The sequence below is a fragment of the Bradyrhizobium sp. USDA 4538 genome, from assembly GCF_024171045.1.
Classification (GTDB): domain Bacteria; phylum Pseudomonadota; class Alphaproteobacteria; order Rhizobiales; family Xanthobacteraceae; genus Bradyrhizobium; species Bradyrhizobium australafricanum.
Genome location: NZ_JALJZE010000001.1, coordinates 7450931 through 7560889, shown reverse-complemented (window position 1 = coordinate 7560889; position 109959 = coordinate 7450931). Strand labels below are relative to the sequence as shown.

Genomic DNA, 109959 nt, shown 5'->3' with positions numbered 1-109959 from the left:
GATCAGGTAAGTAAATAAGTCTGCGGCTAATGAATCGCATGGCTCGTCTTCGTCGTTCGCGTGGACCGAAATGACGCAGCTCAGCTCTCCTTAGAATCTTTCGCAAAGAAAAACCCCGGCAGTTGCCTGCCGGGGTTCTGTTGGATCGTGATCAGATCAACCGGAATTACCAGTTGCGCTGAGCGCGGAAGAGCATCTGGACAGTGTCCTGATCCTTCAGCTCGTAGGTCGCGGTCGGCTTGCCGATAGCAGTCGACGACGTCGTGATGATGCCGGCATACTTCTGATCGAGGTGCGAGTAGGTCACGTCGGCCGAGAAGGTCAGGTTCTTGACCGGGGTCCAACGGGTGATCACGCCGATCTGCGCGATGTTGTAGTCGGGGTTGCAGGCGGTCACGCCAGCGCCGCCAGCGAATGCGGCACGGAACGAACCACCGACGCCACCAACGCCGCAGATGAGCGACTTAGCCGCATCGTTGTACGAAACAGCGGCGAACGCACCGTACAAGCTGGTGTTCCAGTAGGGATCCCAGTTGTGGGTGTACGCACCGCGCATACCCCAGGTCTTGATGGACTGCTGCTGACCGCCGGGGCCGAACACCGTGTCGGGTGCCGTACCGAAGCCAACGCTGCCATAGACGCCCGGCAGGCTCGAACCGCCGAAGATGGCGATCGCACCGGCCTGGCTGGCCAGTTCCTGGATGTTGTAACGGGTCGCACCGTCGGTGTAGACGCCCTGGATGTTGATGGTGTCACCGGGTCCGGTCGGGATGTTCTTGATCGACAGGGCCAACGCACCAGCCCAACCCCACTTGTCGTCGGGATGACCGGTCAACTCGGTGCCGCCGTAGTAGGCAGCGTGGTTGTCATGCGCGGCGACCGACGCCTGGAAGATACCCCAAGCCTGGTCGACCTTGAGCGAAGCGACGAAGTCCGGAGCGATCGTGCCGGCGTAGTCGCTGGAGCCGTAGGCACCACCGACGCCGAGGTTGTTCACGCCAGCCTGCATGTAGGCAACCTGGTCCTGCGCCGACAGAGCCAGCGACACGCCGTTGCCGAACTGCGCGGTGTAGGTGAACTGGTTGATGCCGTTGGTGGTGTTCACGCCACCGACGAGTGCGTCGTAGTTGTTGCCCGGATAACCGTTCCAGGGGGCAGCGAACTGCGAAACCGCCTTACCCATCGTGAAGCCGGCGAACTGGATGAAGGCGTAGTAGACGCCGACCGTACCGGCAGCCACGTTGCCCGAACCTGCGTTGTTCGGCGCAGAAGACGAGCCGATCGCCGAGTACACGGTCGAGCCGTTGCCCTGGCCGGCATAGGTGTCGGAGGTCCAGGTGAACACCGCATCGAAATAGGTGCGGACCACGCCGTATTCGGTCGCGGTGCGCGTATCGATGTTGAAGTCTTCACGCGAACGCCAGGTGTAGCCGTTCGTGAAACGGTTGTTGGCACCGCTGGCGCCGTTGTAGTTCGCGCCGTACACGCTGTTGCCGTTCACCACGACGTCAGCACGCACATAGCCGCCCAGCTTGATGCAGGTGTCGGTGCCGGGGATGTAGTAGAAGCCCGGACCGTAAAGCGAGCAAACCTTCACGTACTCGACCGCTTTGGCCTTGACGGGAAGATCGGCCGCCTGTGCCCCGCCGACCGCGACCAGCGCAGCCGTCGAGCCCAGGATAAGGCTCTTCAAATTCATATTAAACCTCCAAGTTGCTCATATGCGGAGAGTCCGAGGCCGCGAGCGCCCCGTGATCCTCCCGCATTGTCCAAGACCGTTTTCCCCAAACCCCGCACCCTCAGATCAATCTGTGGTGTGCGACGGACTTGAACGATCACCGCAACGGGACGATCGAGATTCCCCTACCGCCGGGTTCAATATGCATTGGCGAGTTCGCCAATCAAAATAGTTTATAAAGTCAGGAATGCGAATGCGGCCACACTGTGTCTCGCCGGCAACGCTGCCTGTAAGCCCTTTGCCTACCTGAGAAAACTTGTCACATCCCAAATAGTCCACCTGTCACACGACCATCATAATTACTTTACGTTCACTTGCGTTCGTTGGCGGCTTGCGGGAAAAAACCTACTGCAGCGCGGAAAACAAGAAATAAATCAGCACAAAGCTGAGTCGGCGCCCGAGGGAAGAGGAAGCTGTGTCAGTGACAAGGAAGGATTCGACGCGCCAGCGCGCCATCGAACATCTCGACATCATCAAGCGGTTCACGCTCGAGATTTCGGCCATCAACTCGCATCTGGAGCGCGTCCGTCAGTTCTGGGGCAAGTCGCTTGGCGTCAGCGGTCCGCAATGGATGATTCTCATCGCGATCTCGGATCTCGACAAGGATGACGGCGTGCCGATCAACGTGGTGTCGAAACTGCTGCACGTTGATCCGTCGTTCGTGACCACGCAGTCCAAGCTGCTCGAGCAGAAGGAGCTGCTGCGGCGCGCGCCCTCCCCGGCCGATGCGCGCGTGGTGCGGCTGTCGCTGACCGACAAGACCAAAAGGCACCTCGCAGGCCTCGCCGAGCAGCACAAGGCGTTCAAGAAAACCGTGTTCGAGGAGTTCAGCGAGGCTGAGCTGGCCGAGTTCACGGCCAAGCTTTCGATGCTTACCAACCGCCTGGAAAAGGCCTGCCTGATTGTTGCGATGGAGGCCGAGGCCTGAGGCGACCGGCTCTGCAGCAGACGGGACGACTGGCAACCGGCATGATCGCGCCGCTCACCTCGCGAAGCGTTGGAAGCGGAGACTTATCGGTGTCCGCGCCCCGGCGACTGGAACGCCAGGAAGGCGAGAACGCTCAGCAGCGCAGCCCAGACCAGAAAGTGTTCAGCAATCATGTTGGCCCCCCATTTGCCCCTCAATGGAAAGCATGAAACGGGCCAAGCCGCGGTCGATCCGTGAACGGGCCATGGAAAAGGAGCCCCGGCGCTGACGGCCGGGGCCCCGAAAAACTTACAGTGTAACTATCTGGACTTGGTCGGGCTGCCTCCGGTCATCCCGCTGCCCGACCCCGTCGTCTGACCAGGGGCGTAGCCAGAGGCCCCTGGGCTCCCGGCTTTCGATCCTCGTGCCTGCATCTCGTGCCCGGGTGCATAGCCCGAAGCGCCGTGACTGCCTTTCTTGGAGCCCTTCTTTTGCATCTCGTGTCCAGGTGATTTGCTCGAAACGCCCTGTGCAAAAGCAACCGGGGTGGAAGCCATCAGGCATGCCGCGGAAAGGACGATGATTGCGTGCTTCATTTTGTCCTCCAAAATGCGCCCCGCAACTAACCGCCTGAAATCAGTGGCGTTCCATGAACGATTGTTCATCGACAACGACAGCCGCCGATGCGATCGGCTTGGTGCTGCCTCTTCAACGAGCGTTTGCTCGATATTAACGACAGCGTGTTGGCTTCCGCGCACAGCTTTCCGCGACTGGCGAACAGCATTGGCAACCAATCGCAAGCCGACGGCGAGCGATGCGCGCCCGCTTCAAACCACACCGAACGAATTTTGAGAAAAATGGTCGGAGCGAGAGGATTTGAACCTCCGACCCCTAGTCTCCCAGACTAGTGCGCTAACCGGGCTGCGCCACGCTCCGATGCCGTTCCATTAGCTGCGATCCTGCGTTCGCGCAAGGCGGGGCAGGCTCTCAAAGACTGTATTCCGAGGCCGGTTCCCTTGGCAGGTTTCCTTGGCAGGTTTCCTTGGCAGGCTTCCTTGCCTCAGCCGTCCTTCATCGCCGCGTCGATCACCTGTCGGCAGGCGACCAGCTCCTGCAGCACGCGTTCGAGCCGCTCCCGATCGACTGACGGAACGGAGGGACGAACCGGCGGCGCGGCGGCCGCCTTGCCCGGCTGGGCGTGCGCCTTGTAGGTCGACAGGATCGGATCCTCGTCGGGATCGACGAATCGGTAGTCGATCCCCTTCTCGTCGCCATCCCCCTCCTCGCCGTCGAAATCGAGGCCGTCGCTGCTCTCGAGATCGTCGGGCTCGGCCATGCTGTTGCCGACGGCTTCCTCGACCGCGCCGAACGAGACCGCCGCGGTCTGGTCGGCGATGCCCTGCACCGATTTGATGCCGTGCTCCTTCAGGATCCGCTGCACACCGCGGATGGTGTAGCCCTCGCCGTACAGCAGCCGGCGGATGCCCTTGAGCAGGTCGACGTCGTCGGGGCGATAATAGCGGCGTCCGCCGCTGCGCTTCATCGGCTTGATCTGCGCGAAGCGCGTTTCCCAGAATCTCAGCACATGCTGGGGAATATCGAGTTCATCAGCGACCTCGCTGATGGTACGGAACGCATCCGGCGCCTTGTCCAAATGCCCGCTCCTTTGAGCTCAATGCCTGGAGCCTTTCCGTTCCGATTGAATCGGAACGGGGCTCCGGATTCTAGGTTTGCCGCGCTTTCTTCACGCGAACCGGGTATCCACTTCGCTTGAAAACGCTCTAGTCGGCCTTGCTGCCGTCGCCATTGGTGACGACATGGCCATTGATCCGCTGCTTCAGGATCGCCGACGGCTTGAACACCATCACCCGCCGCGGCGAAATCGGCACCTCGGTGCCGGTCTTCGGATTACGGCCGATACGCTGGCCCTTCTTGCGCACCATGAAGGAGCCGAACGAGGACAGCTTCACCGTCTCGCCCTTTTCCAGGCAATCGGTGATCTCCTTCAGCACCAACTCGACAAATGCCGACGATTCCGTGCGCGACAGACCCACCTTTTGGTAGACCGCCTCACACAAATCGACGCGCGTAACTGTTTTTCCGGTTCCCGTGGTCATCGCCTGCCCCGCACTCTCGGCGAACAATTTCTTGACTGAAATTAAAAGCTTAGCGCGCAATGGTCAACAGCGACCAGCACCCAGGCGCAGGAAAGATACCGGCAACCTGTCGATACTGTTTGGCGATACGCTACCAGCGCACGAGCGCCGAGCCCCAGGTGAAGCCGCCGCCCATTGCCTCGAACAGCACCAGATCGCCCTTCTTGACGCGCCCGTCCTTCACGGCGACCGACAGCGCGAGCGGGATCGAGGCCGCCGATGTGTTGCCGTGCTTGTCGACCGTCAGGACCACTTTCTGCGGCGCAATATGAAGCTTATGCGCCGACGCATCGATGATTCGCTTGTTGGCCTGGTGCGGGATGAACCAGGTGATGTCCTCGGCGGTAAAGCCGGTGGCGTTGAAAGCGTCGACGATCACGTCGGTGATCATGCCGACGGCGTGCTTGAACACCTCGCGGCCCTCCATCCGGAGGTATCCGACCGTCCTGGTCGAACCGGGCCCGCCATCGACGAACAGCTTCGCCTTGTGGCGGCCGTCGGAGCGCAGATGCGTCGTCAACACGCCGCGGTCGCTGGTGGTGCCGGACTGCTGCTGCGCCTCCAGCACGACCGCGCCGGCGCCGTCGCCGAACAGCACGCAGGTGCCGCGGTCGTTCCAGTCGAGGATGCGTGAGAAGGTCTCGGCACCGATCACCAGCGCCCGCTTGTGGGTGCCGGCGCGCAGGAAATTATCGGCGGTGGCCAGCGCGAAGACGAAGCCGGAGCAGACCGCCTGCAGGTCGAAGGCGACGCCATGGTTGATGCCGAGCGCGTGCTGGACGGCGACCGCGGTGGCGGGAAAGGTGTTGTCCGGCGTCGAGGTCGCGAGCACGATCAGGTCGATCGACTGCGCATCGACTTGCGCGTGGGCGAGCGCGGCCTGCGCCGCCTTGATCGCCAGATGCGAGGTGACTTCGTCGTCGGCCGCGATGTGGCGCTCGCTGATGCCGGTGCGCTGCACGATCCATTCGTCCGACGTGTCGATCCGGCTGGCCAGTTCGGCATTGGTCAAAACCCGCTCCGGCAAATAGGAGCCGCAGCCGAGCACTACCGAACGTATCGCAGTCACGAGACAGCCTCCTGCGCGGTCTGCGCCTGCACCAGCGCACTGCCGTCGCGATTAAGCATCTGATTGATCTTGGTGAGGAGATCGTAGTGGGCCATCTCATAGCCAACATCGACCGCGTAAGCAAAGCCTTCCGTGTTGACGCCGCCATGGCTCTTGACCACCACGCCCTTCAGGCCGAGCAGCAGGCCGCCATTCGACTTGTTGGGATCGAGCTTGTCGCGCAGCTTCCGGAATGCACCGCGGGCCAGCAGATAGCCGATGCGCGAGATCCAGCTCGAACCGATCGCCTCGCGCAACAGGTCGAACATCTGGCGGGCAGTGCCTTCGGCGGTCTTGAGCGCGATATTGCCGCTGAATCCTTCGGACACGATTACGTCGGCACGCCCCTTGCCGATGCCGTCCCCTTCGACGAAGCCGATATAGTTGATGTCAGATAGGGCGCGCAGCATTTCGGCGGCCTCGCGGATTTCCTCATGTCCCTTGACCTCCTCCTCTCCGATGTTGAGGAGGCCGACGGTGGGGCGTTCGATGTTGAACAGCACGCTGGCCATCGCGCTCCCCATCACCGCCAGTGTCGCGAGATGATGGGCGTCGCCGCCGATCGTGGCACCAAGGTCGAGCACCACGGAGTCACCGCGCAGAGTCGGCCAAACTCCGGCGAGCGCCGGGCGGTCGACGCCCGGCAGCGTCCGCAGATTGATGCTGCCCATCGCCATCAGCGCGCCGCTGTTGCCGGCGGAGACCGCGACATCGGCCTCGCCATGCTTCACGGCGTCGATCGCGAGCCACATCGATGACGCCCGCCGGGTCCGCCGCAACGCCTGGCTCGGCTTCTCATCGTTCTTCACGGCGACGTCGGTATGGATCACTTTCGATACCGCCTTCAGCGCCGGATGCTTGGCGAGCTCCGGCTCGATCTGGGCCCGGTCCCCGATCAACAGGAATTCGCTGTCGGGATGACGGCTCAGCGAGATCGCAGCGCCGGGAATGACGACGGCAGCGCCGACATCGCCCCCCATGGCGTCAAGCGCTATTCGAACCTTTTGAGGCATGAACGTCCCGGAAGCCTGCTTTCCCGCAGCCCTTCAGACGAGGACCGCGAGCTTGAAGTCACCGCCGTTAACGGCGCGCGGCGAAACACCAACTCGCGTCCCGGCCGGGCCGCGACAATAGCGTGTCCTCGGTCCGACACAACCTCTTGACCGCAAATGAGGCAGCTGCCGAACCGTCACGCAACACATCAGAGCATACCAGAAATACATTGTATTTCAATGTATTGTGACACGTATTTGAAGTAACAAGGAGCAGTGCTCGCGCAAGCTTGCAGGCAAGCCATCCCCGCAAATGTGGCGCCAGGCGCCCTCAACTTCCCTTGGGCTTCTTGCCGTCCGGCTTTTCCTTCAGCGCCTTCAGCGCCGCGAAAGGATGATTTTCCGGGTCAGGGGCTTCAGCCTTCTGTTCAAAGACCGCATCCATCTTGCGCGGATACGGGTCTATGCCGAGAAACAGCGCATCGGTGGCGAGCCGGCCGATGTCGATGAAGCCGCCGACGATCGGCTCCGGCGGGTCCGGCGTTTCCTCATCGCTGTCGTCGGCGTCGTCGACCAAGTCGGCCATTTGCGGGATCTGCTCGGGCGGCGCGAACACCACATCGATCGGCTCATCGATCTCGTTCTCGATCGGATCGAGCGTCACTACGCAGGTCTGCCCGACCCTGGCCTTGACTCTGCCGGTGACGTGGTAGCTGCCGTCGCGTTTGGGCTGCAGGTCGAACTCTGCACGCGCGGAGACGACCTCCCGCAACTCGGCAACTTCGGCCATCGCCTTGCGCGCCGCCTCGTCGGCTACGATCTCGCGATGCAGGCCGGTCTCCGGAATCTGCGCGACATTGACGAGAACCCGCCAGGGGTCGCGGTCGCGCCGTGCATCGGGCTGCCCTGTGGTGCCGCCGCTCATGCCGCCGTCCCCGCAGCCTGTGGTACCGGAAAGCGCCACGCGCCCTTGGCCAACGCCGCGAGATCGGCGCGCGCCAGCTCTTCGATCGCCTCCCTGGCATAGGCGGCGAGCTCGCGGGCCTTGTCGATGTTCTGACCGTTGAGGATGTTCTTGCAGAACGACTCGGCCAAGGCCGCCTCGCTGTCGGTCAGCGCCAGATCATAGGCCGCGGTGCGGCCATAGAAGGCTTCACCGAACGCCTGCATGCGCTTCGGCACCGTGAGGTCGCCGACGCCCATTTCGCGCAGATTGTCGTCCATATCGATGCAGAAATGATCGAACAGGGCCTGGGACAGCGCCACGCCGCCCTCGACGGATTTCAGTCGCCGCAGCACCAGCCACAGATGCATCAGAAGCAGGTCAAAACGGCCGTTAACCGTGTCCGGAACGCCCAAGTCACGGTAAAACAACGGTTCTCGCGCCTGCGTCACGATCATGCCATAGATGATCTCAATGGTGCTGCGCGCGGGCACCCGGGGTCTTCTGAAGTGATTGAACGGCCAAAGCATGACGGGTTCCGGCTGCCGGTCCCCAAAGGGTCGCCTGTTGAGAGGTCGCCCATTGGAGCTCGGCATGATTGCAATCCATTGAGCTGCCCGGTACGTCAATGCCTCGGCCGATGCAAGGGGACGGATCAGTTCCGCCGATGAACCACACTCTTTCACGACAGTCTCGCGCCGCTTCCGCGCGCGGGTTCTTTTCGCGTCTCCGCGCCGTCGCGGCGATTGGCCTCGTCTGCGCCGCACTCGGCGGCTGCGCCGGGGAACAATTCCAGAAGGGCTACATCCTGCCCGAGGGGGCGCTCGAGCAGATCCCGATCGGCGCGAGCCAGGACCAGGTGCTCATCGTGCTCGGCACGCCCTCGACGGTCGCAACGCTGGACGGCGAGGTGTTTTATTACATCTCGCAACGGACCTCCCGCCCGGTCGCCTTCATGAATCAGCGGGTGATCGACCAGCGCGTGATCGCGGTCTATTTCGACAAGAACCGGCAGGTGCGCCGACTGGCCAATTACGGCCTGAAGGACGGCAAGATCTTCGACTTCGTCAGCCGGTCCACGCCGACGTCGGGCCAGGAAATGTCCTACCTGACACCGCTCTTCAAGCTGCTGAGCTTCAACTAGAGCGTTTTCGAGCGAAGTGGGCTCCGGTTCGCGTGAGACAACGCGTCAAACCGGAGTCCAGAGCATGAGCCGCTGCGCCAAGTTGTCGCTTGCCCGAGGGGCAAGCGGTCCCCTAGTTTGCTCGCAAACAAGAGCCTGAGCAGGGGGTAAACGCATGAGAGCCAAGAGATTTTCCCGTCGTACGGTATTGTCGGGCACGGCCGCATTGACGGCCGCGGCGATCCTGCCGCGCGCGAGCCTCGGCGCCGGCGACTGGCGGCCGACCGAGACCGTCCGCATCATCGTGCCGGCGGCGGCCGGCGGCTCGACCGACGTGATGGGGCGGCTGCTCGCGGCGCATTTGCAGCCGCTCTGGGGCCAGTCGGTGGTGGTGGAGAATCGCTCCGGCGCCGGCGGCACCATCGGCACATCCGAGGTCACACGCGCCAAGGGCGACGGCCACACCATCCTGATAGGCAATCCCGGCCCCAACGCGATCGCCTACAGCATCTTCCGCAACCTGACCTACACGGCCGACCAGTTGCAGCCGGTCTCCAACATGATCCGGATTCCGAACATCGTATCGGCGCATCCGTCGACCGGCCTCAAGTCGATCCCCGAATTAATCGCCTTCCTGAAGAAGAATCCAGACAAGCTCACCTACGGCTCGTCCGGCACCGGACAAAGCCCTCACCTCACCGGTGCCTGGTTCCTGCAGCTCACCGGGCTGAAGATGACGCACGTGCCGTTCCGCGGCGCCGGTCCCGCATTGCAGGCCGGGCTCGCCGGCGACATCCAGATCCTGTTCGACAACCTCTATCCGTCGCTGCCGCAGGTGCAGGACGGCAAGCTAAATGGCCTCTGTGTCACCACGCCGGAGCGCAGCGATTCCGCACCGAACCTGCCGACGATGCGCGAGGGCGCGCCGGAACTGGCAAAGTTCGACGTCTCGTCCTGGTTCGGCGTGTTCCTGCCGAAGACCGCGCCCGCCCCGGTGCTCGACGAGTTGAACCGCCAGGTCAAGGCGATGCTGGAGCGCGACGACGTCAAGAAGAACATCGCCGGCATGGGCGCGCGCGCCGACTACGGCACGCCCCAGCAATTCTCCGATTTCGTCGATGCCGAGACGAAGAAGTTCGCGGCGATCATCGAGAAGGAAGGCTTGCAGATGGAGGTCAAGTAGCAGCCGCCGTCACGATCTTTCCTGACCACGTTGCGGCCAATGCTACGACGACTTGTTGATCTTCTTGACCTTGGCGTCGGTCGCTTCAATCGACATCGCCAGTTCCATGATCGCCTTCGAGAGTAGCTCGATGGCCTCCTTCTGATCCTGCGATTTGGAGGCGCGGAGCGCGTAGTTCCGTGCGGATGAGAGCGACATCGATTGATCTCCGTGTTGTTCGCGTCTGGTTCAAAAATAAAACCCCGCGGCTTTCACCGCGGGGCTTCGTTTCAGTCGTGTCCGCCGCTCAGTGCGCCAGGATCGCCAGCAGCAGCAGCGCCACGATGTTGGTGATCTTGATCATCGGATTCACCGCCGGGCCCGCCGTGTCCTTGTAGGGATCGCCAACGGTATCGCCGGTCACTGCGGACTTGTGGGCGTCAGAGCCCTTGCCGCCGTAGTGGCCGTCCTCGATGTACTTCTTGGCGTTGTCCCATGCGCCGCCGCCCGAGGTCATCGAGATCGCGACGAACAAACCGGTGACGATGACGCCGAGCAGCATGGCACCGACCGCGGAGAATGCCGCCGACTTGCCGGCTGCGCCACCGCCCGCGATCGCGTAGATCAGGAAGTAGACCACGATCGGCGACAGCACCGGCAGCAGCGACGGGATGATCATCTCCTTGATCGCCGCCCGGGTCAGCAGGTCGACCGCCTTGCCGTAGTCCGGCTTGTCGGTGCCCTGCATGATGCCGGGCTTCTCGCGGAACTGACGGCGCACTTCCTCGACGATCGCACCGGCGGCGCGACCGACCGCGGTCATACCCATCGCACCAAACAGATACGGCAGCAGGCCGCCGAACAGCAGGCCGACCACGACGTAAGGATTGTTCAGGGAGAAGTCCGGGTTGACGCCCTTGAAGTAGGCATGGGCGTTGGCGTCGCTGATGAAGAATTTGAGGTCCTGATTATAGGCCGCAAACAGCACCAGCGCACCGAGACCGGCGGAGCCGATCGCGTAGCCTTTGGTCACCGCCTTGGTGGTGTTGCCGACCGCGTCGAGCGCGTCGGTCGACTTGCGCACCTCCTTCGGCAGCCCCGCCATCTCGGCGATGCCGCCGGCGTTGTCCGTGACCGGGCCGAAGGCGTCGAGCGCGACGATCATGCCGGCCAGCGCCAGCATGGTGGCGGTCGCGATCGCGATGCCGAACAGGCCGGCAAGGCTGTAGGTGACGAGGATGCCGGCGATGATCACGATCGCGGGCAGCGCGGTCGCTTCCATCGAGACCGCGAGGCCCTGGATCACGTTGGTGCCGTGACCGGTGACCGAGGCCGAGGCGATCGACTTCACCGGGCGATAGTCGGTGCCGGTGTAGTATTCGGTGATCCAGATGATCAGGCCGGTGACGACGAGACCGACCACGCCGCACCAGAACAGCGCCATGCCGGTGTAGTCGACGCCGTCGAGCTTGCCGAAGCCGACCAGCCAATTGATCACGAGCGCGACGCCGACCAGCGACAGGATGCCGGTGGCGATCAGGCCCTTGTAGAGGGCGCCCATGATGGACTGGCTGGCACCGAGCTTGACGAAGAAGGTGCCGATGATCGAGGTGATGATGCAGATGCCGCCGATCGCGAGCGGCAGCGTCATCATGTTCACCAGGATCGGCGTTTTGGCGAAGAAGATCGCCGCGAGCACCATGGTGGCGACCGCGGTCACCGCATAGGTCTCGAACAGGTCCGCCGCCATGCCGGCGCAGTCGCCGACATTGTCGCCGACGTTGTCGGCGATGGTGGCCGGGTTACGCGGATCGTCCTCGGGGATGCCGGCCTCGACCTTGCCGACAAGGTCGCCGCCGACGTCCGCACCCTTGGTGAAGATGCCGCCGCCGAGACGGGCGAAGATCGAGATCAGCGAGGCGCCGAAGCCGAGCGCCACCATGGCGTCGACCACGGTGCGGCTGCCCGCTTCCAGACCCATGAACTTGACCAGCACCATGAAGTAGATGGTGACGCCGAGCAGCGCGAGACCGGCAACCAGCATGCCGGTGATCGCGCCCGCTTTGAAGGCGAGCTCGAGGCCGCCGGCGAGCGAGGTGGTTGCCGCCTGCGCGGTGCGGACGTTGGCGCGCACCGAGACGTTCATGCCGATGAAGCCGGCAGCCCCCGACAGGATGGCGCCGATCGCAAAGCCGATCGCCACCGGCAGGCCCAGGAAGTAGGCCAGCACCACGAAGATCACGATACCGACCATGCCGATCGTGGTGTACTGCCGCCGCAGATAGGCCTGTGCGCCCTCGCGCACCGCGGCCGCGATTTCCTGCATGCGCGGATTACCCGCATCCGCGTTCAAGACCGACTGCGTCGCCCAGATCGCGTAGACGATGGAAAGCGCCCCGCAGAGCACAATCAACCATAAAGCTGTCATGTTGCCTCAGATCCTTGATGTAACCCCCGCGCCTTCTTGTGCCGCTAGGGGGCGGCAGGCGCTTATTTTGCGAGGACAATCCTCCCCAAAAACGGATTGCCTCAAATCGGGCGCGACCTTGCCAAAATCGTTACCGCTGTGCAACGCCACCTGTGGCCGAAAACGCCGATATCGGCAGCTATTTAGAAGGAAAATCGGCGCGATCAGGCGCGGGGAGTCTAGCGCTGCTTGCGTTCCGACGCGTTTTCTTAATGCGAACCGGTGCCCGCTTCGCTCGAAAACGCTCTAGAAATGGCTGTAGGACAGCCGCTTCAGCTTCAGTTCCCGGCCCTGCCCGTCGAGGAAGCTCGGTGGCGACAAGCCTGCGATCAGGCCGCCGATTGCGGTCACCGCGACCTTTGCCTGCCGTGCGTCGCGCAGAAAGGCGTCGACATGATCGCTCGGGACCGCGCACAAGAGCTCGTAATCATCACCGCCGGCCACCAAGGTCTCGATATCGATCGCCTTGCGTGCGAGCAGCCCTGCGGCCGCGGACGACAACGGGATACTCGGCACGTTGATCACGCCCGCCACACCACTGGCTGCGCAAAGCTTGGTCAGATCGCCGGCAAGACCGTCGGACACATCCATCGCGGCGCTGGCGTGGGTGCGGACGGCCGTGGCCAAGGCGTTGCGCGGCTGCGGAACACGGTAACGGGCGGCAAGAAAATCCCGCCCGACGACATCGTCCGCCAGAGCCGCGGCGACCGGGCCACCCCGGAGCACATCGAGGCCGAGCGCGGCGTCTCCGATCGTGCCGGTGACGAACACACGGTCGCCCGCCTGTGCTCCCGCGCGATGCACCATCGTGCCCTGCGGCACCCGGCCGAACGCAGTGATCGAGATCATCAGCGGCCCCGGTGTCGAGACCGTGTCACCGCCGAGCAGCGGGCAGCCGAAATGCGCGGCGTCCTCGCCGAGCGCCCGGGCAAACGGCTTCAGCCAGGCCTCCTCGGCGCCGCGCAGCGCCAGCGTCAGCACGAAGCCCGCCGGCACCGCGCCCTTGGCGGCGATGTCGGAGAGGTTCACCCGCAGCGCCTTGCGCGCCAGCGTGTCGGGCGGATCATCGCCGAGGAAATGCACGCCCTCGACGATGGCGTCCGTGGTGACCACAATGTCCTCGCCGGCCGCCCTCAGCGCGGCGGCGTCGTCGTCGAGCCCGAACGCACCCGGATCGGTCGCGAGCGGCTTGAAATAGCGCGCGATTAGGGAGTCTTCGCCGGAGGTATGTTTACTTGCTTGGGTCATCAACCCGTCATCCTGAGGTGCGAGCGAAGCGAGCCTCGAAGGATGCACGGCCCCGATGCGACCGTAGCGCCACGCCGTCGCCCTTCGAGGCCTCCGCTTCGCTACGGCACCTCAGGGTGACGGCTACGGAGGTGGGCGGCATCGCGGCACCTAGCTCCGCACAAACTCGTCGCCGCGGAACTGGCGCGCGATCTGGTCGAGCACGGCGTTGACCATGCCGGTTTCGTCCTTCTCAACGAAGGCATGCGCGACGTCGACATATTCGGAGACCACCACGCGGCCCGGCACGTCTTTGCGGTGCTCGAGCTCGTAGGAGCCTGCCCGCAGCACCGCGCGCAGGATGGCGTCGATCCGCTTCAGCGGCCAGCCCTTCGACAGCGCCTCGTCGATCAAAGGATCGAGCCGGGCCTGGTCGCGCACCACGCCGGAGACCACGTCGCGGAAGAACGCGGCTTCCGCCGGCAAATATTTCTCGCCCTCGACCTCGTTGCCGAGCCAGTGGCTCTCGAACTCGGCGAAGATGTCGTTGATGCCGGCGCCGCCAATGTCCATCTGATAGAGCGCCTGCACCGCCGCGAGCCGTGCCGCGCCGCGGCGGTTGGCTTTTCTGTCGGGGGCTTTCGCGGGCTTCTTGTTGTCTGCCATGGTCAGGCCTTTGCCAGGCGGCGTTTGATCCGCAGCATCGCCAGCGCCGCACGCGCCGCGTCGCCGCCCTTGTTGAGTTCGCTGGCGCGCGCCCGCGCCCAGGCCTGCGCCTCGGTGTTGACGGTGAGGATGCCGTTGCCGAGCGGGAATTTCCGGCTGATGGCCAAATCCATCAATCCGCGCGAGGACTCCTGCGAGACGATCTCGAAATGGATGGTGTCGCCGCGCACCACGCAGCCGAGCGCGATCGCCGCATCATACGGCTTGCCGTTCGCTTCAGCCGCATCGATCGCGATCGCAATCGCCGCCGGAATCTCCAGCGCGCCCGGCACCGTGATCACGTCGTGCGTCGCACCCGCGGCCTTGATCTCGGCCAACGCGCCTTCCAGCAGCGCGTCCTGGATGTCGTCATAGAACCGCGCCTCGACGATCAGCACGCGTGCGCCGGTAATGTCGGTCTGGTCCTTCAGGGGTGCGCGCCGCGCGTCAGCCATCTACGTATCCATTTCATATTGTTGACATTTACCGATAACGTTGGATGTCAACGTTTCGCGAGTTTGTAGTCGCCCCGACGACTGAAGCCAAGCACGAATGCCTCAGGCACTGTCATTCCGAGATGGTCCGAAGGACCAGACCGCAGGTGCACAATAGTGCACCGGGGAATCTCGAGATTCCGGGTTCGATGCTTGCGCATCGCCCCGGAATGACCGCTATGCCGTCATTTCATCTCCGACAGCCGCGCCGCGTAGCGGGCCATCAGATCGACCTCGATATTGACCTCGCTGCCCGCCTTCCAGCCGTTCAGGGTCGTCACGGAAAGCGTGTGCGGGATGATCAGCACCGAAAAGCTGATGTCGTCGACCGTATTCACGGTCAGCGACACGCCGTCCAGCGTGACCGATCCCTTCGCCGCGATGAAACGCGCCAGCTCCCGAGTGGTTCGCAGCTCGAAGCGCGCCATGTCGGGCAGATCGTCGCGCTTGACGATGGTCGCGATGCCGTCGGCATGCCCGGCCACGATGTGACCGCCGAGTTCGTCGCCGATCTTGAGCGCGCGCTCGAGATTGAGCCGGCTGCCCTGTCCCCAATGCTTGGCGGTGGTCATGCCGAGCGTCTCGGCCGCCGCATCGACATCGAACCAGGTCTTGCCATCGGCGGTGCCGGAGGCGACGACGGTGAGGCAGACGCCATTGCAGGCGATCGAGGCGCCGTCGGCGATCGTGGTCTGGTCGTAGTCGCAGGCAATCCGCATCCGGTGCAGCTGCCCCTGCGCCACCTGCTTCAGGCTGGTGATCTCACCGATATCGGTGACAATTCCCGTGAACACAACAAACCTCTTACTCTTCGTCATGGCCGGGCTTGACCCGGCCATCCACGACTTACTTCACTGCTGGCGACCAAGACGTGGATGCCCGGGTCAAGCCCGGGCATGACGACCTAGGATCGATCGTAGATAGTCAAAACATCTTTGGCCAAGGCTTCGCTAGCACGAAGGCTGAAGGCGGGCGACTGCGTGATTGCGTCGAGCGGCATTGCGTCCAGCGCGGGAACGCCGTCGGCACCGATCGCATCAGGCCCGCGCAACAGCCAGATCTCGTCGACAAGGCCGGCTGCCACGAAAGAATTTGCCACGCGCGATCCGCCCTCGACCAGCAGGCGCGAGATCCCCTTCTCCGCCAGCGCATGCAGGACGGACGGCAGATCGAGCCCTTGGGGCGCGCTGGCGGCGACGCGGATCACCTGCGCGCCGGCGGCACCTAGCTTCACCGCGGCAGGCGCCTCCGCCATATCAGATGTCAGCACCCAGAGCGGCGTCTCGCGCGCCGAATGCACCAGGCGGCTGTCGCCAGAGATCCGCAGCGCGCGGTCCAGCACCAGGCGCACCGGCGAGCGCACCGCCATGCCGGGCAGCCGGCAGGTCAAGAGCGGATCGTCGGCCTTGACCGTGCCGATGCCGACCAGGATCGCATCGCTCTGCGCGCGCAGCAGATGCACGCGCGTCCGCGCGGCCTCTCCGGTGATCGTAACCGGCTTACGGCCGCTGGCAGCGATCTTGTCGTCGGCGGACACCGCGAGCTTGAGGATCACATGCGGGCGCTTGTCGCGGATGCGGCGGAAGTGCCCGGCATGGTCGCGCGCGGCCTCTTCCGCGCACAGCCCGACATCGACCGCGATGCCCGCGGCACGCAGCTTGGCGTGCCCCTGCCCCGCGACTTCCGGATTGGGATCCTCGATCGCCGAGACGACGCGGGCGAGCCCGGCCGCCACAACGGCGTCCGCACAGGGCGGCGAGCGGCCGAAATGCGAGCAGGGTTCGAGCGTCACGTAGAGCGTGGCGCCGCGCGCGGCACCGCCGGCGCGCCTGAGTGCCTCGACCTCGGCATGCGGCCGGCCGCCTGCTTGCGTCCAGCCGCGGCCGACGATCACGCCGTCCTTGACGATGACGGCGCCGACCGCCGGATTGGGCCAGGTGCGCCCGAGCCCGCGCCGGCCAAGCGCCAGCGCCAGCTGCATGAAGCGCAGATCGGCCGCCTTTGCCGCTTCCTTGGCCTCTCTGGCCTTCTGCGCGAACTGGTCTTCCAGAATGCGGAAGATCATTTGCGTAGCGTCGCGAGCCGCGGGTCCTCTTCGCCGGTCAATTCGTCGAGCACGGCCTCGAAGTCCTTGGCCTCGCGGAAATTGCGGTAGACCGAGGCGAAGCGCACATAGGCGACGTCGTCGAGCTGGCGCAGATGCTCCATCACGATCTCGCCGATCGCCTCAGAGGAGACCTCGGCCTCGCCGCCGCTTTCGAGCTCGCGCACGATGGTGGACACCATCTTCTCCACCCGCTCGGATTCCACCGGGCGCTTGCGCAAGGAGATCTGCAGCGAGCGCACCAGCTTGTCGCGGTCGAACGGCACGCGGCGGCCGTTGCGCTTGATGACGGTCAGTTCGCGCAGCTGCACCCGCTCGAAGGTCGTGAAGCGGAAGTTGCAGGCCATGCAGACGCGACGCCTGCGAATGACCGCGGAGTCCTCGGTCGGACGCGAGTCCTTGACCTGCGTGTCGAGAGAATTGCAGCTCGGGCAGCGCATCCGACGGGACCTCTAGCAACGACCTTTTACTGATAGATCGGGAAGCGATCGGTCAGCGCCTTGACGCGCTCCTTGATCGCGGCCTCGACCAGCGGCGCCTTGCCGTCCGGCGACTGCGCCAGCGCGTTCAGCACTTCCGCGATCATGCCGCCGACCTGCTTGAACTCGGCGACGCCGAAGCCGCGCGTGGTCGCCGCCGGCGTACCGAGCCGCAGGCCGGAGGTGACGAACGGCTTTTCGGGATCGAACGGGATGCCGTTCTTGTTGCAGGTGATGGCGGCGCGCACCAGCGCCTTCTCCGAGATGTTGCCCTTCAGGCCCTTCGGCCTGAGGTCGACCAGCATCAGATGGTTGTCGGTGCCGCCCGAGACGATGTCGAGGCCATGGCCGCGCAGCGTCTCCGCCAGCGCCTTGGCGTTCTCGACCACGTTCTTGGCGTAGACCTTGAAGTCCGGCCGCAGCGCTTCGGCGAACGCCACCGCCTTGGCGGCGATGACGTGCATCAGCGGACCGCCCTGCAGGCCCGGGAAGATCGCCGAGTTCAGCTTCTTGGCCAGCGTCTCGTCATTGGTGAGGATCAGACCGCCGCGCGGGCCGCGCAGCGACTTGTGCGTCGTCGTGGTGGTGACGTGGGCGTGCGGCACCGGCGAGGCATGCACGCCGCCGGCCACGAGGCCCGCGAAATGCGCCATGTCGACCAGCAGATACGCGCCGACGGAATCCGCGATCTCGCGGAAGCGCTTGAAGTCCCAGGCGCGCGAATAGGCCGAGCCTCCGGCGATGATCAGCTTCGGCTTGACCTGCTCGGCCTGCTTCTGGACTTCGTCCATGTCGATGATCTGGTCCTCGCGGCGCACGGTGTAGTGCGCGGCCTTGAACCACTTGCCGGACATGTTGACCGGCGAACCGTGGGTGAGATGGCCGCCGGCGGCGAGGTCGAGGCCCATGAAGGTGTCGCCGGGTTGCAGTAGCGCCAGAAACGCCGCCTGGTTCATCTGGCTGCCGGAGTTCGGCTGGACGTTGGCGAAGCCGGCGCCGAACAGCTTCTTGGCGCGCTCGATCGCCAGCGTCTCGGCGACGTCGACCCACTCGCAACCGCCGTAGTAGCGCGCGCCCGGATAACCCTCCGCGTATTTGTTGGTCATCACCGAGCCCTGCGCCTCCAGCACGGCGCGGCTGACGATGTTTTCGGAGGCGATCAGCTCGATCTCATGACGCTGCCGGCCGAGCTCGCCCTTGATCGCGGCAGCGATCTCGGGATCGGCCTCAGCGAGGGTCGCGGTGAAGAAGGAATCGGGCGCGGAAGCGGTCTTGCTGGACGAGGTCATCGGCGAAATATCTCCACCGCCGCAAGCCTTTAGGCAGGATGCGGACGGTCACGAGTGGCGGTCGAAGCTGGTTTCAGAGCGTTATCACATCGCCCCAAAATGGCCAAGCGGTTGCGGTCCCTGCCGGTCAATTATGCCAGATATGGTGGGGATGGCGGGGATTGCCAGCCGGCCGGACGGCCGCCCCCCCCCGGTTCCCGCCGCTCGGCCAGCACGGCTGTGGCAGCCGCCGAATGGAACGTGACACCCCTTCCCGACCGCGCGGGACCGCGGAACGAGACAACTATCGCCTCGAGGTTTCAACGCGTTGCTCGCGCAACCGCGCGACATCGGACTGGCTTGATCATGTCGCGCGCGATCGCGATGCATCGACTCACGAGATGACGAGACAATTTTTGAATCGTTCGATTTTTGAATCGTTCAACACTGGATCGATTCAAGGCTCTCACGCGATGCGTGCAATTGCGCGTCATACGCCGTTGTCTCCCGGTCACCCAGCCAAGCTTTGCGTGCAACTTCGACAGCTTCTAACCGCGTGCAGGCTGCTCGCGAAAATCACCGTGATAACGACTCGCTCAAGATTTTTTTTACGGAGCGTGGAATAAATGTCGTGCAGGTGGATTCGGCCGCAGCGGTTTGCTGCTTCGGCTGTCGTTGTGTTTTCGGTTGTTGGTGCGGACGATGTCTTCGCCCAGACGCAATTGCCGTCCGTGACGGTCGAGGCGCCGCAGCGGCAAGCGGCGCGATCGCAGCAGCCTTCGCAACGGTCCACGCGCGCACGCAGCGCCTCGCGCCGCGCGACGGCCGCCCCGGTGGGCGCGCAGCCACAGACCGCTCAGCAACCCGCGGGCGCCAGCGGCGGGCACGAACGCGCCAACGGCCCGGTCACCGGCTATCTGGCGCGGCTGAGCGCCAGCGGCACCAAGACCAGCACGCCGATCATCCAGACGCCGCAATCGGTGTCGGTCATCAGCGCCGAGCAGATCCGCGACCAGAAGATCGTCAGCAAGTTCGACGAGGTGCTGCGCTACACGCCGGGCGTCATCGGCGGCACCTATGGCGCCGATTTCCGCAACGACTGGTTCATGATCCGCGGCTTCCCGGCGCAGAACGAGTCGCTGTTCCTCGACGGCCTGCAGCTGTTCTACACCTCCTATGCGAGCTGGAAGCTGCAGCCCTTCAATCTCGAGCGCGTCGAGGTGCTGCGCGGTCCGTCCGGCATCCTGTATGGCGGCTCGGCGCCGGGCGGCCTCGTCAACGCGGTGAGCAAGCTGCCGCAGGCCGAGCCCATTCGCTACATCGAGACCGGCGTCAATAATTTCGGCAACGCCTATACCCAGTTCGACATCGGCGGCGCGACGGCGCAGCCCGGCAACGGCCAGGTGCAGTACCGCCTCGTCGGCCAGGCCCAGGGCGGCGGCACCCAGACCGACTATGTCTACGACAACAACTTCTTCTTCGCCCCGTCGGTGACCTGGCGGCCCGATGCCGACACCAGCCTCACCGTGTTCGGCATGGCCTCGCACAGCAACACCCGCGCGCTGAACTTCCTGCCCTATGTCGGCACCGTCACCAACGCGCCGTTCGGCCGGATTCCGACCAGCCTGTTCGTCGGCGATCCCAGCGCGGACCAGTTCCGCCGCGACCAGCAGATGGTCGGCTACCAGTTCCAGAAGAGCGTGACTGACAGCGTCGATTTCCGCCAGAACGCGCGCATGGCGCATGTCGACGTCTATTATGCCGGCCTCTATGGGCTCGGCTACGCGACGACGCCGGCCGCCGCCGACATCACCCGCGGCAATTTCTACACCCGCGGCATCGCCACCCAGCTCAACCTCGACAATCAGCTCGAATACCGCTTCACCACCGGCGCGCTGCAGCACACCGCGCTGGTCGGCGTCGATCTGAAATATTACGGCATCGACGACCGCCAGGGTTTTGGCATGGGCACGAATCTCAACGTGCTCAATCCGGTTTATGGCACCAACCTGCCGTATAGCGGCCCGCTCTATCAGAACGGCTATCTCGCCCAGGGTATGGCCGGCCTCTATCTGCAGGATCAGGTCAAGCTCGACCGCCTGACGGTGGTGCTGTCCGGACGCCAGGACTGGGTCGATCTCACCAACAACAACCGGATCGGCGTCTCCCAGGGCCGCGACGACAGCAAGTTCTCCGGCCGTGTCGGCGCGATCTACAATTTCGACAGCGGCGTTGCGCCCTACGTCTCCTACATGACGGGCTACAATCCGGTCATCGGCACCACCGCGGCCGGCCAATTGCTGCTGCCGGAAACCTCCGAGCAGACCGAGGTCGGCGTCAAGTACGAGCCGGTCGGGCTCAACGCACGGTTCGGCGTCGCGTATTTCGACCTCAAGCGCAAGAACGCGCTGACAACAGATCCGAACAACCCGCTGTTCCAGACCCAGAACGGCGAAGTCACCTCGCGCGGCGTCGAGCTCGAGGCGGTCGCGAACATCACGCGCGATTTCAAGCTGGTGGCGAGCTACACCAATTACGAGCTGTTCGTCAGCAAGGACCTCAATCCCGCGCTGATCGGCACCGTGCCGACCAACGCGCCGCGTCAGCTCGCATCGGCGTGGACCGACTACACCTTCCGCGACGGGCCGCTCACGGGCTTCGGCTTCGGCGGCGGCGTGCGCTATGTCGGCTCGTCCTTTGCCGACACAGCGAACACCGCACGCGTCCCGGGGGTCGTGCTGGGCGATCTCGCCTTGCATTACGAATGGGACAACAACTGGCGCGCGGCGCTCAATGTCGTGAACGTCACCGACAAGATCTATGTCGCGAGCTGCGCGACCATCAGCTCCTGCTACTACGGCGATCGCCGCCGCATCACGGCGAGCCTCGCCTACAAATGGTGAGCTGAACTTTCAGTTCACGGAAAATCATGTGACCGAGAGGCGGTATCCGGCCGCCTCTCTTTTTTCGCTGTCGTCAGGGTGGTGTCAGCTTGTCGCGCTAGGTTTCGCGTCGCGGCGATATTTGCCGTGCCCAGACTGGCCCGCTCCGAAATGCGAGCCCCGGAGCGGGCCTTTTACGGTCTGGTCGCGCCCTAATCCTCGTTCGCCTTGAATCGTCCCAATCCCTTGAGCACAAACGGTGCCAGCAGCGCGATCAGCGCGATGCCGAGCAGCGTCGCCGACATCGGGCTTTGCAGCAGCACCATGGGATCGCCGAGGCTGATCGCCAGCGCGCGGCGCAACTGGCTTTCGGCGATCGGCCCGAGGATCAGCCCGATCACGACGGGCGCGATCGGGAAGTCGAACCGGCGCATCAGAAAGCCCATGACGCCGAACGCCGCCAGCATCGACAGCTCGACGACCGACGGCTTCGCAGCGATCGTGCCCATGGTGGCGAACACCAGGATGCCGGCATAGAGCCAGGGCTGCGGGATCGCCAGCAGCCGCACCCAAAGGCCGACTAGCGGCAGATTGAGCACCAGCAGCATGCCGTTGGCGATGAACAGGCTCGCGATCAGGCCCCACACCAGGTCGGGCCGCTCCGCGAACAACAGCGGCCCCGGGTTGAGGCCGTATTGCTGGAAGCCCGCCAGCATCATTGCAGCCGTTGCCGAGGTCGGCAGTCCGAGCGTCAAAAGTGGCACCAGCGTGCCGGCGGCGGACGCGTTGTTCGCCGCTTCCGGCCCTGCGACGCCTTCGATCGCGCCCTTGCCGAACTCCTCCGGATGTTTGGTCAGCCGCCGCTCGGTGGAATAGGACAGGAATGTCGGGATCTCCGCCCCGCCGGCCGGCAGCGCCCCGATCGGAAAACCGAACAGCGTGCCGCGCAGCCACGGCTTCCACGACCGCCGCCAGTCCTCCCGCGTCATCCACAGCGAGCCGCGCACCGGCTCGAGCTTCTCCTCGGCGTGATGCCGGCGCGAGGCGACATAGAGCGCCTCGCCGACCGCGAACAGGCCGACCGCGAGCGTCGTCACCTCGACGCCGTCGAGCAGTTCGGGGATGCCGAAGGCAAGCCGCGCCTGACCGGTCAGCTTGTCGATGCCGACCAGCCCGAGCGTGAGGCCGATGAACAGGCTGGTGAGGCCGCGGACCGGCGAGTCGCCGAAGGTCGCCGACACCGTGACGAAGGCAACGCACATCAGCGCGAAGTAATCCTCCGGCCCGAAGCGCACGGCGAAATCGACCAGCCATGGCGCGAGGAATGCGAGGCCGATGGTGGCGATGGTGCCGGCCACGAACGAGCCGATCGCCGAGGTCGCCAGCGCCGGGCCGCCGCGGCCGGCCTTGGCCATCTTGTTGCCCTCGAGCGCGGTCGCCATCGACGCGCTCTCGCCCGGCGTATTGATCAGGATCGCGGTGGTCGATCCGCCATACATGCCGCCATAATAGATGCCGGCGAACATGATCAGCGAGCCGCCGGGATCTAGCTTGTAGGTCACCGGCAGCAGCAGCGCGACCGTCAGCGCCGGTCCGATGCCCGGCAACACGCCGACCGCGGTGCCCAGGAACACGCCGATCAGGGCGTAGAGCAGGTTCATCGGCTGCATGGCGACCGCCATGCCGTGCGCCAGCGCGGCGAAAGTGTCCATCACAGCAGTCGCTCCAGCGGGCCGGCGGGAAGGCTCAGCGTCAACAGCTTGTCGAACGCGAGATAAATCAGCGTCGTGATCACCAGCGCGATGGCGGTGTCGGCCAGGACGGCGCGGCGGCCGAACGCCGCCGACGTGGTGACGAACAGCGCCGAGGTGGCGAGGATGAAGCCGCCGCCAAAGCCGATGATGGCGATCAGGAGCACCAGGCCCCCGATGATCAGCCACACCGGTTTCGGATCCATGCTCTCGCGCGGCGGCAGCTTGCCGCGCAGCGCGTCGATCAGATTGCCGACCGCGAGGATGACAAGGCCGATCGCGATGACGACCGGCATCGCCTCCGGCCCCATGCCGTACATCGTGGTCGACGGCAGCTTGCTGGCGTCCCACACCAGCACCGCAGCAAGCCCGGCAAGCGCGGCCGCGATGACCACGCCGGCGCGATCGACGCGGCGTGCCGGCGCCGGCCGGAGGTTTTCAGACGCCGCGTCCGGCGTCATGACTTCACGAGGCCGACGGACTTCAGCACCTCGGTCACGCGCGTGATCTCCTTCTTTAGGAAATCCGCGAAGGCGTCGCCGCCGAGATAGGCGTCATCCCAGCCCTTCTGCTTCAGGATCTCCTTCCAGGAATCGGACTTCACCATCTTCTCGACAGCATCACTCAGCACCTTGCGCTGCTCCGGCGTGATGCCGGGCGGTGCGACCACCGAGCGCCAATTGGCCAGCACGAGATCGATGCCCTGCTCTTTGAAGGTCGGGATATCGACGCCCGGCAGTCGGTTCGCCGACGTGACGCCGAGCGCGCGCAACTTGCCGGCCTTGATCTGGCCTTCATATTCGCTGAGGCCGGAAATGCCGGCCGTGACCTTGCCGCCGAGAATGGCTGCGAGCGACTCGCCGCCGCCCGAGAACGGAATGTAGTTGATCTTCTTGGCATCGGCGCCGACCGTGCCCGCGAACAGCGCCGCCATCACGTGGTCGACGCCACCGGCCGAGCCGCCGGCAAAGGTCACCTTGGCGATATCGGCCTTCACCGCGGTGGCGAGATCCTGCGCCGTCTTGATCGGCGAGTTCGCCGGCACCACGATGACCTGGGTCTCCTCGGTGAGGCGCGCAATCGGCGTCACCTGATCCAGCGTCACCGGCGACTTGTTCATGGCGAGTGCGCCCACCATGACGAAGCCGTTCACCATCATCTGGTTGCCGTCGCCCTTGGCGCCGTTGACGAACTGCGCGATGCCGACGCTGCCGCCGGCGCCGGGAACGTTGGTGACTTGGACGCTGCGTGCGACACCGGAGGCGACCAGCGCCTGCTGCATCGAGCGCGCGGTCTGATCCCAGCCGCCGCCGGGCGCCGCCGGCGCCATCAGCTTGAGCTCGAGCTGCTGCGCGGGCGCCGGACCGATCGCCCCAAGCAACAGCGCGACGACCGCGCCGACCAGGCGCATGTGGGACGGGATCATGAGGCTTCCTCCTGAATTTTCGGAAACAGCCTGCCGATCGCCGGCTGCATCCGGTCACGTGACCGCATCGCCATTCGGACAGCGCGGTCCCTTCGGGTCAGGAATCGCTCGCCGATCTCGCGTCTGCGTATCCCTAGCGACCATTCGCCACAGCCTTCGGCAAGCCGGAGGGCGCGGCTAGCCAGTGCTGCAAATCGCCGCACCATCTCCGATCATTTTTCGCTTGCTTTGATTCGGAGCGTCTCGCCAACGCAAGCCTGTTCTAGGAACCTTCGCCATTTTCTCCCGTTCCACCTCCGCCGATTGGTACGGCTATTGGAGGAGAGAACATGAAGTTTAAGACCATTGTCGCGGCATCTTTGCTTGCCGCTTTCGTCACGCCGGCATTTGCAGCGGATGAATTCTACGTCGTGCAGGACGTGAAGACGAAGAAGTGCACGATCGTCGACAAGAAGCCGGTCGACACGACGACCACCGTCGTCAGCGCGTCGGGCACTGTCTACAAGACGCGCTCCGAGGCCGAGACCGGCATGAAGAGCGTCAAGGTCTGCACCTCGAACTAGAAGGCGATCGCATGCCAGTCATCATTCTCTGGGCTGTGCCGGCGATCATCGTCATCGGCGGCGGCATCTACCTGATCGGCCATATGCACTGAAGCAAGGAGACCTCTTATGAAGAAGTTGGCTATCGGCTGCATCATGGCTGCGGCGTTCGCTACCGCCGCGCATGCAGCAACCACCATGCCGGCCGCGCCGGCGGACAGTTCGACCATCACCAACTACTACAAGCAGAATGTCTACGACCCGAAGGAATCCAAGATCGGGACAATCGACGACGTGCTTGTCGACAAGTCCGGCAAGGTGACCGGTCTCGTCGTCGGTGTCGGCGGCTTCCTCGGCGCCGGCGAGAAGGACGTGATCGTGCCATTCACGGCCGTCAAGTCTCAAAAGAAGGACGACAAGTGGTGGCTTACGCTCGACGAGACCAAGGACAGCCTGAAGGCCGCGCCCGGTTTCAAATACGATCGCGCCAGCACGACGTGGAAGCCGGAGAACAAGTAACACCGACGTCCCGTCTGCTCACTGAGGGCAGACGGGACGCTGCGGCAGATCACTCACGGGATGGTGGCGCTGTCGAAGCTCGCCCGAAACGCATCAGGTAACGCGCCAAACCACGAAATGGCCCCAGCACCTTTGGGGGCCTGGAGGCCGGTGCTGGGGCCGTTTGCCTGATCCGGGGCTGAGCTATTGGAGGCAGGCTCCCCCATCCATCAAGAACCGCGCGGTTCCAGCATTAGCTTATGTAAATCGGCGATCCGATTTTCCACGGCGATGTCCTGTCTGCAACACGCCTCCCGCGAGGCGGGCTGATCGCAGGCATTCAAACGGCGCGGCCGCAGGTGGCAGTTCTGACGCGGCAACCGCAAAAATTTTTCGGCCGGGTTCTTGACACGATTTCTCCGGTTTTTATTTTCTTCCGCGCCAGCCCCCATCGCGGAGGCTGGGGCCTGGTCGCCTCTCGGGGCCAGGCGAGACGGGCACCGGTCGTGTCCGGTGCCGTTCATATCCATCTTGCTCTATGGAGGATTTGGCTATGCGCACATACGACTTCTCTCCCCTGTTCCGGTCGACCATCGGATTCGACCGGCTCTTTGATCTCGCCGAAGCAGCCCACCGGGCCGGCGAAGATCACTACCCGCCCTACAACATCGAACGGCTGTCCGAAGACAGCTATCAGATCGTGCTCGCGATCGCCGGTTTTGCGCCGGATGAGATTTCCGTCACGGCAGAGCAGAACGTTCTGACTGTCGAAGGCGTCAAGGTCGAGAAGGCCGAGCGCGAATACATCTATCAGGGCATCTCGACGCGCAGATTCAAGCGCCAGTTCAGCTTGGCCGACTACGTCGAGGTCAAGAGCGCGGCGTTCGACAACGGGCTTCTCAGGATCGAGCTGGCGCGCGAAGTGCCGGAGGCGATGAAGCCGCGACGCATCGCGATCAACGCGGCATCGAACACAGCGCCCCGACAGCTCGAAAACGTCGCCGCCTGATTGAACCGGCGAAGCCGCGTCCGACGAACAGGTCGCGGCTTCGTCTTCTCACTCTTCTCAGCAACTCGTCTTTCGAACGGAGGTATCCATGCGGCCGACGACCGCGCCTGCTCATAACGTTATTGGCTTTCATCTGCCGATTGGCGATCACCACCAATATGAGGTCCCGCACGATGTGGTGCGGGATTCTCGCCTGAGCCTGGCCGAGAAACGCGCTCTCCTGGCATCCTGGGCCTCGGACGCCAGCGCTGTAGCGTCCAATCCCGCTTTGCGCGCACCCAAGGGGCTCAAAGCGCCCGTTCCTGTCAGCGACATCCTCGAAGCGCTTCGCGCGCTCGACAGCGATCCGCACCATCCGCCAGGCGGCCGGCCTGCCCGCCTGCGCTCCGTCGACCGCTGCCTGGCTGCATAGGAGCGCGAGATGACAGACATCAGGCTACCGAAGCACGTCATCGACCGCCTCGAGGGACGCTGGCGGTCAAGATTTGGACAGGCAAGGCGCCGGAGCTCAGAACTGTTCGACCACCGGCTTGAACAGTTGCGCGCTCATCGCAACAATATTCATCGGTATCGGCGATTGCTGCAGACCCAGCTCTCCGACCTCGAGCGCGAATTCATCGAAAGACGGCTGTCCGAAGAAACCACGGCAATGCAAGGCCTCGCGGCCGACATTCCATCCCTTCCCTCCTCGTTCGATCGCGCAGCTTGCGAGGAGATCACGCCATGAATGGGCTGCAACAACTGCTTATAAGAGGCAGCGAAAAAGTCATCGGTCACTATCAATTCCTGCTGGATAGCGCGACCTCGGAACAAGAGCGCGAACGCTATCGACGGAGGATCGAGGAAGAACGCCGGATGCTAGGCCGGTTGCTCGACGATTCCGATCGGTCGTCACGCGCGGCGTGAGCGATTCATGGCGGCGGGAGAGCAAATCCGCTCGTGATGCCCGCCGCTCGCCTCGCGCGAAGGCCGCAAAGCCACCCGCGTGCCTTCGAACCATCAAAGGACGCGTCCGTTATCCGGAGGCTTGGTACGCATCCGGGAGAGGTTGCCTTATGTATCGGATCTACTATTTCGCTGTCTTCCTCGCTGTGACCGGCGCAATCTTTGGCTCATTGGTCACGCTGGAGAAGATCTTTCATTCCATGGGTTCCGCCTAACGATCCCGATCGAAGGTCTCGGATCGGAGCCCTGGTTCGGAATTTTACCCTAGCAAAAGCCAGGCCATGGAGGCGATGAGAGCCACAAGCGACACGGTCGCAGCGCTGACAAAGGCAATCTCCACACCGTCGATATGGTGGTGGTTTGTTTGCATTGAGCGTCCTCCTAGATGGGTGCCCGCGGACCTTGAGACAGTAGCCACGCCGCCAAATTGGCGGTGGTTTCGTCATGCCGCGCCTGCCTCAACAGGGTCTCTCGCTCTCGACAGGGAGGAAGGTTCTTGGCCCGTTGACGTAGCCGTTCGGCTTCTTGGGCGAGGCGTTTTTCAAGAGGGAAAATCTGCCTAACCCGGCGTCGTCGCTTCATGGCTCCTCTCTCCAACGCTGACGTTTGGCTGCCCCAAAAGCAAAATCAAAAAGCCCGGGAAGCCTAAAAAGTTCCTGCCAGCTTCGCGTCAATGAGATCAGACGGATGGAACTGGCGAAACGGCATGGACGTTACAGGGCATGGGCATGGCCAAGGACCTGAAGAAACAGGCCAAGACCGCCGAGCAGGCGGCGGTGCGGACGGCTGACGAATTCGCGGCCGAGCAAATGAAGAGCCTCGCGCAAGCGTTCCGGGCTCAGGCCGAGGTCGTCAAGCGAAACAAGAAAAAGAAGAAAGATGAGCTTCACCGTAAAAGCTAGGTGCAAGTTTGGAGAGATCGTGCACCGTCGTGGCACGGCCGAGGCAGCTCTACGCAAGGCAAAAGAGCTTTCACGGTCGCAGTGTTACGACATCCACATCGTGACACCTGAAGGCCGAGACTACGACTCGTCCGAGTTTGGAGATCTTCCCCGCACGCCATTGGCTGTGCGCGTTGCTCAGAAAGGCCACACCTATCCATAGGGTGGTAGAGGTTTCAAAACGGCAGGCTCAAAGAGCGGCCCCGGCTAACCGCATCACCCTTAGGGTGCGCCCTTCCCCATCCGTCTCGCACGCGCCATCGGCGAGACAATCAATAGCGGTCGCGATATCCCCGCCGCTGCTGACCATATGCGGCGCGAGGATTGATCCCGCAGGTCACGTTCCTTCCGGAAGCTGACGCAAGACACTGGGCGCGGGTTTGGTACATGCAATCGCCGGGATAGCCGACGCCGCGCCCCTGCACGCACCAGCGATAATCCCGGGCGCTGGCTGGGCTCACACTTGCTAGTCCTGCAACGCCGAACGCCAGGACGAACGCCAGGACAGCGAATAGGACGGTTGTGCGCATGATCGGCTCCTCGCAAGCAATCGAGGACCAACGGAGCAGCAAGATCAGCGTTCCCTTCGATAGTGGCCGGCCGGTTAGCAAGATCGCAAGCCGCAGCCGGAGCGGCCGCGCCGAGCGCGAGCGCAGGAACCATGCTCCGTTGGGTCGGTTGTCGGAAACCATCCATCCCACACAAGTCAATCGGCATGCCGTCACGACTGCTTTGGTTTTTAGGGTTTCCGGTTCTGGTTGTTCTGGGTGGTTGCGGCGATCAACTCGAGTGCGATTCAATCGAAACCCGGAAGGCCGTGCTCCAGACCATCTCCAACGATCACCGCAATCCGCTTGTCAATTTCGCCGCCAGGGAATCGACGGCGAAGCCCACTGCGGAAAACGCAAATCCACAATACCTCCTCGGTGAAAAGATCGTCACGACCTCGGCAAGTGAGGACAAGCGAACATTGCAATGCAGCGGCGGCATCTCGGTTTCCGTGGGCGACATCAAGGCTTCCAAGGAAGTCGAATTCACCGTGCAGAAATCGAGCGACGGAAAGTTGGCGGTTTCGGTTGCTCCATTTCAGTTTTGAGTTGCGACAAACTCAGTGTCGTCCTGGCGAAAGCCAGGGGACCCATTACCCCAAATCACTATTGTTGCGCGACGCTGGGGCCGCGATCCCGCTCATCGCCAAATGCGGTGGTTATAGGTCCTGCTTTCAGGACGACGATCGTGCGCGAGGAACCTGCACCGTCATCGCGTCGTTGCGAGCAAAGCAAATCGCCGCCGAGGAAGCCTTGCCGACGACGCGGAATCAGACCGCGAAGCCAGGCGCGCCGCTACAGCCCGGTATAGCCGGCCTTCACGTGGTCGGTACTACCGTCGAGCTGGCGCAGATAGGTCAGCCCGCACACCGTCAAGCGATGCGGATCGCGCTCGCCGGCGTCGAACAGCGTCTGCACGTACTCTGTCACCTTCGCCCGCGCTTCCTCGCTCGCAGCGGGCGTGCGGTTGAGCAGCAGATCATACGTCTGCATGATCCGATCGATAGCGGCTTCCATTGAAGTCTCCGGGTTGGCGCTCAGGCGACCACCAGCGTCTCGGCCTCGAACTTCGCGATCGCCTTGTTGGCGAGGCGGAGGCGATTCATCTCACCACGCTGGAACAGCTTCACGATGATGCCGAGCAGGCGCTCATTGGTGGCGAAATTGTCGGGAATGGCGCCGGATTTGCGCAGATAGTTCGAGGCGATCGCGTAGGCGTCACCGACGACCTCGACATTCAGCACCTCAATCCCGCGTTCGAGCAACATATCCCTGCCTCTCCGTTGGCTAACGGATAAGCCGCCGGGAACGCCTTGGTTCCTCGCCGGGGCCCATTTATTTTCGCAGGTGCAGCATGAAAAACGCATCGGCCGGGCATGACCGATGCGTTGACTGGAGCAAGGCTGGACTGAAGGAAGGCTGCCGGTCTTCTCGCGCGGCCGGCTTGGCCATCAGGCGAAAACGGGAAGGCTCAGAGGCGATACAGGATCTGGTCGGTCCAGAAGCGCTCGAGGCGATGCAGCGACTTGTTGAGGCTCGCGAACTCCTCGTTCGAGATGCCGCCAACCTGCTCCACCGTCTTGACGTGCTTCTGATAGAGCGCGTCGACGATCTTGCGGACCTCCTGGCCCTGCGGGGTCAGACGGATACGGACCGAGCGGCGATCGACGCGCGAGCGCTGATGATCGAGGAAGCCGAGCTCGACGAGCTTCTTCAGATTGTAGGAGACGTTGGAGCCGAGATAGTAGCCGCGGGTGCGCAGCTCGCCGGCGGTCAACTCCTTGTCGCCGATGTTGTACAGGAGCAGCGCCTGCACCGAGTTGATGTCGGCGCGGCCACGACGATCGAATTCGTCCTTGATGACGTCGAGGAGCCGGCGATGCAGCCGCTCCACCAAAGTCAGGGCTTCGAGATAGAGCGGCTGCACCGGAGCTTGACCGGTAGCGCGATCAGCGGCATCCGCCGCCGTTGTCGCAACGGCTTTCATCATGACACTTCCCCTGTTTGTCGTTTTTATCGACTTTATTCGACGAAACTTGTGTCCCGCCTGATAGGTCCAACGTAAGGGGGCCGTTTGAATATCCGCTTAAATAAGAGAATAAAGAGATCATGAATTTAAGACAGTGAATCGTGGATTAAGCCCATGGATCAAAGGCTTTTCGCAACTTTTCATTGACGGTGGCGGACCCTTGTTCACGCTTCGTCTGCCTGCCCTGTCACATTCGGAAACAGCATCGTCTGAATTCGAAACGGTGGCGTAACGGGTATGAGGGAACCCTTTACGGTGACCGATTGGTTACCGGAAAATTCTTTGAAAATTTTATCGGAGTGCAGCGGCGAGACGTGCACGCGATGCGCGCAAGCGGGTGCAGGTCTGTTGCGGAGAGCAAGACCGGTTCCGCCGTCGGCCCGCGCAAAGCCGGCCGGCACACGCGCCGAGGTCCGGTGAAATGGGCCCCGACGGCAGGTCCCGTAGAGACGGTCCCGCAAGGGAGTGTCTCAAACGGATGCGATCTGTCGGCACCCACCTATCAGAACCAGCAGAGCTGTCTTCTCGTTGCGCGCACGGCTGGCAAATATTGCCGGCCGCGGCCGGCTATTCGTGGCGCTGTCGCCACGGGGCAACAGTGCATCAGGCCAGCGCTGCACGCCGGCCTATGGCGGGCGTTCGCGCGCCGACATCCAGGCCAGCGCGAGATAGGCGGCGAGCATCAGCGCCTCGAGCCCGACCACGGTGAGACTGCCGCCATAGATGCCGGGAAACATCAGCTCGATGACCGCCATCGACACCACGGTGGTCAGCCACACCACGGCGCCCCAGGGCGTCGCGAGCCAGAGCCCGACGGCGGCGACGAGCTCTATGACGGCGAAATAGATCGTGGCGGTCTGCCAGGCCATCGACTGGTTCTCGAAGGCCTCCTCCTCGCCGCCGACGAAGCCGGTTACCTGGGCCCAGTGATAGAGGCCCTTGGCGACCGAGACGACAGCCATGATGCGCAGGAAGATGACGAGGCGCCGCGTCCACGCATTGTCGTCCGGCTCGATCCGGTCGGACGAGATCGCGCTCACCGAGATGGCATTGTCCCGCGCCTGATCGCGTGCAGAGGTGTCAGACATCCGAATCGCCGCAGAGCGGCTGCAAAATGGGGTTCATGGGCGCAGTCTTGGCCCGCCGGGGACGCAAAATCAATTGCCGTTGCGGCAAATCAAGGGCGCCACGGATGCAATAGCGGCGCAATGACGGCGGCCCTGACAGGTGCTAGAACCGGACTTATATCAGGTCCAGACCAGCCGTCCGTCGAGGAGAAGACAACATGGCGATCAAATTCGGGCGCCCGATCGAACTGCGCGATGCGCCGCGGCGCCAGACTGACGCCCTCGCCTCCCCCTCGCTCGACCTCACGATCCGGATGCGGCGCAACCGCAAGTCGGAATGGGCGCGCCGCCTGGTGCGCGAGAACGTGCTGACCACCAACGACCTGATCTGGCCGATGTTCGTGGTCGATGGCCACAACACCCGCACGCCGGTGGCCTCGATGCCCGGCGTCGACCGGCTCACCGTCGACCAGATCGTCCGCGACGCCGAGCGCGCGGCAAAGCTCAACATCCCCTGCATCGCGCTGTTCCCGTTCACCGAGCCGTCGCTGCGCGACGAGCAGGGCTCGGAGGCGCTCAATCCCGACAATCTGGTCTGCCAGGCGGTGCGCGCGATCAAGAAGGAATTTCCCGACATCGGCGTGCTCTGCGACGTCGCGCTCGATCCCTTCACCAGCCACGGCCATGACGGGCTGATCGAGGACGGCAGGATCCTCAACGACGAGACCGTCGCAGTGCTGGTGAAGCAGGCGCTGACCCAGGCCGAGGCCGGCTGCGACGTGATCGCGCCGTCGGACATGATGGACGGCCGGATCGGTGCGATCCGCGAGGCGCTCGACGACAGCGGCTTCGGCGACGTGCAAATCATGTCCTATGCGGCGAAATACGCCTCCGCTTTCTACGGCCCGTTCCGCGACGCGATCGGCTCGGCCAAGACGCTAACCGGCGACAAGCGCACCTATCAGATGGACAGCGCCAATTCCGACGAGGCGCTGCGCGAGGTCGAGCTCGACATCGCCGAGGGCGCCGACATGGTGATGGTGAAGCCCGGCATGCCCTATCTCGACATCGTCCGCCGCGTGAAGGACCATTTCGCGATGCCGACCTTCGTGTACCAGGTGTCCGGCGAGTACGCGATGATCGCGGGCGCCGCCGCCAATGGCTGGATCGACGGCGAGCGCGCGATGATGGAGAGCCTGGTCGGCTTCAAGCGCGCCGGCGCCGACGGCATCCTCACCTATTTCGCGCCGAAGGCCGCCGAAAGGATCAAGGCGGAGAGCTGACGGCCGCCGCCCGTTATTGCGACAAGTGGATCGCTTCGCTCCGCTCGCAATGACGGCGTGAAGGTAGAACCGCTCGATCCAGCCCCCGAATCGCCGGAATATTTCGGCTAGTTAATGTTCGCGCAGGCTTGGCGAACTAGCCTCCTGTTCCCATGTCCTGCGCGGGACTTTCATCGGAGGCTGGTCATGTCCTACGGCAATGACGGCGGCACCTGGCGCAATGAGGCCTGGCGCAACGACGGCGGCGTTCCTCCGCATGCGTTCGACCCAATGATGCAGCCGGACCTGTTCCGCGGCGTGCTGACGCGCCGTGTCTTTGCGTTCCTGATCGACCTGTTCGTGCTGTCGGTGCCGGTGATCCTGGCGGTGATTTTCATCGCGGTGTTCGGCCTCGTCACGCTCGGTCTCGGCTGGGCGCTGTTCTGGCTGGTCTCGCCGGCCTCGATCGTCTGGGCGATCGTCTATTACGGCGCCTCGATCGGCGGGCAGCACTCGGCCACCATCGGCATGCGCATGATGGATCTGGAACTGCGGACCTGGTACGGCGCGCGCGGCTATTTCGTGCTCGGCGCCACCCATGCGGTGCTGTTCTGGGTGACGATCTCGTTCCTGTCGCCGCTGGTGCTCCTGATCGGGCTGCTCAACGGCCGCCGCCGGCTGCTGCACGACATCATCCTCGGAACCGTCATTATCAACAGCTCGGTCCGGACCCCGGTCGCCCCGGCCGCGCGGACCTCCTATTAGGCCCGCCTAAACCAATTGACCGTTAGCCTCAGGGGGGCGATGTTAACTCGGCTGCCTGTATTGTTTGTGGAGCCCGACGATCTGACGTGACCCAGCATTCGCGTGATACTCCTCAGTTCTATTTGACGGCGCCGTCGCCCTGCCCGTATTTGCCGGGCCGACATGAGCGGAAGGTTTTCACGCACCTGGTCGGCGACAAAGCGGGCGATCTCAACGACTTGCTGACCCATGGCGGCTTCCGCCGCAGCCAGTCGATCGCCTACCGCCCGGCCTGCGACCAGTGCCGGGCCTGCGTCTCGGTCCGGGTGATCGCCAACGAATTCCGCCCCTCCCGCAACTTCCGCAAGGTGCTGGCCCGCAACGCCGACGTCATCGGCGAGCAGCGCACCGCAGTGCCGACCTCGGAGCAATATTCGGTGTTCCGGGCCTATCTCGACCGCCGCCACCGCAACGGCGGGATGGCCGACATGACCGTGCTCGACTACGCGATGATGGTCGAGGACAGCCATGTCGAGACCCGGATCATCGAGTACCGCAAGCGCAATGCCGACAGCGCCATCACCGGTCGCGGCGACGAGCTGATGGCGGTGGCGCTGACCGACGTGCTCAGCGACGGGCTGTCGATGGTCTATTCGTTCTTCGAGCCGGGGCTGGAGGCGCGCTCGCTCGGCACCTTCATGATCCTCGACCATATCGCCCGAGCCCGCCGGCAGGGCCTTCCTTACGTCTATCTCGGGTACTGGATCGAGGGCTCCAAGAAGATGGACTACAAGGGCCGTTTCCTGCCGCAGCAGCGGCTCGCGCCGTCGGGCTGGCTGCGCGTCGACGCATCAGGCGAGGTGCTCGCCGAGCCGCAGGACTAGCTGCCGAAGAACGTATCGATCAGCAGCTTCACGTTCAGGACCACGATCAACCCGGCGACGATCCACGCCGCCACCGCGACGGGGCGTGAGATCGCGAACGCGCCCATCTTGCGTTTGTCGGACACGAACCGCACCAGCGGGATCACCGCGAACGGCAGCTGCATCGACAGCACGACCTGGCTGAACACCAGCAGCTGCGCCGTGCCGCTCTCGCCATAGAGCGCGGCGACCACGATGACAGGGACGATCGCGATGCCGCGGGTCACCAGCCGCTGCAGCCAGTCGGGCAGCTTGAGGTCGAGGAAGCCCTGCATCACGATCTGGCCGGCCAGCGTCGCCGTCACCGTCGAGTTGAGGCCGGAGGCGAGCAGCGCCACGGCAAACAGCGTCGAGGCGATGCCGAGGCCGAGCAGCGGCGACAGCAGCTCGAACGCCTGGTCGATCTCGGCGACATCGGAATGGCCGCTCTTGTGGAAGGTCGCGGCCGCCAGCACCAGGATCGCGGCATTGACGAACAGCGCCAGCATCAGCGCGATGGTGGAATCGGTGGTCGCCCATTTGATCGCGTCGCGCCGTCCCTCCTCAGTGCGCGGATAGGCACGCGTCTGCACGATCGAGGAGTGCAGATAGAGGTTATGCGGCATCACGGTGGCGCCGATGATGCCGATCGCGATGTACAGCATCTCCGGATTGGTGACGATCTCGCGCGACGGGATGAAGCCGCCGAGCACGGCGGCCACCGGCGGCGCGGCGGCCGCGATCTGGACGACGAAGCAGACCGCGATGACGATCAAGAGCGCGATGACGAAGGCCTCGAGGAAGCGGAAGCCGCGATTCATCAGGAGCAGCAGCAGGAACGCATCCAGCGCCGCCAGCAGCGCGCCGCCGATCAGGGGAATGCCGAACAGCAGCTTGAGCGCGATCGCGGTGCCAATCACCTCGGCGAGGTCGCAGGCGATGATCGCGGCCTCGCAGGCAAGCCACAGCAGCAAATTCACCGGGCGCGAGTAGGTCGCGCGGCAGGCTTGGGCCAGATCGCGGTCGGTGGCGATGCCTAGCCGTGCTGCGAGCGCCTGCAGCAGGATCGCCATCAGGTTGGAGAGCAGGATGACCGACAGCAGCGTGTAGCCAAACTTCGATCCGCCCGCGAGGTCGGTGGCCCAGTTGCCGGGGTCCATGTAGCCGACCGAAACCAGATAGCCCGGCCCGGCGAACGCCAGCAGCCGCCGCCACCACAGGCCGCCTGACGGCACCGCGACGGTCGCATTCACCTCCGGTAGGCTGCGCACATGTCCGGCATCGCCCCGCCAGCCGCCGCCTGGCACGGAATTGGGAACGGAAACGGAAGACAGTTCAGGGGTCCTAGCATCCATCCGACAAGGATGGCCGATCTGTCCCGTTATTGCAACTCATTTGCAACTGCATCTAGGCTCACGAAAATGATATCAGCCGTCCTGCTTGTAAAGCACTGAGGAAGTGCTTTACGTTACATGTATGATCAAGCTGCCCGTCGAGACGCCGACCGCAACCCTGCGTTACGCCCTCGCCCCTGACCCTTCAGGCATCGAGGCGATCGAGGCGACCTTTGCGGCCTATGACCGGATGATGGCGATCCTCACCGAGGTCGCCCCCGTCGGCGCCAACCTCGTCTCGCTGCACGCCCAGGCCTACGAGAAGATCCGCAAGGAGACCGGCCTCCCCGCACGGCTGGTGACGCTCGGCCTGCGCGACCGTGCCAATTACATCGCAGGCGCCGCCGTCCGCCGGATACCGCTCGACGACAAGTTGTTTGCGATCAAGGGCCCAACTTCACTGACCATTAGCACTGTTAGCGGACGCGTCTTGGTGCCGTTCGATGTGCCGGGATATGTCTCGGGCTGGGAAAGCCCCTTCCCGGCGCATTTGATCTCGGATGGACGCGGCTACGAAATCCACATCGCCGTCAAATCGAAATCAGCACAACCGGAGGAGAAGACCATGCTTCACGAAGGCATCCTTGCGCGCATGGGCCGGCTTCTTGCCGCCATCGCGAGCCAGACCATCGACAATGTCGAGAACAACAACAAGGTCGCGCTGGTCAAACAGGCGATCCGCGAGATCGACGCCGGCGCCGACGAGGCGCGCTACGCGCTCGGCAAGTCGCGCGCCGAAGAATTCCGCCTGAAGAAGCGGCGCGAAGAACTGGATACCGAAACGGCTGGTCTGAACGAGAAGATTCGTCTCGCACTTGCGGAAAATCGCGAGGATCTCGCGCGCGCCGGCGTCGCACGGCAAATTGATCTGGAGTCGCAGGTGATCGCGCTGGAACGCGCGATGGATTTTATCGAGCTCGAAATCGACGAGCAGACCAAGGCGCTGCAGGCCATGCTCGGCGCGCGCCGCGAGGCGGAGACGCGCTTGGCCGATCTCGAACAAAGCCTGATCCGCGAGGCCCAGGACGAAACCAGCCGGGGCCCATCCGCGACCAATACATTGAGTGCTGAGCGCGCCATGGCGGCGATCGCCCGGGTCACCGGTGTTCCCGCCTCCAGCGTGCTCGGCGACAAGGAGCTTGACGAACTCGATCGCCTGCATCGCGAGAAGGAAATCGCGGCGCGGCTTGAAAGGATCAAGTCAGAAAAATGAGTGCAGTTGGCGACATTCTGCTCGCCCCCGACGTGCGGCCCTTCGCGGTCGCGGCTGCGATCATGATGGCACTTGGCGGTATCGAACTGCTCAGCACCATGGTCGGACTTTCGATCAGCGAATTGATCGGCAAGGATTTCGCGGTCGAGGCCGAGAGCCACAATGCTCTCAGTGGCCTGTTTCTCTGGATCAACGCCGGGCGGCTTCCCCTCCTGATCCTGATCATCCTGATCCTCGGCATCTTCTCGATCGGAGGCTTCCTGCTTCAGGGACTGGCGCACGCCGCAGGCACCGCCATCCCGGTCTCGCTTGCCGCGGTGGTTGCTGCCGCAGGCAGCATCCCCGTGATCAGAAATACCAGCCGTGGCCTCGCCCGCATCATTCCGCGCGACGAGAGCTATGCGGTCAACGACAGCGACTTTGTCGGCAAGGTCGCAACCGTGTCGGTCGGCCCGCTCGATCAGGGCCTGCCCGGCCGGGTCCGTCTCAAGGATGTCTTCGGCAACTGGCACACCGTGTCGGCGCGTGCCAGCGCGGAGTCCGAGGCATTGCCGGTCGGCGCCAGCGTGCTGCTGGTCGATCGCGATGCCAAGGGCTTCATCGCGATTGCCGCTCCAGCCGACCTGGTCGAACAACAACGATCTTCCAACAGGGCATAACACATGTGGGAACTTGCTGTACCCGTCGTTATTGGCGTCATCGTCATCCTCGTTATCGGTCTCCTGTTCGCAAAGCTCTACAAACGCTCGACGCGCGACGAGGCCTATGTCCGCACCGGCCTCGGCGGCCAGAAGGTGGTGCTCGACGGCGGCTCGCTCGTGCTGCCGATCTTCCACTCCACCGCCGCGGTGAACCTGAAAACGCTACGGCTCGAGGTCGCGCGCGGCGGCCCGGACTCGCTGATCACCAAGGACCGCATGCGCGTCGACATCGGCGCCGAGTTCTACCTGCGGGTCAAACCCGACTCGTCGTCGATCGCGCTCGCCGCGCAGACGCTCGGCAACCGCACCAATGACGCGGCCGAGCTGCGCGAGCTGGTCGAGGCCAAGTTCGTCGATGGCCTGCGCTCGGTCGCCGCGACCATGAACCTCGAGGAATTGCAGGAGCAGCGCGCCACCTTCGTCAAGGCGGTGCAGGACGCGGTCGGCGCCGACATCCAGAACAACGGTCTCGAGCTTGAATCGGTGTCGCTGACGAAGCTCGACCAGAGCGACATCAAGCACTTCAACCCGAGCAATTTCTTCGATGCGCATGGTCTCACCACGCTGACCAAGATCACCAAGGAGCGTGAGCAGGAGCGCAACCAGATCGTCCGCACCACCGAGGTCAACATCGCCCAGCAGGACCTGGTGGCGCGGCAGACCACGCTGACGATCGAAAGCACCAAACGCGAGGCCGAGCTCGCCCAGCAGCGCGACATCGCCAACAAGACCGCCGCGATGCGCGCGCAGACGGCGCAGGTCGAACAGACCGCGCTGCAGAACGAGGCCGAATACCGCATCCAGCAGGAGCTCGCGGTCGCCAACAAGCAGACCGAGGCCAACCAGGCCCGCGACACCCGCAAGATCGAGGCCGATCTCGCGGTCAAGCGCCGCAACACCGAGATGGAGCGCGACCTTCAGATCGTGGCGCAGGAAAGCGCGATCGCGGTCGCGGCCAAGAGCAAGGAGCAGTCGGAAGCCCAGACCATCGCCGAGACCGCGCGTGCCGTCGCGATCGCCGCCGAGGAAAAGGTCACCACCGCCCGCGCCACCGAGATCGCCGAGCGCGACAAGATCATCAACGTGATCGCGGCGCGCAAGGCGGCCGAGACCGACGCGATGCCGATCACGGTGATGGCCGAGGCCGAACGCCAGGCCGCCGCCAACAAGGCGGAAGCCACCAACGTGCTGGCCAAGGCCGATGCGGCGGCTGCCACCACCCGCGCTGCCGGCGTCAAGGCGCTCGGCCAGGCCGAAGCCGAGGTCGCGACCATGAAGGCGGAGGCGCGCAACAGACTGAGCGCCGACATGATCGCCTACGATCTCAACCTCGCGCGGATCAACGTGATCCCGAGCGCTCTCGCCGAGGCGGTGAAGCCGATCGAGAAGATCTCCGACATCCGGATCTTCGACACCGGCAGCATGCTCGGCCGCGGCGGCGCCAACGGCCACGCCAACGGCAATGGCGGCCTCGGGCTCGGCGACGGCCTCGCCGCGCAATTGCTGTCGGTCTCGGCATTCAAGCCGATGATCGACAAGATCCTCTCGGAGGCCGGCTTCCCGGCCGGAGCCGACGCGCTCACCAGCCTGACCAGCGCGCTGGCGCAGCGCAAGGCCGAGGTCGCCGAAACACCGACGGTGGGCATCGAAAGCGCGCCAACCGCGCTGGTCGGCACCATTACGGGCCAACTGGCGCCTGCTCCCAAACCGCAGTGACGGCTTTCAGCCAAGTCTGACTCTGGAAGAGCCCGTCGATCCCCTTCGGCGGGCTTCTGCTTTTGGCGTTATCGGGAAACGGGTGGGATCGGGCCTCTTCCAACCACACACTATGGGCAGTCGAATGATCAAGGATTCCGTCATGTCTGCCGATACGCCTCGTCTGCCGGCCACCTTCAACCGCCTGGCCTGGTCCAACCTCGCCGCGCAATCGGCCGAACAGATTGCGCTTGCGGCTGCGCCGATCGTCGCCGTGCTGCTGCTCGGCGTCGGCGAAGGCCAGACCGGCCTGTTGCAGACCGCGCTGACGCTGCCCTTCATCCTGTTTGCGATTCCCGCCGGCCTGCTCGCCGACCGCGTGTCGCGGCGCTGGGTGATGGCGGGCTCCGAAGCGCTGCGCGCGGCCGCGCTTGCCGCGATCCTGCTGCTCTTGTGGCTCGGCCTGATGACGCTGCCGCTGCTCGCTTTGCTCGGCTTCATCGCGGTCTGCGGCACGGTCGCCTACAGCGTCGCTGCGCCGGCGCTGGTCCCTTCGCTGGTGACGTCACAGCAATTGCCGGCGGCGAACGCCCGCATCGAGCTCGCGCGTACCGTCGCGTTCGCCAGCGGCCCCGCGCTCGGCGGCGTGCTGGTCGGCTGGGTCGGGGCCGCGCCCGCATTCGGCTTCGCCGCGGCATTGTCGGCGATCGCGGTCGTGCTGCTCGCCGGCATCTACGAGCCGGCGCGGCAGCCTGCCCCGCGGCGCCATCCGTTGCAGGACATCAAGGAAGGCGCGGCCTTCGTGATGCACCACGCCTTGCTGCGGCCGGTGTTCATTACCCAGTTCATCTTCAACACCGCGTCGTTCCTGCTGCTCGCCGTGTTCGTGCCCTATGCGGTGCGCCATCTCGGGCTCAGCGCCACCGGCGTCGGCACCACGCTTGCGATGTACGGCGTCGGCATGGTGGTCGGTGCGCTGTTCGCGACCCGCGTGATGAAGCGGCTGGCGTTCGGCACCGTGATCGGGCTCGGCCCGGTCACCGGCTTCGTCGCCGCGGCCGTGATGGCGCTGACGACCTGGATTGCGACGCCGCTGCTCGCGGGCCTCAGCTTCTTCCTGCTCGGCGTCGGCCCGATCCTGTGGGTGATCTCGACCACCACGCTGCGGCAGTCGGTGACGCCGCCCTCGCTGCTCGGGCGCGTCTCGGCGATCAACATCATGAGCTACGGCGCGCGCCCGCTCGGCTCCGCGCTCGGCGCGGTCGTCGGCGGCCTCTACGGCGCCGAAGCCTGCCTCTATCTCGCGGCCGCGATCTTCGCCGCCCAGGCGCTGGTGATCCTGATGTCGCCCGCGGTGTCGCTGACGCGCCAGCCCGACATGGTCGGCGAACCCGCGCGGTGCTGAACGGACTCTCCACCCACGTCATTGCGAGCGAAGCGAAGCAATCCATGTCTCCACTTGCGGAGGGATGGATTGCTTCGTCGCTTCGCTCCTCGCAATGACGGGAAGGTCTAGCTCGCCAGGTACCGCTCGTATTTGCCGCCGACGACCTCGTCGGCGGCAATCGCCGGATCCAGCGTGTATAGATCCTGTGCATGGCCGATGCCGCGCAGCACGAAGCGGCCGGTGGAGACCAGATAGTTGCGGCCGGCGACGTCGAGCCCGGTGCGGAAATCGGTCGAGGTCAATAGTTCGCGGTCGACCGAGGCGCACATCGATGCGATCCGGCTGACCTCGTTGACGGCGGGCCCGACCACCGTGAAATCCAGCCGGTCCTCGCTGCCGATATTGCCGTAGAACACCTGGCCGACATGGAGCCCGACATAGGCCGTGGTGGTCGGCCGGCCCTCGTTCTCGCGGCGATCGTTCAGCACGCGGATGTTATGCCGGAATCTGTGCTCGGCCCGCAGCGCCGCTCGCTTGGCGCCTGCCACGTTCTCTCCGGTGAACATCGCCAGCACGCCGTCGCCGATCAGCTTCAGCACCTCGCCGCCGGCGTCATGGATCGCGTCGATCGAGGCCTGCGCATAATCGTTGAGGAACGGAATGATCTCGTCCGGGCCGATCCGTTCGCTGATCGCGGTGGAGCCGCGCACGTCGGAGTACCACAGCACGGCCTTGATCTTCTCGGTGATGCCGCGCTGCATGCGCCCGCGCAGCACCTGCTCCGCGGTGTCACGGCCGAGATAGACCCGTCCGAGCGTGCGGGCGATCTCGACCTGGGCGGCCGATTTGATCGCGAGCCCGAGCACCGGCACCAGGTCGCGCAACGCCGCCATGTGGTTCTCGTCGAACCCATCCGAATGGCGGGTGGTGTAGTAGGAGTAGAAGCAGTCCATCTCGCCGATCGTGCCGGCCTCGCCGAAGCGATGCACGAAGGCGGCGAAATGCTTGTGGCCCTTCTCGGCCAGCTCGCCGATCATCGAGAAATCGTGCGAGGTGTCGGCGAGATCAATCACTATCTCGTCATGGCCGTTTTCGAGCATGTGATAGAAGGCCGACCGCCGCCAGGTCTGGCTGGCTTCGCCGGTGCTGGTCGAGCCGTATTCGAAGATGTCGGCCTCGTTGCTCTCGCCGTCGTTCCAGCGGAAACCGCGTCCCTCGAAGATCGGATGCAGCGTATCGATGAAGACGATTGCCCGCGACAGCGGCATGCCGGCCGCCCGGCAGCGCTCGCAGAAACCGCGCAGCAGGTCGTTTTCCGGCAGGCCCGTCAGACCCTGGCGGACCAGCCAATTCATGAGGCGCAAACGGGGCGTCAGTTCCATAAGCTGGATTATGCCGGGCAATTGGTGCGGGAGGAAGGGTTGGTGGTCGCGTGACAGATGCGAACGCCAATGCGGCATTGCAAGGCCGCCCGCCTCACCATTTCGCGCGGAACACGGCCGCCGAATGGCGCCGATTCCGCTTCCTTTTGTCCACCCCTTCGCGCACAACAGCGCATGGACAACGACGCTGGCCCGCCAAACCCGATCCGACGCCTCATGCAATGGGCGATCACCCCGCCGCAATCCTATGGGGTCTATCTTGTCGGTCTCATCCTGGTGTTCGTCCTGTCGTTCTACGCCGGCACGCTGAAGCCGACACACTCGCCTGCCCCGCCGGCGGCCACGCCTGCCGCCCCGCGCAGCTGATCAGCCCGATTTGGTTTCCGAGGTCGCGATCCAGATCCCGGCGAAGACCGCGATCAGGCCGACGACCAGATTGGCCGTGATCGGCTCGCCGACCAATTGCTTCGCAAGCAGCCCGGCAGCGATCGGATTGACCGTCATGGTGTTGGCGACGCGGGTCGGCGAGGCCCGCTCGAGCGCCAGCACCCACAGGATGAAAGCCAGCGCGCCGCCGGCTATGCCGAGATAGAGTCCCGCGATCCATTGCGACGTGCCGAACTCGCGCATTGTCGCCAGACTGTCAGTGAACGATCCCACCGCCACCAGCGCCGCCGCGCCGGCGCCCATGCCGACGGCAAGGAAACCGAGCGCGCTGGAGCGGCGGATGAACGGCCGCGACAGCACGTTGTAGAAGGCCATGCAGAGCACCGCGGCGGCCATGATCAGTTCGCCGCGCCATGCACCGACTGGCGCCGCCGCCAGCCCGGATGCCAGCGCCGCCGCCACGCCGAGCACCGCGATCGAGACCCCGATCGATTTGCGCATCGTCAGCGGCTCGATGCCGAGCATGGCGCCGACCACCATGGTGGAGAGCGGCAAGGTCGCCAGCGCCAGGCTGGCGCGCGCCGCCGTCGTGTAGGACATCGCGAGATTATAGAGCACGAAGAACACGCCGAAGAAGGCGACGCCGAGCGCCGCGACCGCCGGCCAATCCGCGCGTCGCGGCCACTTCGCGCCGAGCAGGACCGCGGCCGGTAGCACGCAGAGAAAGCCGATCGCCCAGCGCAGGATCGCCAGCGTGATCGGGTCGGCATTGCCCGCCAGATAACGCGTGATCGCCGCGGCGGTGCCGCCGAGGCAGCTCGAGACCAGTGCAATCGCAACGCCGATCCACTCGCCCATCCCGATCCCCATGCGTTTTCGGTTCGTTTGTGGCATCTTGCCCGGCGAGATCATTCCGGCAACTACTTCACAGGTATTCATGTCGCAGCAGCGCGATTTTTCGGCCAGCCTGCGCTGGTGGCGGCAGCGCAAGGGCCACTCGCAACTCGAGCTCGCCGGGCGCGCGGATATCTCCCAGCGCCATCTCAGCTTCCTCGAGCTCGGCCGCGCCGCTCCGAGCCGCGACATGGTGATCCGGCTTGCCGCGGCGCTCGACGTGCCGTTGCGCCAGCAGAACGCACTCTTGGTCGCAGCCGGCTTCGCGCCGGTCTGGCGGCAAACCGACCTCGCCGCGCCGGAGCTCGCCCAGATCCGCTACGCGCTCGATTTCATCCTGGCACAGCAGGAGCCCTTCCCGGCGGTCGTGGTCGACCGGCACTGGAATCTGCTGCTCGCCAATGCAGGCGCAAGCCAACTGGTGGAATTCCTGGTCGGGCCGCTGGCGCCAGGCACGGCGGTCAATCTCGCCGACGCACTGGTCGCGCCCGGCGTGCTGCGCCCCTATCTCACCAACTGGACCGAGGTTGCCGGCTACTTCGTCCGCAGCGTCGAGGCCGATGCCGCCGCCGACGGCACCGCCGCGACGGCGGAATTGCTCAAGCGCCTGCTGGCCTATGACGGTGTCGAGGCCGCGTTGGCCGCGCCGGCAGGGCCCGCATCCGGACCGGTGCTGCCGATGCTGTTCCGCAAGGGCGACGTCAGCCTGCAATTGTTCACCACGATCGCGACGCTGGGGACGCCGCAGGACGTCACGCTGCAGGAACTGCGCATCGAAAGCTTCTTTCCGATGGACGATCAGACCGCGCAGATTTTTCGAAACTGGTCGAAAGCGAACGCCGCCAAGGCGGCTCAGTCGTAGAACTCCGGCGACATTTTCAGCCCGTCGCGCTGCGCCTTGTCGTGGTTGATCCAGAGCTGCGCCTTCTCTTTCGTCAGCGTATCGGCGATCTTCTGCATCGAGGCCAGCGTCTGCTCCTTGCTGGCGTTCATGCTCGGCGCGCGCCGATTGTCCCAATTATCCCCGAAGTGAACGGCATCGCCGGTCAGCACGATCGCGCCGGTCTTCGGCAGCTTCACCAGCAGCGACTGGTGGCCGGGCGTATGGCCCGGCGTCGACAGGATGGTGACGCTGCCGTCGCCGAACACGTCGCGGTCGCCTTCGAGCTTCGTCACTGGATGCTCGGGCTTGAAGCGCGGCGCGTTGTTGGCGCCCGGCCATTCATATTCCGCCTTCTGCACATACAGCATCGCGGCCGGGAACAGCTCGACATTGCCGATGTGATCGGGATGGGTGTGCGACACGGCGATCGCCTTGATGTCCGACGGCTTGACGCCGAGCTGGTCGAGCTGCGCGGCGAGCGTCTTCGGCCGCCGCCAGGTGACCGCCTTGGGGTCGGCCGGCGCAAGGCCGTTCGGCATTGCCGCCACCGCGTCGGGAATCCCGGTGTCCCACAGGAACCAGCCCTGGGCATGCTTGATCAGGTAGCAATTGTCGACGAAGTCCATCGACTTGCCTTCGTTGACGCCGGGCGACCAGCGTGAAATGTCGCCTGCAACGCCTTCACCGCAGTTGAGGATGTAGAGCTTCTCGACGCCTGGTTTCGCCGGCTCGGCGTCCGCATGCGGCAGCGCGCCCACGGCGAAGAACAACATTGCAAGACCGATTGCCCTCTTCACGTCGCCCTCCGTTGATCACGCCGGCCATTCGCGTGGTCGCAATGTGCCGTGTCGTCGCCGCCCGTGGAAGACGTGGACATGGGTCGAGCGATCAATTGAATGCGAGTGGATCGCGGCTGCCTAGGCTAGACCATTTCCGCCGGCGCCAGCCGGCAGGTCTCGCTGCTGATCTCGACCTGCAGCGTCGCGTGGTGGATGCTGAAGCGCTCCGAGAGCTCGGCGCAGACGTGATGCAGGAAGACATCATCGTGTCCGCCGGGCCGCACCAGATGCGCGGTCAGCGCGGTCTCGCTGGTGCTCATCGCCCAGATGTGCAGGTCGTGCACCTCGGTGACGCCCTCGAGCGCGGCGAGGTAGTCCCTCACCTGCTTGAGATCGATCCCCTTCGGCACCGCGTCGAGCGCGAGGTTGACGCTGTCGCGGGCAAGCTCCCAGCCGCTCAGCAGCACCACCACCGCGATGACCAGGCTGATCGCCGGATCCAGCCACTGCCAACCGGTCGCCATGATCAAGAGCGCGGCGATCACGACGCCGAGCGAGACGCCGGCATCCGCCGCCATGTGCAGATAGGCGCCGCGGACGTTGAGGTCGCTGTCGCGGCCGCGCATGAACAGCAGCGCGGTGCCGCCATTGATCAGGATGCCGAGCGCCGCGACCCAGACCACGGTCCAGCTTGCGACCTCGGCCGGCTCGCGCAAGCGGTTGATCGCCTCGACCGCGATGCCGCCGACCGCGATCAGGAGCAGCCCGGCATTGAACAGCGCCGCCAGGATCGAGGCGCGACGGTAGCCATAGGTGTGAGTATCGGTCGGTCGCCTGCCGGCGAGCCATGCCCCGCCCCAGGCCAACAGCAGCGCGATGACGTCGGAGAGATTGTGAACCGCGTCGGAGACCAGCGCCAACGAGTTGGCGGAATAGCCGAAGATCAGCTCCGCGACGACGAAAGCGGTGTTCAGCGACGCGCCGACCGCAAAGGCCGTGCCGAAACTGTCGGGCGCGTGGCTGTGCCCGGCATGGGAATGCCCGGCATGTCCGTGAGAATGACCGCTGTGGTCGTGGTCGTGATTGTGCGCCATGGCAACCGTCGCCCGATGTCGTCGGCGACGGTTATAGCGCGGTGAAATGTGGATACTATCACACCGCGCACTGAGCCCCCGTAGCCCGGATGGAGCGCAGCGCAATCCGGGATCACTGGTGATCCGGCGCGAGCTCCCGGATTTCGCTTCGCTTCATCCGGGCTACAACACCGTTACTCCACGCCGCGATTGAACTTGTTCGACTTCGGCAGGCCGTGGGCGAGCCGGCCGGCGTCGGCGCGGTTGCCGCGCCAGTCGGCCAGTTCCTTCATGGTCATGCTGTGCTCGCGGCCGGCGGAATCCTTCCAGCTCAGGCCGGCCTTGGCGTCGAACACCGCAACGTCAGACAGCGACGCGCTGGTGTATTTCTGCAGGCGCACGCCGCGGCCGCGCGCCATCTCCGGCACCTGGTCGAGGCCGAACAGCACCATCTTGTGGTTGGTGCCGATCACCGCAACGGTGTCGCCGCTCACAGTCGTGATCGCGCGGGCCTCGTTCGGCATCTCGACGTTGAGCACCTGCTTGCCCTTGCGGGTGTTGCCGACGCAGTCCTCTTCCTTGACGACAAAACCCTGCCCCTCGCTGCTCGCGATCAGGAACTTGCGTTCGCCCTTGTTGACGAACAGCGAGATGATCGCGGCGTCCTGCTCGAGGTCGATGAACATGCGGATCGGCTCGCCATGGCCGCGGCCGCCCGGCAGCTTTGCCACGTCGAGCGAGTAGAACTTGCCGTTGGTGGCGAACAGCAACAGCTTCGAGGTGGTCTCGGCAAAGAACGAGTGCTCGAGCTTGTCGTCGGTCTTGAAGGCAAGCCCCGAGAGATCCTCGACATGGCCCTTCAGCGTCCGCACCCAGCCCTTCTCTGATATCACGACGGTGCACGGCTCGCGCTCGACCAGCGCTTCCTCGATCGCGGCGAGGTCATGCTCGGGCGCATCGGCGAAGGTGGTGCGGCGCTTGCCGAGCGGCGTCTTCGGCCCGAAGATATCGCGGACCTTGCGCACCTGATCGCTGACCTTGGCCCATTGCTCCGTCTCGGAACCGAGCAGGCCCTCGATGCCCTTCAGCTCCTTGCGAAGATCTTTGTCCTCGGTGCGGATCTCCATCTCCTCCAGGCGGCGCAGATTGCGCAGGCGCATGTTGAGGATGGCATCGGCCTGGATCTCCGTGAGCTTGAAGGTCTTCATCAAGACCGGCTTCGGCTCGTCCTCGGTCCGGATGATCTTGATCACCTTGTCGAGGTTCAGATAGGCGACGAGGTGGCCGCCCAGCACTTCCAGGCGGTGCTCGATCTGGGTCTTGCGGAATTTGGTCCGGCGGACCAGCACGTCGCGCAGGTGGTCGAGCCATTCACGCAGGCACTCGGCAAGGCCGACCACCTTGGGGATGCGGCCCTTGATCAGCACGTTGAGGTTCAGCGAGATCTTGCTTTCCAGCTCGGTCAGCCGGAACAGCGACTCCATCATCAGTGCCGGATCGACGGTGCGCGATTTCGGCTCGATCACGAGCCGGACGTCCTCGGCCGACTCGTCACGGACGTCGGCGACCAGCGGCAGCTTCTTCTCGTTGATGAGTTCGGCGATCTTCTCGACGATCCGCGACTTCTGCACCAGCCACGGAATCTCGGTGACGACGACCACCCAGGTGCCGCGGGCGCCCTCCTCCTGGATCCAGCGCGAACGGGTGCGGAACGAGCCGCGCCCCGTGGTGTAGGCCTCGACGATCGCTTCCTTCGAATCAACGACGATGCCGCCGGTCGGGAAGTCCGGGCCCTTGACCCATTTCAGCAGCGCCTTCGACTTGGCGTCGGGCTTCTCGATCAGATGCAGCGCGGCGTCGCAGAGTTCGGCGGCGTTGTGCGGCGGGATCGAGGTCGCCATGCCGACCGCGATGCCCTGCGCGCCGTTGGCGAGCAGGTTCGGGAAGCCGCCCGGCAGCACCACCGGCTCTTTCGACTGGCCGTCATAGTTGAGACGAAACTCGACGCCGTCCTCGTCGATGCCTTCGAGCAAGAGGCGCGCGACCTCGGTCATGCGCGCTTCGGTGTAGCGGTAGGCGGCCGGGTTGTCGCCGTCGATATTGCCGAAATTGCCCTGGCCGTCGACCAGCGGGTAGCGCGAGGAGAAATCCTGCGCCAGGCGCACCATGGCGTCATAGATCGCCTGGTCGCCATGCGGATGGAACGAGCCCATCACGTCGCCGACGATCTTGGCCGACTTCTTGAACGCGGCGCGCGGGTCGAGCCCGAGCAGGTCCATGCCGTAGAGGATGCGCCGATGCACCGGCTTCAACCCGTCGCGGGCGTCCGGCAGCGCGCGGTGCATGATGGTCGAGAGCGCATAGGCGAGATAGCGCTCCTCGAGCGCATCACGCAGCGGCACCTCGTGAATTTCGGCCGGCTCTTCCGGCGGTATCTGTCGTTTTCCCATGGGGAGGCGTTAAACCTTGACGCTGAATCGGGCAAGCCGCGAATCAGCGGGAATTTAAGGCCCGAATCGGCCTTACGGAACCGCGCTCCGGCCCCGTCGCCTCGTCACGGCGTTGATAAATCCGTCGCGGGCGTCGGAATGGCCCTGGCCGCGGGGCTCCAGCACGTGGCGGAGCAAGAACAGGCCGGTGATCTGGAAGCCGTCGAGCAGGTCCTGGTCCGACCAGCTGTTGGCGCCGCCCTCGCCTTCGCGCAGGAACGCCGGCAGCGGCAACAGCCGGTCGCGCCATGGCTCGCCGGCGGCGCGCGACACCGCGCCGCCGGATTTCGGCGACACGTAGATCAGGTCGGTGGTCTCCCCGGTGGCTGCGCAGTTTTCCAGGTCGAGCCCGAAGCCGAGCTCGGTCAGCATCGCGAGCTCGAACCGGATCAGGTGCACGGCGGCAACGCCTGCGTCCTCGAAATCGTCGAGCGTCCCCTCCAGCATCTCGTAGATGTCCTCGTGCGGATCGCGCTCCGGCAGCAGCCGGGCCAGCGCCGCCAGATGCGTGACACCATAGACCGCATGCGACGAGCCGAGCAGCGTCGCAGCGCGCAGTCGCGTGCCTTCCAGCGCATACATGCCGAGATGCTCGTCGAGCCGCGCCCGCCATACCGCGGTGACGCTGTTGCCGGGCTGCAGCAGCGGCCGCATCCGCGAGTTGGCGCCGCCGCGCACCAGGCCGAGATGGCGGCCGTGCTCGCGCGTCAACAGCTCGACGATGGCGGAGGATTCGCCATGCCGCCGCACACCCAGCACGATGCCTTCGTCGGTCCATTCCATGTGCGGAGTCTAGCAGCATTTTGCTGACGAACGCAGCTATCCGACGCGTCATTCCGGGGCGCGTCGAAGACGCGAACCCGGAATCTCGAGATTCCGGGTTCGATGCTTCGCATCGCCCCGGAATGACGGTGGGTGCCGCTACGCGTTGAACCAGCCTCGCGCGTCGCCGGTGAAGGAATAATACAGCCCGGCCGTGGTCAGGATGCACGACACCACCTCGATGGCGCTGTCGATCTCCATGCCCCTTGCGCTGATGACCTGCACCAGGGACATCAACGACAAGACAAGCACCGCGAGCAGCGCCCAGCGCGGCCAGTTCTTGCGGTGCTGCGCGGCAAGCCGGACGAAATACATCAGGAGCAGGATCATGCAGCCGGCCGTCAGGGTCTCGCCCATGATCACCTGCTCGGTCTTCAGGACGGTCGGCGTGCGGTCCTGGAACGCCACCGACAGCGCATCCAGCGTCAGCGACAGATAGAGCAGAACCTCAAACCACAGCACGTTTCTGGGCACGTTCATGCAAGCGTCGACTCTTATTCCTTGGGGAATTCCAGTCCCATTTCCTTGTAGCGGTCGGGATCGTCACCCCAGTTCTCGCGCACCTTGACGAACAGGAACAGATGCACGGGGACGCCCATGATCTCGGCGATCTCGGCACGCGCCTGCGCGCCGATCGACTTGATGGTGGCGCCGCCCTTGCCGAGCACGATCTTGCGCTGGCTCTCGCGCTCAACAAAAATCGTCTGCTCGATGCGGATCGACTTGTCCTTGCGGTCGGTCCAGCTGTCGGTCTCGACCGTCGACTGGTACGGCAGTTCCTGATGCAGATGGCTGTAGATCTTCTCGCGCGTGATCTCGGCCGCCAGATGCCGCATCGGCGCATCCGACATCTGGTCCTCGGGATAGAGGAACGGCCCCGCCGGCACCAGCTTGGCGAGCGTCTGGCGCAAATCGGCAACGCCGTCGCCGGATAGCGCCGAAATCATGAAGGTGTGCTCGAAGCGCATCCGCTCGTTGGCGGCCTGCGCCAGCGCCAGCAGCTTCTCGCGCTGCACGAGATCGACCTTATTCAGCACCAGGATCTTCGGATGGGCGACGGTTTCGAGCTTGGCCAGGATCGCGTTGGCCTCTTCGTCGAGGCCCGACTTCGCATCGAGCAGCACGCAGACGAGATCGGCGTCGTGCGCGCCGCTCCAGGCGGTCGACACCATGGCGCGGTCAAGCCGGCGCCGCGGCGCGAAGATGCCGGGCGTGTCGACAAGGATGATCTGCGCGTTGCCTTCGATCACGATGCCGCGGATCAGCGCGCGCGTGGTCTGCACCTTGCGCGAGACGATCGTGACCTTGGAGCCCACCAGCGCGTTGACCAGCGTCGACTTGCCGACATTGGGCGCACCGATCAGCGCGACGAAGCCACAGCGCGTCGCGTCCCCTTGCCCTTTGGCCTCGTCAGTCATTGGTGCCGACGCCTTCGCGCTCGATCATCGCGGATGCCGCCGCCTTCTCGGCCGCGCGCTTGTTGCCACCGAGGCCCTCGGCGGAGGCCAGGCCCGGCAGGTCGACCGCAACGCGGAATTGTGGATCGTGATGCGGGCCGGTGCGTTCGACCTCGCGATAGACCGGCGTCGGCAGCCCCTTGCCCTGTGCCCATTCCTGCAACACGGTCTTGGGATCGCGCAGCGGCCGGCGCAGCTTGTGCATCCGTTCGGTCCAGTTGCGCTCGACGAACTGGCGCGCGGCCTCGTAGCCGCCGTCGAGAAAGATCGCCCCGATCACCGCTTCGCAGATATCGCCGAGCACGGACTTGCGCAACCGGGCGCCCTCGACCGCCTTCACCATGCCGAGCTTGATGTCCTCGAGCAGCCCGAGCGCCTTGGCGACGTCGGCGCAGCTCTCCTTGCGCACGAGGTCGGCGAGCCGCTTCGACAATTCGCCCTCGTCGGCCTTGGGGAACGACCGGAACAGCATGTCCGATACGATCAGCCCGAGCACATGGTCGCCGAGGAACTCGAGCCGCTGGTAGCTGTCGGCGCGGTTGCGGGTGGCGGGCTTCAGCGCGGACACGTGGGTGAACGCAGTGGTCAGCAGCGCAGGATCCTGGAACGTGTACCCGATCCGCGCCTCGGTGCCCGCGATCGCGGCCTTCTCCTCAGCGGCCTTGGCCGCCTTGCTGCGCCGCTTCTTCGGCGCGGCTGTGCCGTCGGCGGCAGGCGTCTGGCTCGGCTCGCCGGTCGGCGCTGGATCGTTGATGGATGCGGTATCGTCGTTCATCGCACGATAGAGAATAGGCGATTCCACCGCACGGCAAGCGGCCAGCGCCAGATCATCCAGGCCTGCTCGCCCTCGGCGATCGAGAAGAAGATCATCTGGGCTCGCCCGATGATGTTCTCGAACGGCACGTAGCCGACCTGCGACAGGAAGCGGCTGTCGGTGGAGTTGTCGCGGTTGTCGCCCATCATGAAGAAATGCCCGGGCGGAACGGTGTAGACGATGGTGTTGTCCATGTAGCTGTTGTCGGTGCAGTCCAGCGTCTCATAGCTGACGCCGTTCGGCAGCGTCTCCTTCCAGCGCTTGACGCGGGCGGTCGCATCCGCCGAGCCGCAGGGATCCTCGCCGACGAAATCGCTCAGCCGCTCCCGCTTGATCGGCTCATCGTTGATGTAGAGCAGCCCGCTCTTCACCTCGATGCGGTCGCCGGGCAGCCCGATGACGCGCTTGATGTAGTCGGTGGAGTCATCCCGCGGCAGGCGAAACACCACGATGTCGCCGCGGTTCGGCTCCGAACCGAAGATGCGGCCCGAGAAAATGTTCGGCGAGAACGGGATCGAATAGTGGCTGTAGCCATAGGAATATTTCGAGACGAACAGGTAGTCGCCGACCAGGAGCGTCGCCTTCATCGACCCGGAGGGGATGTTGAACGGCTGGAACAGGAAGGTCCGGATGACGAGCGCGATCAGAAGAGCATGGATGACGACGCGGATGGTCTCGCCCAAGCCGCTTTCAGATTTGGTCCCGGTGGTCACGCTCATTGCTTTCTCAATTCCCGTGGACTGATGTCCACGCGGTGGCAGAACGTTCTCTTCGCGCGAAGCGTTCGGCCTTCGCGTGAGGAAAATGGCCTTGATTCTGATCTTGAGGGCAAATTCCGGCCTAAACCCGGAATCAGCGTCTCGCTCGATATAACCCTGCGGCGTTTTAGACGGTTGTTCGCAGGGGCGCAATCAATCGCCGCCTCAAAACTTCGCAATTCATTGAAATATCAATGATTTTTTAGTTTGCTGAAGTTTTCCGGCAGAATCCGGCACCGCGGGATCATCTGGCGGGGGCGACCGCCGAAATTATGACGAAGGCCTGGGCCAACGGCCAATCGTCGGTGATCGAAAGGTCGATCTGCGCCTGCATGCCCTCGGGCGTCAGTTCCTGCAGCCGGGCCAGCGCCCCGCCGGTCAGCCGCATCGACGGCCGCCCGCCAGGCAGGTTCACGACGCCCATGTCCTTCCACCACACCCCGCGCCGGATACCGGTGCCGAGCGCCTTGGAGCAGGCTTCCTTGGCGGCAAAGCGCTTGGCGTAGGTTGCGACCACCATCTTCTCGTTGTTGGCACGGCGCATCGCCTTAGCGCGCTCGGCATCGGTGAAGATGCGGTCGAGGAAGCGCTCGCCATGGCGCTCGATCACCTTGGCCACCCGGGTGATGTCGATCAGGTCGGAGCCGATGCCGATGATCATGCGCTGACGCCACCCTGCGCCCTGGCGCGGCCGCGGTCCATCGCCGCACGCATCTCACGCACCGTCCCGGCGATGCCGACGAACAGTGCCTCGCCCATCATGAAATAACCGATGTTCAACTCCCGGATTTCGGGCAGCGCGGAAATCGTCTCCGCGGTGTCATAATCGAGCCCGTGGCCGGCATGGACCTCGAGCCCGGCCGCCTGCGCGAGCTTGGCGCCGGCAACGATGCGCTTCCATTCGGCCTCCGCCTTGTCCTGGTGGCCGTCGACCACGGCGTCGCACCAGCCGCCGGTGTGGATCTCGATCACCGGCGCCTTCAGCTTCGCGGCCATCTCGATCTGCCTGGGATCGGCGGCAATGAACAGCGAGACGCGGATGCCGGCGTCACCCAGCCGCGCGATGAACGGCGCCAGCGCGTTGTGCTGGCCGACCACGTCGAGGCCGCCTTCGGTGGTGAGCTCCTGGCGCCGTTCCGGCACCAGGCAAACCGCGTGCGGCTTGGTGGCGAGCGAGATCCGCAGCATATCGTCGGTCGCCGCCATCTCGAAATTCAGCGGCTTGGAGATCTCGGCCTTGAGCCGCGCCATGTCCTCATCGCGGATGTGGCGGCGATCCTCGCGCAAATGCGCGGTGATGCCGTCGGCGCCGGCCGCGATCGCGGCAAGCGCCAGCCGCACCGGATCGGGCCGCGCTCCGCCCCGCGCGTTGCGCAGGGTGGCGACGTGATCAACATTGATACCGAGACGCAGCGGCGGAGTTTTGGACATCTCTTTGACCTGCAATCTAGCCCGTCATGCGCGGGCTTGACCCGCGCATCCATCCTTTTGGAAAGATGGGTTGCCGGGTCAAGCCCGGCAACGACGAGACGTTACCCATTGACGCGCTCGACCCGAGCGACGACGGCCTTGGCGCGCAACTGGGCGATGATAGCGCTGAGATGCTTGAGGTCATAGACCTCAAGATCGATGGTCAGCTCCGTGAAGTCAGGCGATTGGCGCGACATGTGGATGTTGTCGATATTGCCGTCGTGCTCGGCGATCACGGTCGCGATCTGGGCGAGGCTGCCGGGCTCGTTGACATTGTGGACCAGGATGCGGGCCGGGAAGCGCTGCGGCATGGTTTCGTCGATATCCCAGCGCACGTCGAGCCAGCGCTCCGGCTCCTCCTCGAAATCCTTCAGCGCCGGCGACTGGATCGGATAGATCGTGATCCCCTCGCCCGGCGTGACGATGCCGACGATCCGATCGCCCGGCACCGCACCGCCGTTCGGCGCGAACTTCACCGGCAGGTCGGAATTGATGCCGCGCACCGGGATCACCGAGGTGGCGCGCGCCGGATGCGGCGGGTTCTGCGTCTTCAGCTTGGCGGCGAGACCCTTCTTGGCGCCATAGCGCACCAGCCGCTCTTCCTTGTAATCGGGATACATCGCGCGCGCGACGTCGGAGGCCTTGATCTCGCCGCGCCCGACCGAGGCCATCACGTCCTCGATCGAGCCGCGCGCGAGCCGCGGCAACGCGCCCTTCAGCTTGTCGTCGGCGTATTCGATCTTGGCGCGGGCAAACAGGCGGTCGACGATGCGGCGGCCGAGGCCGGCATATTGGTCGCGCACCGCGTCGCGGGTGGCACGGCGGATCGCGGCGCGCGCCTTGCCGGTGCGGGCGAGCGCTTCCCAGGCCGACGGCGGCGCCGACTGTGCCTTCGAGGTCAGCACCTCGACCTCGTCGCCATTCTGCAGCTCGGAGGACAGCGGCGCGAACTTGCCGTTGATCTTGCAGCCGACCGCGCTGTTGCCGACGCCGGTGTGCACGGCATAGGCGAAATCGATCACGTTGGCGTTGCGCGGCAGCGCGATCAGCTTGCCTTTCGGCGTGAAGCAGAACACCTGGTCGTGGAACAGCTCGAGCTTGGTGTGCTCGAGGAATTCTTCCGGATTGGCGCTTTCCGAGAGGATGCCGATGGTGTGGCGCAGCCAGGCGAAGGCGTTGGACTCGTGCTTCAGCCGCTCGTGCGGCGAGCCCGCGCCCTCCTTGTAGAAGGCATGCGCGGCGATACCGAACTCGGCGATCTGGTTCATGTCCTCGGTGCGGATCTGCAGCTCGACGCGCTGCTTGCCCGGCCCGATCACCGTGGTGTGGATCGAGCGGTAGTCGTTCTGCTTCGGGGTCGAGATGTAGTCCTTGAAGCGGCCCGGCACCACCGGCCAGGTGGTGTGGACGATGCCGAGCGCGCGGTAGCAGGCGCCGACATCGTCGAGGATGATGCGGAAGCCGTAGATATCGGACAGCTGCTCGAAGCCGACCGACTTGCGCTCCATCTTGGTCCAGATCGAAAACGGCTGCTTGCGGCGGCCGAACACCCGCGCGGTGATGCCGTTCTTCTGCAGGTTCTTGGAGAGCTGGGTTTCGATCTCGCCGATCAAATTGCGGTTGCGCTCGGCCAGCGAGTCGAGCCGCTGCTTGACCACCGCATAGGCCTCTGGATCGAGCACGAAGAACGACAGGTCCTCGAGTTCCTCGCGCATCTCGTGCATACCCATGCGACCGGCCAGCGGCGCATAGATATCCAGCGTCTCCTCGGCGATGCGGCGGCGCGAGGCCGGCGGCACGAATTCCAGCGTGCGCATGTTGTGCAGCCGGTCGGCGAGCTTGATCAGCAGCACGCGGACGTCGTCGGCGATCGCAAGCAGCAGCTTGCGCAAATTCTCGGCCTGCTTGGCCTCGCGCGACACCAGTTCCAGCCGCTTCAGCTTGGTCAGGCCTTCGACCAGCGCGCCAATCTCGTGGCCGAACACATTGTCGATCTCGGCCCGCGTCGCCTCGGTGTCCTCGATCGTGTCGTGCAGCAGCGCCGCCACGATCGTGGCGTCGTCGAGCTTGAGGTTGGTGAGGATCGCGGCGACCTCGAGCGGATGCGAGAAATAGGGATCGCCGGAAGCACGGGTCTGCGTGCCGTGCGCCTTCATGGCGTAGACATAGGCGCGGTTGAGCAGGTCTTCGTTGGTGTCGGGGTTGTAGGAGCGGACGCGCTCGACAAGGTCATATTGTCGCATCATTCGCGTCCGCGGCTTGGCCGGCCTCTCCGCCGTGGACGACGTCGGCGCCACCGCGACCGTTTCGGTTGCAGCCTGCATCTGGATGGAACTGCGGCGTCGATACGCCATGGACTCGCTGCCTCTCGCGCGGGACCGGAACGTCCCACCTTTCCTCAATCTAGTGCGCTTTCCAATGAAGCAGCACCCCGCGCGGGCCCTGGAACCATTCAATTTCCCGCGTCCGCGTAGGACGCACCGTAACAGCAAAATTGTCAACAAAAGCAAAGGCCCGGAGCAATGTCCGGGCCTTCGGCAAACCTGTTCGAAACGACGGCAAGCTTACTCGTCTTCCTCGGGCTGCTCCTCAGGGGGCGCCAGACCCTCGAGGCCCTTCAGCAGCTCTTCCTCGGTCATCCGCTCGACCGCGACCTCGGTGTCGTCGGCGTCGACGCTGGCACCGGCGGAACCGATCAGCGGCACGGTGTCGGGCTCGGGCTCGTCGACCTCGACGAACTTCTGCAGGGAGTGAACGAGTTCCTCTTTCAGGTCTTCCGGCGAGATCGTCGAATCGGCAATCTCGCGCAGCGAGACGACCGGATTCTTGTCGTTGTCGCGATCAACCGTGAGTTGCGACCCCGAGGAGATCATCCGGGCGCGATGCGCGGCCAACAGGACGAGGTCGAAACGATTGTCGACCTTGTCAATGCAATCTTCGACGGTGACGCGAGCCATCTCGAGGCGCTCCGTGGTAAAAGGGACCGAACATGTAGGTTATGAGGGTTAGTTATAGGGCTAGCCCCCGTTTCGCAAGGTAAAATTTGTGATTTGCCTTCCGAACAGGCTCTGATAACCCGGTCTGACGGGGGCCAGAAGGGCCGGAGCGTCTGACGACATGGCCAGGTTGCTGTTCCAGGCGAGTAAATCTCTTCATTGCAATGTCAAGGGTCTAGGCTTTTGCCCTCGCCTCACCATAATTGCGGTGGTGACTGTCGTGGGGAAAGATTCACAGAACTTTAGGCAGCAACGCCGGAAATTGCGCGCGGTTGATCACCGCCGCGCTAAGAACACTAACAACCACGCGAGAACACTTTGATGTCGTCACCTGTTTCCAACAAGATCGCGCTCTTCATCGACGGAGCGAATCTTTACGCCACCGCAAAGACGCTGGGCTTCGACATCGACTACAAGCGCCTCCTCAAGGAGTTCCAGAGTCGCGGCACCCTGCTCCGTGCGTTCTACTACACGGCGATCATCGAGGATCAGGAGTATTCGTCGATCCGCCCGTTGATCGACTGGCTCGATTACAACGGCTACACCGTCGTCACCAAGGCGACCAAGGAATTCATCGACGCCAGCGGCCGCCGCAAGGTGAAGGGCAACATGGACATCGAGCTCGCCGTCGATGCCATGGAACTCGCCGAGCACATCGACCAGATGATTCTGTTCTCCGGCGATGGCGACTTCCGTTCGCTGGTGGAAGCAGTGCAGCGCCGCGGCGTTCGCGTCACGGTCATCTCCACCATCGCCAGCCAGCCGCCGATGATCGCCGACGAGTTGCGCCGCCAGGCCGACGTCTTCACCGACCTCGTCGAGTTGCAATCCAAGCTTGGCCGTGATCCGTCCGAACGCCCGGCCCCGCGCGAACCGCGCCACCACTCCCCGCAATTCCTGCAGCGCGCGACCACCATGGCCCCACGGGGAGCCGATGACGATTTCGACGAGTAATCTCGTCGCTGCTGCTACGCGCCCCGACAGCAACTGTCAGCTTTGTGTCAGGCTGGCCGACTTCCGCGCGCAGGCGCGCGCACTGCATCCGGACTGGTTCAACTCGCCGGTGGAATCGTTCGGCGATCCGAATGCGCGGTTGTTGATCGTGGGCCTCGCGCCGGGCCTGCAGGGCGCCAACCGCACCGGCCGTCCCTTCACCGGCGACTACGCCGGTGATCTGCTCTACGCGACCTTGCTCGAATATGGTTTTGCCAGCGGCGTCTATCAGGCGCGGCCGGACGACGGGCTGAAGCTGGTCGACGCCCGGATCAGCAATGCGGTGCGCTGCGTGCCGCCGCAGAACAAGCCGCTGCCGGCCGAGATCAACACCTGCCGGCAATTCCTCCGCGCCACCATCGCCGCGATGCCGAAGCTGCGCGCGATCGTGCTGCTCGGGCGAATCGCCCACGAATCGACTCTCAAGGCACTGGATGTTCGTTTGGCTGCCGCGCCCTTTGTGCACGGTGCCGTGCATAGTGCGGGCAAATTCAAGCTCTACGACAGCTACCACTGCTCGCGCTACAACACGAACACCGGCGTGTTGACGACCGATATGTTCCGCAAGGTGTTCGCGACCGTGCGCAAGGAGCTCGGCTAGCGCCCCTTCCGGTATCCGCTTTGCGAACCGCTATCCAAAGCATGCAAATGCTACAGGACGCTCGCGCGACTTCGGAATAATAGAAAATACCCCTGAATTGCCCGACGTGTCAAGTTGCCTGGGTGAACGCCGGCCGCCGCCGGCTACTTTGCATGGGGTTGTTCTCGATATTTTGGCAGCGCCCCCTGCAACGACCCCATGACTTCATATTGCTCTAGTCCGTCCGCGGATTGGCCTTCAGCCATTCCAGCACGTCTCCGGCGTTCCGGTCGGGCGGGAACACCGGATAGAACACGTGGCTGATGCGCGCATCGTCGATCACAAGGGCGAGCCGCTTGATCAGGATCAGCCCCGCCACCGACATCGTCGGCAACTTCAGCGTGTGCGTCAGTTCCAGCGCTTCGTCGGACAGCACCGGAAACGGCAGATGCAGGCGCGAGGCCATCTCGGTCTGGTACGCGTTGCTTTGCGTCGACAGCCCGAACACCTGGGCAGCGCCGGCCGCCTTCAGCTCGGCGAACAGGTCGCGGAACGCGCAGGTCTGCGGCGTGCAGCCGCGGGCGCCCGGGATCATGTCCCAATCGTCGACCAGCCCGATCTTGCCGGGCTCGCCGGTTCGCGGATAGGCGAACACCACGGTGCGGCCCTTGAGCGCCGACAGCGCCACCGCGGTGTCGTCGGTGGCGCGCAGCCTGACCGGCGGGATCGTCATGCCGACGAGGTGCGCCGCGCCGCCGTCATCCGTCGGCGCCGGGATCTTGCTCCAGTCGACGTCAGTGAGGCTGCTTTGGCTCATCGGACCCTCTCCATCCGCCGTCATCGCAATGACGCCGTTCCGCACCGTGCTATCCCCGCGCCCGCATCAGGCGGCCCTTCTCGCGGCTCCAGTCGCGCTTCTTCTCGGTCTCGCGCTTGTCGTGCAGCTTCTTGCCCTTGGCGACCGCAAGCAGCAGTTTGGCACGGCCGCGCTCGTTGAAATACAGCTTCAGCGGAATGAGCGTCATGCCCTCGCGGTCGACCGCTCCGAGCAGCTTGTTGATCTGCTTGCGATGCAGCAGCAGCTTCCGCGGCCGCTTTGGCTCGTGGTTGAAGCGGTTGGCCTGCAGATATTCAGGAATATTGGCGTTGATCAGCCAGATCTCGCCGTTCTTGGAATCCGCATAGGATTCCGCGATCGTGCTCTTGCCGTTGCGGATTGATTTCACCTCGGTGCCGGTCAGCGAAATGCCGGCCTCGATCGTGTCCTCGATTGCGTAGTTGAAGCGGGCCTTTCGGTTTTCGGCAACAACCTTGATCGGGCGTTCGTTCTTCTCGGCCACTTTAGCTCTTCTTGAGGAGGTCGCGGATTTCCGTCAGTAGCACGACTTCGTCGGACGGCTTCGGCGGTTCGGCGGGCTTGGCCTCATCCTTGCGTTTGAACTGATTCATGAAGCGGACGACCATGAACAGCACGAAGGCGACGATCAGGAAATTGAGCGTCAGCGTCAGGAAGCTGCCCCAGGCCAGCACCGCGCCCTGCTTCTTGGCGTCGGCGAGGTTGGTCGCGTTCACGGCCTTGGAAAGCCCGGTGAAATAGTTGGAGAAGTCGAGTCCGCCCGTAATCGCGCCGATGATCGGCATGATGATGTCGCCGACCAGCGAGGTGACGATCGCGCCGAAGGCTGCACCGATGATGACGGCGACGGCGAGGTCGACGACATTGCCCTTCATGGCGAATTCGCGGAATTCCTTCAGCATGCCCATCCCCTTCTGCTCGACGTTGCGCACGGCACTGTTCACGGCGGTCGCGGTCCGGCTCAGTTGATCAGGCCGGCATGGACCATGGCGCTGCGGACCGCCTGGCGGGTCGCTTCGGTGACCGGCACCATCGGCAGGCGCAGCTTCTCGTCGAGCTTGCCGAGCAGGGACATCGCGTACTTCACCGGCGCCGGATTGCTCTCGATGAACAGGTTGGTGTGCAACGGCATCAGCTTGTCATGGATCTTCAGTGCCGTGGTGACGTCGCCCTTCTGCCAGGCGGTCTGGAACTCCGAGCACAGCCGCGGCGCGACGTTCGAGGTCACGGAGATGCAGCCATGGCCGCCATGGGCCATGTAGCCGATGATGGTGGCGTCCTCGCCGGAGAGCTGGTTGAAATCCTCGCCCATCGCGGCGCGCTGCTGCGAGACCCGCACCATGCTCGCGGTGGCGTCCTTGACGCCGGCGATGTTCTTCAGCTCGAACAGCCGCTTCATGGTGTCGACCGACATGTCGATCACCGAGCGCGGCGGGATGTTGTAGATGATGATCGGAATGCCGATCGCATCGTTGATCGCCTTGAAGTGCTGGTACATGCCTTCCTGGGTCGGCTTGTTGTAGTACGGCGTCACGACCAGCACCGCGGTGGCGCCGGCCTTCTCGGCGTGCTCGGCGAGCTCGATCGCCTCCTTGGTCGAATTCGAGCCGGCACCGGCGATCACGGGCACCCGGCCCTTGGCCTCCTCGATGCACCACTCGACCACCCGCTTGTGCTCGTCATGGCTCAGCGTCGGGCTCTCGCCGGTGGTGCCGACCGGCACTAGGCCGTGGGTGCCCTCGGCGATCTGCCAGTTCACAAGGCCGCGGAAGGCGGCTTCGTCCACCGAGCCGTTTTTGAAGGGCGTCACCAAGGCAGTGAATGATCCCCGGAATTTTGTCTTGGCTGCCATGGACTTCCTCCAAACGCTTCAGGCTAAGGGCTAGGTCGACGGACCTTTGTTGTTGGCGCGCTTCACGTCCGTGCGACCGGCACCCGGTTGTTGCGAAACGCCATGAAAGGCAATTCATATCGGGTCTGGCGGACAGGCGAAAGGGCCGTACCGTACCTATTCCCAGCGGTAATCTGCGGCGCGCGAAATCGTTTCCAGCCGCGATTTTGCCGTTGTGCTGGCGCAAACAGCCGCACCGGCAGGCTTCTTAGTATTTTGTGTACGTTTTCAATCAAATAAGAACCCATGGCCCAAACGACCAGATGATTCGGGGCCGCAGAGGACTTCTGTGATCCGTTCCGTTCGTTCAGGCACATTGCGGTCGACGGCGCTGGCGACGAGCCTGGCGCTCGTTGTTGGCCTTGCCGCCATCACGGCAGATGCCTGGGCCGCCGAGGATGCTCCAACCGCGAAGCCGGCTGCCCAAGACGCGGCTTCCAAGCCTGCCCCTTCCAAGACCGCGCCAAAGTCTACTGCGCCGAAGGCGGCGGCTTCAAAGCCAGCGGCAACCAAACCCGGCGCAGCCAAGACTGACGCGGCCAAGTCCGACGCGGCCAAGGCTGACACTCACAAGACCGAGGCTCACAAGACAACGTCTCCCAAGTCCGGCGCGGTCAAGACAGTCGGAGCCAACGCCGCTCCTGCGAAGACCGAAGCTCACAAGCCAACGGCTCCGAAGCCCACGGAATCCAAGGGTACCACGTCCAAGACCACCGCGGCCAAGACCACCACGTCCAAGCCCGCCTCTCCGGTTGCAACGGGAACTGTATCGAACAGGTCAGTGCCCGCGCCCGCACTGGTTCCGGCAACCCGCCAGCATGCCGCGCCGATCGCGCGCAAGCCGGTGCTGCCTGCGGCCGTGGCCGCGACATCCTCGACGTCGCACTCGGACAAGGAAGCGCTTGCAAGCGTCGTCGAGCTGCTGCGCAAGCGCAAGCCGGCGGACGCCACCGAGGCCGAGGCCTCGATCTCAGATCCGGTCGCGCGCAAGCTTGCCGAATGGCTGATCCTGCGCAGCGAGGACAACGGCGCCTCGGTCGAGCGCTACCGCGCCTTCCTCGATGCCAATCCGAGCTGGCCGTCGCAGACCTTCCTCCGTCGCCGCATCGAGGCTTCGCTGTGGGACGACCACCGCGACGACTCCGCGGTCTGGGCCTGGTTCCAGAATGAATCGCCGGTCTCGGCCAAGGGCCGGCTCGCGCTCGCCAAGGTGATGATCGGACGCGGCGACCGCGGCAATGCCGAGCGCCTGGTCCGCGAGGCCTGGCGCAACGACGGAATGAGCGAAGATACCGAAAACACCGCGCTCGAGCTGTTCGGCTCCTTCCTGACTGCCGGCGACCACAAGGCACGCATGGACACCATGCTGTACGGCACCGACAACGAGGCCGCCGGCATGCGCGAAGCCAAGCGCCTTGGCTCCGGCTACGTGGCGCTCGCGAAGGCACGCATCGCCGCTACCCGCAAGGGTTCGAACCTGCGCGCGCTGCTGGAAGCCGTGCCGAGCGAACTCTCCGGCGACGCCGGCTACTTGTTCGCCAGGATTCAGTTGCTCCGCCGCGAGGAGAAATTCGCCGAGGCCGCGCGGCTGATGCTGAGCGCGCCGAAGGAAGCCTCCCGCCTCTACAATGTCGACGAATGGTGGATCGAGCGCCGGCTGCTGGCGCGCAAGATGATCGACACCAACGAGTTTCGCACTGCCTATCTGATCGCGCGCGACGCGGCGCTACCGGCCCGCGACATCTACAAGACCGAGCAGGAATTCACCTCGGGCTGGATCGCGCTGCGCTTCCTCAACGATCCCGCCCTCGCCGCCCAGCATTTCGCGCGGATCGGCGTCGGCAGCGCTAATCCGACCGCGCTGGCGCGTGCCGGCTATTGGCAGGGCCGCGCCGCCGAGGCCGCCGGCCGCGGCCAGGAGGCGCGCGCCGCCTACGGACGCGCTGCCGAGCAGTCCACCAGTTATTACGGCCAGCTCGCGCGCGCCAAGCTCGGCCTGCCGCAGATCGAGCTGAACAGCGCGCCGCGCGGCCGCGGCGCCGAGCGGCTGGAGATCGTGCGCGCGGTGGCGCTGCTCTACGAAATCGACGCGCGCGAGCTTGCGATCCCGATCTTCGGCGACATGGGCGACAATGGCGATCCGGAGGCCCTCGCCGGCCTCGGCGAGCTCACCGCGCGCCATGGCGATGCCCGCGGCATGCTGCTGATGGGCAAGGCCGCGCTCAACCGCGGACTGCCGTTCGACCACTACGCCTATCCGGTCAACGGCATCCCCTCGTTCCGCCAGGTCGGGCCGGAGGTCGAGCAGAGCGTCGTCTACGCGATCGCGCGCCAGGAGAGCGCGTTCAATCCTGCGGTGGTGTCACCGGCCCAGGCCTACGGCCTGATGCAGGTGACGCCGGACGCCGGACGTTACGTCTGCAAGCGCGCCGGCATCGGCTTCGACCTCAACCGGATGAAGACCGATCCGGTCTACAACGCGATGCTCGGCGCCGCCGAGCTCGGCGGCCTGCTCGAGGACTATCGCGGCTCCTACATCCTGACCTTCGCCGCCTACAATGCCGGCCGCGGCAGCGTGCGGAAGTGGATCGAGCGCTATGGCGATCCGCGCGATCCCAAGGTCGACGCGGTCGACTGGGTCGAGCTGATTCCGTTCTCGGAGACGCGGAACTACGTCCAGCGGATCATGGAAAACCTGCAGGTCTATCGCGCCCGGTTCGGCGGCGGCACCAAATTGCAGATCGAGGCCGATTTGCGACGCGGCGCCAGCGTGGAATGAGCCGGCGCAACCGGTTTTCAACAGGCTGGGCGACCGCAGCTTCCAGCCTCGACCAAAGATCCAGCTAATCTATTGTTATATCTTGCATTTTAAGCAACCGCGCGCTCTGATACGAGCCGATCGGCGCGGTTTATAAAGGCTTGGGGACGGCCGGCGGCCGAGCTGCCCTCAAATCACCTTGGCGCAATCTGAATCTGCCGCTTGCGGCTCAGCGCCCTCTCGGGCATATCGGCGCCATTGGAGACGTGGCCGAGTGGCTGAAGGCGGCGGTTTGCTAAACCGTTATAGGCTTGTAAAGGCCTATCGAGGGTTCGAATCCCTCCGTCTCCGCCAGCCAACTATTGTCCAGCCCGGAGACATGGGTAACAGGTCGTACCTAAGACATGGGTGACAACCTCGTGCGAGAGCATGGTCAAATTCATCTCTCAGAATCGCGCCGATTTTCCGAAACTTGAGACGGCGATCAGTTCGACCGTTACTGCAAATATGACCAAGGCTGGATAAAGAAGCGCCGCCGGGACAATGCCATTTCGAGCCCGGCGGCGTACTTTTGGCGTGCTGAACGGCGCTCCCTTAAAGTTCAATCTCGATTGCCATGTTCGCGCGCACAAGGGTGGTCAAGCCCGCTTTCAATCTCTTCGCTTGCCAGGTCTGGAAAGCTGGATCGGCGTTCAGCTTGTCAACCGCCGCGCCATAAGCCGAAAACGTCTCAAAATTTACTGAGAAAACGAAATTGCCGGCTTCACCGACGGCGACAGACCAGAACCTTGGTTTGCCACCATGCTTGCGCCAAAGCCCGGCACTCTCCTTTGCCAATTCGAGTATTCCTGCGAGGTCACCGCCTGGATTCGGCTTGACCACGTACTGCACGACTACTGCCATGCTACCCTCCATTGAAATTACAGGAGGAGCGCATGCGAGGCTGTTTTTCGGTCGTGGGGTTTGATCTAGGTCAAGCAATCCAGCGACGCGACATGGGTACTTAGCTGCCCCGGCGCGAACCGCGATGGCATAGTGCCTGCACTCTGGACCGTGCTGGGGATTTCAGTGTCCCAGTTCAGGAAGGAAACGCCGCCGGGCGTGTATTTTTGAGACCGGCGGCGTACTTTTTGGGGATTCGATCAGATCCAGTCGGTTGCCCAGCCGGGCAGACGATCCGGAAGCGGCCTATCGAGCAGGCCAGCGACCAACACGGCGAGCGCCGCTCATTCGATGGCGCCTTCGCCGTTGCTCCATCCGAAATGGGGGACCGCCGAGGCAATCGCCCACATCCAAAACGGTGTTGGCGTGCGACCCGCTGACTGTGACTTCGAAAGTATTTTCCAGATCTCTTGTTCGCCCGGTATTGTCCATAAGCCGCAGAAAAAGCAGCCCTTTACTCACTCTTGAGCGGCGGTCCTAAGAGGGTCGTCCTGGAGGAATGCCGGCATCGGCCCCTGGCCTGGACCGGTTGTCACCTCCGCGTGAATGAAACATCATTCCCGGCTCCGCGAAGCGAGCACGCAACAAACCGCGCCCACCATCCCCGCATTGTTTATTTCACCTGAACATTTCCGGGGTAAAGCCATGCAGCAAGACAGTGGCATCCACTTCCAGGATACCGACCAGGTTCTGCGTAACGCCCAGCTTCGCCGATCCGCCGACTTGGGTCCCTGGTTACGGCAGCGCTTCTCATCCAAGGCAGGCAGGCTCGTGGTCGCAACTTCGCTGGCTTGCATGGTTGTTGTGCTGGCGATCGCTGTTGCCCCGCGGCCGGTCTCGAGCGCTGCGCTTGGCAGCGAGTGGCAATGTAGCAAGGCAGCGTTTGTCCTGACGACCTGCCGTCAAGCCGACCCTGCCCGTTCATAGTAAGCAGCCGCATTGGGGACGTACGGTAGCGACGTCAATTGGCACTGGTGAAACCATTTGTCCGGCGGCTCCGTAACTGGAGCGCCGGCCTATTTCTTCCATTTTGGCACTACGGGCCGGCTGGGGCCGTTCGGTCTTTCCCAGTCACGAACGGCCCCACTTTTAGGTCCATCCATGAACCGCGTCAGCTTTCCCTCGGCTTGATTATTTGGCATCAAATGATCAAGGCGCCCGCACGAAGAATCCGCCGGCCGGTCGAGCTCGAGCTGAAGGCGAAGAAATAGATGGATGGCCCAAGTCGCGGTCTCAGGTCAGCGATCTGTTTCGCGCTGGTTCTCGTTCTGCCTGCTGCGCAGACGCCGCCGACGCTGCATTCGCGGGACGAGTGGCGTGTGGTTGACAAGGAATGCCGCGACGTCTTGCCTGCGCAGGCAAAGATACGGGCGTGTCTCAACCTGCTGAGCGATCGACGCCTCTCGACCGCTTATCTTGCGTCGATCACCGGCGAAATATCGAGCACCTTCCAAGGCTTGCGGGACTACGGCAACGCCATCAAGTACAAGAAGATCGAAATTGAACGTACCTCGGCGAGGCAACCTTCTTCGTCGGGTGACGCACTTCCTGCCAGTCTCGGTGCGATGTCTCTGCGTTACACGGAGCTCGGGACACTCCAGGCGCTCAATCGCCAAGCCAATTTCGGCAGTCAGTCGGATGAAGCACGCCGAGGCGCCACTGAGGAGCAAAGCAGCTACAACCTTGCGCTTCAGTACAACCCGATGAACTACAGGGCATATCGATACCGGGCTGAAATTCGCAGCCAATTCTGCGACAGCGCGTCCGCCGCTCAAGACATGGAAGCAGCGGTCAGGTTTGCCGAACAGGCAGGAGACCAGGTCGCCGCGCGAGACTACAAGCACGTCACGCTAGGTGCTTGTGTTCCTGCGTGGCGGCAAGAATAGTCCGAGCCATCAGACTGTCGCCACCCGGCGACACACGCCGCGCCGCACCGCCCCGACAGTATTCTTACGGACCCCCAACTGGCAGGGAACTTGCGATGTATCCAGTAGTTCGGCGCCAGCTGTTCTCGGTGTGCCGAACTCAGACATTCGGAGCACGCAAATGAACATGCATCATCGTTTTGAGACAGCTGGCGGACGTGGCGGACGCGAGTCGACGGTCTGCAAAATGCTGTCCGATCTCATCCTGGCCTGCCGGCAGATCGAAGCCGACATCGCGACCGAAGAAGCGCGCGTGGGAATTTATGACCGATCGGACGCGAGGTATCCGATTTTGGCAAGGTCGCTCAATGAGCGGCACGCCAATCTCAAGGGAACGATTGCCACGCTCGAAAAGCGCGTCGCCGAGAGATCTCAGCACAAGATGGTGACCGACGCAGCATAGCTCGGTCTTTGACCAGCTCCTTGCACGCGGGCAGAGCGATCGATGCGATGAAGCATCAGTGCGGCGGCGACGACGTCAGCCGCTGCCGCGGGTGGATGGATCGAGGTTTCGGTTCTCGCCGGGCGGGATCGGGCCAAAGCCCGGATATACGTACCGGTCCGGAGACACGACCTGTTCACTTGGACGGATGATGAGGTGCTGTCGCCCGCGACGATGATGCGCCTTTGCGGCGTCAGCATCCGCACTCCACAGGACCACAAGGGGCAACGTCAGGGCTAAGGCAACAGGCAAGCAAACACGCAAGGCAACACGCATCACGATCACTCCGTTTCACCGAACAGGTGATCGCCGAGCGTAGCGCTGTATTCTGCCCTGGCTTCTCACATGCGATCAAAACAGCGAGATCGGCGATCCGTCACTTCGTTATCGCGCACCGATCGTGATCTTTAGCGGCCGCGGCAAGGCTTGCGCGCAGGCGACACCGAGCAGCGCGAGGCCGCCGCCGATGACGTGGAACGGCCTGACCGGCTCGCCGAGCATCACGATCGCGGCCGCGGCCGTCAGCACCGGCAAGAGATTCATGAAGATCGCGCAGCGGTTCGGGCCGAGCTGCGCGACGCCGCGGATCCAGAGGAACGGCAGCACGACCGAGGCGAGCGCGCCGGCATAGACGATCAGCGGCAAAGTCTCGGCGTTGACCTGACGCAGCGGCGCCGGCGTCGCGAGGAACGCGGGAAACATCACGGCCAGCGCGCACAGCGCCTGCATGTAGGTGGATTGCCATCCAGTGATCGGGAGATTCCAGCGTTTCAGCAGCACGCCGTACAGCGCATAGACAATCGCGGCCAGCAGCATCAGCGCGTCGCCCGCATGCACGCCGTTCTGCAATAACGACGACAAGTGGCCGCCGCTGACGAGATAGACGAGGCCCGCAAACGACAGCGGCGCGCCGCAGATCATGCCAAGCGTCGGCGGTTCGCCGAGCAGCGCGGCACTGAGGGCGACCGTCAAGAGCGGCGTCAGCGCGGTGAACACCGCCATGTTGGTCGCGGTGGTGGTCTCGGCCGCCAGATACGACAGGCTCTGGAACAGACACATCGCAAGAAAGCCGAGGATCGCGAGCGGACCAAGATGCGGCCAGATCGCATGCCGATTGCGCCAGGCGCCGCGCGCCACGAACGGAGACATCAGCAGCACCGCGACCAGCAGGCGATAGAAGGTGATCGCCTGCGGACCGATCGTGTGCGCCGAGAGGCGAGAAACGATGACGTTGCCTGCCCACAGCACGATGGCAACGAAGGGATAGAGAAGTGCGACTTTCTGCTTGAACATGACCCGGCAGCGCGTTGGTGAAGGACACACCAGCAACTACCTGTCGCGCCGACGTCCGTCTCACGCTAGAATGACCTCACCTAGCGAGATTGGGACATACGAGATGAAGACGTGTTGGACGAGCTGATCACACGCCACCTCGACTATCACGCCACGGCGCGGCCGATGGCGGCGATGGAGATCGACTATCCGAGCGGCGCGTCGACCGGCCTGCACGCGCATCCGCGCGGCCAGCTGCTCTACGCGATCGAGGGCGTGATGGTCGTGCGCTGCGCTGAAGGCACCTGGGTGGTGCCGCCCAACCGGGCGGTGTGGCTGGTGGCCGATCTCGCGCACGAGGTCCGGATGTGCGGCGCGGTCAAGATCCGCACCGTGTTTGTGGACGCCGACGCGGCTCCCAATCTGCCGCAGGCCAGCTGCGTGTTCGCGGTCTCGCCGCTGCTGCGCGAATTGTTCGTCGCCGCGATGCGCGTCCCGCTGGACTATGCGCCCTCGACCTCCGATGAGCGCCTGATGCGCGTGCTGCTCGACCAACTGCGCGAAGTCGATGTGCTGCCGCTGCACCTGCCGATGCCGCGCGACGAAAGGCTCGCGCGGATCTGCGCCGCGCTGGTGGCCCACCCGGACGATGGCTCCACGGCGGAGCACTGGGCGCGCCGGCTGAAGCTGACGTCGAAGACCATCCATCGTCTGTTCGCCAGGGAAACCGGCATGACGTTCGGCGAATGGCGTCAGCAGGCCCGCCTGCTGTTCGCGCTCGAACGCCTCGCGCGCGGCGCCCGGGTGGTCGATGTCGCACTCGATGCCGGCTATGCCAGCCAGAGCGCCTTCACCGCGATGTTCCGCAAGCATTTTGGCATGCCGCCCAACGCGTTCTATCGGTAAGCCGTCCACTGCCGCTGTGCTCCCTCTCCCCGTTCTTACGGGGAGAGGGTTGGGGTGAGAGGCTGCATCCGCAAAACAACTTCGAGTTAGACTCGCGGAGATTTCCCCCTCACCCGGATCACATTGCGCTTCGCTCCATGCGATCCGGCCTCTCCCCGCACACGGGGCGAGGTGAAGCAGAGTCCGTTGCTCGGCCTGACATAATCTCGTCGCGCTTTAGTGCTCCGCCGCCGACTGAGCCTCCGGTCCCAGGATCCATTCCCTGAACGCCGCGATCTTCGGAAGCGACTGCCGGTTGTCGGGACAGACGAGATGGTAGGCGAACTCCTCCAGATGCGCGGTCTCGAGCAGCTGGACCAGTTCGCCGCTCGCGATCTCATTTGCGACCATCGCGGCCGGCAGCAGGCCCGCGCCCTGCCCCGTCAGCACGGCCTTCAGCAGGAGGCCGCTGTCATCGAACGACGGTCCGCGCAGCGTGCGAACCTCCGCGATGCCGTTGGCCTGAAACCACAGGCTCCACCCCTTGCGATCGGCGTCATGCACCTGCGGCCAGCCCGCGAGTTCGCCCGGAGATGCCGGCCGGCCAAGTCGCTCAACCAGCGACGGCGATGCCACCGCCACCATCTCCACGGTGACGACGCGGTCGCTGCGCAGCCCCGGATAGCGGCCAAGGCCGTGGCGCACCGCGACGTCAACGCCGCTGCGCGAGAAATCGACCACTGTGTTGCTGGTGACGATCTGCAGATCGATCTCGGGATGCGCACCCTGAAACGAGGCCATGCGGGGCACCAGCCAGGCCGACGCAAAGAACGGCGTGACGCTCACCGTGAGCGTACCGACATCGACCGATGCCGCGACGCGGCGCGAGGCATCCGCGATCTGGCGAAAGGCGTTGCGGATCGACGGCAGATAGTCGCGGCCGGCGTCGGTGAGATAGATGCCGCGCGGAACCCGCTCGAACAGCTTCACGCCGAGATCGGCTTCGAGCGTCTTGAGCATCTGGCTGACCGCGCCCGGCGTCACGCACAGCTCCTCGGCCGCGAGCTTCACCGAGAGATGGCGAGCAGCGGATTCAAACGCCTTGAGCGCGTTCAGGGGTGGAAGCCGGCTTTCCATGATTTAGATTTTCTAATCTGAATTGCCCAGCAAATCTGGTTTGCCAACTCGGCGTTCCGGGCGCCTTATCAGCTTAATCCGATGCTGAAAGCCGCGTCAATGCAGGGAAAAGTCGAATCATGGAACTTAGATTTTCTAACCTTCTTTGCCGCTCCCGACGGCTCCGTTTTCTTGATGGAGCCAAGCCATGACTGAGGTCGCAAGCAGGCTCACCCTCCGCGAGATCGCTGCAGGCGGCCGGACCGGCCCGCTCGTCGAGCGCATCAACGCGTCGCAAGCCGGCAGCCTGCCCGGCCAGCTGGATTTTCAATGGCTCGAAGCCGGATGCGGCCACATCCGCGGCCGCTTCGAGATTGCCGCAAAACACTTCTCGCCGCACGGGCTGCTGCACGGCGCAAGCATCGTCGCATTGGCCGATACCGCATGCGGATTCGGCTGCCTCGCGTCGTTGCCGGATGGCGCCATCGGCTTCGCCACCGGAGAGTTGAAAACCAACTTCATCGGCGCCGCGCGCGAAGGCGGCGTGAGCTGTGAGGCGCGCCTCGTTCACGCCGGGCGCACCACCCAGGTGTGGGACGCCGAGATCCGCAGCGAGGCGACAGGCAAGACCATCGCGCTGTTTCGCTGCACGCAGATGCTGCTCTACCCGCCGAGCAAGGCCGGTGGTCATGCGGCACAGGGAGAACGATCATGAGGAATGCCGTCATGCACGCCGGTTATCAACGAGCCAGACCGTTCTACGGCTGGTACGTCGTCGCAGCAGCCTTCGTCGTCACATTGATCGGCTTCGGCAGCGCCTACACATTCTCGTCCTTCGTCGAGTCCCTGCAGCGGGAGTTCGGCGCCTCGCGCGGCTCGGTGTCGCTGGTGTTCTCCTTCGCTGGCTTCCTGTATTTCGGCCTGGGGATGATCTCCGGTCCGCTTGCCGATCGCTGGGGCGCACGCAGGCTCGCTGGCCTCGGAATGGCGCTGGTCGGTCTCGGCATGGTGCTGGCGGGACAGGCGCAGACCATCCTCCAGGTCTATGCCGCCTACAGCATTGGGATCGGCGCCGGCGTCGGCTGCGCCTACGTGCCGACCTTGGGCGCCGTGCAGCGCTGGTTCGTCAGGCGGCGCGGTTTTGCGTCGGGCCTCGCGGTCAGCGGGATCGGGGTCGGCACACTGGTGATGCCGCCGCTTGCGACCTGGCTGATCACGAGCCTCGGCTGGCGCGATGCCTATGTCGTGCTGGGCGTTGTCGCCGCCGTCGCCGGGATCGGTGCATCGCTGCTGATCGCGGACGATCCGCGCCGCTACGGCACCGGACCGGACGGCGATCCGCTCGAGACGGTTTCGGGCGCGCCGCTCCGCCAGGGTGTTGCGATCCGCGCTGCGGTACGGAGCGCGCGCTTCGCCGGGCTCTATGCCGCCTGCCTGATCAGCGCGTTCGGCGTGTTCGTGCCCTTCGTGCACCTCGTGCCGTTTGCAATCGATCATCAGGTGGCGCCGACGCTGGCCGTACTGTTGCTCGGGATGATCGGGGTCGGCAGCACGGCCGGCCGGTTCTTCCTCGGCGGCATCGCCGACCGCGTCGGCCGCGATGTATTCCTGGTCGCGATGTATCTCGGCATGGCCGTCTCGCTGGCGATCTGGGCGATCGCCGGCACCTTCTGGTCGCTCACGGCCTTCGCGCTGCTGTTCGGCCTGTTCTATGGCGGCTGGGTCGCGATCCTGCCCGCTGTCGTCACCGACCATTTCGGCGGCCGCAATGTCGGCGGCATCATCGGCATCCTCTACACCAGCGTCGCGGTTGGCACGCTGCTGGGCCCGAGCGCCGCCGGCTTCGCCTACGACATCAGCCACAGCTACTTCATTCCGGTGGCGATCAGTGCAGCCGCCAATCTCGTCGCCGCCCTCATCGCAATGGCGACCATGCGAACGGCCTCGCCGATCGCCTCGGTTGCGCAGCGGTGACGTCCCATGACGGGCGGTGACCCCCGTGCTACGCTCGGAGATCACCGCCCCATCGTTTCGAGCCTCTGTGATCACTCGCTTCGTCATGACCAATGCCTGGACTTATCAGCGAGCCGACAGGGAAGACATCGTCGAGCTGGCATCGTGGCGCGGCGCCGGCTCGCTTGGCCTCAAGCCGCACTTCCATGACGAGAGCCAGATCGTGCTGGTGCTGTCGGGGTCGCGCGCCTTTCGCATCGGCGGCGCGACCGTCACCGTGCCTGCCGGCCATGCCGCGCTCATTCCGGCGGGCATGCTGCATGCGCCGATGACGATGTCGGACGAGGAAACGGTCTGCCTGAACGCCTACGTTCCAGCCGGCCGCGTCTGCTCGTCGGTGCGGATCATCCGTTTCGGGCAGCGTTGGCGGAACGTCGACGAGATCTCGCCTGAGCACGTCAGCGAGATCGCCGACGACATCCTGTCGTGCGCGCCGTCCTACCCCGCCGGGTACACCGACAGGACGAAGCTCGACATCGCGCTGACCGAGAGCGTCGCGCCGATCGGCGCGATTGCCGCCGGCTTCGGGCGAAGCCGCGAAGGGTTCAGCCGCATGGTCAGCCGCGAGCTCGGCATCCCGCCGCATACCTTCCCCCTGCTGGCCCGCCTCAATCTTGCCCGGCAATTGCTGCGCGCCGGCGCGCCGATTGCGGCAGTCGCGGCCGATGCGGGCTTTTCCGACCAGAGCCACCTCACCCGGCTGTTCCGCCGCACCTTTGGCACGACGCCGGGCGTCTACTGGCGCGGCTGAAGTGACGTCACAGACGTTCCAGACCGATTGGCGCGCCGCCCGCTAGCCTGCTCACCCTAAAGAGGGTGAAGGATGAATACCCAGACAAGTCTTCTGCTGCTGGCGGCCGGGGTCGCCGGCGGCATCATCAATGCACTGGCGGGCGGCGCGACGCTCATCACCTTTCCGGCGATGCTCGCGGCGGGCCTGCCGGCCGTCATCGCCAACGCGTCGAATGCGGTGGCGATCTTGCCGGGCCATTTGATCGCCGCGCTCGCCGATCGCGGCAAGCTGCCGCCGCCGACGCGGCGCACGATCAGCTTCGTCGTGATCGCCACGGTGGGCGGCGCGGTCGGCGCCGGCGGGTTGTTGCAGCTTCCCGAGCGGCTGTTCCTGCTGCCGGTGCCGGCCTTGATCGCATTTGCAACGCTGTTGTTCGGCTTCGCGCCGCAGATCCAGGGATGGACCGTCGGGCGCGAGAAGGCCGCAGCGCTGCCCTCGACCGGCGCGAGCGGTGCTATCCTGGGATTGTCGTGCATCTATGGAGGCTTCTTCGGCGCCGGTCTCGGCGTCATCCTGACCGCGGTGCTGTCGATCACCGAGCCCAACGACATCAGGGCGATCAAGGCGTTGAAGAACCTGCTCGCGACCTGCGTGTCGCTCGTTGCCACATTGATCTTTATCTTGCAGGGCGCGGCGCGGTGGCAGGAGACCCTGGCGATGCTGCTCGACGCCATGATCGGCGGCTATGCCGGCGGTTTCCTGATCCGGATCCTTCCCGGCCACATCGTCCGGCAGTTCGTCATCGTGGCCGGAGCGGTGATGACGGTGGTCTACGCGGCGCGATACTGGTTCTAGGTGGAGCGAGGGAGCCGAGGCTCCCATCGACATCGGTTGGCTTAGTGCGTCGTCATCCAGGCGCGGGCTTCACGCTGGGCGGCCGCGATCTCGACATCGGACATCTGCTCGGCGACTTCGCGGCGGTGCGCGATCGCGTCAGTACGTCCCTTGAGCGCCGCCAGGTTGAACCATTTGTGCGCCGCGACGAGGTTGACCACGCCGGAGCGACCGCTCGCCCAATACATGCCGCGTTCGAACAGCACGTCCTGGATCGCCGTTGCGGCAACCGGGACAGCGCTTTCCTGATCGATGACCCCCTGAAACATTCTCATTCCCCTTTTTGTTGTTGGCCGCCCTCCCCCGAGCGCGGCCCCCGTCCACTGTTAAAACTACCCTGTCATTCCCGGGCTGATCTCTTGATCATGCCCCGCGCCGATCCTTGGGATCACCGCGTGCCGTTTGCCGGCTTGTTGGGATGATCATGGCCCATCAAATTTGAAGAGCGGTTTAAGTATCGCGATGAACGGGATGTAAATCGGCGTCGCCGAGGGCGCATCGAGGAATCGCAGAAGTGCCTGTGCCGCAGGCACTTCCTTGCATTCGTGAACGCCGGTTTACCCTGGTGTTTGGGACAACGATAACCATGGCGGACATTGGCCGCGGCGCCGGCGGGTCCCACCAGGCAATCAGTTTCGAAATTGACGGAGGGGCGGCGCGACCATGGACGAGCCGCGGAGCGGCGTGCGGTCGGGTGCGCAGACAAAAGCAACGCGAGGCCGTCAGGCCCAGCGTCGATCCGGAACGGGGATGGATGGGGAAAGTGGCTGCCGGGCGCGGACTGCGCGGGCCGCCGGAACGAGGGGGTCGGCGAACACGTCAGGACCAGATTTCAGCTCGGCATTCTCGCCGGTGAAATTGCGGAACCAAGCGGGCTCCGCACCGAACGAAGAAATCTCTGTTTCTTCTGCCGGACCGGTTTTGGGAAGGTTGCCCTCTCCGAAATTCGATCCAGCCGTTTGACCTGATGTCTCGCCGACACCCTCTTTCGTCAGCCAGAGCCTTGGGGGTGGGATGTGCCTCTCAGCAGTCCGTCCGCTGGCTCTCGCGACGTGCCGGCGTCAAGCCGCCGGCAATCCTCTCGAGGCGAGAGGCTTACTTCTTCTTGGCGACCTTGCGGGTCTTCTTCGCAGTCTTCTTCACTGCGCTCTTCGCCTTCTTCGCCTTCTTCGCCTTCTTTGCCTTCTTAGCCATGTTGCCCTCCAGTATGTGAGATGGCTCTACTTCGCTGCGTGCACTCGGGAATCGATATGCACTACTTCCCGAATACACCAACAGACCGAAAAAAACAGTGTCCCGCTTAAGGAAGTGTTGACGCAGCGGTGGCAACGCGCACAGCGCGCGTCGCCGTTCAAATCGACGATGCAATCGCGCGACGATGCAAGAAGTGCAACAGCCGCCGACATCGGCATTTGTCAACGTTGCAGGAAACGCTTGTATTGCAGGCCTTTCTTGAATTCGCATTGAAGCGATCGACACGCGACCGTCATTGCGCTGAGTCGCGAGCAACGACAAAAAGCGGCGCGACGCCGACGCCGAGTCGTAATTTTTGGCAACGAAAAAAATTTCGTGGGTAAGACGGGTTTTGCCTCGTTTGAGGTCATCCGAACCGGATTTGCGAACGAATCGCGGCTTCTGCGATTCGGCGCCGGTGGCGCCGGCGCGCCACGAACGGAGGGTGTGAGGCAGGATCACGCCGCGTTCACGCGCGCGCGACGACACCGAAGGTGACGGCAAAGGAGCATGCAAGGGAGCATGATCCGGCTGGATCATGCGCCAAGGACAACATCATTGTCCTGTTGTTCAGATGCCGAGCTTCGACTTCAAGAGGTCGTTGACCGCCTGCGGGTTCGCCTTGCCGCCCGACGACTTCATCACCTGACCGACGAACCAGCCGACCAGTTGCGGCTTCGCCTTCGCTTGCTCGACCTTGTCGGGATTGGCCGCGATGATGTCGTCGACCACCTTCTCGATCGCGCCGAGGTCGGTGACCTGCTTCATGCCGCGCGCCTCGACGAGCGCGCGCGGATCGCCGCCTTCCTGCCAGACGATCTCGAACAAGTCCTTGGCGATCTTGCCGGAAATCGTTCCCTCGCCGATCAGGTCGACGATCGCGGCGAGCTGCTCCGCCGACACCGGCGAGGCTGCGATCTCGACGCCTTCCTTGTTGAGACGACCGAACAGTTCGTTGATCACCCAGTTGGCGGCGAGCTTGCCGTCGCGCGCCTTGTCGGCAAGACCTGACAGCACCGTCTCGTAGAACTCCGCGCTCTCGCGCTCGGCGACCAGCACGCTCGCATCATAGGGCGACAGGCCGAAGCCCGTAATAAAACGGGACTTCTTCTCGTCCGGCAGTTCCGGCAGCTGCGCCTTGAGATCGTCGACGAAGGCCTGGCTGAACTCGAGCGGCAACAGATCGGGATCGGGGAAGTACCGGTAGTCGTGCGCCTCTTCCTTGGAGCGCATCGAGCGGGTCTCGCCCTTGTTCGGGTCGAACAGCCGGGTTTCCTGGTCGATCGAGCCGCCGTCCTCGATGATCTCGATCTGACGCCGCGCCTCGTACTCGATCGCCTGGCCGATGAAGTTGACCGAGTTCATGTTCTTGATTTCGCAGCGGGTGCCGAACGCGGTCTCGCCGTAACGGCGCACCGAGACGTTGACGTCGGCGCGCAGATTGCCCTTCTCCATGTCGCCGTCGCAGGTGCCGAGGTAGCGCAGGATCGAGCGCAGCTTGGTGACGTAGGCCTTGGCCTGCTCGGCGTCGCGGATGTCGGGCTTGGAGACGATCTCCATCAGCGCAACGCCGCAACGGTTGAGGTCGACATAGGACATCGTCGGCGACTGATCGTGCAGCAACTTGCCGGCGTCCTGCTCCAGATGCAGCCGCTCGATCCCGATCGTGACGCTGCGGCCGCCGTCGAGCTCGAGCGACACCTCGCCCTCGCCCACGATCGGCGACTTGTACTGGCTGATCTGGTAGCCCTGCGGCGAGTCCGGATAGAAATAGTTCTTGCGGTCGAACACCGAGCGCAGGTTGATCTGCGCATTCAGCCCGAGACCGGTGCGCACGGCCTGGCGGACACACTCCTCATTGATCACGGGCAACATGCCCGGCATCGCGGCATCGACCAGCGAGACATGGGAATTGGGATCGCCGCCGAACGCGGTCGATGCGCCGGAGAACAGCTTCGCGTTCGAGGTGACCTGGGCATGAATCTCCATGCCGATCACGACCTCCCAATCGCCGGTGGCGCTCTTGATCAGTTTGTGCGGGGCGGCAGATGCGGTCATGGATCTCGGTTTCCGGATAAAGGATATCTGGGATGGATTGGGCTTCGCGCAACCAATCGCGCCAGTCAAGCCGCCTTGCGGTCCACTTGCAGCCCGCCGCCGTCGCCTGAGGCGGGATCAGAGCCCGCGCCGGAACTGCTGATAGGCCTTGCTCGAGCGTAGCGCGTCGGCGCCGCCCGCGATCAGCTGGTCGACCTGCTCCGGCGGCAGCGACAACCGCGTCGGGATGGCGTTCAGGATGCCGGCGCGGTCCGGTCCGAGCCGGTCGAAGCCGAGCCGTTCGACATAGATCGCGACGTCACCGCATTTCCAGCCGGCGCCGACGCCGAGCCGGCTGCGCTCCGCCGCCGACAGCCCGCAGCGCCAGCGCTTCAGCTTGCCGGACCAGTCCTCGGCGAGCGCCGTGAAGGCGGCGTAGCTGGAGCGCACGCTGGCATCGATCGCGGTGTCGGCGGCCGCGGACACCAGTTCGACGCCACTCGGCCCTTCGAGCGTCTGCACGAAGTCGCCGGAGATGCCGCGGCCGGCGTCGACCACCAGGAACAGGATGCGCTTCAGCTTGGCCGCCTGCCGTTCGTTCAGCGGCTCGTAGGGACGCTGAGCGGCGAGCAAGCCGATGCTCAGCCCCGACAGGCCGTAATTGTCGACGAGGCCGCCATCGAGCAGCTTGACGTAGCGCATCGAGCCGTCGCGGTAATGTGCCTGGGCCTCGGCATAGGCGCGCAGCAACGGCTGTGCGTTCGGATCGTTGCGCACCCGCTCGAGCCAGGCCGGCAGTGGCGCGGCGCAACCGCCGGGATAGGTTTGCAGTACGATCGGGGCGAACGCCAGCGGCACCGCGGCGGATGCCGCCACCGCTTCGGCGACACGATACGATCTGATGTCGCTGCACAAGGCGTCGAACGACGTCTTGCCGAACACGAACGGCGTGCGGTTGTAGATATCTGACGCGTTGATCCAGACCCGCGGCCGGCGATCGTCGGCCAATGCGTCGAACCGCGCGCCGTCGAACAAATTCTGATCGAGCCAGTCGGTGAACTGGCTGTCGTTGACGCCGCCGCCGAGCGCGCGCCCGATATTGCCGAGCGAGATCCGGGTCTTCAGTCCCTCCTCGGCATTGCGCAGCAGGAAGCGCTGGCGGAAATCGTCGAGCGCCGCGCGGCGCTTCAATCCGAAATAGGCGGCGGTGACCGATCCGCCGGAAACGCCGGAGACGAAGTCGACGCGGTCGAGCAGCGTCTTGGTGCCCGCCGCGCTCGAACGCGTGTGGTCAAGCTCCTCCAGCACGCCGAAGGAAAACGCCGCCGCGCGGGTGCCGCCGCCGGAGAACGACAGCGCGAGCAGCAGATCATCTTCGTAGGCCGGAATGTCGCGGGCGCTGCTGTTGTCGGCGAGCGCGGCGCCGAGCGGCACATTGCCGGGCAGATTGTAGACGGAGGCGCAGCCGGCAAGGCCCGCCGCCACCACGGCCACCAGCATTGCTGACAGCCATCCCCCTATGCCCGACCCACGCACGAATACTCTCTCTTGCAGCTGGCCCCCGCCCGGTTCCACTAGCCTATCACGGCCAATCTGGGCGGCGGCATGGCGGCCGAAACAGGGTTAATGCTCGCGGTGCCTCCGCACCGGCGTCCTTTAGCCGCGCTGCGCCAGCAGCGCGGCTACGATCCGCTCCCACTCGGCCTCGAGCGTGTCCTTTGCGACCGGCTGGCCGGCCTGGCGATACCAGTAGCCGGCATTGCCGAGATCGCCCTCGACGCGATGCAGATGGGCATGCACCCAGGCCGAATTGGCGTCGCCCTCGTCCTGCACGATGCGGTGCGCCTGGTCCCAATCGCCCTTCTTCGCCCACCACAACGCGGCGAGCGGTGGCGACAGCGCCGCATCGGGCGCGGTGTCAGCGAGACTGGCGCGGAAATCCGCCATCGCTCACCACCATCTGGGCGCCGTGAACCGGCCGGCCGCCTGCTCGATCACCTCGCCGAGCGAGAACAGCGTCTCCTCATCGAACGGACGGCCGATCAGTTGCAGGCCGAGCGGCAGGCCTTGCGAGTCCTTGCCGGCGGGCACGGCGATGCCCGGCAGGCCCGCCATGTTCACGGTCACCGTGAAGATGTCGTTGAGATACATCTCGACCGGATCGGCGCCGCCCTTCTCGCCGATGCCGAACGCCGCCGACGGCGTCGCCGGCGTCAGGATCGCGTTGACACCCTTGGCGAAGCAGTCCTCGAAGTCCTTCTTGATCAGCGTCCGGACCTTTTGCGCACGCAGATAATAGGCATCGTAGTAACCGGCCGACAGCACATAGGTGCCGATCAGCACGCGGCGGCGCACCTCGTCGCCAAAACCATCGGCGCGGGTGTTCTCGTACATCTCGATGATGTTCCTGCCCGGTTCGCGCAGCCCATAGCGCACGCCGTCGTAGCGCGCGAGGTTCGACGAGGCCTCCGCCGGCGCCACGATGTAATAGGCCGGCAGCGCGTATTTGGTGTGCGGCAGCGACACCTCGACGAGCTCGGCGCCGGCGGCCTTCAGCCACTGCGCGCCCTCGCTCCAGAGCTTTTCGATCTCGGCCGGCATGCCGTCGAGCCGATATTCCCTGGGGATGCCGATCTTCATGCCCTTCACGGACTTGCCGATCGCGGCCTCGTAGTCCGGCACGGCGATGTCGACCGACGTGGTGTCCTTGGGATCGTGCCCCGCCATCGAGCGCATCAGGATCGCGGCATCGCGCGTCGAGCGCGCGATCGGGCCGGCCTGGTCGAGCGAGGATGCAAACGCGACGATGCCCCAGCGCGAGCAGCGGCCATAGGTCGGCTTGATGCCGACGGTTGCGGTGAACGCGGCGGGCTGGCGGATCGAGCCGCCGGTGTCGGTCGCGGTCGCGCCCATGCAGAGAGCAGCCGCCACCGCCGAAGCCGAGCCGCCGGACGAGCCGCCCGGCACCAGCGTGGTGTTGGAGCCCTCGCGCCGCCACGGGTTGGTGACCGGGCCGAAGCACGAGGTCTCGTTCGACGAGCCCATCGCGAATTCGTCATTGTTGAGTTTGCCGAGCAGCACCGCGCCGTCGCGCCACAGCTGCGAGGTCACCGTCGACTCGTAGGGCGGAATGAAATTGCCGAGGATATTCGAGCACGCCGTGGTCCTGATGTCGCGGGTCGCGAACAGGTCCTTGATGCCGAGCGGGATGCCGGCGAGCGGTCCGCCCTCGCCTTTTGCAATTTTCGCGTCGGCGGCCTTGGCCATCTCGCGGGCGCGGTCGGGCGTTTCGAGCACATAGGCATTGAGCACACGCGCGGCTTCGATCGCGGCGAGATGCGCATCGGTCAGTTCGCGGGCGGTGAAAGACTTGCTCGCCAGGCCCTCGCGAGCCTCGGCGATCGTCAGCGATGTCAAATCAGTCATTTATTGATCGGGCTGCAGAAGAACGGAGACAGGGTCTTGTCGTTGGCGGGGTCGTCTTGGCGCGCCAGGTTATTTGCCTTGCCATTTTCCTTGGCGCGCTCGGCGTCGAGCGCCTCGAGATGGTCGAGCACGGCGTCCATCGCCGCGTTGGGATCGGCGACCTTCCCCTTGCGCTCCATGGCATCGAGGAAGTCCATATAGGCCTTGTAGGCCTTCTCATCGTCGCACAGCAGACACATTGGACTTTGTCGCTTTTGTTTGACGCGTTTTCTTCACGCGAACCGGTATCCACTTCGCTCGAAAACGCGATGCTTGGGTTACTCGACCACCTTCGGCACCAGGAAGAAGTCGTTCACGGTGTCGGGCGCGTTGCGGACGATGACGTCGGCGATCTCGCCGTCATTGACCACGTCGGCGCGCTTCTTCATCTCCATCGGCGTCACCGAGGTCATCGGCTCGACGCCGTCGACATTCACTTCCGACAGCTGCTCCACAAAGGCTAGCATCGCGTTCAGCTCGCCCTGGAGATGGGGAACTTCGGCGTCGCTGACCGCGATCCGCGCCAGATGCGCGATGCGGCGGACGGTCGTGGCGTCTACGGACATTATATAGGGCCTCGGGGCTGAAAGGTCAGCCTGCCGTATAGCAGAGGCCGGTTTTGCGCCGCAACCGCGCGGATTTGCCCACCCGACGGGGCTTTGGAGCCCATCCGGCGACCGACAAGACATCCTGCCACGGATTCCGGCTGCGAAACGCACGACGAAACCAGTTCGCGGCCGCCGCGAAGTCGTCCCGAAACATTCACGGCGCCTACTCGACCCAAACAGAAAAGTTCGGAGCGCGTCATGTCAATGCTCAACGGCAGCCCCCGCCCGGAGGGCTGGGACCCGGCCCTCTGGTCGATCGGCACGGCGCTGGGGGTCGCGATCCTCTACGTGGCCTGCCTGGTCTGAACGAGGCCGCGCGTCAGGCCTGAGACAGAGCCGCCATCCGCGCCAGTGCGGCGCCGGCCAGCGCGCGGGTCAACTCGGCCGCCGGCATTTCCTTGCCCATCCGCACCGCCTGCCCGGCCCACAGATTGGTGAAATCGACCTTCCCCTGTTTTTCGGCAGCCGCCTTCAGCGGTCCGAGGGCGGTTGCTGCGTGCGGGAACGCCGGCGCGTCCGGCGAGATCGGCCCGACCTCGCGCATCACACGGTTGGCAACGCCGCGCGCCGGGCGGCCGGTCATCACATTGGTGATGACGGTGGATTCGTCGCTCGCCTGCGCCAGCGCGACGCGGGCCTGCGCCGTCACCTTGGACTCCGGGCAGCGCAGATAGGCCGAACCGACCTGCACACCGGAGGCGCCGAGGGCGAATGCCGCGGCGATCCCGCGCCCGTCGGCGATGCCGCCGGCCGCGACGACCGGCACCTTCACCGCATCCACCAACTGCGGCAGCAGCGAGAACGTCCCGGGCTGCTCGGCGATGTTGTCGGTCAGGAACATGGCGCGATGGCCGCCGGCGTCGGCGCCTTGCGCGATGATGACGTCGGCGCCGTTCTCCTCGAGCCAGATCGCTTCCTTCACCGTCGTCGCCGACGACATCACGGTGGCGCCGGTGGCTTTCACCCGCTGCAACAGATTTGGCTCCGGCAGGCCGAAATGGAAGCTGACGACCTCCGGCTTCAGCTCCTCGATCACGGCGCAGAACGCCGCATCGAACGGCGCGCGGTTCGCCGCATTGATCGGCGCGTTCGGATCGAGACCATGCTCGCGATAGTAGGGCGCCAGCCGTCGCCGCCAGTTCGCCTCGCGCGCCGGATCGGCGTCGACCGCCTTGTGGCAGAAAAAGTTGAGGTTGACCGGCGCAGAGACGCGTTGACGGATGATGTTGACCTGCTCGCGCGCCTTCTCGGCCGACAGCATCGCACATGGCAGCGAGCCGAGCCCGCCCCCTTGCGCCACCGCAATCACCAGCTCCGCATCCATCACGCCGGCCATCGGCGCCAGCACGATCGGGAATTCGGTCTTGAAACGATCGATCAATCGACGGTCCGGCCACATGGCGTGTCTCTTTCCTGGCTTGCTCGGAATTACCCTCTCCCCTTGCGGGAGAGGGTGCGCTCGCAAGGCGAGCGCGGGTGAGGGGTTTCCCTCCGCGGGGACAGACCCCTCATCCGTCGCGGACTGCGTCCGCGCCACCTTCTCCCACAAGGGGAGAAGGAAAAAAGTTGCGCCGGCCCTGCAGCGACTGCTCGGCCTCGGCGACGATGCGGCCGACGATCTCGGCCGCCGGAACGATATCATGGATCAGGCCGACGGACTCGCCGGCAAACACCGCGGCGACATCGAAATTGGCCGCGGCCTTCGCGGCGGCGTACTCCACCGCGACCTCGTCAGCGCGCTGCATCAGCTCGATCTCGCGCCCGCTCCAGCGCCGCAGATGATCGTTGGCAAGCGAACGCGCGGTGAACGGCGCCGGCCACATCAGCTTGCGCGACCAGTCGAACACCACGCCGCGCACCGTCTCGCCGCTCTTTGCCGCACAGATCAGCTGCTTGGCCTGCTCGGCCGCGTCGGCCTCGACGCTGGCGTAGAAGCGCGTTCCCATCAGCACGCCGGATGCGCCGAGCATCATCATCGCAGCTAAGCCACGCCCGTCCGCGATGCCGCCGGCCGCGACCACAGGCACGCGCCCCGCCGCGAAATCGATGATCGCCGGCACGATGTCGAGCGTGGTGCGCGATGCGCCGTGACCGCCCGCCTCCGTGCCCTGCGCGATCAGGATGTCGGCGCCGCAATCGAGCGCCTGCCGCGCCATCTCCTCGTTCTGCACCTGGCAGATCAGCAGCGCGCCTGCGGCCTTGATCTTCGGCGCGAACGGCGCGGGATCGCCGAATGACAGCATCACCGCGCGCGGCCGCGCATCCAGCGCGATGTCGATCAGCTCGGGCTGCCTGGCGAGACTCCAGGTGATGAAGCCGATGCCGAACGGCTTTGCAAAACCCTTCAGCTTCGCGGTCTCGGTCTCGAGCCGCGTCTTGTCGCCGTAGCCGCCGCCCAGAATGCCGAAGCCGCCGGCGGCGCTGACCGCCTTGACCAGCCCGCTGCCGGCAATCGTGTCCATCGGCGCGAGCAGGATCGGATGCTCTATGTCCAGACGTGCCGTCAATTCGGTGCTGATCGGCATGCGCTTGCTCCCTGTTCTGGACTTGCTGTTCTGGACTTGCAGCCTAAGCGGGCCTAACATTCTCGGATAATGAATACTAGAGAACGCTACCATCTCTAAATCAGAACGGTGGTCCCAGATGGAATTGACCGACCTGCTCACCTTTTCCACGGTCGCGCGGCTCGGCGGCATCACCCGGGCCGCCGACGAGCTGAACACCGTGCAGTCGAACGTCACCCAGCGCATCAAGGCGCTGGAGGCCGAGATCGGCACCGCGCTGTTCGAGCGCCACAGCCGCGGCATGTCGCTGACCGGCGCCGGCCGCCGCCTGTTGCCCTATGCGCAGCGCATGGCGGCGCTGTCGCGCGAAGCCGTGCTCGCCGCGCGCGACGATGGCGAGCCGAAGGGTCCGCTGTCGATCGGTTCGATGGAAACCACCGCTGCGGTGCGGCTGCCGACGCTGCTCGCCGAGTTTCATCGCCGCTATCCGGCGGTGCGCCTGACCTTGCGCACCGCGCCGACCGCCGACCTCGTGGCCGCCGTGCTCGACGGCACGCTCGACGGCGCCTTTGTCGCCGGCCCGATCGAGCATGCCGAACTGTCAGCCACATCAGCATTCACCGAGGAACTGGTGCTGGTCACTGCGCAGCGCTGGAAATCGCTGGCCGCGTTGCGCGCCGGCACGCCGGAGTCGGGCCCGACCGCGCTGGTGTTCCGCACCGGCTGCACCTACCGGCAGCGTCTCGAACAGGTGTTCACCGAGTTCGGCTGGCCGTCGGCGGTCCGCTTCGAGTTCGGCACGCTCGACGGCATGGTCGGCTGCGTCGCCGCCGACATGGGCGTCACCCTGCTGCCGCGCGCCGTCGTCGATCGCGATCACGTCCAGCGCGACATCAACATCCACAAGCTCAGTCCGCAGCATGCGCATGTCGAGACGCTGTTCATCCAGCGCCGCACCGCGCATCAGTACAGCGCATTGCAGGGGCTGGCCGCGTGCCTCGGTGGCGACGAGCGGGTGATCGCCGCCTGACCGGCGTTTTCGCATGGACGCCACGGCAGTGCCGGGCTTTGCCTCGGCGCGCGGCTGCGTGCTAAGCGCTAGCGCCATGCTCGCCCCCATCCTTCCCCTGATCGAAGCTGCGCCGCACTGGCCCGAGCGCGGCGCGCTTGTCGGCCTCGACCTCGGCACCAAGACCATCGGGGTTGCCGCCTCCGATCCGGACCGACGGCTGGCGACTGGCGTCGAGACCATCCAGCGCAAGCAGTTCAAGGCCGATGCGGCGCGGCTGCTCGCGATCGCCGCCGAACGCAATGCCGTCGGCTTCGTGCTCGGCCTGCCGATCAACATGGACGGCAGCGAAGGCCCGCGCGCGCAGTCGACCCGGGCGTTTGCCCGCAACCTCGCCGGCCTCACCGCGCTTGCGATCGGGCTGTGGGACGAGCGGCTCTCGACTGCGGCGGTCGAGCGTGAGCTGATCGGGATGGACGTCAGCCGCGCTCGTCGCGCCGAGGTAATCGACGAGCACGCCGCGATCTTCATCCTGCAGGGTGCGCTGGACCGGCTCGCGAAGCTGCGCGGTGAGCGCTGACCATGGTCGTGGTGATCGCGGCGCTGCTGCCGGTGTTCCTCTTGATCGTGCTCGGCTTCGTCCTGAAGCGCACGCTGATGCCGCTCGATACGCAATGGCACGGGCTGGAGCGGCTGACCTATTACGTGCTGTTCCCGGTGCTCCTGGTGCAGACACTGGTGAAGGCCGACCTGACCACGGTGCCGGTCGCGGGCGTCGGCGGCGCGCTGCTGCTCGCGGCGCTGGTGATGTCGCTATTCTGCCTCGCGCTGCGCGGCCCGCTGGCGCGCGCCGGCGTCGACGGCCCCGCCTTCACCTCGATCTTCCAGGGCGCGACCCGTTGGCAGACCTATGTCGCGCTGTCGGTGTCGCGCAATCTCTATGGCAGCACAGGCCTTGCCCTGGCTTCGGTCGCGATGGTCGCGATCATCCCGCTGGTCAATGTGTTCAGCGTCGCCGTGTTGGCGAAATATGCCTCGTCCGAGAAGCGTTCGACCGGCGCCATCGTGATGACTGTCGTACAGAACCCGCTGATCTGGGCCTGCGTCATCGGGCTCGTCATCAATGTCGCGCACATCCCGCTGCCACAGATCTGGTATGACGTCGCCGACGCGCTCGGCGGCTCGTCGCTGGCGATCGGCCTGCTCGTCACCGGGGCCGGGCTGCATCTGGAAGGCATCTTTCGCCCCAGCCTCGCTGCCAGCGCGGCATTGGTGCTGAAACTCGTGCTGATGCCGGCGCTGACCGTCGCGCTCGCGGTGTGGTTCGGCGTCACCGGGTCCAACCTCGCCATCGTCGCGGCCTGCGCCGCGGTGCCGACCTCGCCGTCAGCCTATGTGCTGGCGCGCCAGATGGGCGGCGACGCGCCGCTACTCGCCCAGATCATCACGCTGCAGACAATTCTGGCCGCGATCACGATGCCGATCGTGATTGCCGCGGTGGGGCTTTAGAAGGCGTACCCGATCGGCCTTGAATATCGCCGCGCAATCGGTCGCTACCAGACTTCGCGATAGTTCGCGAATTTGCGCAAGGTCTTGTCATAGCGGGCCGGTACGATCCAGGGCAACAGGAGCCTGAAGATCGCGTTCGGAAGCGGAGAGCGAAGCCGCACATAGAGGTCGAGCGGATCGAGGTCATGCCGCATCCGGAATTTCGGTTCGTAGCTGAGACCCGTGCTTCGAAGCCACCTGTAACCGTTGGCGATCGCCCAATTCATCATGTCGCGAATGGTGTAGTAATAAAGATGAAGGTCGAGTGCGACAGCATAGTCGAGGCCGACATACTCCCAGAACAGACTGTCGCCTTCGACCATGCAAAGGCTGAAGGCGATCACCTTCCCGCCACGGCGCCAGATGAAGAAGCGGACCTTGTCCTTCATGTCGCTGCCGAGCCGGCGAAGATAGTCGGCTGTCAGTTTCTCGAAACGGAATTTCGAGCGGTCGAAGACCTGCAGGTAGAGCGGATAGATCTCGTCGACGGCATCCCTTGCGTCGTCGGTGACGGTAAGGGCTATGGTTTCACCATCGGTTGCCTTGAATTTCTTGCGGAGCTGCCAGCGTGCCGATCGCGGCAGCGCATTTTGCATGTAGGCATCGAAGTCGTCGTGCTCGATATTGAGCGCCGTCATCGGCATGCTCGGCGCACGGGCGAAGCCGCGCCGGACGAAGCAATCCAGCACCGGCCGGTAGCGCGCAGGAAATTCCTTCAGGACGATGAGTTGCGCCCCGCACGATCGGGCGAGCGTGACGATTTCGCCGCAAAGAATCTCGGCGATCTTGCCGGACGGCACCGTGCTTGATCCGGCAAGATGCCCTTCACCGGCGAAGCATCCGACCATCAGGGTTCGCATTTTGAGAAACCCGGGAACGAAGCCTCGGATGCGCGCCAGCAGCGGCTGCCATTCCGCTCCAAGTCCCTCGAGAACGTCCTGGTCGAGAAGAAAGAACGGCTGGACGGCGTGGAGACAGCCCGCCCGGTCGATGATCGCGAAGTACCGGTACTCGACACGCTCGCGGAGCGTATCCTCCAGGATCTCGTAGTAACGGTGATCCTTGCGCAGGTCGGCGAAACTGGCAGCCCAAGCGGGACAACCGGCGATTTCGTCGCGCGTCACGATCTTTACGCGAAAAGGCGCTGTAGCAGCCGCCGCGTCCGCTACGCTTGTAGTATCAGCCAGACTGACTGCGTCTGACGCCAACGCAATGCTCCGGGTGATGAAAAGTCTTTCAATACAGTATCAATGTACCTGATTTGGCCGCGGGCTCCTGTGCCATCCGCGCAACAAGTCATCACTTTCGAAGTCGCGTCTCTTTTGAAGCCCCGTCGGCGCCGAGCGGCGCGCGCCCTCCCGCAATAGACCAGCCCGCGAGTCCCAGCGACGTAGCGCCACAACTCGCCCTTGCGCTTCAGCAAGAGCGAGGGCCTGCAACGACTGGGTGCAGCTTGTACGGCTTCTCCTGATCGCCGCTATTTCCCGGCCGAACCGGCGAACGCCGTATCGAGCACATCCCCGATCGGCTGCCAGCTACGGCCATCGAACTGAAGCAACCGCAATTGCTCGACCGGTCGGAACTGAGCGGTGTTGATCTTGATGCCGGGGAGCAAGGCGGACGCCTGATAATCCCTGAGCGCCGCGGCCTGCTTCATGACGTTCTCGCGCGACAGGTCGTTGCCGCATTGCCTGAGCACCTCGACCATCGTTTCGGCGGCGGCATAGCCGTAGACTGCGGCCGCGTCATCCTTGCCGCCGGCTTTGGTATACTTGTCCAGGAAGCTGTACCAGGCGCCCTGCTCCGCCCTCCAGGCCGGATCGCTCGCATCCTTCAGGAACGCGGCGGTGATGACGCCGGTCGCATTCTCCGTGCCGGCCCGCTTGAGCACCGTCTCGATCGATGACGCCATCTGGTTCACGACGAACACCGGCCGCCAGCCGTGGTCGGCCGCCGCGCGGATCACCTTGGCGGCATTTTCCGGTACTCCGGCAAACACGAAGACCTCGGCGCCAGATTGCTTCAGGATCGAGACGTGGCCGTCCAGGTGCTGATCGTCGACATCATAGGCGATGTCGACCCTGATGTTGTGGGCGACGTCGCCCAGCCCTTGCACCAGTCCCTTGAACAATTCGCGCCCGAACTGGTCATTCTCCCAAAGCGCCACGATTTTCTTGCCGGGATAGAAAGCCTGGATGTAGTTCGCGTAGATGCGTCCCTCCTCGCGATACGAAGGCTGCCAGCCCATGGTCCACGGATAACGCGACGGCTCGCTGAGCTCGTGATCGCCGGAAGCAACGAAAAGCTGGGGGATCTTGCGTTCGTTGAGATACTTCCGCACCGCGAGATTCCCCGGCGTGCCGAACGAACCGAACATCAAGAGCACATTGTCGGTCTCGACCAGAATTCGCGTGAGATCCATGGCGTTGGAGGGATCTGACAGATCGTCATAGGACATGAAGCGGATCTTGCGGCCATTGATGCCGCCGCGTTCGTTGATCATCTCGAAATAGGCGGCTTCCGCCTTGCCGATCTGGCCGAAAATCTCCAGCGCGCCGCTATACGGCATGACATTGCCGATGCGGATTTCGGTGTCGGTAACGCCCTGGTCGCGCACCTGCTGCGTGATGGCGCCGAGAGACGCCAGCGCGACGACGCCGGCCAGGAGTGCTCGGATCAAGATAGCCATGAGAAGAGCTCGCACGACGGCAGCCGCCGCTGCCTGGTTTCAGTCCGGCCCGCGCTCATTCATTGATCTAGATCATAGCACTCGAGGGGGCCGCTGGCATCCTCCAACCTTCCGATGGCTGGCGACGCACCGGCGCTGGTTCCGGATGATGATCACGCCGCAGACGATCCCGGACATCACGATGCCAATCGTGATCGCAGCCGTTGGGCCCTAGACATACGGGCCTGTCACGAAAAAGATGAATGTGTTGAGGGCGGAATGGATCATGACCGTCAGCCAGGTTGAGTTGCTGCGCCAACGGCAATAGCCCAGCGCCAATCCCATCCCGAATATCTCCAACTTCCCATAAACGTCATACTGTGTGTGGGTCATAGCCCAGACGGCGGCGGTCAGAACGATCGCTCCGATCGGACCCAGAAACGACTCCGACCAGCCGCGATACAAGAAGCCACGAATGAGGAACTCTTCCATGATGGGTCCTGCAATGCAGGTACCGATGAGCAGGATCATCAAGCCGTTCGCGCCCTTGACCACGAAGACCGGGTCATCCACCGCGGCCCCCTCGCCACCAACACTCGAATTGATGACCGATTCACCGAGCAGAATGCCGGCAAAGATTGCAAATGCGCGCATGGCTTCGGCCGGGCTCGGCCAGTTGAGCGCGAGATATTCCTCGAACCCGCGGCGAGCCTTCCGGATCGCGATCCAGAGCACGCCGATCGTCAAGGGGCTCGCGATGGTAAGGCCAGCGCCGTACCATCGCCCCTGGGCGGCGAAATCCCGCAATTGAGCCGGCGACATTCTGGCTACGCCGTCTTGCGCCGCGATGATGATCGTCATGGCCCAATCTCCAACCAGCGTAAAAACGCCGTAAGCGATCAGGATGACGAATGCCGTCTCCACGAAATCCCAGGTCCGCTGCGGCGGTGCCGGTACCGGCGCGTTGGCATTCTCGAAGTTCGACATATGGGATTCTTCTGCAACAACGTTGCAGCGAAGGTGGGCCTAGCTTCAACCTAGCATAGGGAACTCTCAGCCAGCCAGCCACCAGGTCTGGATCGTCGCCGCAAAATTGTTCAGCCCGTGCAGCAGGATGGTCAGCCAGGTCGAGCCGGTGCGGAAGCGCAAATAGCCGAACAGGAGGCCGATCGTCAGCACCTGGCAGAGGAAGAACCAGTCGTACTGCAGGTGCATCACCGTCCAGACGATCGACGACAGCAGGATCGCGCCATAGGGTCCGAGCGCGGATTCCGACCAGCCGCGGTAGAGCCAGCCGCGTGCGAACAGTTCCTCCCAGAGCGGCGCGGCCACGGCGAAGGCGATCACCAGGAGCCACAGTGCACTGTGCTCCTGCGCCGATTTCAGCACGTCGCCCATGAAGCCCGGCGACACCTCGCGGCCGGCGGCGCGGGACACCATGTCCCAGGCTCCGACCAGCACGACGAGCGCGACGATGCCGATGATCACGTTCTTCCACGACGTCCCGCGCAGCCCGAGGTAATCGGCGAACGGGATCCGGGTCCGGCGGATCGCGAACCACAGCACCAGCAGCACCATCGGCAGGCCGGCGAGGACCGAGAGCGAGATCGTCAGGCCGTCGGCGACCACATGAGTGATGCCGGCCGTCGACACCTCGCCGCCCTGCGCGACGATGCGCCAGACGATGACCGTGACCTGGCCGACGAACATCGCGGCGAAGATCAACAGGCCCCACAGCGCGGTGCCCCAGAATTTCCAGACCCGCGGGGGGAGCGGCGGCGGTTCGATCGCGGCAGTCGCGTCTTGCGGCGTGAGAGAATCCATCAGCGAACCTCGGCTCTATCAATTCGTCATGGCCGGGCTTGTCCCGGCCATCCACGTCTTTCCTTGCCCTGTCGAAGCAAAGACGTGGATGCCCGGCACAAGGCCGGGCATGACGGTGGTCAATGTGGTCATGGCAGCGCCCGCGCCAGCAGCGCGCGCTGATCGGCATCGGATAAGTCCACCGCGCCGTACATGCCGGCGTGGCGTTCGGCAAGCCGTGTCACCGCGAACAGTTCGGCGTTTTTCGGCGAGACCTGGTTGAGCGCCGCGGTTGCCGCCAGGAGCGCCAGCTGCTCGACCGCAAGCCGCGCGACGCGCTCGCTGTCCGGCCGCCGGAACGACTGCCCGATCGAGGCAACAGCCTCGGCGGCGCCGGGCAGGCCCCTGGTCTCCTCGGCGAGCGCGCGCAGCACCGCGAGCGCGGCATCGGCCTCGCGGCCGAGCGCGCGCAGCACGTCGAGGCACATCACGTTGCCGGACCCCTCCCAGATCGCGTTGACCGGCGACTCCCGGTAATGGCGCGCCAAAATGCCTTCCTCGACATAGCCATTGCCGCCGAGGCACTCCATCGCCTCATAGAGGAAGCCGGGCGCGCTCTTGCAGGTCCAGTATTTGATCGCCGGCGTCAGCAGCCGCATATAGGCGGCCTCACCCGCATCGCCCGGTGCGCGATCGAAGGCACGGCAGAGCCGCATCACCAGCGCGATGGACGCCTCGACATGCAGCGCCATGTCCGACAGCACCGCCTGCATCAGCGGCTGGTCGGCGAGGTGTTTCTGGAACACGCTGCGATGCCGCGCGTGATGGTGCGCATGCGCCAGCCCCGAGCGCATCAGCCCGGCGGATGCGATCGCGCAATCCTGCCGCGTCAGCTGCACCATCTGGATGATGGTGCGGATGCCCTTGCCTTCCTCGCCGATCAGCTCGGCATAGGCGCTGTGGAATTCGACCTCCGACGAGGCATTGGAGCGGTTGCCGAGCTTGTCCTTCAGGCGCTGGAAGTGGATCGCGTTGACCGTGCCGTCGGGCGCAAAGCGCGGCATGAAGAAGCAGCTCAGCCCATTCATGGTCTGCGCCAGCACCAGGAAGGCGTCGCACATCGGCGCCGACATGAACCATTTGTGCCCGGTGATGCGCCAGGCCCCGCCGTCGCGCTCGGCGCGCGTCATGTTGGCGCGCACATCCGTGCCGCCCTGCTTTTCCGTCATGCCCATGCCGAGGGTCATGCCGCGCTTGGTCCACCACGGCGCGAAGGTGGGATCGTAGGCGCGCGTTTCGATCACCGGCATCGTCTTCGCCAGAATGTCCGGCTGCGAGGCCAGCGCCGCGACCGAGGCGCGCGTCATCGTGATCGGGCAGAGATGGCCGGTCTCGACCTGCGCGGCGATGTAGAACCTTGCCGCGCGCACCACCTCGGCCGCCCCGCCGGCCGGCCTGCCGTCGGCGCTCCAGGTCGAATTGTGCACGCCGGCATGCGCGGAGTGCGCCATCAGCTCGTGATAGGCCGGGTGAAACTCGACCTCGTCGCGGCGATTGCCCCTGGCATCGAACAGCCGCAGTTTCGGCGTGTTCTCGTTGGCAACGCGGCCGCGCTCCGCCATGGCGGCGGATCCCCAATGCTTGCCGAAATCCGACAGCTCAGCCGTTGCCGCCGCCCCGCCATTGGCGGCAACCGCCGCGGCGAGCGGCGCATCCACCGTGAACAGGTCGATATTTTCGAACGGCGGCGACTGGTTGAAGACGTCGTGGGTGGCAAACGGAGCCTGCGTCATGGTCTCCTCGGCAACTGGTCTGCACGCATGCGGCCTGGACAACCGGCCTCTTCCGGCCGGGATCACGGGCCAGCCGCGGCGCAATGGAATCGGAGGATCATAAGCCTGCGAGCCGACGCGGGGCAGCGAAAAGTACACGTCCGCTGGATGCTTCCATGCTTTAGATGCTTGCGCGCTTGGGCGCATGGCGGCCGAGCCAGCGGTCGACCCAGTCATTGACGCGGGTCCGGTTCGCCTCCTTCCTGGGAGCCTGGACAGGAAAAATGTCGCCGCTGCTCAATTGCCGGTTATCGGGATAGGCCGCCAACTGCAGGTTGGACTCATGCGCGGCGCCGTCCACCGGCGAGATGTAGGCAAACCGGATCTCGATCTTGTGCTTGATGTCGGCGCCCTGCCACTTCGGATGATGGCGTGCCAGCAGCTCGGTAAGCTCGCACGGCAACAGATCGAAGGTCGAGCTTCGCGCCCCCTCGGTCTTCTCCATGTAGCATTGTTCCTTGACGCTGCTGACGCGCGCATCGATCGGCCGGAAGTTCAACCGCTTGTCGAGCTCGCTATAGACATAGAAGCTCGCGACGGCGACAGCGATCATAGCGTAGAGGCCAAGGCGCATGGTTGTGCTTCCGTCCTGTCGAACAGCGTCGGTCAAATCGAACGCGTCTTGTCCGCCTTGGTCTTGGAGGCGAGGACAGGAAACACGTCCCCGGCGCGCAGCGGCTTGCCGTTGGGGAAATAGGACATCTGCAGGCTCGACTGGTGGGTGGCCCCGTCGACCGGCGAGACATAGACGACCTTCACCTCGATCTTGTGCTTCACGTCATAGCCCTGCCACTTCGGATGCTCCTTGCGCAGCAGCTCGGCAATCTCGCAGCGAGTCAGATCGGAGGTCGACGTCGTCTTGGTGATGACCCCGCGCTCGACCTTTTCCAGATAGCATTGCTCGCTGACGCCGCTGATGCGGGCATCGACGCGCTGATAATTCGCGCTCTTGTCGTGTCGATCGTAGATCAAGACTCCGGCGACGCCGACGACGACAATTGCAATGGCTGCGAAACGCATGCTGCATGCTCCCGTGTTGCCCGCACTTCATACGGCCACAATTAAGGAGTGTTGAAAGTGCGCTCGGCTACTTTTGCGATGGCAAGCGTCGTCTTGCGAAAATGTTTCGGATTTGAGGAAAATCCTGCACTAGAGCTTCGCGCCAACCGGCGTCCATTTCGCTCGAAAACGCGCTACCGCGCCCGGACGATCGGGAAGTCGTAAGCTGGCCGGCCTGCCCCCGGCAGCGAAAAGTGCCACCATTCCTTGGCATAGTTCGCGAACGCTTGCCGGGCCATCGCCGCGACCAGCATGGCGCGCCAGCGCCTCTGCGCAGGCGTGATCGAGCCCGTCGCGGTGTGGGCCTTCAGGTCGGAACAATCGTAACCGGTGCCCATGTCGACGCTGCCCTCCGGAGCGCGCGTGGCGGCTGGCGCGGTGCAGTCGGCATAGTCCCTGGCCGGATCGAACTTGCGCGAATTGTCGGCGCCAAGATCGACCAGCGTGAGATCGACCGCGGCCCCTGTCGAATGGCCCGAATGGGTGGCGATGTAGCCGAGGCGGAACAGGTCCGCCTTCGAAAAGGCCGGGTTGTAGCGCCGCTCGGCGGCGGTCTCGGTGTCGTTCTTCGACCATGCCACCATGTCGGCGACGGCGCGAGCCGGCCGGTAGCAATCGAACATCTTCAGCGACAGTCTTTGCCGGGCCAGTTCCTGTTGCACGGCCTTGAGCCTAAGCCCGACCTCCCGCTTCACCACGCATTCCGCCGCGCCATAGCCCGCGATCGGCCGCCCCATGAAATTGTTCGCGCCGGCGTAGCGGATGTCCTGGATGATGGTCGGATCGATGTCGCGAAGGAACGCGAAGTCGCCGGGCAAGTTCTGAGCGAAGGCAGGCGAGATCGCCCCCGGGATCAATGCGATGGCCATCCATGCGATCACGACAATTTTCACGAGGTCTCGCTCCGGCGTCACGGCCGGGTATAGCCCGTCAGGAGGACGGCGTCGCTGCCGCTCCGCCTGTGCCCCGCCATCCACGTCTTGTTCCGGAAACCCCCGCAAAAGCAAGGCGCGGATGTCCCGCGGCGAGCCCCGGCAGGACCGCCGGGAAGGCGGCGATATCTTACTCGGGGAAAACTCCCGCGAGCCCTCTTCGCGCTTGCCCCACCGGCCATCCGCGCCTATAGCTCTCGCTTTAATGACCCCATCATTGAAATCGACTTTTGTCCTCGGTCACCGGCATCTGCTGGGCATCGAGGGCCTTTCCGCTGACGACATCACGGGCCTGCTCGACCTCTCCGAGGAGTATGTCGAGCTCAACCGCCAGGTCGACAAGAAGCGCGCCAGCCTGCGCGGCCGTACCCAGGTCAATCTGTTCTTCGAGGCCTCGACCCGGACCCAATCCTCGTTCGAGATCGCCGGAAAACGCCTGGGCGCCGACGTCATGAACATGTCGGTGTCGTCGATGTCGACCCGCAAGGGCGAGACCCTGATGGACACCGCGGTGACGCTGAACGCGATGCACCCGGACATCCTGGTGGTGCGCCACCACGCCTCCGGCGCGGTCGAGCTCCTGGCGCGCAAGGTTGACGGTTCCGTGATCAATGCCGGCGACGGCAGCCACGAGCACCCGACCCAGGCGCTGCTCGACGCGCTGACGATCCGCCGCAACAAGGGCCGGCTCGAGGGGCTGACGATCGCGATCTGCGGCGACGTGCTGCATTCGCGGGTGGCGCGCTCCAACATCTTCCTGCTCAACACGATGGGCGCACGCGTCCGCGTGGTGGCCCCCTCCACCCTGCTGCCGCCCGGCATCGAGCGGATGGGCGTCGAGGTCGCGCGCGACATGCGCGAGGGGCTGAACGGCGCCGACATCGTGATGATGCTGCGGCTGCAGCGCGAGCGCATGAACGGCTCCTTCGTGCCGTCGTCGGGCGAGTATTTCCACTATTTCGGCCTCGACCAGAAGAAGCTCGGCTATGCCAAGCCGGATGCGCTGGTGATGCATCCGGGCCCGATGAACCGCGGTGTCGAGATCGACACCTTCGTCGCCGACGGCGCGCAGTCGCTGATCCGTGAACAAGTTGAAATGGGTGTGGCAGTGCGTATGGCGGTGCTGGAAGCGCTCGCCCGCAACCTGCCAAACGCGTGAGACCGATGCTGACCGACCGCCGCCCCATCCTGCTCGCCAACGCCCGCGTCATCGATCCGTCGCGCGATTTCGACGGTCCGGGCGATGTCCTGATCGCCGACGGCGTCATCCGTGACGCCAAGCGCGGCATCGGCGCCGCCGGCGTCCCCGAAGGCACAGACATCGTCAATTGCGCCGGCAAGATCGTGGCCCCCGGCCTGATCGATATGCGCGCCTTTGTCGGCGAGCCCGGCGCCAGCCACCGCGAGACTTTCGCCTCCGCCAGCCAGGCCGCCGCGGCCGGCGGCATCACCACCATCATCTGCCAGCCCGACACCTCGCCGGTGATCGACAATTCGGCGACCGTCGACTTCGTGCTGCGCCGGGCCCGCGACACCGCGATCGTCAACATCCATCCGATGGCGGCGCTGACCAAGGGCATGCAGGGCCAGGAGATGACCGAGATCGGCCTGCTCAAGGCCGCCGGCGCCGTCGCCTTCACCGACGGCGACCGCAGCGTCACCAACGCCCAGGTGATGCGGCGCGCGCTGACCTATGCCCGCGATTTCGACGCGCTGATCGTGCATCACACCGAGGATCCGAATCTGGTGGGCGAAGGCGTGATGAACGAGGGCGAATTCGCCACAAGGCTCGGCCTCGCCGGCATTCCCACCGCGGCCGAGTCGATCATGCTCGAACGCGACATGCGGCTCGCAGGCTTGACCGGCGGGCGCTATCACGCAGCCTCGCTGACCTCGATCGAGTCGCTGGAGATCCTCAAGCGCGCCCGCGACGCCGGCCACAATGTCTCGGCCTCGGTCTCGATCAATCACGTGACGCTGAACGAGAACGACATCGGCCCCTACCGCACCTTCCTCAAGCTGGCCCCGCCGCTGCGCACCGAGGAGGACCGCAAGGCGCTGGTCGCGGCGCTGGCCTCCGGGCTGATCGACGTCGTGATGAGCGACCACAATCCGCAGGACGTCGAGGTCAAGCGGCTGCCGTTCGCGGAAGCGGCGAGCGGCGCAGTCGGCCTGCAGACCATGCTGCCGGCGGCGCTGCGGCTGATCCACAATGGCGAGATGGACTTCAAGACGCTGATCCGGGCGATGTCGACACGGCCGGCGGAGCTGCTCGGCCTGCCCGGCGGCACGCTGCGCGCGGGCGCGCCGGCCGACGTCATCGTGATCGACGCCGACACGCCCTGGGTCCTCGACCGCGACGATCTCAAATCACTGTGCAAGAACACGCCGTTCGACGACGCCCGCTTCTCGGGCCGCGTGACGCGGACGATCGTCGGCGGACGGACCGTTTACGAGCACGTCTGAAACTGGGGTGGAACTTAGCGCGACGCGAGTTGCGACATCGCTTCCATCGTTGTGCCAACGACGATGGCCGCGACGTAAACGACAAAGAAAAACTGCTCCAGCCGCCTGCGAACAGAAGCCATGATAAGCTCCCTCATTACCAAGGCCATGGTGCGGATTTATGGTTAATATTTCATTGACGGCACTGCCCCGTTCGGGCCGGACCGCTCCAGGGAACCACTGCGATGTCTGCTGATGGGCTGCTGCCGCTCGCCTTCCTGATCGGCTACCTGCTGGGCTCGATCCCGTTCGGCATGGTGCTGACCAGGATGGCCGGCACGCAGGATCTGCGCACGGTCGGCTCGGGCAATATCGGCGCCACCAATGTGCTGCGCACCGGCCGCAAGGGCCTCGCCGCGGCGACGCTGCTCGGCGACATGTTGAAGGGCACCGTCGCCGTCATCATCGCCGGCACCATCGACGGCCCGAACGCGGCGATGCTGGCGGCGCTGGGGGCTTTCCTCGGCCACCTCTTCCCGGTCTGGCTCAAGTTTCGCGGCGGCAAGGGTGTCGCGACCTATCTCGGCGTGCTGCTCGGCCTGTTCTGGCCGGCGGCGCTGATCTTCGCCGTGATCTGGCTCGGCACCGCCTACACCACGCGCTACTCGTCGCTGTCGGCGCTGATCGCCGCGTTCGTGACGCCGCTGTTCCTGTGGTGGTTCGGCCATAACGCGCTCGCCTCGCTGTTCGCCGTGCTGACGCTGCTGCTGTTCTACATGCACCGCGAGAACATCCAGCGCCTGCAGGCCGGTACCGAGGGCAAGATCGGCGAGCGGAAGTGACGTATGTCATTCCGGGGCATCGCGCAGCGATGAACCTCAGGTGCGCAGTTGCGCACCGGGGAATCCAGAAGTTGTGGGGCGAGATTCCGGGTTCGATGCGGCGCATCGCCCCGGAATGACCAAGCCTACCGCTTCAGCGCGTCCTCGACAAAGCTCGCGGCCGCCAGCGCTTTGGCATCATTGCCAAAACCCGCGATCACGGTCACGCCGACCGGCAATCCGCCCTCGGCGGTCAGCGTCGGCACATTGACGCAGGGCACGCCCAACAAGGTCCAGAGCCGGTTGTAACGGGGATCGCCGGTCGACGCCAAACCCTCGGGTGCCGCGCCCGGTGCCGACAGCGTCACGAGCACGTCGACCTCGGTGAGAACAGCAGCCAGCGCCTGCCGTGCGCGCAGCGTGACGTCCATCGCCGCGTCGTATTCCGCCGGCGTGCCACCCTTGCTCTCGTCGAGCCGGCCGCGCAGCAGCGGCGGCATCGCATCGTAGTTCTGGCCGTATTCCCAGGCGAACGACTGATGCGCCTCGAACTCCTGCACCACCGGATGGATCCGCCACGCCTCCGCGACGACCTCAGGCATCGCGAGTTCGCGCACGGTCGCACCGGCCTGCTCCGCCGCACGCGCGGCCTTCTGCAACGCCTCCGCGCCGGAAGGTTCAGGCGCGCCGGCGAAGGCCTGCGTGACGACGCCGATGCGCGGCGCGGAAACCTTCGACGGCACCACCAGCTCGGGCCGCTTCGTCATCGCAGCGAGCCCCAGCGCGACGTCGCGCACGCCGGCGCCGAACAGCCCGACGGTATCGAGCGTCCAGGAGAAGCATTTCACGCCGACGGTCGGCAGCAGCCGGTAGCTCGGCTTGATCGCGGCGACGCCGCAGAACGAGGCCGGTCGGATCACCGAGCCGCCGGTCTGCGTGCCGAGCGCGAGCGGGATCATCCCGGCGGCGACCGCGGCGGCCGAGCCCGACGACGATCCGCCCGGCGTGTGCGCGTGATTGTGCGGATTGAGCGTTGCGGTCGGATCGTTCGCCGCGAATGCCGTTGTCGTGGTCTTGCCGATGATGGTGGCGCCGGCCTGCTTCAGCGCCATCACGACCGGCGCGTCGGCGCGCGGCTGATGCCCGCGATAGATCGCGGCACCCATCTCGGTCGGGAGGTCAGCGGTATCGATGATGTCCTTGATACCGACCGCAATCCCGCGCAGCGGTCCGGAAGTTTGCGCACGCGCCTTCTCGTCGAGGCGGACGAAGGCGCCGATGGTCTTGTCCTGCGCCGCGATGGCGTCCCGCGTCTGCGCAATGGCGACATCGGTGGACAATTCGCCGGAGGCGATGCGGCGTTGGAGATCGGCAAGCGAAATCATCGGCGGATTCCTGTTTCTTGACGGTTTTTGGCGGCTTCTTGCCCAGCGCTTTTAGCGCGTCGCGCGCGGCTGCGCCAATGTCGCAGTTGATCACAATCTCAGGTTGGGCGAAGCAGCGCCCCGCATGCATGACCGCTCGCCCAGCCCTACAAGACTCACCGACACCGAACGGCTCAACCGCCTGCGGCTGATCCGCTCCGACAATGTCGGCCCGCGCGGTATTATGGCGCAAACGCCACACGGCTAAAATCGACGAAAATTCTCACATGCAACGCCATCATCGTCGGCATCGTGCTTGGACCAGTAGCCCGGTTCGCCTCGGCGGGATGGAGCCAAGCCAACGGCGCGTGCAGCCGCACAATTTGGAAACGCCGCGATGTGCTTGAATAGCAAAAGCGGATGCCAAGAGATTTGGCACAGGACGGCCCAGCATAAGGCGGCCCCAGCGATGGCAGATATAGCCGCGACGGCCGCATAACTTAGATATGGGGACTGTGGCGACGGCAATCGAGGGCGTGGCCGAAATTGGATTACACGCCTCGCCATGCCTCAAATCTCCTCCAAAACCACCTGTTCAAGCTCCAGCGCTGCAACGCACGCAAGAAAGAAGATCGCTGTAAACGATCCCCGCTTGAGCTTCATGGTGATCCCGGCTTCGGTTTCATCCTTGAGGCCGTGCTTCTTCAGCCGCTTGACCAACTCGGCATAGGTCACGTCGGCTTTCTTCATCTCAGCTTTCAGGAAGGCGCTCGCGCGCTCCCCCCATTCCTTTTCCGCCTTGGGTAGGACCATGGCGTCTCCTATCGATTACGTGAGCTAACAAATATGATAGACCTGCCTTGACTTCCGGTCAAACGGTTCATATTCGTTAGCTATCATATTCGATAGGATGCAGCAATGCGCGGCAGACCGACGAAAGACCCTCACACTCGCCCGGCCATCAACACCCTTGAACGGCTCCATATGGAGCTTGGCGGGCAGATACTCGCCAATAGGCAACAGCATGACGCCTTAGCTGAGCAGATGCGGCACGTAGAAGCCGTCATCAAGATGCTGGACCCAACGTACAACCTGGGGCGGATCGCGGTGAAGCGGCGGAAGCCCAACCCGTGGTTCAAGCGCGGCACGCTCTACAGGCGGGCGCTGGACGTGCTCAGGACGGCCACGGAGCCGATGACCACCACGGAACTGGCGAAGGCCGTTCTAGCCGCCCACGGCGTCGAGGACGCTACCGGCGACGACGTGCAGGGCATCGCGCTAGGCATCCAGCACAGCCTCAAGAACCATGAAGGGAAGGCCGTGGAGCGGGTTGGCGAGGTCAGCCCGGCGCGGTGGACCCTCAAAAATAAGGCCGTTTAGGCCGCACTTTTAACCTTCCGGAAAGGAAAATCAGTGGAACGCTACTGCTGGCTGTGCTTTGGTCCCCACTACAACGCAACCTTGGGAGCATACCTATGACATCCGGCGGTCTTATGTACCACGATGTTGGTTTTGCTGGACTTCCCGAAGATGCATTTCCTGCTAATGGCTCTCGTTCAAGCCAAGAACTGCACGTTGGCATTAGCGGGCAGCACGAACTCTCGCACGCCTGTGGCAATATTCTTGCTGAGGGCCCATTGAGCATCGCGAGTCCGCTGCTCCTTAAACAGGCTCATGCCCTGACGGACGTTTAAACTGCCTCCGGTTCTGTCCGATATTATCGCCGATATCCGCTTGTGATCCGCGAGGATGGTATCAAGCTTAGCCTTGAGATTATTTTCCTCTAGGCGTTCGTTGGCGTTGCCATTGAAGCCGACCCCATGAAACATAAAGGTTGAGGCCGGGCAGCTATAGCGCTCACTTCCCGCCAAATAAATCACGTTCGCGATTGAGTCCACGTTGCCAATGTTGTGCGTGATAATTGGGTACGGCATTGAGCGCATGGAATTATAGAGGGCAATGCCAGAAACGACGCTCCCACCGGGCGAATTAATCGCAACAATAAGACGGTCAGGAGGCTGGGGCACCAATCCAATTAGATGCCCCATAACTGCGTTCGCCGATGTCTGGTTTATCTCTGCAAGCAAAAAAAGATACTGGTCTGCCATTACTTTCTCCCCCCGTAAGCAACACTGGCCCTACTTAAAGAAGATTGCAAGCCGACCATCGCTCAACTATTTCGAGACGTGGCGTTGCCAATACCCCGTAAAATCCGCCGACTTGCCACGCTTCAGCGCCAGCGCCGCAATGCGGTTCACCTGATCGCCATTCGAGACCCGGCGGTTGTCCTCACGCCATGAAGATTCCTGCGCGTAGCGAAGCAGATACGCGCCAGCGATATGGTGGTGGATACCGATCTCCGCCCGACGCAAACGGCTGAAATACTCCTCAGCCTGATTAGTGCAGGCACCGTCGAAGGAGTAAGCTTCTTGGTGGTTGATTCGTTTCATTTCAAAACGTTCGTGTAATCCATCCCAAGAAGCGGCTTCGTCGGCATGAACGACAGTCCCCTTCGCAATGCGGGCACGGATGAAAGCGGCGGCTTGGCTTTCAGAGCCAAACACTGCTGGGACAGAATTTCCGCCGCGCTCACGGACGACGACGACGACCTTCCGTTTCCCGTTTTGATTGCGGGCATATCGGCGGTCGCGGCGATATTCTTTCTGGTTTGCTGGCTTTACATAACCGCCAAAATAGCCGCCATCCACCTCAGCCGTTTTGCCTTCGCCGCCGATGACGCGGCCCTTCAATTCATCCGCCACTGCCTCGCGCAGCTTGTGTAGGAGGACGAAAGCAGACTTGTAGGACAGGCCCAGGTCGCGGCTGAGCGCCAGCGCGGACTTGCCCTTCACCTCATTGCAGAACACCGCGATGGCCGCCAGATAGCCGCGCAGAGGCAGCTTATGGCTGGCGAACAGGGTGCCACTAGTAATGGTGAAGTCCTTCTTGCAACCCTTGCAACGGAAGCGCAGCGAACCGTTCGGCCGACGGGCTTCATAAGCCTCTACCGAGCCGCAGGACGGGCATACCGGAGCGCCTGCGGTAGAAGCCCAACGGATGGCCTTTAAGGCCGCTTCGGCTTCCGCATCAGTCATGCGGAACACCTGAGCTAAGCTCAGGGTCTTTGCCGCTTTGCTGAGGAGGAAGTGTTGGGACACAGCCGTTACCTAACGAATACGATAGGTAACGAATATGATAGGTTTAGCTTCGGGTCAAGAAATCTCTCATTTTCGTTAGGTCACGAATTCGTTAGGTTGCGGCGCGGCATTAGCTGTTGGGTGTATTGCGGCCCTAGAACCCCGAAAGGTAGTATGGGGGATATTTTAAAAGCATACGGCGGGGGCCGCAGTTGTTGCGTTTTTGGGCACGCTTTAGGCGTTGGAGCAATTGGGCTCGCGCTGCTGGGTTCATTGTCATTTTTACCAGCGTGATCGTGTGTAGCTTCATCTACGCGATCTCATATCCACCAGCCCCAAGTGGACGGCCAGTAGCTGAGCACAACCACGACGCCGCCCATACAGAACAGCAGCCATCCACCCCCGATCAGCGCGGCACCAAGGCCGTACCGCTGGCGGTAGAGATAATGTCCCCCAAAGAGGGCACACCCGAAGCCGAACGGCAGGAAGAGGAACGCCGTGAGAAAGCGTCGAACGAACGGGGCCTCGTACTGGCGACTTGGATTCTGGCGCTCGTTACCGGCCTTCTGTTCCTCGCAGCCGCCATTCAGGCTGGTCTCTTTGTCTGGCAATTGGGCTACATGCGCGAGGGGATGAAAGACGCCACTTTGGCCGCGAGTGCTGCCAAGGAATCCGCTGACGCCGCTAAGCTTCAGGCCGCCGTCGCCAGCGGCACCCTCCAAACTATGCAGGACACCGCCGAACGCCAACTCAGGGCATATGTCGGCGTTGATAACGCCTCCATCAAACAAGTGGAGACCGGATCGCCCGAAGTGGCGGTCTACATCAAGAATTTCGGGCAGACGCCAGCCCACGACGTGAAAATGTGGATTCACATGTGGATTGAACGGCACCCCCTCAGGGTCAAACTCCCGGAGCCGCCGCCCGATCTGCCTACATCGACGGCCGTCCTTTATCCGGGCTCCGAAGTTATTTTCTACGCAAACAAGATACCGCCGGTCCCAGCGCCAGCCATCCCCGCCTTGGGTACGGCCGAAGGAACGGTCTACGTCTATGGAGCCATCAGGTACCGCGATGTCTTTGGCCGACATCGCACAACGAAGTACCGGCTCATGCATGGTGGCAGAGAGCCCTCTCGAAATGGGCTCATGAAAAGAGATCACGACGGCAACGAAGCCGACTAGTAACCCGCGCATCGTCCATTCCTTTCAAATGGACGGTATTATTCGGCGCTTAGCCCGCTTGTGGCGTTTGCGCCATAATACCGGGCCCGCGCACCTTTGCATCGCTGCTCCGCCATTTTGGCGATGCGGCGCACGCGCTGGAGCGCCTGCCCGACCTCGCGCGCCGCGGCGGCGCCTCCGGCCCCGGGCGGATCTGCAGCGAGGCCGACGCCGCCGCCGAGCTCGCGGCCTGCCGCAAATTCGGCATCGATCTCGTCGCGCCGGAGGAAGCGCATTATCCGGCGCGGCTTGCCACCATCGACGACGCGCCGCCGCTTCTTGCCGTGCGCGGCGCGCGCGAGGTCCTGATGCGGCCGATGATCGCGATCGTCGGCTCGCGCAACGCCTCCGGCGCCGGGCTGAAATTTGCAGGCACCCTTGCGCGCGATCTCGGTGACGCCGGCTTTGTCGTGATCTCGGGCCTCGCCCGCGGCATCGATCAGGCAGCGCACCGCGCCACCGTTGCCAGCGGCACGGTCGCCGTGCTGGCCGGCGGCCACGACAGGATCTACCCGCCGGAGCACGAGGATCTGCTGGCCGCCCTCCTCGAGCGCGGCGCGGCGATCTCGGAGATGCCGCTCGGCCACGTGCCGCGGGCGCGCGACTTTCCCCGTCGCAACCGTTTGATCTCGGGCGCCTCGCTCGGCGTCGTGATCGTCGAGGCCGCGCATCGCTCGGGCTCGCTGATCACTGCGCGGATGGCGGCCGAACAGGGCCGCGAGGTGTTCGCGGTGCCAGGCTCGCCGATCGATCCGCGCGCCGCCGGCGCCAACGATCTGATCAAGCAAGGCGCCACCTTGGTCACCGAAGCCGCCGACGTCATCAGCGCGGTGACGCCGATCATGGAGCGGCCGGTGATGCTTGGCGCGCGCGAGGACGACGAGCCGCTGGACTTTGCCACTGATAGCGGCGATCGCGCCCGCATCATCGACCTGCTCGGGCCGAGCCCGATCAGCATCGACGATCTGATCCGGATGGCCGACGTGTCGCCGGCCGTTGTCCGCGCCGTGCTGCTCGAGCTCGAGCTCGCCGGCAGGCTCGAACGCCACGGTGGCGGACTGGTGTCGATGATCTAGCACGGGCTTGCGCCGACCTCCCCGTCATTGCGAGGAGCGACAGCGACGAAGCAATCCATCTCCCCGCTCGCGGCGCGATGGATTGCTTCGCTTCGCTCGCAATGACGCGGATGGAACTGGGTGCTTAACCATCGCTGTTGCGCGCATCGAAGTCGTTTCGTGCGCCTTCGATCTCCGGCAGATGCGCGAACGCCCACTGGCCGAGCGCCTTCACGGGTGCCGCCAGTCCGCGGCCGAGATCCGTCAGCTCATAGTCGACCCGCGGCGGGATGGTCGGAAACACCGTACGCGTCACCAGGCCGTCGCGCTCCAGCCCGCGCAGCGTGAGCGTCAACATCCGCTGCGAGATGCCATTGATCATGCGCTTCAACTCGTTGAAGCGCTTCGGCCCGTCGATCAGCATCATGATCACGAACACGCTCCATTTGTCGCCGACCCGCGCCAGCACGGAGGCGACCGCGCGGCAATCGCTGTGGTCGGGGCTGGGCCGCGGCGGCGGAGCAGTCACATCGATGTTCTCGGGTCTCATTTCTGTGCTCGGGTTTCAAAAATGTGCGTTCTTGCGGAGATTTAGGGCGGTCACTCATATAGCGCCAGTTACAAACCTATACCAAAGGTGACCCCAGCCATGAAACTTCTGCACATCGATTCCTCGGTCCTCGGCCCCCACTCCGTCAGCCGCCAGGTCTCGGCCGCTGCCGTCGCGCGGCTGCGCCAGGCCAATCCGGGCCTCGTCGTCAGCTACCGCGACCTCAGCCAGACGCCGCTCGCCCACCTCTCCGGCCTGCACCTCGCCGCCAGCCAGGGCGCGGCGCCGGACCCGTCGGTACGCGACGACATCGCGACCGGCCAGGCGGTGCTGGACGAGTTCCTCGCCGCCGACATCGTCGTGATCGGCGCGCCCATGTACAATTTCACGATTCCGAGCCAGCTCAAGGCCTGGATCGACCGCATCCTGGTCGCGGGCAAGACGTTCAAGTATGGCGCCGGCGGCGTCGAGGGACTGGCCGGCAACAAGCGCGTCATCATCGCGATCTCGCGCGGCGGCTATTACGGCGCCGACACGCCGATGGCCGCGCTCGAGCACCTCGAGACCTACCTGCGCGGCGTGTTCGGCTTCATCGGCGTCAGGAATGTCGAGTTCATCCCCGCCGACGGCATCCAGGTCGGCCCAGAGCATCGCGAAAAGGCTGTTGCGGGCGCGCTGCAGGCCGCCGGTAGCCTGAACGCAGCCTGATGTGATTCAAAGCGCCTGCCGTCGCTTGGCGGCGGCAGGCCGTTCAGGTGGAGGAACTCAGAACCAGACGCCCTGAATGCCGAGGATGACGGCGACCAGCGAAATCAACAGGCCGATGCCGGAGAACAGCGCGACCGTCACGAACTGCGTCGTATCTGAACTTTCGGATGCGGGCGAAACCGGGATCGACGTCGAAATGCGGGCTGCTTTCGGCATGGCGGCACTCCAAATGATTCCGTGGTGAAAAATTCCCCGCCCAATCAGGAGTCCGGGCAGTACGCCAAAGGTTCAATGCGCGCGATGATAGTCGCAAGCGAAACCGGCCGGTATGAAACGCTTCACACCGGCCGTTCGTTACAATGAGAAACAAACCAGAGCGTTTTCGAGCGAAGTGGATATCGGTTCGCGTGAAGAAAACGCGTCAGAATAAAACCAGAGCCCCGTTCCGATTTAATCGAAACGGAAAGGCCCTATCCGCGATAGATCGGTGCGCCCGCCGGTGATGCCGTTGCACCGCCATCGATGAACAGCTCCTGCCCCTGCACATGCGCGGCGTCGTCCGACGCGAGAAACAACACGGTCTTCGAAATGTGATCGGGCTCGCCGATCCGCCCGAGCGGCGTGGTCTTGCCGATCCGCTGCTCGAAGATCTTCTCGGCCTCGGGCGTCGCGATCGCCGCGCCCCAGATCGGCGTACGCACGGCACCCGGCGCCACCACGTTGACGCGGATGTTGCGCGGCGAGAATTCTGACGCCATCACCCGCGCCATCGCGCGCACGCCGGCCTTGCTCGCGGCATAGGCCGAGTAGCCGGGATTGCCCAGCACGGAAATCACCGAGCCGTTGAGAATGATCGATGCGCCGTCGTTGAGATACGGCGCGACCGCCTGCACCGTGAAGAACACACCGGTGAGATTGGTCCGGATCACATTCTCGAATGCGGCCAGCGTGGTGCCGCCCACCGGCGTCTGGCCGGGAATGCCGGCGTTGGCGAACAGCACGTCATACTTGCCGAACTTCTCGGCGCCCTGCTTCACCGCGGCTTCCAGCGCCGCGACGTCGGTGGCATCGGCCGCCACCGCGAGCGCGTTCGGCCCGAGCTCCCTGGATGCCGCCGCAAGCGTCTCCTTGTTGCGCCCGGTGATGACGACCTTGGCGCCCTCCGCCACGAACAGCTTCGCTGTCGCGAGCCCGATGCCGCTGTTGCCGCCGGTGATCAACGCCGTCTTGTTCGCCAGTCTCATGTCCGCCTCCAGTTGGTTGCATTATTAAACTTCGTTGCTTAGCTAGGGCATACGGTTTAATATTGCAACCACACAAGGTCGTGATGGCCCAAATCCCTGGAGACGGTCGGTGAAACGAACCAGCCTTGCCGGCGACAGCTGTCCCGTCGCGCGCGCGCTCGACGTGTTCGGCGACTGGTGGTCGCTCCTGATCATCCGCGACGCCAGCCTCGGCCGGCGCCGCTTCGGCGAATTCCAGGCGAGCCTCGGGCTTGCCAAGAACATCCTTGCCACCCGGCTGCGCGCGCTGGTCGAGCGCGGCATCCTGAAGACGGTCCCCGCCTCCGACGGCAGCGCCTATCAGGAATATGTCCTGACGCCAAAGGGCCACGGCATCTTTCCGATCCTGGTCGCGCTGCGGCAATGGACCGAGGAATTCGACGAGCATCCGGACGAGATCGCGACCATCCTGGTCGACCGCGACAAGGGCAAGCCGGTGAAGAAGCTCGCGCTCTATTCGCAGGACGGACGCGTGCTTGGCGCGGCCGACACCGCGCTGAAGCCGCGGCCTGCAGCAAAGCGCGCGCGGCGCCTCGTCAGTGCGTAGGATCGGTGTTGCTGGTACGACACGACGGGCAACTCACCAAAAACTTGTCAATCCTCGCCCGCGAAAATATTTCGCTTTATCCGAATACGCCTCGCGTCGCGAGGATGCGGATGTATGACTCACATACGACGACCCATATTGGGTGTCGTCCCTGCGAAAGCAGGGACCCATAACCACAAATGCTGGTTGTTGAACGATGCTGAGACGACGAGTCCCATTCACAACACCCGCTGCGGCGTATGGGTCCCGGCCTTCGCCGGGACGACGGCGGTGGATGTGGCGCGAGCTAGCGTTCTTCCTTTCTCCAGGAAGCGTCGCAAATCACGCCTTCTGTTTCGCCGCGGCCCTCGATTCAAGCACGGCCGTCTCTGGAATACTGGATCACCTGCCTTCGCCTTCGCGGGTGATGACACCGCGCCGTTTGACATCATGAATCGAGAACCATCCCCACCGTCGTCCTGGCGAAAGCCCATAGGCGCTAAAATAGGATTTGCGCCTTGGATTCGCTTGTGATTCCAAGATGGAATGGCACACGAATCGCTTGTGAACAAAGATTGGGCGCGCGTTGTCGCCCGACTTGGCGGAGCCGAGGCTCTGAACATTAGCGCGCGCAAGACGAAGGCGTTTGTCCGTCCGCGGGAGATCAGCAATGCGGTCGACTTGCTGCGCCTGATCTTGGCTTATTGCCTTGGTGAGAAAGGGCTGCGGTTGACGGCGGCATGGGCCACGTCGGTTGGGCTTGTCGATATCTCCAACGTGGCTCTGTTGTATCGCTTACGTCAGTGCGGAGATTGGCTGGCAATCTTGGTCGAGCA

The 109959-nt window shown here is 64.3% G+C and carries 115 protein-coding genes, 2 tRNA genes and 1 pseudogene (1 of these 118 running past the window's edge); 45 read left to right on the top strand and 73 right to left on the bottom strand.

Features of this window, described 5'->3' with window-relative positions; translation table 11 throughout:
- Positions 1-166 precede the first annotated feature (166 nt).
- The gene (locus tag J2R78_RS34675) at positions 167-1699 is read right to left on the bottom strand and encodes a porin (RefSeq protein WP_057020678.1); all 1533 of its coding nucleotides are present in this window, start codon (positions 1697-1699) and stop codon (positions 167-169) included.
- 454 nt (positions 1700-2153) lie between these two features.
- Here J2R78_RS34675 and J2R78_RS34670 point away from each other — a divergent pair, with 454 nt between their 5' ends.
- Complete coding sequence (locus J2R78_RS34670; RefSeq protein WP_168855931.1) at positions 2154-2666, top strand: MarR family winged helix-turn-helix transcriptional regulator; 513 nt, start codon at positions 2154-2156, stop codon at positions 2664-2666.
- Positions 2667-3503: 837 nt separating this feature from the next.
- On the opposite strand, the gene J2R78_RS34665 is transcribed toward J2R78_RS34670, so the two are convergent.
- The 7 genes from J2R78_RS34665 to J2R78_RS34635 all read right to left on the bottom strand — a co-directional run bounded on the left by J2R78_RS34665 (position 3504) and on the right by J2R78_RS34635 (position 8374).
- Positions 3504-3581, bottom strand: a tRNA-Pro gene (locus J2R78_RS34665).
- Positions 3582-3705: 124 nt separating this feature from the next.
- Complete coding sequence (locus J2R78_RS34660) at positions 3706-4299, bottom strand: MerR family transcriptional regulator (RefSeq protein ID WP_253608411.1); 594 nt, start codon at positions 4297-4299, stop codon at positions 3706-3708.
- 127 nt (positions 4300-4426) lie between these two features.
- Complete coding sequence (locus J2R78_RS34655) at positions 4427-4762, bottom strand: integration host factor subunit alpha (RefSeq protein ID WP_035631661.1); 336 nt, start codon at positions 4760-4762, stop codon at positions 4427-4429.
- A gap of 130 nt (positions 4763-4892) precedes the next feature.
- On the bottom strand, positions 4893-5870 hold the full coding sequence (locus tag J2R78_RS34650; RefSeq protein ID WP_253608410.1) for a beta-ketoacyl-ACP synthase III: 978 nt from the start codon (positions 5868-5870) through the stop codon (positions 4893-4895).
- The gene (gene plsX / locus J2R78_RS34645; protein ID WP_225158932.1) at positions 5867-6922 is read right to left on the bottom strand and encodes a phosphate acyltransferase PlsX; all 1056 of its coding nucleotides are present in this window, start codon (positions 6920-6922) and stop codon (positions 5867-5869) included. The genes J2R78_RS34650 and plsX overlap by 4 nt, the downstream gene beginning before the upstream one ends.
- Before the next feature lie 310 nt (positions 6923-7232).
- Positions 7233-7826, bottom strand: a complete 594-nt coding sequence (locus J2R78_RS34640; RefSeq protein ID WP_253608409.1) for a DUF177 domain-containing protein — start codon at positions 7824-7826, stop codon at positions 7233-7235.
- Positions 7823-8374: a ubiquinol-cytochrome C chaperone family protein gene (locus J2R78_RS34635; protein WP_253610000.1), complete on the bottom strand. Its 552-nt coding sequence runs from the start codon at positions 8372-8374 to the stop codon at positions 7823-7825. Before J2R78_RS34635 ends, J2R78_RS34640 begins: the two co-directional genes overlap by 4 nt.
- 137 nt (positions 8375-8511) lie before the next feature.
- Here J2R78_RS34635 and J2R78_RS34630 point away from each other — a divergent pair, with 137 nt between their 5' ends.
- Together J2R78_RS34630 and J2R78_RS34625 are read left to right on the top strand one after the other, a co-directional pair.
- Positions 8512-8988 carry an outer membrane protein assembly factor BamE gene (locus tag J2R78_RS34630; protein WP_018271914.1) on the top strand — a complete coding sequence of 159 codons (477 nt, stop codon included), beginning with the start codon at positions 8512-8514 and terminating at the stop codon, positions 8986-8988.
- Between the two features lie 154 nt (positions 8989-9142).
- Positions 9143-10150 (top strand): tripartite tricarboxylate transporter substrate binding protein, encoded by a 1008-nt coding sequence (locus J2R78_RS34625; RefSeq protein WP_253608408.1) that lies wholly within the window; start codon positions 9143-9145, stop codon positions 10148-10150.
- Between the two features lie 42 nt (positions 10151-10192).
- Here the strand turns inward: J2R78_RS34625 and J2R78_RS34620 are convergent, their stop codons facing one another.
- The 9 genes from J2R78_RS34620 to glyA all read right to left on the bottom strand — a co-directional run bounded on the left by J2R78_RS34620 (position 10193) and on the right by glyA (position 18894).
- On the bottom strand, positions 10193-10348 hold the full coding sequence (locus J2R78_RS34620; RefSeq protein WP_167350400.1) for a hypothetical protein: 156 nt from the start codon (positions 10346-10348) through the stop codon (positions 10193-10195).
- 88 nt (positions 10349-10436) lie between these two features.
- Complete coding sequence (locus J2R78_RS34615) at positions 10437-12557, bottom strand: sodium-translocating pyrophosphatase (protein ID WP_028333872.1); 2121 nt, start codon at positions 12555-12557, stop codon at positions 10437-10439.
- A gap of 285 nt (positions 12558-12842) precedes the next feature.
- The gene (gene thiL / locus J2R78_RS34610; protein WP_253608407.1) at positions 12843-13844 is read right to left on the bottom strand and encodes a thiamine-phosphate kinase; all 1002 of its coding nucleotides are present in this window, start codon (positions 13842-13844) and stop codon (positions 12843-12845) included.
- A gap of 150 nt (positions 13845-13994) precedes the next feature.
- A complete protein-coding gene (gene nusB, locus J2R78_RS34605) occupies positions 13995-14489 on the bottom strand; it encodes a transcription antitermination factor NusB (protein WP_016844994.1) in 495 nt (164 codons plus the stop codon).
- Positions 14490-14491: 2 nt separating this feature from the next.
- Entirely contained in the window at positions 14492-14983 is a 492-nt protein-coding gene (gene ribH / locus J2R78_RS34600; protein ID WP_076834363.1) for a 6,7-dimethyl-8-ribityllumazine synthase, read from the bottom strand.
- Positions 14984-15207: 224 nt separating this feature from the next.
- The gene (locus J2R78_RS34595) at positions 15208-15816 is read right to left on the bottom strand and encodes a riboflavin synthase (protein ID WP_253609999.1); all 609 of its coding nucleotides are present in this window, start codon (positions 15814-15816) and stop codon (positions 15208-15210) included.
- 110 nt (positions 15817-15926) lie between these two features.
- Positions 15927-17087, bottom strand: coding sequence for a bifunctional diaminohydroxyphosphoribosylaminopyrimidine deaminase/5-amino-6-(5-phosphoribosylamino)uracil reductase RibD (gene ribD / locus J2R78_RS34590; protein WP_253608406.1), 1161 nt, complete (start codon positions 17085-17087; stop codon positions 15927-15929).
- Positions 17084-17566, bottom strand: coding sequence for a transcriptional regulator NrdR (gene nrdR / locus J2R78_RS34585; protein WP_016844999.1), 483 nt, complete (start codon positions 17564-17566; stop codon positions 17084-17086). The genes ribD and nrdR overlap by 4 nt, the downstream gene beginning before the upstream one ends.
- 26 nt (positions 17567-17592) lie before the next feature.
- Entirely contained in the window at positions 17593-18894 is a 1302-nt protein-coding gene (gene glyA / locus J2R78_RS34580) for a serine hydroxymethyltransferase (RefSeq protein WP_253608405.1), read from the bottom strand.
- 605 nt (positions 18895-19499) lie between these two features.
- Between glyA and J2R78_RS34575 the strand changes: the two genes are divergently transcribed.
- Complete coding sequence (locus J2R78_RS34575) at positions 19500-21776, top strand: TonB-dependent siderophore receptor (RefSeq protein ID WP_253608404.1); 2277 nt, start codon at positions 19500-19502, stop codon at positions 21774-21776.
- A gap of 191 nt (positions 21777-21967) precedes the next feature.
- On the opposite strand, the gene J2R78_RS34570 is transcribed toward J2R78_RS34575, so the two are convergent.
- From J2R78_RS34570 to J2R78_RS34560, 3 genes are read right to left on the bottom strand one after another with little or no spacing between them, the layout of a single operon-like run.
- A complete protein-coding gene (locus J2R78_RS34570) occupies positions 21968-23467 on the bottom strand; it encodes a tripartite tricarboxylate transporter permease (RefSeq protein WP_057020728.1) in 1500 nt (499 codons plus the stop codon).
- Positions 23467-23967 (bottom strand): tripartite tricarboxylate transporter TctB family protein, encoded by a 501-nt coding sequence (locus J2R78_RS34565; protein WP_253608403.1) that lies wholly within the window; start codon positions 23965-23967, stop codon positions 23467-23469. Before J2R78_RS34565 ends, J2R78_RS34570 begins: the two co-directional genes overlap by 1 nt.
- Complete coding sequence (locus J2R78_RS34560; protein WP_253608402.1) at positions 23964-24932, bottom strand: tripartite tricarboxylate transporter substrate binding protein; 969 nt, start codon at positions 24930-24932, stop codon at positions 23964-23966. Before J2R78_RS34560 ends, J2R78_RS34565 begins: the two co-directional genes overlap by 4 nt.
- Positions 24933-25261: 329 nt before the next feature.
- Between J2R78_RS34560 and J2R78_RS34555 the strand changes: the two genes are divergently transcribed.
- The 7 genes from J2R78_RS34555 to J2R78_RS34520 all read left to right on the top strand — a co-directional run bounded on the left by J2R78_RS34555 (position 25262) and on the right by J2R78_RS34520 (position 28828).
- Positions 25262-25495 carry a hypothetical protein gene (locus J2R78_RS34555; RefSeq protein ID WP_253608401.1) on the top strand — a complete coding sequence of 78 codons (234 nt, stop codon included), beginning with the start codon at positions 25262-25264 and terminating at the stop codon, positions 25493-25495.
- 108 nt (positions 25496-25603) lie between these two features.
- Positions 25604-25993, top strand: a complete 390-nt coding sequence (locus tag J2R78_RS34550) for a PRC-barrel domain-containing protein (RefSeq protein ID WP_028340955.1) — start codon at positions 25604-25606, stop codon at positions 25991-25993.
- Between the two features lie 532 nt (positions 25994-26525).
- Complete coding sequence (locus J2R78_RS34545; protein WP_057020733.1) at positions 26526-26981, top strand: Hsp20 family protein; 456 nt, start codon at positions 26526-26528, stop codon at positions 26979-26981.
- Between the two features lie 88 nt (positions 26982-27069).
- Positions 27070-27393, top strand: coding sequence for a hypothetical protein (locus J2R78_RS34540; RefSeq protein ID WP_092078022.1), 324 nt, complete (start codon positions 27070-27072; stop codon positions 27391-27393).
- A gap of 9 nt (positions 27394-27402) precedes the next feature.
- Positions 27403-27708: a hypothetical protein gene (locus J2R78_RS34535; RefSeq protein ID WP_225644760.1), complete on the top strand. Its 306-nt coding sequence runs from the start codon at positions 27403-27405 to the stop codon at positions 27706-27708.
- A complete protein-coding gene (locus J2R78_RS34530) occupies positions 27705-27887 on the top strand; it encodes a hypothetical protein (protein ID WP_253608400.1) in 183 nt (60 codons plus the stop codon). Before J2R78_RS34535 ends, J2R78_RS34530 begins: the two co-directional genes overlap by 4 nt.
- A 767-nt stretch (positions 27888-28654) precedes the next feature.
- Entirely contained in the window at positions 28655-28828 is a 174-nt protein-coding gene (locus tag J2R78_RS34520; RefSeq protein ID WP_225158918.1) for a hypothetical protein, read from the top strand.
- Between the two features lie 311 nt (positions 28829-29139).
- Here the strand turns inward: J2R78_RS34520 and J2R78_RS34515 are convergent, their stop codons facing one another.
- Positions 29140-29397: a DUF3551 domain-containing protein gene (locus J2R78_RS34515; protein ID WP_092078420.1), complete on the bottom strand. Its 258-nt coding sequence runs from the start codon at positions 29395-29397 to the stop codon at positions 29140-29142.
- 185 nt (positions 29398-29582) lie between these two features.
- Here J2R78_RS34515 and J2R78_RS34510 point away from each other — a divergent pair, with 185 nt between their 5' ends.
- On the top strand, positions 29583-29963 hold the full coding sequence (locus J2R78_RS34510; protein WP_141341081.1) for a hypothetical protein: 381 nt from the start codon (positions 29583-29585) through the stop codon (positions 29961-29963).
- A gap of 247 nt (positions 29964-30210) precedes the next feature.
- Here the strand turns inward: J2R78_RS34510 and J2R78_RS34505 are convergent, their stop codons facing one another.
- The 4 genes from J2R78_RS34505 to J2R78_RS34490 all read right to left on the bottom strand — a co-directional run bounded on the left by J2R78_RS34505 (position 30211) and on the right by J2R78_RS34490 (position 32532).
- The gene (locus J2R78_RS34505; protein WP_050384934.1) at positions 30211-30432 is read right to left on the bottom strand and encodes a hypothetical protein; all 222 of its coding nucleotides are present in this window, start codon (positions 30430-30432) and stop codon (positions 30211-30213) included.
- A 20-nt stretch (positions 30433-30452) separates the two neighbouring features.
- On the bottom strand, positions 30453-30683 hold the full coding sequence (locus J2R78_RS34500; protein WP_016845011.1) for a hypothetical protein: 231 nt from the start codon (positions 30681-30683) through the stop codon (positions 30453-30455).
- Between the two features lie 203 nt (positions 30684-30886).
- A complete protein-coding gene (gene ldtR / locus J2R78_RS34495; RefSeq protein WP_018271925.1) occupies positions 30887-31405 on the bottom strand; it encodes a transcriptional regulator LdtR in 519 nt (172 codons plus the stop codon).
- Positions 31406-32070: 665 nt separating this feature from the next.
- Positions 32071-32532 (bottom strand): DUF6163 family protein, encoded by a 462-nt coding sequence (locus J2R78_RS34490; protein ID WP_016845013.1) that lies wholly within the window; start codon positions 32530-32532, stop codon positions 32071-32073.
- 197 nt (positions 32533-32729) lie between these two features.
- Here J2R78_RS34490 and hemB point away from each other — a divergent pair, with 197 nt between their 5' ends.
- The 3 genes from hemB (at position 32730) to J2R78_RS34475 (ending at position 35401) form a co-directional block, all read left to right on the top strand.
- Positions 32730-33794 (top strand): porphobilinogen synthase, encoded by a 1065-nt coding sequence (hemB, locus tag J2R78_RS34485; protein ID WP_253608399.1) that lies wholly within the window; start codon positions 32730-32732, stop codon positions 33792-33794.
- Between the two features lie 186 nt (positions 33795-33980).
- On the top strand, positions 33981-34538 hold the full coding sequence (locus J2R78_RS34480) for an RDD family protein (RefSeq protein ID WP_092078031.1): 558 nt from the start codon (positions 33981-33983) through the stop codon (positions 34536-34538).
- An 86-nt stretch (positions 34539-34624) separates the two neighbouring features.
- Positions 34625-35401 (top strand): arginyltransferase, encoded by a 777-nt coding sequence (locus J2R78_RS34475; protein ID WP_028340961.1) that lies wholly within the window; start codon positions 34625-34627, stop codon positions 35399-35401.
- Here the strand turns inward: J2R78_RS34475 and J2R78_RS34470 are convergent.
- Entirely contained in the window at positions 35398-36774 is a 1377-nt protein-coding gene (locus J2R78_RS34470) for an Nramp family divalent metal transporter (protein WP_253608398.1), read from the bottom strand. The two genes, J2R78_RS34475 and J2R78_RS34470, sit on opposite strands and share 4 nt — an antisense overlap.
- Positions 36775-36895: 121 nt before the next feature.
- On the opposite strand from J2R78_RS34470, the gene J2R78_RS34465 reads away from it, so the two are divergent.
- The 4 genes from J2R78_RS34465 (at position 36896) to J2R78_RS34450 (ending at position 41827) form a co-directional block, all read left to right on the top strand.
- Positions 36896-38026: a PspA/IM30 family protein gene (locus J2R78_RS34465; protein WP_253608397.1), complete on the top strand. Its 1131-nt coding sequence runs from the start codon at positions 36896-36898 to the stop codon at positions 38024-38026.
- Entirely contained in the window at positions 38023-38685 is a 663-nt protein-coding gene (locus tag J2R78_RS34460) for an OB-fold-containig protein (protein WP_253608396.1), read from the top strand. Before J2R78_RS34465 ends, J2R78_RS34460 begins: the two co-directional genes overlap by 4 nt.
- A gap of 3 nt (positions 38686-38688) precedes the next feature.
- A complete protein-coding gene (locus tag J2R78_RS34455; RefSeq protein WP_092078048.1) occupies positions 38689-40443 on the top strand; it encodes a flotillin family protein in 1755 nt (584 codons plus the stop codon).
- Positions 40444-40585: 142 nt separating this feature from the next.
- Positions 40586-41827, top strand: a complete 1242-nt coding sequence (locus J2R78_RS34450; RefSeq protein ID WP_057020872.1) for an MFS transporter — start codon at positions 40586-40588, stop codon at positions 41825-41827.
- A gap of 107 nt (positions 41828-41934) precedes the next feature.
- Here J2R78_RS34450 and J2R78_RS34445 read toward each other — a convergent pair whose 3' ends face one another.
- The gene (locus tag J2R78_RS34445; protein ID WP_253608395.1) at positions 41935-43191 is read right to left on the bottom strand and encodes an adenylate/guanylate cyclase domain-containing protein; all 1257 of its coding nucleotides are present in this window, start codon (positions 43189-43191) and stop codon (positions 41935-41937) included.
- Between the two features lie 174 nt (positions 43192-43365).
- Between J2R78_RS34445 and J2R78_RS34440 the strand changes: the two genes are divergently transcribed.
- Positions 43366-43557 (top strand): hypothetical protein, encoded by a 192-nt coding sequence (locus J2R78_RS34440; protein ID WP_028333848.1) that lies wholly within the window; start codon positions 43366-43368, stop codon positions 43555-43557.
- On the opposite strand, the gene J2R78_RS34435 is transcribed toward J2R78_RS34440, so the two are convergent.
- Entirely contained in the window at positions 43558-44436 is an 879-nt protein-coding gene (locus J2R78_RS34435) for a DMT family transporter (RefSeq protein WP_253608394.1), read from the bottom strand.
- A 79-nt stretch (positions 44437-44515) separates the two neighbouring features.
- Between J2R78_RS34435 and J2R78_RS34430 the strand changes: the two genes are divergently transcribed.
- Positions 44516-45334, top strand: a complete 819-nt coding sequence (locus J2R78_RS34430; protein WP_253608393.1) for a helix-turn-helix domain-containing protein — start codon at positions 44516-44518, stop codon at positions 45332-45334.
- Here J2R78_RS34430 and J2R78_RS34425 read toward each other — a convergent pair.
- The 12 genes from J2R78_RS34425 to rpoZ form a co-directional block, all read right to left on the bottom strand.
- A complete protein-coding gene (locus J2R78_RS34425) occupies positions 45325-46128 on the bottom strand; it encodes an N-acyl homoserine lactonase family protein (RefSeq protein ID WP_253609998.1) in 804 nt (267 codons plus the stop codon). The two genes, J2R78_RS34430 and J2R78_RS34425, sit on opposite strands and share 10 nt — an antisense overlap.
- Before the next feature lie 149 nt (positions 46129-46277).
- Positions 46278-47228 carry a cation diffusion facilitator family transporter gene (locus J2R78_RS34420; protein WP_253608392.1) on the bottom strand — a complete coding sequence of 317 codons (951 nt, stop codon included), beginning with the start codon at positions 47226-47228 and terminating at the stop codon, positions 46278-46280.
- Positions 47229-47401: 173 nt separating this feature from the next.
- The gene (gene parC, locus J2R78_RS34415) at positions 47402-49657 is read right to left on the bottom strand and encodes a DNA topoisomerase IV subunit A (RefSeq protein ID WP_253608391.1); all 2256 of its coding nucleotides are present in this window, start codon (positions 49655-49657) and stop codon (positions 47402-47404) included.
- 72 nt (positions 49658-49729) lie between these two features.
- The gene (gene recO / locus J2R78_RS34410) at positions 49730-50479 is read right to left on the bottom strand and encodes a DNA repair protein RecO (RefSeq protein ID WP_253608390.1); all 750 of its coding nucleotides are present in this window, start codon (positions 50477-50479) and stop codon (positions 49730-49732) included.
- A 138-nt stretch (positions 50480-50617) separates the two neighbouring features.
- Positions 50618-50998, bottom strand: coding sequence for a hypothetical protein (locus J2R78_RS34405; protein ID WP_253608389.1), 381 nt, complete (start codon positions 50996-50998; stop codon positions 50618-50620).
- 14 nt (positions 50999-51012) lie between these two features.
- On the bottom strand, positions 51013-51936 hold the full coding sequence (gene era / locus J2R78_RS34400; RefSeq protein WP_016844010.1) for a GTPase Era: 924 nt from the start codon (positions 51934-51936) through the stop codon (positions 51013-51015).
- Positions 51929-52750, bottom strand: coding sequence for a ribonuclease III (gene rnc, locus J2R78_RS34395; protein WP_057020752.1), 822 nt, complete (start codon positions 52748-52750; stop codon positions 51929-51931). The genes era and rnc overlap by 8 nt, the downstream gene beginning before the upstream one ends.
- On the bottom strand, positions 52747-53508 hold the full coding sequence (gene lepB / locus J2R78_RS34390) for a signal peptidase I (RefSeq protein WP_028333840.1): 762 nt from the start codon (positions 53506-53508) through the stop codon (positions 52747-52749). Before lepB ends, rnc begins: the two co-directional genes overlap by 4 nt.
- Before the next feature lie 283 nt (positions 53509-53791).
- Positions 53792-54208, bottom strand: a complete 417-nt coding sequence (gene acpS / locus J2R78_RS34385; RefSeq protein ID WP_021078359.1) for a holo-ACP synthase — start codon at positions 54206-54208, stop codon at positions 53792-53794.
- A complete protein-coding gene (locus tag J2R78_RS34380; RefSeq protein WP_253608388.1) occupies positions 54205-54978 on the bottom strand; it encodes a pyridoxine 5'-phosphate synthase in 774 nt (257 codons plus the stop codon). Before J2R78_RS34380 ends, acpS begins: the two co-directional genes overlap by 4 nt.
- 101 nt (positions 54979-55079) lie before the next feature.
- Positions 55080-57371, bottom strand: a complete 2292-nt coding sequence (locus J2R78_RS34375) for a bifunctional (p)ppGpp synthetase/guanosine-3',5'-bis(diphosphate) 3'-pyrophosphohydrolase (RefSeq protein ID WP_057020754.1) — start codon at positions 57369-57371, stop codon at positions 55080-55082.
- A 210-nt stretch (positions 57372-57581) separates the two neighbouring features.
- On the bottom strand, positions 57582-57974 hold the full coding sequence (gene rpoZ, locus J2R78_RS34370) for a DNA-directed RNA polymerase subunit omega (RefSeq protein WP_016844003.1): 393 nt from the start codon (positions 57972-57974) through the stop codon (positions 57582-57584).
- A 360-nt stretch (positions 57975-58334) separates the two neighbouring features.
- On the opposite strand from rpoZ, the gene J2R78_RS34365 reads away from it, so the two are divergent.
- Both J2R78_RS34365 and J2R78_RS34360 read left to right on the top strand, forming a co-directional pair.
- Entirely contained in the window at positions 58335-58967 is a 633-nt protein-coding gene (locus J2R78_RS34365; protein WP_016844002.1) for an NYN domain-containing protein, read from the top strand.
- Positions 58948-59607, top strand: coding sequence for a uracil-DNA glycosylase (locus tag J2R78_RS34360; protein WP_076834401.1), 660 nt, complete (start codon positions 58948-58950; stop codon positions 59605-59607). Before J2R78_RS34365 ends, J2R78_RS34360 begins: the two co-directional genes overlap by 20 nt.
- A gap of 214 nt (positions 59608-59821) precedes the next feature.
- On the opposite strand, the gene J2R78_RS34355 is transcribed toward J2R78_RS34360, so the two are convergent.
- Genes J2R78_RS34355 through dapA form a run of 4 tightly spaced genes read right to left on the bottom strand, consistent with a single transcriptional unit; the run spans position 59822 to position 62294 of the window.
- Complete coding sequence (locus tag J2R78_RS34355) at positions 59822-60403, bottom strand: peroxiredoxin (RefSeq protein ID WP_253608387.1); 582 nt, start codon at positions 60401-60403, stop codon at positions 59822-59824.
- Between the two features lie 49 nt (positions 60404-60452).
- Complete coding sequence (gene smpB, locus J2R78_RS34350) at positions 60453-60926, bottom strand: SsrA-binding protein SmpB (protein ID WP_076834415.1); 474 nt, start codon at positions 60924-60926, stop codon at positions 60453-60455.
- Between the two features lies 1 nt (position 60927).
- A complete protein-coding gene (mscL, locus tag J2R78_RS34345) occupies positions 60928-61344 on the bottom strand; it encodes a large conductance mechanosensitive channel protein MscL (RefSeq protein ID WP_057020874.1) in 417 nt (138 codons plus the stop codon).
- 59 nt (positions 61345-61403) lie between these two features.
- Positions 61404-62294 carry a 4-hydroxy-tetrahydrodipicolinate synthase gene (dapA, locus tag J2R78_RS34340; protein WP_076834417.1) on the bottom strand — a complete coding sequence of 297 codons (891 nt, stop codon included), beginning with the start codon at positions 62292-62294 and terminating at the stop codon, positions 61404-61406.
- 331 nt (positions 62295-62625) lie between these two features.
- Between dapA and J2R78_RS34335 the strand changes: the two genes are divergently transcribed.
- Both J2R78_RS34335 and J2R78_RS34330 read left to right on the top strand, forming a co-directional pair.
- Positions 62626-65112 carry a transglycosylase SLT domain-containing protein gene (locus J2R78_RS34335; RefSeq protein ID WP_375167143.1) on the top strand — a complete coding sequence of 829 codons (2487 nt, stop codon included), beginning with the start codon at positions 62626-62628 and terminating at the stop codon, positions 65110-65112.
- Positions 65113-65351: 239 nt separating this feature from the next.
- Positions 65352-65445, top strand: a tRNA-Ser gene (locus tag J2R78_RS34330).
- Positions 65446-65685: 240 nt separating this feature from the next.
- Here J2R78_RS34330 and J2R78_RS34325 read toward each other — a convergent pair.
- Entirely contained in the window at positions 65686-65994 is a 309-nt protein-coding gene (locus J2R78_RS34325; RefSeq protein ID WP_157340985.1) for a hypothetical protein, read from the bottom strand.
- A 1250-nt stretch (positions 65995-67244) separates the two neighbouring features.
- On the opposite strand from J2R78_RS34325, the gene J2R78_RS34320 reads away from it, so the two are divergent.
- Positions 67245-67919: a hypothetical protein gene (locus J2R78_RS34320; protein WP_253636032.1), complete on the top strand. Its 675-nt coding sequence runs from the start codon at positions 67245-67247 to the stop codon at positions 67917-67919.
- A 160-nt stretch (positions 67920-68079) separates the two neighbouring features.
- The gene (locus J2R78_RS34315; protein WP_253608384.1) at positions 68080-68361 is read left to right on the top strand and encodes a hypothetical protein; all 282 of its coding nucleotides are present in this window, start codon (positions 68080-68082) and stop codon (positions 68359-68361) included.
- Between the two features lie 423 nt (positions 68362-68784).
- Here J2R78_RS34315 and J2R78_RS34310 read toward each other — a convergent pair whose 3' ends face one another.
- On the bottom strand, positions 68785-69693 hold the full coding sequence (locus tag J2R78_RS34310; protein WP_253608383.1) for a DMT family transporter: 909 nt from the start codon (positions 69691-69693) through the stop codon (positions 68785-68787).
- Positions 69694-69804: 111 nt separating this feature from the next.
- Between J2R78_RS34310 and J2R78_RS34305 the strand changes: the two genes are divergently transcribed.
- On the top strand, positions 69805-70578 hold the full coding sequence (locus J2R78_RS34305) for a helix-turn-helix domain-containing protein (protein WP_253608382.1): 774 nt from the start codon (positions 69805-69807) through the stop codon (positions 70576-70578).
- A 216-nt stretch (positions 70579-70794) separates the two neighbouring features.
- Here J2R78_RS34305 and gcvA read toward each other — a convergent pair whose 3' ends face one another.
- Complete coding sequence (gcvA, locus tag J2R78_RS34300; RefSeq protein WP_253608381.1) at positions 70795-71694, bottom strand: transcriptional regulator GcvA; 900 nt, start codon at positions 71692-71694, stop codon at positions 70795-70797.
- Positions 71695-71881: 187 nt separating this feature from the next.
- Between gcvA and J2R78_RS34295 the strand changes: the two genes are divergently transcribed.
- The 4 genes from J2R78_RS34295 (at position 71882) to J2R78_RS34280 (ending at position 75274) form a co-directional block, all read left to right on the top strand.
- Complete coding sequence (locus J2R78_RS34295; protein WP_253608380.1) at positions 71882-72388, top strand: PaaI family thioesterase; 507 nt, start codon at positions 71882-71884, stop codon at positions 72386-72388.
- Positions 72385-73647 (top strand): MFS transporter, encoded by a 1263-nt coding sequence (locus J2R78_RS34290; RefSeq protein WP_253608379.1) that lies wholly within the window; start codon positions 72385-72387, stop codon positions 73645-73647. The genes J2R78_RS34295 and J2R78_RS34290 overlap by 4 nt, the downstream gene beginning before the upstream one ends.
- Before the next feature lie 67 nt (positions 73648-73714).
- Positions 73715-74437: a helix-turn-helix domain-containing protein gene (locus J2R78_RS34285; protein ID WP_253608378.1), complete on the top strand. Its 723-nt coding sequence runs from the start codon at positions 73715-73717 to the stop codon at positions 74435-74437.
- Positions 74438-74509: 72 nt separating this feature from the next.
- The gene (locus J2R78_RS34280) at positions 74510-75274 is read left to right on the top strand and encodes a sulfite exporter TauE/SafE family protein (protein WP_253608377.1); all 765 of its coding nucleotides are present in this window, start codon (positions 74510-74512) and stop codon (positions 75272-75274) included.
- A gap of 41 nt (positions 75275-75315) precedes the next feature.
- On the opposite strand, the gene J2R78_RS34275 is transcribed toward J2R78_RS34280, so the two are convergent.
- From J2R78_RS34275 to J2R78_RS34230, 10 genes are all read right to left on the bottom strand, one after another.
- Positions 75316-75582: a hypothetical protein gene (locus J2R78_RS34275; protein ID WP_021078341.1), complete on the bottom strand. Its 267-nt coding sequence runs from the start codon at positions 75580-75582 to the stop codon at positions 75316-75318.
- An 826-nt stretch (positions 75583-76408) separates the two neighbouring features.
- Positions 76409-77086: a hypothetical protein gene (locus tag J2R78_RS34270; RefSeq protein ID WP_229159374.1), complete on the bottom strand. Its 678-nt coding sequence runs from the start codon at positions 77084-77086 to the stop codon at positions 76409-76411.
- Between the two features lie 30 nt (positions 77087-77116).
- Positions 77117-78604, bottom strand: a complete 1488-nt coding sequence (gene gatB / locus J2R78_RS34265) for an Asp-tRNA(Asn)/Glu-tRNA(Gln) amidotransferase subunit GatB (protein WP_076834432.1) — start codon at positions 78602-78604, stop codon at positions 77117-77119.
- A gap of 117 nt (positions 78605-78721) precedes the next feature.
- Positions 78722-80083 (bottom strand): patatin-like phospholipase family protein, encoded by a 1362-nt coding sequence (locus J2R78_RS34260; protein ID WP_168858152.1) that lies wholly within the window; start codon positions 80081-80083, stop codon positions 78722-78724.
- A gap of 156 nt (positions 80084-80239) precedes the next feature.
- The gene (locus J2R78_RS34255) at positions 80240-80530 is read right to left on the bottom strand and encodes a hypothetical protein (protein ID WP_225158888.1); all 291 of its coding nucleotides are present in this window, start codon (positions 80528-80530) and stop codon (positions 80240-80242) included.
- A 3-nt stretch (positions 80531-80533) separates the two neighbouring features.
- Positions 80534-82009, bottom strand: coding sequence for an Asp-tRNA(Asn)/Glu-tRNA(Gln) amidotransferase subunit GatA (gatA, locus tag J2R78_RS34250; RefSeq protein WP_092078124.1), 1476 nt, complete (start codon positions 82007-82009; stop codon positions 80534-80536).
- Positions 82006-82248, bottom strand: coding sequence for a hypothetical protein (locus J2R78_RS34245; protein ID WP_253608376.1), 243 nt, complete (start codon positions 82246-82248; stop codon positions 82006-82008). The genes gatA and J2R78_RS34245 overlap by 4 nt, the downstream gene beginning before the upstream one ends.
- 78 nt (positions 82249-82326) lie before the next feature.
- On the bottom strand, positions 82327-82614 hold the full coding sequence (gatC, locus tag J2R78_RS34240; RefSeq protein WP_225158886.1) for an Asp-tRNA(Asn)/Glu-tRNA(Gln) amidotransferase subunit GatC: 288 nt from the start codon (positions 82612-82614) through the stop codon (positions 82327-82329).
- Between the two features lie 361 nt (positions 82615-82975).
- On the bottom strand, positions 82976-84055 hold the full coding sequence (locus J2R78_RS34235; RefSeq protein ID WP_253608375.1) for a nitronate monooxygenase family protein: 1080 nt from the start codon (positions 84053-84055) through the stop codon (positions 82976-82978).
- 109 nt (positions 84056-84164) lie between these two features.
- On the bottom strand, positions 84165-85181 hold the full coding sequence (locus tag J2R78_RS34230; RefSeq protein ID WP_253608374.1) for a nitronate monooxygenase family protein: 1017 nt from the start codon (positions 85179-85181) through the stop codon (positions 84165-84167).
- Between the two features lie 118 nt (positions 85182-85299).
- Between J2R78_RS34230 and J2R78_RS34225 the strand changes: the two genes are divergently transcribed.
- The 3 genes from J2R78_RS34225 (at position 85300) to J2R78_RS34215 (ending at position 87678) form a co-directional block, all read left to right on the top strand.
- A complete protein-coding gene (locus tag J2R78_RS34225) occupies positions 85300-86190 on the top strand; it encodes a LysR family transcriptional regulator (protein ID WP_253608373.1) in 891 nt (296 codons plus the stop codon).
- Positions 86191-86266: 76 nt separating this feature from the next.
- Positions 86267-86749, top strand: a complete 483-nt coding sequence (gene ruvX / locus J2R78_RS34220) for a Holliday junction resolvase RuvX (RefSeq protein WP_253609996.1) — start codon at positions 86267-86269, stop codon at positions 86747-86749.
- 2 nt (positions 86750-86751) lie between these two features.
- On the top strand, positions 86752-87678 hold the full coding sequence (locus J2R78_RS34215) for an AEC family transporter (protein WP_225158880.1): 927 nt from the start codon (positions 86752-86754) through the stop codon (positions 87676-87678).
- Positions 87679-87722: 44 nt separating this feature from the next.
- On the opposite strand, the gene J2R78_RS34210 is transcribed toward J2R78_RS34215, so the two are convergent.
- The 8 genes from J2R78_RS34210 to J2R78_RS34175 form a co-directional block, all read right to left on the bottom strand.
- Complete coding sequence (locus J2R78_RS34210; protein WP_253608372.1) at positions 87723-88841, bottom strand: GNAT family N-acetyltransferase; 1119 nt, start codon at positions 88839-88841, stop codon at positions 87723-87725.
- A 353-nt stretch (positions 88842-89194) separates the two neighbouring features.
- Positions 89195-90406 carry an ABC transporter substrate-binding protein gene (locus J2R78_RS34205; protein WP_253608371.1) on the bottom strand — a complete coding sequence of 404 codons (1212 nt, stop codon included), beginning with the start codon at positions 90404-90406 and terminating at the stop codon, positions 89195-89197.
- A gap of 210 nt (positions 90407-90616) precedes the next feature.
- On the bottom strand, positions 90617-91372 hold the full coding sequence (locus tag J2R78_RS34200; RefSeq protein WP_253608370.1) for a CPBP family intramembrane glutamic endopeptidase: 756 nt from the start codon (positions 91370-91372) through the stop codon (positions 90617-90619).
- 66 nt (positions 91373-91438) lie between these two features.
- Positions 91439-92209 carry a CPBP family intramembrane glutamic endopeptidase gene (locus J2R78_RS34195; RefSeq protein ID WP_141341898.1) on the bottom strand — a complete coding sequence of 257 codons (771 nt, stop codon included), beginning with the start codon at positions 92207-92209 and terminating at the stop codon, positions 91439-91441.
- Between the two features lie 128 nt (positions 92210-92337).
- Entirely contained in the window at positions 92338-93981 is a 1644-nt protein-coding gene (locus J2R78_RS34190; protein WP_253608369.1) for an acyl-CoA dehydrogenase family protein, read from the bottom strand.
- A gap of 160 nt (positions 93982-94141) precedes the next feature.
- Positions 94142-94594, bottom strand: coding sequence for a hypothetical protein (locus tag J2R78_RS34185; protein WP_253608368.1), 453 nt, complete (start codon positions 94592-94594; stop codon positions 94142-94144).
- 32 nt (positions 94595-94626) lie between these two features.
- On the bottom strand, positions 94627-95040 hold the full coding sequence (locus J2R78_RS34180) for a hypothetical protein (RefSeq protein WP_092078151.1): 414 nt from the start codon (positions 95038-95040) through the stop codon (positions 94627-94629).
- Positions 95041-95213: 173 nt separating this feature from the next.
- The gene (locus tag J2R78_RS34175; protein ID WP_253609995.1) at positions 95214-95948 is read right to left on the bottom strand and encodes a M15 family metallopeptidase; all 735 of its coding nucleotides are present in this window, start codon (positions 95946-95948) and stop codon (positions 95214-95216) included.
- A gap of 268 nt (positions 95949-96216) precedes the next feature.
- Between J2R78_RS34175 and J2R78_RS34170 the strand changes: the two genes are divergently transcribed.
- The 3 genes from J2R78_RS34170 to plsY all read left to right on the top strand — a co-directional run bounded on the left by J2R78_RS34170 (position 96217) and on the right by plsY (position 99298).
- Positions 96217-97170 carry an aspartate carbamoyltransferase catalytic subunit gene (locus tag J2R78_RS34170; RefSeq protein ID WP_026192854.1) on the top strand — a complete coding sequence of 318 codons (954 nt, stop codon included), beginning with the start codon at positions 96217-96219 and terminating at the stop codon, positions 97168-97170.
- A gap of 5 nt (positions 97171-97175) precedes the next feature.
- Positions 97176-98477 carry a dihydroorotase gene (locus J2R78_RS34165; protein WP_141341912.1) on the top strand — a complete coding sequence of 434 codons (1302 nt, stop codon included), beginning with the start codon at positions 97176-97178 and terminating at the stop codon, positions 98475-98477.
- A 224-nt stretch (positions 98478-98701) separates the two neighbouring features.
- Positions 98702-99298 (top strand): glycerol-3-phosphate 1-O-acyltransferase PlsY, encoded by a 597-nt coding sequence (gene plsY, locus J2R78_RS34160; RefSeq protein ID WP_076834465.1) that lies wholly within the window; start codon positions 98702-98704, stop codon positions 99296-99298.
- Between the two features lie 125 nt (positions 99299-99423).
- Here the strand turns inward: plsY and J2R78_RS34155 are convergent, their stop codons facing one another.
- Positions 99424-100662 (bottom strand): amidase, encoded by a 1239-nt coding sequence (locus J2R78_RS34155; protein ID WP_253608367.1) that lies wholly within the window; start codon positions 100660-100662, stop codon positions 99424-99426.
- 124 nt (positions 100663-100786) lie between these two features.
- On the opposite strand from J2R78_RS34155, the gene J2R78_RS45455 reads away from it, so the two are divergent.
- Complete coding sequence (locus tag J2R78_RS45455) at positions 100787-100909, top strand: hypothetical protein (RefSeq protein ID WP_375167082.1); 123 nt, start codon at positions 100787-100789, stop codon at positions 100907-100909.
- On the opposite strand, the gene J2R78_RS34150 is transcribed toward J2R78_RS45455, so the two are convergent.
- Positions 100906-101208 (bottom strand): excalibur calcium-binding domain-containing protein, encoded by a 303-nt coding sequence (locus J2R78_RS34150; protein ID WP_253608366.1) that lies wholly within the window; start codon positions 101206-101208, stop codon positions 100906-100908. The two genes, J2R78_RS45455 and J2R78_RS34150, sit on opposite strands and share 4 nt — an antisense overlap.
- 3 nt (positions 101209-101211) lie before the next feature.
- Positions 101212-101454 (bottom strand): DUF6471 domain-containing protein, encoded by a 243-nt coding sequence (locus tag J2R78_RS34145; RefSeq protein ID WP_253608365.1) that lies wholly within the window; start codon positions 101452-101454, stop codon positions 101212-101214.
- A gap of 105 nt (positions 101455-101559) precedes the next feature.
- Here J2R78_RS34145 and J2R78_RS34140 point away from each other — a divergent pair, with 105 nt between their 5' ends.
- Entirely contained in the window at positions 101560-102021 is a 462-nt protein-coding gene (locus J2R78_RS34140) for a hypothetical protein (protein WP_253608364.1), read from the top strand.
- A 176-nt stretch (positions 102022-102197) separates the two neighbouring features.
- On the opposite strand, the gene J2R78_RS34135 is transcribed toward J2R78_RS34140, so the two are convergent.
- Both J2R78_RS34135 and J2R78_RS34130 read right to left on the bottom strand, forming a co-directional pair.
- A complete protein-coding gene (locus J2R78_RS34135; RefSeq protein WP_253608363.1) occupies positions 102198-102749 on the bottom strand; it encodes an ATP-dependent Clp protease proteolytic subunit in 552 nt (183 codons plus the stop codon).
- A 66-nt stretch (positions 102750-102815) separates the two neighbouring features.
- On the bottom strand, positions 102816-103799 hold the full coding sequence (locus J2R78_RS34130) for an IS1595 family transposase (protein ID WP_375167081.1): 984 nt from the start codon (positions 103797-103799) through the stop codon (positions 102816-102818).
- A gap of 425 nt (positions 103800-104224) precedes the next feature.
- Here J2R78_RS34130 and J2R78_RS34125 point away from each other — a divergent pair, with 425 nt between their 5' ends.
- Complete coding sequence (locus tag J2R78_RS34125) at positions 104225-104962, top strand: hypothetical protein (protein WP_253608361.1); 738 nt, start codon at positions 104225-104227, stop codon at positions 104960-104962.
- Positions 104963-105045: 83 nt separating this feature from the next.
- Positions 105046-106077 (top strand): annotated as a pseudogene (gene dprA / locus J2R78_RS34120) (DNA-processing protein DprA); the annotation flags it as partial.
- A 124-nt stretch (positions 106078-106201) separates the two neighbouring features.
- Here dprA and J2R78_RS34115 read toward each other — a convergent pair.
- On the bottom strand, positions 106202-106606 hold the full coding sequence (locus tag J2R78_RS34115) for a helix-turn-helix domain-containing protein (RefSeq protein WP_253608360.1): 405 nt from the start codon (positions 106604-106606) through the stop codon (positions 106202-106204).
- A 99-nt stretch (positions 106607-106705) separates the two neighbouring features.
- On the opposite strand from J2R78_RS34115, the gene J2R78_RS34110 reads away from it, so the two are divergent.
- Positions 106706-107314 (top strand): FMN-dependent NADH-azoreductase, encoded by a 609-nt coding sequence (locus tag J2R78_RS34110; RefSeq protein ID WP_253608359.1) that lies wholly within the window; start codon positions 106706-106708, stop codon positions 107312-107314.
- A 57-nt stretch (positions 107315-107371) separates the two neighbouring features.
- Here J2R78_RS34110 and J2R78_RS34105 read toward each other — a convergent pair whose 3' ends face one another.
- Together J2R78_RS34105 and J2R78_RS34100 are read right to left on the bottom strand one after the other, a co-directional pair.
- Positions 107372-107530 carry a hypothetical protein gene (locus J2R78_RS34105; RefSeq protein WP_092078167.1) on the bottom strand — a complete coding sequence of 53 codons (159 nt, stop codon included), beginning with the start codon at positions 107528-107530 and terminating at the stop codon, positions 107372-107374.
- Positions 107531-107784: 254 nt separating this feature from the next.
- A complete protein-coding gene (locus J2R78_RS34100) occupies positions 107785-108558 on the bottom strand; it encodes an SDR family NAD(P)-dependent oxidoreductase (protein ID WP_057020793.1) in 774 nt (257 codons plus the stop codon).
- Between the two features lie 109 nt (positions 108559-108667).
- Here J2R78_RS34100 and J2R78_RS34095 point away from each other — a divergent pair, with 109 nt between their 5' ends.
- Together J2R78_RS34095 and J2R78_RS34090 are read left to right on the top strand one after the other, a co-directional pair.
- Positions 108668-109144 carry a winged helix-turn-helix transcriptional regulator gene (locus J2R78_RS34095; RefSeq protein ID WP_253608358.1) on the top strand — a complete coding sequence of 159 codons (477 nt, stop codon included), beginning with the start codon at positions 108668-108670 and terminating at the stop codon, positions 109142-109144.
- Between the two features lie 543 nt (positions 109145-109687).
- A protein-coding gene (locus tag J2R78_RS34090) for an IS4 family transposase (RefSeq protein ID WP_253604643.1) crosses the window boundary here: on the top strand, positions 109688-109959 show its beginning. Its footprint extends 814 nt past the window's final position; the window shows 272 of its 1086 coding nt (coding positions 1-272); its start codon is at positions 109688-109690; its stop codon lies off the right edge, out of view.

Excerpts from the sequence above, each read along its gene's own strand:
- J2R78_RS34675 (WP_057020678.1), bottom strand. The coding sequence starts at position 1,699 with ATGAATTTGAAGAGCCTTATCCTGGGCTCGACGGCTGCGCTGGTCGCG.
- J2R78_RS34655 (WP_035631661.1), bottom strand. The coding sequence starts at position 4,762 with ATGACCACGGGAACCGGAAAAACAGTTACGCGCGTCGATTTGTGTGAG.
- plsX (WP_225158932.1), bottom strand. The coding sequence starts at position 6,922 with ATGCCTCAAAAGGTTCGAATAGCGCTTGACGCCATGGGGGGCGATGTC.
- J2R78_RS34640 (WP_253608409.1), bottom strand. The coding sequence starts at position 7,826 with ATGAGCGGCGGCACCACAGGGCAGCCCGATGCACGGCGCGACCGCGAC.
- J2R78_RS34635 (WP_253610000.1), bottom strand. The coding sequence starts at position 8,374 with ATGCTTTGGCCGTTCAATCACTTCAGAAGACCCCGGGTGCCCGCGCGC.
- J2R78_RS34630 (WP_018271914.1), top strand. The coding sequence starts at position 8,512 with ATGAACCACACTCTTTCACGACAGTCTCGCGCCGCTTCCGCGCGCGGG.
- J2R78_RS34625 (WP_253608408.1), top strand. The coding sequence starts at position 9,143 with ATGAGAGCCAAGAGATTTTCCCGTCGTACGGTATTGTCGGGCACGGCC.
- J2R78_RS34620 (WP_167350400.1), bottom strand. The coding sequence starts at position 10,348 with ATGTCGCTCTCATCCGCACGGAACTACGCGCTCCGCGCCTCCAAATCG.
- J2R78_RS34615 (WP_028333872.1), bottom strand. The coding sequence starts at position 12,557 with ATGACAGCTTTATGGTTGATTGTGCTCTGCGGGGCGCTTTCCATCGTC.
- thiL (WP_253608407.1), bottom strand. The coding sequence starts at position 13,844 with ATGACCCAAGCAAGTAAACATACCTCCGGCGAAGACTCCCTAATCGCG.
- nusB (WP_016844994.1), bottom strand. The coding sequence starts at position 14,489 with ATGGCAGACAACAAGAAGCCCGCGAAAGCCCCCGACAGAAAAGCCAAC.
- ribH (WP_076834363.1), bottom strand. The coding sequence starts at position 14,983 with ATGGCTGACGCGCGGCGCGCACCCCTGAAGGACCAGACCGACATTACC.
- ribD (WP_253608406.1), bottom strand. The coding sequence starts at position 17,087 with ATGATCTTCCGCATTCTGGAAGACCAGTTCGCGCAGAAGGCCAGAGAG.
- nrdR (WP_016844999.1), bottom strand. The coding sequence starts at position 17,566 with ATGCGCTGCCCGAGCTGCAATTCTCTCGACACGCAGGTCAAGGACTCG.
- glyA (WP_253608405.1), bottom strand. The coding sequence starts at position 18,894 with ATGACCTCGTCCAGCAAGACCGCTTCCGCGCCCGATTCCTTCTTCACC.
- J2R78_RS34575 (WP_253608404.1), top strand. The coding sequence starts at position 19,500 with ATGTCGTGCAGGTGGATTCGGCCGCAGCGGTTTGCTGCTTCGGCTGTC.
- J2R78_RS34570 (WP_057020728.1), bottom strand. The coding sequence starts at position 23,467 with ATGGACACTTTCGCCGCGCTGGCGCACGGCATGGCGGTCGCCATGCAG.
- J2R78_RS34565 (WP_253608403.1), bottom strand. The coding sequence starts at position 23,967 with ATGACGCCGGACGCGGCGTCTGAAAACCTCCGGCCGGCGCCGGCACGC.
- J2R78_RS34560 (WP_253608402.1), bottom strand. The coding sequence starts at position 24,932 with ATGATCCCGTCCCACATGCGCCTGGTCGGCGCGGTCGTCGCGCTGTTG.
- J2R78_RS34555 (WP_253608401.1), top strand. The coding sequence starts at position 25,262 with ATGAAGTTTAAGACCATTGTCGCGGCATCTTTGCTTGCCGCTTTCGTC.
- J2R78_RS34550 (WP_028340955.1), top strand. The coding sequence starts at position 25,604 with ATGAAGAAGTTGGCTATCGGCTGCATCATGGCTGCGGCGTTCGCTACC.
- J2R78_RS34545 (WP_057020733.1), top strand. The coding sequence starts at position 26,526 with ATGCGCACATACGACTTCTCTCCCCTGTTCCGGTCGACCATCGGATTC.
- J2R78_RS34540 (WP_092078022.1), top strand. The coding sequence starts at position 27,070 with ATGCGGCCGACGACCGCGCCTGCTCATAACGTTATTGGCTTTCATCTG.
- J2R78_RS34535 (WP_225644760.1), top strand. The coding sequence starts at position 27,403 with ATGACAGACATCAGGCTACCGAAGCACGTCATCGACCGCCTCGAGGGA.
- J2R78_RS34530 (WP_253608400.1), top strand. The coding sequence starts at position 27,705 with ATGAATGGGCTGCAACAACTGCTTATAAGAGGCAGCGAAAAAGTCATC.
- J2R78_RS34520 (WP_225158918.1), top strand. The coding sequence starts at position 28,655 with ATGGCCAAGGACCTGAAGAAACAGGCCAAGACCGCCGAGCAGGCGGCG.
- J2R78_RS34515 (WP_092078420.1), bottom strand. The coding sequence starts at position 29,397 with ATGCGCACAACCGTCCTATTCGCTGTCCTGGCGTTCGTCCTGGCGTTC.
- J2R78_RS34510 (WP_141341081.1), top strand. The coding sequence starts at position 29,583 with ATGCCGTCACGACTGCTTTGGTTTTTAGGGTTTCCGGTTCTGGTTGTT.
- J2R78_RS34505 (WP_050384934.1), bottom strand. The coding sequence starts at position 30,432 with ATGGAAGCCGCTATCGATCGGATCATGCAGACGTATGATCTGCTGCTC.
- J2R78_RS34500 (WP_016845011.1), bottom strand. The coding sequence starts at position 30,683 with ATGTTGCTCGAACGCGGGATTGAGGTGCTGAATGTCGAGGTCGTCGGT.
- ldtR (WP_018271925.1), bottom strand. The coding sequence starts at position 31,405 with ATGATGAAAGCCGTTGCGACAACGGCGGCGGATGCCGCTGATCGCGCT.
- J2R78_RS34490 (WP_016845013.1), bottom strand. The coding sequence starts at position 32,532 with ATGTCTGACACCTCTGCACGCGATCAGGCGCGGGACAATGCCATCTCG.
- hemB (WP_253608399.1), top strand. The coding sequence starts at position 32,730 with ATGGCGATCAAATTCGGGCGCCCGATCGAACTGCGCGATGCGCCGCGG.
- J2R78_RS34480 (WP_092078031.1), top strand. The coding sequence starts at position 33,981 with ATGTCCTACGGCAATGACGGCGGCACCTGGCGCAATGAGGCCTGGCGC.
- J2R78_RS34470 (WP_253608398.1), bottom strand. The coding sequence starts at position 36,774 with ATGGATGCTAGGACCCCTGAACTGTCTTCCGTTTCCGTTCCCAATTCC.
- J2R78_RS34465 (WP_253608397.1), top strand. The coding sequence starts at position 36,896 with ATGATCAAGCTGCCCGTCGAGACGCCGACCGCAACCCTGCGTTACGCC.
- J2R78_RS34460 (WP_253608396.1), top strand. The coding sequence starts at position 38,023 with ATGAGTGCAGTTGGCGACATTCTGCTCGCCCCCGACGTGCGGCCCTTC.
- J2R78_RS34455 (WP_092078048.1), top strand. The coding sequence starts at position 38,689 with ATGTGGGAACTTGCTGTACCCGTCGTTATTGGCGTCATCGTCATCCTC.
- J2R78_RS34450 (WP_057020872.1), top strand. The coding sequence starts at position 40,586 with ATGTCTGCCGATACGCCTCGTCTGCCGGCCACCTTCAACCGCCTGGCC.
- J2R78_RS34445 (WP_253608395.1), bottom strand. The coding sequence starts at position 43,191 with ATGGAACTGACGCCCCGTTTGCGCCTCATGAATTGGCTGGTCCGCCAG.
- J2R78_RS34440 (WP_028333848.1), top strand. The coding sequence starts at position 43,366 with ATGGACAACGACGCTGGCCCGCCAAACCCGATCCGACGCCTCATGCAA.
- J2R78_RS34435 (WP_253608394.1), bottom strand. The coding sequence starts at position 44,436 with ATGGGCGAGTGGATCGGCGTTGCGATTGCACTGGTCTCGAGCTGCCTC.
- J2R78_RS34430 (WP_253608393.1), top strand. The coding sequence starts at position 44,516 with ATGTCGCAGCAGCGCGATTTTTCGGCCAGCCTGCGCTGGTGGCGGCAG.
- J2R78_RS34425 (WP_253609998.1), bottom strand. The coding sequence starts at position 46,128 with ATGTTGTTCTTCGCCGTGGGCGCGCTGCCGCATGCGGACGCCGAGCCG.
- J2R78_RS34420 (WP_253608392.1), bottom strand. The coding sequence starts at position 47,228 with ATGGCGCACAATCACGACCACGACCACAGCGGTCATTCTCACGGACAT.
- parC (WP_253608391.1), bottom strand. The coding sequence starts at position 49,657 with ATGGGAAAACGACAGATACCGCCGGAAGAGCCGGCCGAAATTCACGAG.
- recO (WP_253608390.1), bottom strand. The coding sequence starts at position 50,479 with ATGGAATGGACCGACGAAGGCATCGTGCTGGGTGTGCGGCGGCATGGC.
- J2R78_RS34405 (WP_253608389.1), bottom strand. The coding sequence starts at position 50,998 with ATGAACGTGCCCAGAAACGTGCTGTGGTTTGAGGTTCTGCTCTATCTG.
- era (WP_016844010.1), bottom strand. The coding sequence starts at position 51,936 with ATGACTGACGAGGCCAAAGGGCAAGGGGACGCGACGCGCTGTGGCTTC.
- rnc (WP_057020752.1), bottom strand. The coding sequence starts at position 52,750 with ATGAACGACGATACCGCATCCATCAACGATCCAGCGCCGACCGGCGAG.
- lepB (WP_028333840.1), bottom strand. The coding sequence starts at position 53,508 with ATGAGCGTGACCACCGGGACCAAATCTGAAAGCGGCTTGGGCGAGACC.
- acpS (WP_021078359.1), bottom strand. The coding sequence starts at position 54,208 with ATGATCATCGGCATCGGCTCCGACCTGATCGACATCACCCGGGTGGCC.
- J2R78_RS34380 (WP_253608388.1), bottom strand. The coding sequence starts at position 54,978 with ATGTCCAAAACTCCGCCGCTGCGTCTCGGTATCAATGTTGATCACGTC.
- J2R78_RS34375 (WP_057020754.1), bottom strand. The coding sequence starts at position 57,371 with ATGGCGTATCGACGCCGCAGTTCCATCCAGATGCAGGCTGCAACCGAA.
- rpoZ (WP_016844003.1), bottom strand. The coding sequence starts at position 57,974 with ATGGCTCGCGTCACCGTCGAAGATTGCATTGACAAGGTCGACAATCGT.
- J2R78_RS34365 (WP_016844002.1), top strand. The coding sequence starts at position 58,335 with ATGTCGTCACCTGTTTCCAACAAGATCGCGCTCTTCATCGACGGAGCG.
- J2R78_RS34360 (WP_076834401.1), top strand. The coding sequence starts at position 58,948 with ATGACGATTTCGACGAGTAATCTCGTCGCTGCTGCTACGCGCCCCGAC.
- J2R78_RS34355 (WP_253608387.1), bottom strand. The coding sequence starts at position 60,403 with ATGAGCCAAAGCAGCCTCACTGACGTCGACTGGAGCAAGATCCCGGCG.
- mscL (WP_057020874.1), bottom strand. The coding sequence starts at position 61,344 with ATGCTGAAGGAATTCCGCGAATTCGCCATGAAGGGCAATGTCGTCGAC.
- dapA (WP_076834417.1), bottom strand. The coding sequence starts at position 62,294 with ATGGCAGCCAAGACAAAATTCCGGGGATCATTCACTGCCTTGGTGACG.
- J2R78_RS34325 (WP_157340985.1), bottom strand. The coding sequence starts at position 65,994 with ATGGCAGTAGTCGTGCAGTACGTGGTCAAGCCGAATCCAGGCGGTGAC.
- J2R78_RS34320 (WP_253636032.1), top strand. The coding sequence starts at position 67,245 with ATGGATGGCCCAAGTCGCGGTCTCAGGTCAGCGATCTGTTTCGCGCTG.
- J2R78_RS34315 (WP_253608384.1), top strand. The coding sequence starts at position 68,080 with ATGAACATGCATCATCGTTTTGAGACAGCTGGCGGACGTGGCGGACGC.
- J2R78_RS34310 (WP_253608383.1), bottom strand. The coding sequence starts at position 69,693 with ATGTTCAAGCAGAAAGTCGCACTTCTCTATCCCTTCGTTGCCATCGTG.
- gcvA (WP_253608381.1), bottom strand. The coding sequence starts at position 71,694 with ATGGAAAGCCGGCTTCCACCCCTGAACGCGCTCAAGGCGTTTGAATCC.
- J2R78_RS34295 (WP_253608380.1), top strand. The coding sequence starts at position 71,882 with ATGACTGAGGTCGCAAGCAGGCTCACCCTCCGCGAGATCGCTGCAGGC.
- J2R78_RS34290 (WP_253608379.1), top strand. The coding sequence starts at position 72,385 with ATGAGGAATGCCGTCATGCACGCCGGTTATCAACGAGCCAGACCGTTC.
- J2R78_RS34280 (WP_253608377.1), top strand. The coding sequence starts at position 74,510 with ATGAATACCCAGACAAGTCTTCTGCTGCTGGCGGCCGGGGTCGCCGGC.
- J2R78_RS34275 (WP_021078341.1), bottom strand. The coding sequence starts at position 75,582 with ATGTTTCAGGGGGTCATCGATCAGGAAAGCGCTGTCCCGGTTGCCGCA.
- J2R78_RS34270 (WP_229159374.1), bottom strand. The coding sequence starts at position 77,086 with ATGATCCAGCCGGATCATGCTCCCTTGCATGCTCCTTTGCCGTCACCT.
- gatB (WP_076834432.1), bottom strand. The coding sequence starts at position 78,604 with ATGACCGCATCTGCCGCCCCGCACAAACTGATCAAGAGCGCCACCGGC.
- J2R78_RS34260 (WP_168858152.1), bottom strand. The coding sequence starts at position 80,083 with ATGCTGGTGGCCGTGGTGGCGGCGGGCCTTGCCGGCTGCGCCTCCGTC.
- J2R78_RS34255 (WP_225158888.1), bottom strand. The coding sequence starts at position 80,530 with ATGGCGGATTTCCGCGCCAGTCTCGCTGACACCGCGCCCGATGCGGCG.
- gatA (WP_092078124.1), bottom strand. The coding sequence starts at position 82,009 with ATGACTGATTTGACATCGCTGACGATCGCCGAGGCTCGCGAGGGCCTG.
- J2R78_RS34245 (WP_253608376.1), bottom strand. The coding sequence starts at position 82,248 with ATGTGTCTGCTGTGCGACGATGAGAAGGCCTACAAGGCCTATATGGAC.
- gatC (WP_225158886.1), bottom strand. The coding sequence starts at position 82,614 with ATGTCCGTAGACGCCACGACCGTCCGCCGCATCGCGCATCTGGCGCGG.
- J2R78_RS34235 (WP_253608375.1), bottom strand. The coding sequence starts at position 84,055 with ATGTGGCCGGACCGTCGATTGATCGATCGTTTCAAGACCGAATTCCCG.
- J2R78_RS34230 (WP_253608374.1), bottom strand. The coding sequence starts at position 85,181 with ATGCCGATCAGCACCGAATTGACGGCACGTCTGGACATAGAGCATCCG.
- J2R78_RS34225 (WP_253608373.1), top strand. The coding sequence starts at position 85,300 with ATGGAATTGACCGACCTGCTCACCTTTTCCACGGTCGCGCGGCTCGGC.
- ruvX (WP_253609996.1), top strand. The coding sequence starts at position 86,267 with ATGCTCGCCCCCATCCTTCCCCTGATCGAAGCTGCGCCGCACTGGCCC.
- J2R78_RS34215 (WP_225158880.1), top strand. The coding sequence starts at position 86,752 with ATGGTCGTGGTGATCGCGGCGCTGCTGCCGGTGTTCCTCTTGATCGTG.
- J2R78_RS34205 (WP_253608371.1), bottom strand. The coding sequence starts at position 90,406 with ATGGCTATCTTGATCCGAGCACTCCTGGCCGGCGTCGTCGCGCTGGCG.
- J2R78_RS34200 (WP_253608370.1), bottom strand. The coding sequence starts at position 91,372 with ATGTCGAACTTCGAGAATGCCAACGCGCCGGTACCGGCACCGCCGCAG.
- J2R78_RS34195 (WP_141341898.1), bottom strand. The coding sequence starts at position 92,209 with ATGGATTCTCTCACGCCGCAAGACGCGACTGCCGCGATCGAACCGCCG.
- J2R78_RS34190 (WP_253608369.1), bottom strand. The coding sequence starts at position 93,981 with ATGACGCAGGCTCCGTTTGCCACCCACGACGTCTTCAACCAGTCGCCG.
- J2R78_RS34185 (WP_253608368.1), bottom strand. The coding sequence starts at position 94,594 with ATGCGCCTTGGCCTCTACGCTATGATCGCTGTCGCCGTCGCGAGCTTC.
- J2R78_RS34180 (WP_092078151.1), bottom strand. The coding sequence starts at position 95,040 with ATGCGTTTCGCAGCCATTGCAATTGTCGTCGTCGGCGTCGCCGGAGTC.
- J2R78_RS34175 (WP_253609995.1), bottom strand. The coding sequence starts at position 95,948 with ATGGCCATCGCATTGATCCCGGGGGCGATCTCGCCTGCCTTCGCTCAG.
- J2R78_RS34170 (WP_026192854.1), top strand. The coding sequence starts at position 96,217 with ATGACCCCATCATTGAAATCGACTTTTGTCCTCGGTCACCGGCATCTG.
- J2R78_RS34165 (WP_141341912.1), top strand. The coding sequence starts at position 97,176 with ATGCTGACCGACCGCCGCCCCATCCTGCTCGCCAACGCCCGCGTCATC.
- plsY (WP_076834465.1), top strand. The coding sequence starts at position 98,702 with ATGTCTGCTGATGGGCTGCTGCCGCTCGCCTTCCTGATCGGCTACCTG.
- J2R78_RS34155 (WP_253608367.1), bottom strand. The coding sequence starts at position 100,662 with ATGATTTCGCTTGCCGATCTCCAACGCCGCATCGCCTCCGGCGAATTG.
- J2R78_RS45455 (WP_375167082.1), top strand. The coding sequence starts at position 100,787 with ATGCATGACCGCTCGCCCAGCCCTACAAGACTCACCGACACCGAACGG.
- J2R78_RS34150 (WP_253608366.1), bottom strand. The coding sequence starts at position 101,208 with ATGGCGAGGCGTGTAATCCAATTTCGGCCACGCCCTCGATTGCCGTCG.
- J2R78_RS34145 (WP_253608365.1), bottom strand. The coding sequence starts at position 101,454 with ATGGTCCTACCCAAGGCGGAAAAGGAATGGGGGGAGCGCGCGAGCGCC.
- J2R78_RS34140 (WP_253608364.1), top strand. The coding sequence starts at position 101,560 with ATGCGCGGCAGACCGACGAAAGACCCTCACACTCGCCCGGCCATCAAC.
- J2R78_RS34135 (WP_253608363.1), bottom strand. The coding sequence starts at position 102,749 with ATGGCAGACCAGTATCTTTTTTTGCTTGCAGAGATAAACCAGACATCG.
- J2R78_RS34125 (WP_253608361.1), top strand. The coding sequence starts at position 104,225 with ATGTCCCCCAAAGAGGGCACACCCGAAGCCGAACGGCAGGAAGAGGAA.
- J2R78_RS34115 (WP_253608360.1), bottom strand. The coding sequence starts at position 106,606 with ATGAGACCCGAGAACATCGATGTGACTGCTCCGCCGCCGCGGCCCAGC.
- J2R78_RS34110 (WP_253608359.1), top strand. The coding sequence starts at position 106,706 with ATGAAACTTCTGCACATCGATTCCTCGGTCCTCGGCCCCCACTCCGTC.
- J2R78_RS34105 (WP_092078167.1), bottom strand. The coding sequence starts at position 107,530 with ATGCCGAAAGCAGCCCGCATTTCGACGTCGATCCCGGTTTCGCCCGCA.
- J2R78_RS34100 (WP_057020793.1), bottom strand. The coding sequence starts at position 108,558 with ATGAGACTGGCGAACAAGACGGCGTTGATCACCGGCGGCAACAGCGGC.